The following is a 115,343-nucleotide window of genomic DNA, read 5'->3' as shown; positions in this document are numbered from 1 at the left end:
GTGCTTGAGTAATTCTTCCATCGCATCAATGCGCTCAAGCAAAAAGTTGTAGCCTTCGCTGAAGTCTACAAACAGATTGGAGCCAGATACCGCTCCAATAGTTCCAGCCTGCACGGCTTGCTGACATTGGATTTCACAGCCAAATAGGTTGCCATTAGGGTTGTCGACAGGACCCACAATCACCGCGCCCCGGCAGATAATGCTGCTATGTGCCAACTGCTTGCCAACCGTTACATTGCCGTTGCAGATGATCTCAAGACCCTGGCCATGTTGAACGTGGATGCTGCCTTGGGCTGACAATTTGGTGCTATATTCCGTTTTACCCACTTCCGCCTGTTTACCCATGGCGCCCTGAGTAATAATAATATCACCGCCGGCTTGAATAATGGCCGACTCCACAAAGCCGTTTATAGTGACATCGCCTGAGGCGGTGATGATCATCTTTTCAGTGACATCACCATTGACTATGACTGCGCCGTCATAATTGATGTTACCTGTGCCGACATTCACGCCTTTACACACGAAGGTTTCATCAACCCACATATCGCCGTTGTTAAACTTCGGCATGCCAGCTATTTCAGCTAGCAGCAGGTTCTCATCATCGGGGCTGATTAAGGTGCCACTTCCAGGTTTGAGTGTTAACCATTCTCCAGGGGTAGGCTGAAGACTCTCACCACGCACGGTAAAGCCGGTACGCCCCTGACTGGGGGGCGTTCGGCGCAATAGCGGCGTGCCAGCCTTTACACAGATAACGTCGCCTAAGTCACGCATGTCCACCCGGGAAACACTGATTTCCTGTGGTCGCAAAATGCGTTCAAGGGCATTGGGGACTAAGGGCAACATTTTGGATGAATGACCGGCACGCATAGGCAAACCTTTGGCCACTATCATTTTGATATGGGTGCCGGGAGGCTCGGAATTGGCTTGTTGTAAGGCCGCTTTTAGGCGTTTTCTTGACAGACCACGCTTTATGTCGGCAGCTCGTGCCATTTTAAGCAGTTGCGGGTAATTAGGGTTTGCCCCGCCACAAGCCGTCAGCAGGCTAAGTTCAGCCAGCATATCGGAGTCGGTTAGTTTGAATTTGACTTCAGCATCCCGGCGCTCTGCTACGCGCTCATCAAGCTGCTTGTGGCTATTGTTTTCTTTGGCCTTGTGGACATCATTTGCCAGTTTAACCAGAGACTCTTCCAAGACAAACAGGCGGCCGTGCTCACTTTCCTTAATCAGGCTAATAAGCTGCTTGGCGTCAGGATTACCTTCCACCTCTTGGGTATCTATGTTCAGCCTCAGAAACTTGCCACTGTCTTCCAGGACAAGGGTTATGCCCTTCATACTTCCGCCTTGTTACTCCTGTAGCCTTGTTATCGACAACAACCGATTAACATTTACCATATCTTGGAAGACATGTCTCTTTGTGTGTGTCAGATGCTCTGTGCATATTGATATAGCGCGCGCAAAATAGCTAGCTTGTTGCCATCTTGTTGATACACATGACCTAATCTTTCCACCTCACGTAAATATTCTTCCATATGTAAACTGGCCGGGGAGCTGCTGTCCAACAAGCGGAAACGGCGGTGCTCCTGCCATTTGTTCAGTTCGTCTGCATTTAGTGTGGCCGGATAGTTTCTGGCTCTGAAACGGAACAACAAGGTTTTCAGGCGTGGGTCGTCAAACTGCCAGCTCAGGACGGACAATTGGTCGGGACTTGCCTGGCGTATTTGCTCGCAACGAGCCCTGTCTGCATCAGACAAGAAGCCACCACTGTAAAGTGCGTAATCTGGATCCTGGCTTTCCTGATCAGAAGGGCTTTCAAACAATTCCTGCAACTTATTTACTAAGTTAGGTATGGCACGAATTTGCTCAAGATGTTTTAGACAGCGTTCACGATCTATACCTAAACGGGCGGCATTTTCCGGGCTAAGGGTTTTAGCTGGCGCAATAACAGGGCATTTGTTTAAATGAATTAGTTTAATGGGTAAGCGCTGCTCATTTTCCTCCAGCATACTGGAGGGCTGATAAAGTTTCTCTTTAAGTTGTTCAACCGATAAGGTGTCAAGCGGGGTAGGGTCCAATGCCAGATTAAGAACTACGACGGCATTTCGGTTTACCGGGTGCTGGCATATCGGAGCCACCCAGGTACAGCAGCCTTGCGCAGCGGGTAATTTGGAAGAGACATGCACCACAGGTGTCATGCGATAGCAATCCAATTGGGCCTGTACATTCTTTTTGTTGCGCAGTTCAAATAAGTAGTCATACAACTTAGGTTGGCGCGTTTTAATCAATTTAGCCAAGGCGATAGTGGCATACACATCTGACATGGCATCGTGCGCTGACTCGTGGGCGATGTCGTTGGCCTTGGTTAAATCTTCAAGCCGAAAACTCGGTGTGCCATCTTCTTTTTGTGGCCAGTTTATCCCCTCCGGACGCAAGGCATAGCAAGCTCGAACCATATCAATAATGTCCCAGCGGCTACTGCCTCGCTGCCACTCACGGGCATAAGGATCGTAAAAATTTCGATACAAAGTGTAGCGGGTTACTTCGTCATCAAATCGAATGCTGTTGTATCCAGCGACGCAGGTGTTTGCTTGGCTGAATTCCTGATGGATTCGCTCGATAAACTGCGCTTCGTTGACCCCGTCACGCAGGCTGAGCTGTGGGGTGATACCGGTGATCAAACAGGCTTGTGGATGCGGAAGATAGTCACTGGGGATCTGGCAATACAGCTTTAGCGGCTTACCTATAGGGTTCAGATCTAAGTCTGTGCGTATACCTGCAAATTGCGCAGCAGGATCTTTCTGTGGATTGGCACCCCAGGTTTCATAGTCGTGCCAAAATATGCTGGAACCAGACAATCAATTCATCCAATGGCGATAAGTTTCAGGGCTGAATCTCAGCAGATTCTCGGGCTAAACTCAACCTGCTATCCGGGTTAGATGCTCAGGAATAAGGCGAATAGGGCAAATTGTCGGGACAGGCCGTACAGCCTAGGGAACAATTTTCTGTTACGCTCGGGTTTAAAAATAAGCGTACAACGCCCTACTTAACCCAAGACAGGAAGCCAAAATGAAACAAAAACTGGCCATTTTATTCAGTGTTACTGCAATGAGTTTTACCGCTATGGCAGAAGAACAGCAACCTATCGCCATCGCCATACATGGTGGTGCGGGCACTATCAGCAAGGCAAAGTTAACTCCTGAGCGTGAACAGGAGTACCGTGCCAAGTTAGAGGAAGCGGTAAAGGCCGGTTATCAATTGTTGCAAAACGGCGCGTCCAGTCTGGATGCTGTTGTTGCATCAGTTCAGATATTAGAGGACTCCCCGCTATTTAATGCTGGCCGTGGTGCGGTATATACCTACGATGGTGAGCATGAACTTGATGCGTCAATTATGTATGGTAAAGATCGTACCGCAGGTGCTGTGGCGGGCGTGAAAACAGTGAAAAGTCCCATCGCGCTGGCCAGGGCGGTAATGGAGAAGTCTCAGCATGTCATGTTAAGTGGCAAGGGGGCTGAAGAATTTGCTGATACGCTGGAATTGGATAAAGTTGAAAACAGCTACTTTGATTCTGATGCCAGGCGACAGCAGTTGGAGCGTGCCAGAGAGACACTGAAGCAGGACAAAACTGCCTTCTCCCGACCTGATATGCTTGACTACAAGTTTGGCACTGTAGGTGCGGTTGCATTAGATAAGGCCGGTAACTTGTCAGCAGCCACCTCAACGGGGGGGATGACCGCCAAGCGTTACGGCCGTATTGGCGACTCCCCGGTAATTGGTGCCGGAACTTTTGCTGATAATAAGAGCTGTGCTGTGTCTGCTACCGGCCACGGTGAATATTTTATTCGCTTCAACGTTGCCTCAGATATCTGCGCACGTACCGAGTATTTGCAAGTACCGGCTAAAGTGGCTGCGGAATCGGTTATCCACAATGTACTTAAGCCTGTTGGGGGGACTGGTGGCGTGATCGTGGTAGACCGTCATGGCGAAGTCAGCATGCCGTTTAATACCCAAGGTATGTACCGTGCCAGCGTTGATGCCAGCGGTAAGGTGCATGTTGCCATCTACCAGGAAGAGACTGAGTAACCCTATATCCATTTCTGGCAACGTACTTTAGTTAATTCTGTACAAGGTACGTTGCCTGCGAACAGATCCCCGTCCACTAGTTGGCAGTTTGCTAATACAGCTCTGTTGCAGAATATTTTGTTTTTGGCGTAGGAATAAGTGCTACCCAAGGTCTATGCTTAACTTACTGGTCAGGTAAGTTTTTTTCATCATTAAGTGTCTTTGCCGACCAGTCACGACTCGCTGCATGCCAAAACAAAAGGGGAGGCTTTATGGAGTCCTTGCAAGTCAGTGATTATATGAATCGTCGTCCTGTGACTTTTTCTGAGCAAATGACGGTGGCAGAAGCTGTTGAAAGATTACTGCACAGTCGTCAGACGGGGGGACCTGTCGTTGATAAAGAGCGCCGCTTGGTGGGTTTTTTATCTGAACAGGATTGCTTGGCCAGAATGCTGGAGTCCAGTTTTTACCGTGAGCAGGTGGCCAGAGTTTCCGACGTGATGCGTCATGAAGTCTTGTCTATCAAACCTTATATGTCGGTCATTGAACTTGCCCAGAAGATGTTGGGAGAAAAACCTAAAGTCTATCCTGTGGTGGACGATGACGGCCTGCTACTGGGGTCAATAACCCGGGCAGAGGTGTTGCATGCTATCGATATTCAGCTTCAGGCTGGCTACAAAAGGGCAGTTTGAACATTTTTGGTCTGGTATTCCTGACTGCCTTCTTCTAGGATCTGCGCCCATCTGACTTGATGTGTGGATCCTTTTACTTTTGTCTCAAGCCAATCTTAAAAATCTGATTAACCAGTGTATGCAAATTGACCGGCATCGTTTTATACGACGCCTGCAGAACTTGCGTGGTGACACTCAATCGCCAGCCTTTACTGAGCTGGCCGATCAGGTTGTGCAGTCGATCAACCAATGCCAAATGCGTCGCGATGGCTTGCCAAAAATCGATTATCCAGATTTACCTGTCAGTGAGCATAGAGACGAGATTGCCAAGGCGATAGATACGCATCAAGTGGTGATTGTTGCTGGGGAAACCGGTTCAGGTAAAACCACACAGTTACCAAAGATTTGTCTGGAGTTAGGCCGTGGTGTGCGGGGGCTGATTGGCCATACACAGCCAAGACGGCTGGCCGCTCGCAGTGTGGCCAATCGAATTGCTGAAGAGTTGCAAACACCGATGGGCCAGGCCGTGGGCTACAAAGTGCGCTTTACCGATCAAGTGAGCGACCAGACCTATGTAAAATTGATGACCGACGGTATCTTGTTGGCTGAAATACAACAGGATCGTTTCCTCAACCAATATGACACCATCATTATTGACGAAGCCCATGAGCGCAGTCTGAATATTGACTTCATTCTGGGTTACCTGAAACAGCTATTACCTAAGCGCCCAGATCTTAAGCTGATTATTACCAGTGCAACCATAGATCCTGAGCGTTTCTCACGGCATTTTAATGATGCACCTGTGATTCAGGTGAGTGGACGGACTTATCCTGTGGAAGTGCGCTATCGTCCTTTGGACGAAGGCGATGATGACCGTGACCAAATTCAGGGTATTTTGGATGCAGTAAATGAGCTAGGCCGCGAAAGTCACGGGGATATTCTGGTTTTCTTAAGTGGCGAGCGAGAGATCCGTGATACCGCCGATGCGTTGCAAAAGGCTCAGTTAAGAGCCACCGAAGTCCTGCCTTTGTATGCTCGTTTATCGGCTGCAGAGCAAAACCGTATTTTTGCTCCCCATGGTGGACGGCGCATCGTGCTGGCCACCAACGTAGCCGAAACCTCACTGACGGTACCTGGCATTAAGTATGTCATTGATCCTGGCTTTGCCCGTTTGTCCCGCTACAGCGCTCGCAGCAAAGTGCAGCGTTTGCCTATTGAAGCGATTTCCCAGGCCTCGGCCAATCAACGTGCCGGTCGCTGTGGACGGGTCAGTGAAGGGATATGTATTCGTCTATATAGTGAGCAGGATTTTCTGGGACGCCCGGAGTTCACCGATCCTGAAATTCTGCGTACCAACTTGGCCTCCGTTATCCTACAGATGCTAGCGCTTGGGCTGGGCAATATCGAAGCCTTTCCTTTTGTACAGGCACCTGATTCACGAAACGTCAATGATGGTTTCAGGCTGTTGCAGGAGCTGGGCGCTATCAATGAGGCGCGTGGCGCAGAGCGAGCACGCTTGACACAAACCGGAAAGCAGATCGCCCGATTGCCGGTGGATCCTCGCTATGCCCGTATGTTGGTAGAAGCAGCGAAAAACAGTGCCTTGCAGGAAGTCATGGTGATTGCCGCGGCCCTGAGTATTCAGGATCCCAGAGAAAGGCCGCAGGATAAGCGGCAGGCCGCGGACCAGGCGCACAGCTTATTTCAGCATAAAGAATCGGACTTTTTGTCCTACCAACAGCTGTGGCAAACTTTCCGCGAGCAGCAAAAACAGCTCACCAATAATCAGCTACGTAAATGGTGTCGGGATCACTTTCTGAATTATCTGCGTATGCGCGAATGGCAGGACATTGTCAGCCAGCTAAAACAAGCCATAGTCGACCTTGGATTTCGTCTTAACAGCCAACCGGCAGATTACGATGCCATTCACCAGGCCATTGCCAGTGGTCTGCTGTCGCATATCGGTTTTAAAGACAAAGAGAGAGAATATCTGGGCGCCAGAAACAGCCGCTTTATGATCTTTCCGGGTTCAGGTGTCGCCAAGTCAACGCCTAAATGGTTGATGGCCGCCGAGCTGGTGGAAACGTCCAGATTGTTTGCCAGGGATGTTGCCAAAATTGATCCCGTCTGGCTTGAACCCTTATCTACCCATTTAGCTAAGCACCATTACAGTGAGCCTTATTGGTCGAAAAAGCAGGGGGCTGTATTGGCTACCTTGCGTGTCAGCCTGTTTGGTCTAGATATCGTCCGTGACCGTAGGGTTAACTACAGCAAGATTGACCCTAAGGTCTGTCGTGAACTCTTTATCCGTGAAGCCTTGGTAAATTTAGAGACCAAGCTGGACTTTGCCTTTCTAAAACATAATCAGGCCTTGGTTGAGCAGATTGAAGAGTTGGAGGCCAAGTCCCGCCGCCGTGACATTCTGGTGGATGAAGAAGACTTGGTGGCCTTCTATCAGACGCATATTCCGGAATCTGTTTGTACGGAAGCAGACTTTCGCAAGTGGTGGAACAAGCAGCAGGACAAAACACTGCTGAATTTCGACATCGAACAGTTAATGCGACAAGGGGCGAGCCATGTCAGTGAACTGGATTATCCAACGCGCTGGCATCAGGGTAATTTAAGCCTGGCGCTTGATTATCATTTTGAGCCCAAAGATGTGGATGATGGTGTAAGCCTGATGATTCCGCTGCCACTGCTTAACCAAGTACAGCCTGTGGGGTTTGACTGGTTGGTACCCGGACTCAGAGAAGAGTTGATTGTCAGCCTGATTAAATCATTGCCGAAGAGGCTGAGACGCAACTTTGTACCCGCACCGGATTATGCCAGAGCTTGTGTGGCCGATTTGCATCAACAGGATATTCCGTTTTTGCAGGCGCTGTCACAAAAGCTACGCAAAATGACCGGGGTTGAGGTGACGCAAGAAGAGTGGCAACTTCAAGAGCTCCCTGCGCATTTAAGCATGAACTTTAAAGTGCTGGATACCCACGGCAAGTTGTTGTTACAAGGCCGGGATTTGACGGAGTTGCAGCATAAGTTGCAGGGGAAATTGGAGAAAACCTTACAAAAGGCCGCCACGCCGGATGTTGAACAACAGGACTTAACTCAGTGGAGTTTTGGCCAACTGGCCGAGGTATTTGTCAACAAGCAGGCAAGTTATCAGGTTAAGGCTTACCCGGCCTTGGTTGATAACAAACAAAGCGTCGCCATTAAGCTATTCGATCAACCCCACCTGGCGGCAGACGCGCATCGGCAGGGATTGCGTCGATTGTTGTTGCTGAACCTGCCGTCCCCTATTAAGTACTTGCAGGACAAACTGCCTAATAAGGCCAAACTTGGGCTGTACTTTAATCCATTCGGCCAGATCAAAGCGCTGATTGATGATTGTATCAGTGCTGCCGTAGATCAATTGGTTGGTGAGCAACCTGAGGCGGTCCGTTCTGAGCAACAGTATCAGCAACTGCATGAGCTGATCCGCGCCGAGTTGAATGATACCGTGCTGGCTATTGCCATTAAGGTGGAAAAGGGGCTGACATTAGCCCATGAGATCCATAAAAAACTCAAGGGTAATGTACCGCTGAATATGATTAATGCAGTAGGTGACATTAAAGCTAACCTGGATGAGTTGGTTTATGCTGGCTTTGTGACTGATATTGGTACGACCCGTTTGGATGACTGGAACCGCTATTTGCTGGCTATCGCCAAGCGCCTGGAAAAGCTACCTATAGATCCGTCTAAAGATCGTCAACATCAGCTGGTGGTCAGCAAGGTTGTCGAGCAGTGGCGAGGCAAATTGAATAAAGTCCCCAAAGGACAGCCCGTCAGTAACGAATTGCAAGAAGTGAAATGGATGATCCAGGAGTTGCGGGTATCCTTCTTTGCTCAGCAATTAGGCACCGCTTATCCAATTTCCGAAAAACGCATCCTCAATCATCTGGATAAGCTATAGTTTTGTAGCTTGCCCTGTCGACAAGATTGACAAGGCGTAATCAGCACAATATAAAGAATTGTTGTATTTTGGTAAATATTGAGGGGATGGTAATGCTGGGCTATGACGATAAGCGTGATTTCTTTCGCATGATGGTCAACACTGCCTGTGAATTGAGAATAACGGATGACGAATCCAGTCGCACGTTATCTGCAATTTGCAAGGATCTCAGTGCTACCGGCATGTCATTTGAAGTAGAAGAATCGATTGAAGCTGGTACTGTGGTGCAGGCCGTGTTGGAATCCAGCAACAGCCAGATCCCTTCACTCAATGCCAAGGCTAAAGTCGTGCGGTGTACTGCAGGCTCTGACAATAGCTACATGGTTGGTGTAGAAATTATTGAAATGAGCTAACTCAAAAGGGCTGTGATCAGCCCTTACAATACCCTGCAGACTAAACCTTTCAGATAAAACCCTTCAGGATAACTGCTGGCCACCGGATGATCAGAGGCCTGCCCCAGTCTTTCCAGAAACTGTACTTGCCGTCCAGCATCCAGCGCGGCATCGGCGACCACCTTATGGAATAAATCCGTCGGCATCAGGCCAGAACAGGAAAAGGTACATAGGATACCGCCAGGGCGAAGTATTTGCATGGCATGCAAATTGATATCCTTATATCCCCGACAAGCTCGGTTTAATGTGGCCTTATTGTCTACAAACTTCGGCGGGTCCAGGATAATTTGGTCAAACTGGCGTCCTTCCTGCACGTAATCGCGCAGTGCCTGGAAAACATCAACCTGAACAAAGTCACAGCGGGACAGATCTAGCCCGTTGATTTCAACATTGCGTTTGGCAATGGCTAGGGCCGGCTCTGAGACATCCAGATTGGTAACATGTTTGGCGCCAGATGCCAGGGCATAACTCCCAAAGGTACCTGTGTAGCAAAAACAGTTAAGTACTTCTTTATTCTCAGCGTAGCGCCCGGCAATCGCACGGTTATCTCGTTGGTCCAGATAAAAGCCTGTTTTATGCCCGGTCATGGGGTTCACCAGAATCTTGACGCCATTTTCTTCAATGATGACCTCTTCTGGTACTTCTCCGTGTAACACCTGAACTAAAGACTCCAATCCTTCCTTTTGGCGCACGGCCACATCTGAGCGCTCTAAAATGGCACAGTCAGGGAAACATTTTTTCAGTGCCCAGACAATCTTGTCCCTATGTTTGTCGGCACCTGCACTGAGTAATTGGCATACCAATACATTATCGTATTTATCAATGGTTACCCCAGGTAAACCGTCTGATTCGGCGGCAACCAGTCGATAGCCGGTTAGGCCCTGGCGAGCAATCAGTTCCTGACGCCCAAGCAAGGCCGTTTGGATCCGGCGCAGAAAGAAACCATTGTCGACAACTTCGTTTTGGTCAAAGGTCCAGACTCTGGCCTGTATTTGCGATTGTGCAGACCAGGCGGCCCTGGCCAGCCATTTACCGTCATGGCTCAATACCTCAACGGTATCACCAGATCGCATACGGCCTTTTTGCGACTTAATGGCACTGGCGAAAATCCAAGGGTGGCGACGAAGCAGGGATTTCTCCCGTTCGGGATGCAAAATCAGAGTGGATGACATAGCATAGTCCGTAAATTCAGCTGTGGCGGGCGTTTCCGCCAAATTGTCGGCATTGTACAGAAGGAATCCACGCTTGGCGAAGCAATGCGTAAAAATCCGGGTTGAGGGCAGGGTGCAAGGGGTATTCTTTCGCAAACATACTCAGCAGCGGGCCGTGCAACTGGGACTGACCGGCTATGCCAAAAATATGCAGGACGGTGCTGTGGAAGTGATTGCCTGTGGTGAAGATGCTGCCCTAGAACAATTGGCAAGCTTTGTTTGTCAGGGACCGCCTGGCAGTCAAGTGCTCAGTGCTGACACTCTGATATTTGACTATCAATCTTATAGTGGTTTTGAAATTTTATGATGTTACAGATTCAGCACCAGACTCCCAATCAACAACTTATCCTGGAACAGGCTCCTGTGCCCGAGATTAGTCCAGGACAAGTGCTGGTAAAAGTCACAGCCTTTGGTCTCAATAGGGCCGACACCTTACAAAGACAGGGCAAGTACCCTCCACCTCCAGGCGAGAGTCCGATTATGGGGTTGGAGGTTGCTGGCGAAGTCATTGAGGTGGCAGCCGATGTGAGCCGCTGGCATGTTGGGCAGCGGGTATTTGGTTTGGTGGCCGGCGGCGGCTATGCACAGTATGTAGCTGTCAATGCTGATCATCTGATGGCAATTCCTGACGCAATGACTACGAATGAAGCGGCAGGTTGTGCAGAGGTGTTCCTGACGGCTTATCAAGCTTTGTTTTCTCTGGGGCAGCTGAAAAATCATCAAAAAGTCCTTTTACATGCTGGTGCCAGTGGCGTGGGTTCCGCGGCTATCCGACTGGCCCAGCTAGTCGGCGCTAAAGTGGCGGTGACAGCATCCAGTGACGAGAAGTTGGTTTTTTGTCAGCAACTTGGTGCTGAGCTATTGATCAACTACAAACAGTCATCATTTGCCGAGCAAATCAAAACCCAGTGGGGGGGAGTGGATTTGATCGTGGATGTGGTTGGTGGTGATTATTTGAATGCCAATGTGAAGTCGCTAAACATGGATGGACGAATTGTTCAGCTTGCCATGTTAGGGGGACGATATGTTGAGAATTTTGATATGGCCCTGATGCTTGCTAAACGTGCCACTCTAATGGCATCTACCCTGCGTAATCGCAGCGATGAATATAAGAGTCAGTTAATTCAGGGATTCGTTGAGCGGTTTGCAGAGGCGCTGGCCACGCGCCGCCTGACGGTTTGTATCGACAGTACCTTTGCTGCCAGTGAGATTGCTCTAGCCCATCAGCGTCTGGAACAGAATCAAAGCATGGGTAAGCTAGTCTGCTATTGGGACTGAAAACCGTTGTCTGGTTGGAGATTTTGGCCTTGCGCGGCGGTGCGGGCCAATTCATCACACCGCTCATTTTCTGGATGACCGGCATGACCTTTAACCCAGTGCCAATGTATCTTGTGCTTACTGACCAGGCTATCCAGTTCCTGCCACAGGTCGACATTTTTGACGGGTTTCTTATCTGAGGTTCGCCAACCGTTTTTCTTCCAGTTGTTAATCCATTGCATAATGCCCTGACGCAGATATTGGCTGTCAGTGGTCAAGTCAATTTCACAACTTTCCTTAAGAATACGCAGTGCCGCAATAGCCGCCAGCATTTCCATTCTGTTATTGGTGGTCTGCGTAAAGCCCTGACTAAGTTCCTTGCAGTGCTTACCATAGCGCATGACTACGCCGTAGCCACCAGGTCCAGGGTTACCTAAGCAGGAACCATCGGTAAAAATCTGTACTTTTTTCATCACTTCCACTTACTTTGAGTCAAGGAGAATCACCCAAAGGTTGAATTTGCCGAGACAGGGCAAAAGGGGGCAGTATAATAAGCACCATCTGCAAAGCATAGTATTAACGGCACCGCGACTTATGAGACAAATCGTACTGGATACGGAAACCACCGGCATTGACCCTAAGCAGGGGCATCGGATCATTGAAATAGGCTGTGTAGAGGTTATCAACCGTCGGCTTACCGGTAACCATTTCCATGTTTACATCAATCCGCAGCGCGAGGTTGAGCAAGAGGCCATCGAGGTTCACGGTATCACCAATGAGATGTTGGCAGATAAGCCGTTGTTTCGTGATGTCGCTCAGGAGTTTGAGGAATTCATTCAAGGTGCACAGCTGGTCATTCACAACGCCGCGTTTGACGTGGGCTTTATGGACCATGAGTTTGGCATGCTGGGGAAACCCAGCAACTTTACCCATGGCATATGTACAGTTCTGGATACCCTGGCACTTGCCAGACAATTGCACCCTGGGCAAAAAAATAACCTGGATGCCTTGTGTCGCCGCTATGGCATAGATAACTCGCACCGTACGTTGCACGGCGCATTGTTGGATGCGGAGATCCTGGCTGAAGTCTACCTGTTTATGACGGGTGGCCAGACCAATCTCAATCTGAGTGGTAATAATGCCGGGACAGACAGTCAGGGCGAAACCGTTAGGCTATTGCCTGCTGACAGAAAGCCGCTAAAGGTTATTCGTGCCTCGGCCGATGAACAGGAAGAACATGAGCGCCGTTTGGATCTGATTGAAGCCAAAGGGGGTGCTTGCCTATGGCGTCAAACTGCGGATTAGTATGCTAAAAATCAGTACCCTGTTGTTGGCAATTACAGCCTGTGCAAGCGCATGGGCACAGCAACCTGCACCAACAAGTCCAGCCAATCCGGTGTCACCCATTACCATGCTGGATGATCGCTATCTCAATAGCATTCAACTGCTTCAAAACCGTTTTCGTATTGATCATGAGGTGGATGAAATCACCATGTTGTTCTTCCGCGAATATGGCACGGCACCTATTGTTCTGGTGCGCCCAGACGGCAGTAAGATATTCCAGAGCGACAATCACCCTGAAGGCATTGAGTGGTACGACGATGCCACTTACGACATGGTGAAGATTACCCGCCCGATGCCAGGCCCCTGGCAGGCGGTTGGGCAGATGCTACCTGGCAGTCGGGTCATGGTGGTGAGTGACGTACAGTTGGTGGCTGAACCTCTGCCTAGCCTGATGTTCTCAGGTGAGATTATTAAACTCAAAGCGCATCTGACTAATGCCGGTAAGCCGATAGAATACAACGAGTTTCGTGATGTGGTGGAGTTAACCGTTGAGTTTCTCAGCACCAATAATCCCAACTTCACCAACTTTGGTACAGATTCTCAGGTGGTTGCGCGCTACGAAGACAACGGCATGGGCATGGATGAATACCCCAACGACGGCGTTTTTACGGGGCAGTTCAATCTGAATATCACGGAAGGCCAGTGGAAACCGGTTTATCGTGTCAGCACACCTATGTACACCAGAGAAGAGGTAAAGGAGCCACTGGTGTTACATCCCAATCCGGTGATTTTGTCGATTCAGAATGACCAGGGCGATGGTCGTCACCGTCTGCATATTGATGTAAACCGGGAACTGGTGGATATAAACAGCTTGTTGGTGGATGGCAAGATCCGCTATCCCAATGGTGATGTGCAGAGTTTTTCTATTACGGACAGCTCAGCCCAGGTTCGTGAGCATGAAATATTAAATATTGAGTATGGCGTGTTCAGGGTAAAGATTACGGCGTATGGCAAGACCATTGATGGCCGTGATTTTATTCTGGATGTGCCAGAGTTCAGCTTCTTGTCAGAAGAGCCTGAACTGGCTGCATTAGATAGCGAACTTAGTGCCGATGCCGAAACCTTGAATAACGCGTCAGAATCGACGGCATCAGAGGCTAGCCCCTTGGCTGACGTTCCAGTACCAGTGGTAGTTGAAGAATTTTCGTTGCCAGAAGAGCCAAAACAGAATTTGCTACCAATGATTTTAGTGGCTAACAGTTTGTTATTGGTGATCGGAGGGGTGGTTATCTGGTTAACATTAGGTCGTAACAAAGGCGCCAAAAGCAATGGATTCAAATTCAAACTAGCCATGCCTTCAATCAAGTTACCAACGCGAAAGTCCAAGCAAAAGAAAGATGCGGAGGAGGAAGCTTAACCCATGGTTGTCGGCAATTTATCCAGTTTGGCTAAATATGCTGCAAACGGCATGGTAAAAGGCTTTTTTGTCATGAAAAGTGCGAAAAAGCGGTTGACTCACTGATAGGGAACCCGTAATATCTGCGCCCAGTTGAGCGACAGGCAAAACGCCGAAGCTTAACTGGTTGATTTTAAAAAAGAAGTGGAGCGGTAGTTCAGTTGGTTAGAATACCGGCCTGTCACGCCGGGGGTCGCGGGTTCGAGTCCCGTCCGCTCCGCCAACCTCTTTAAAATCAATGCCCTAGTTGCTGGAGCGGTAGTTCAGTTGGTTAGAATACCGGCCTGTCACGCCGGGGGTCGCGGGTTCGAGTCCCGTCCGCTCCGCCAGCAACATCACCTTACCAAGGGTGAGAGCACCAAGCTCAAAATACTATCGTTGGAGCGGTAGTTCAGTTGGTTAGAATACCGGCCTGTCACGCCGGGGGTCGCGGGTTCGAGTCCCGTCCGCTCCGCCACTTTAGTTATCTCGAAATTCTTATTTTCTCCCAGTATTAATCTTAAATAGTCACCTGCTTATATTCCGATTAGCGCATTTAAATTTTGCGTTCCCCAACGTATTAGCCTTCCTTAGTATTTGCCTAACACCTAACACCTAACACCTAACACCTAACACCTAACACCTAACACCTAACACCTAACACCTAACACCTAACACCTAACACCTAACACCTAACACCTAACACCTAACACCTTCGGTCAAATTTGGGTATAAAAAAAGCCCCGCATCAGGCAGGGCTCAAATTGCGTAGTAAACTATCAGGCAGCTTTTGACGATTTCTTCTTGCCGCTTTCCAGCAAACTCTTGTCTGCCATCAATTCAACACTGTCAAAATCATCTACATTGATGGTGCGAAGACGTTCTGTCTCGGCACGTTTCAACAGTTCGGCTTCCTGTTCAGTCAGCACACCAAGCGCCAGACCTCGTTCAGCAACCTTGTCTAACTGCATAAAGGGCAGACGTTCGTTAGCTGCTTTACAAACTTTGTCGTACAGAGGCTCTGAGGCAAGAATATCGTCCAGCGCCTGCTCCAGCATGCCAAATGGATTACTTTCCTCACGGCTAAGGTATTGGCCTTTACCCAAACGATCACGGCTGTCACAAGGAGTTTGCAGAATTTGGGCAATCTGATGATCCAGCTTATCTGAAGGTCTGCTGTAGCGCTTACCAAAAGGCATGACAATCAATTTTAGGGCCTTACCCAGCACTTTTGACGGGAAGTTCTCCAACAACTCTTCAATAGCCACCTCAGTGCGGAACAAACTATCCTGCATCGCCCAGTGTACTAGTGGTAAGTCGGCTTTCTGGCGGCCTTCATCGTCATAGCGTTTCAGTACTGCGGTGGCTAAGTACAAATAGCTTAGAATGTCACCCAAACGAGCCGATAAACGCTCACGACGCTTTAGCTCACCGCCAAGCACACCCATGGCAACATCAGACAAGAAGGCCAGATTGGTGGCATAGCGTTCAATAGACTGGTAGTAGCCTTTGGTTTCGTCTTTGAACGGAGCACCAGCCAGACGTGCACCGGTAAGCGCAAACCAGAAGCTGCGTACTTTATTACTGATGGTGAAGCCGATGTGTCCGAACAGGGCATCATCGAATTCATCCAGTGCCTGCTTTGGATCCTCATTGGCTGCGGCATACAGTTCTTTAAGCACATAAGGGTGACAACGCATAGCACCTTGACCGAATATCATCATATTACGGGTCAGGATGTTGGCGCCTTCTACCGTGATAGCGATAGGCGCACCCTGATATCCACGGCCAATATAGTTGTTGGGGCCCAGTACAATACCTTTACCGCCATGCACATCCATGGAGTCAATGACGACCTGGCGCATTTTCTCGGTCAGATGATATTTACAGATGGCGGAAATCACCGAAGGCTTTTCGCCCATATCCAGCGCTTTGGTGGTCATGGATGTGACGGCATCCATTAAATAGGCATTGCCGCCGATACGGCCAAGCATTTCCTCGACCCCTTCCATTTTGCCAACGGGCAGTTTGAACTGGCGACGAATACGGGCATAAGCACCGGTAGCCAGAGCAACGGACTTAGTACCGCCAGCCGAGTTAGAGGGCAGGGTAATACAGCGACCCACCGACAGACACTCAACCAGCATACGCCAGCCTTGACCAGCCATTTTGGGGCCGCCAATAATGAAGTCCAACGGAACGAACAGGTCCTTACCTCGTACCGGGCCATTCTGAAATGGAATGTTCAGCGGGAAATGACGTCGGCCAATATCCAAACCTTCTAAATCGGCTGGAATAAGTGCACAGGTAATACCTAAGTCTTTTTCATCGCCCAGTAAACCGTCAGGATCTTGCAGCTTAAATGCCAAGCCCACAATGGTCGCTACCGGAGCCAGAGTGATATAGCGCTTGTTGAATGTCAGTCGCATACCTAGCACTTCTTCACCTTGCCAGGTTCCTTTGCAGACAATGCCTACATCAGGAATGGCGCCAGCGTCAGAACCGGCTTCGGGGCTGGTCAGAGCAAAGCAGGGGATTTCCTCACCTCTTGCTAGCCTTGGTAAATAATGCTCTTTTTGCTCTTGCGTACCATAGTGCTGGAGTAATTCACCTGGGCCTAGTGAGTTAGGTACACCTACGGTAGAGGCCAACACAATGCCTGAGCCGGATAGCTTCTGCAAAACACGTGATTGTGCATAGGCTGAAAATTGTAGGCCGCCATATTCTTTTTTGATGATCATGGCGAAGAACTTATTGTCCTTGAGGTATTGCCATAATTCAGGAGGAAGATCGGCGCGCTTGTGGTTAATCTCCCATTCATCGGCCATGCGGCAGGCTTCTTCAACTGGGCCGTCCAAGAAGGCTTGCTCTTCGGCAGACAAACGTGCGGCAGGGACTGCATGCAGCTTTTGCCAATCCGGCTTACCACTGAAAATCTCGCCATCCCACCATACCGTTCCTGCATCAATGGCTTCCTGCTCGGTACGAGACATTTCCGGCATGATCTTGCGATAGATCTTCAGAAAAGGTGCACTGAGATATTGCTTACGAATACTGCTGATATTTAATGGCAGTGCAATCAACAGAAACACCAACCAGGCTAGTTGACCAACCTGACCTGCAATACTGCCAACCGCTAATACGGCGGCAATCAGCAGTGTGGATACGTTTAATTTTAATCGCCAGTAACTGGCAGCCCCGAGGGCTGCAATGACCAGAACCAGCCAAAGAAGACTTTGCATGATAACTCCGAAAATAAGAGGTCAGACCAGATGTTAGGAGAAAATAGGCGGAACGGCGCAAAAAATCAAGTGGCGTCGGCGTATTTTGCGCTGGAATGTTGGACTTTACATGCGTAATAGCCCTTGCTGACGGAGCTGGAACTAACTTGGATTACGTGAGAAATGGGTTAGTTGAATATCAGCCTGTTCATCGCCATCTTTGAACTGCTGCAAACGTACCATTTGGTAATCAAGGCTGGGGGCGAACCAAACAAAGGTTTCCCGGCTGCTGCCTTCGCGGACTTTTTCTATCTTGATACAGTCTAGTTCGCCGTAAGGGAGTAGCAGGGTTTCCCGTCCGATGACTCTGAATTTCTGTTGGCGCAACTCACCCCGGTCATTGACTGTGTCATAGACAAAATTGTTTTCACCTTCAGCCAGTCTTTTTCTTACATCAAGCTGATAGAGCTGATTATCTATTTCACCTTGCCAGGGCAGTGTTTCTTTGTCGTTGACCTTAATTTGCTTATTGGTGCTGTCAAACTGCAGGCTGAGGCCTTTGTCCTTGCCCGTGCCGGTGCGAGCAAAACGGTATTTGTAGGGAATGATGTGCTGTTCTTGTAACCTGAAAAGGCTTTGTTCAGTACGAACATCGCTCAGGAACAAAAACGACGCTTCGGAGTGGTATTCCAGTTTATATTGATTGCGCCCTAAATGGGTTAGGGTTTGACGGGCATACCCTACATTTATGCCACTGCGACTGGCTTTGTATTGGGCATCAAAAGGAAGTAAGTCATAAGCGAGTAGGGACTGCGAAAACAACAATCCCAACCCGATAAGCGCGCTAATCGGCCGCATAGCCTTCGGTCGGTACCAATTTGTCGTCGAGCAAAACCTGACCATTTTCCATCCTTAATCTGTCTTGGCAGAACCACTTTACGACCAATGGATAGAGTTGAAGTTCCTGCTCGCGTACCCTGGATGACAAGTCTTCCTCATTGTCATCAGCAAATACCGGTACCTTAGACTGTATAACCACAGGTCCACCATCTAGCTCAGGCGTAACAAAATGCACAGTGGCACCGTGCTCCTTATCACCCGCTTCGATAGCGCGTTTGTGGGTATGCAAGCCTTTGTACTTGGGCAACAGGGAAGGATGGATATTCAACATCCGCCCCAAATAATGTTGCACAAATCCTTCACTGAGAATGCGCATAAAACCGGCTAGTACCACCAGATCCGGCTGATAACCGTCGATTAGCTGCATCAGCGCCTGATCGTAACTTTCCCTGTCAGCAAAGTCTTTATGGCTTAGTACATGTGCAGGTACATCGGCCTTTTTAGCCCGTTCCAGGCCGAACGCATCGGCCTGGTTAGAGATAACCGCGCTGACCTGACCTTCAATACGTCCTTCCTGGATGCTATCCAGAATGGACTGGAGGTTGGTGCCGCTACCTGAAATTAAAACAACAATGGACTTCATGGATTAACGAATCTCTACCTGATTGTCATCCTGAGTATCTTCTACCTTACCTAATAACCAGGCATTCTCGCCTTCGGCATTCAGCAGGGCGACAGCTTGGTCGGCTTTATCAGCAGGAACGGCAATGACCAGACCGACACCACAGTTAAAGGTGCGATACATTTCGTGTTGGGTCACATTACCTTGCTGTTGCATCCAAGTGAAGATCGCTGGCCATTGCCAACTGCTGCCATCAATCACGGCTTTGGTGTTTTTTGGTAAGACCCGCGGAATGTTCTCCCAGAAACCACCACCGGTGATATGCGAGATAGCATGAACAGGTAAGGTTTCAATCAGCTTTAATACCGGTTTCACATAAATGCGGGTTGGCTCAAGCAGATGGTCGATAATGGCTTTACCTTCAAGCTGCTCAGCCGGGTCGGCCTTGCTGACTTCGAGGATTTTACGTACCAGAGAAAATCCATTGGAATGCGGGCCAGAAGAAGCAACAGCGATAAGCGCATCACCGGCACTGACTTTGCTACCGTCAATCAGATCTTCTTCTTCAACCACACCCACACAGAAGCCAGCAATATCATAATCATCGCCATGATACATGCCTGGCATTTCTGCTGTCTCGCCACCAATCAATGCACAGCCTGACAATTCGCAGCCTTTGCCGATACCGGTAACAACGTCAGCAGCAGTGTCGACATTCAATTTGCCTGTAGCATAGTAGTCCAGGAAAAACAGCGGCTCTGCACCTTGTACAATCAGGTCGTTGACACACATGGCGACCAAATCGATACCCACGCCATCATGACGGTTGTGATCCATGGCTAAGCGAAGTTTAGTGCCGACACCGTCTGTACCAGATACCAGTAAAGGCTTACGGTATTTCTGTGGGACGGCACAAAGGGCGCCGAATCCACCGAGTCCACCCCGTACTTCCGGGCGCTGGGTTTTCTTGGTCACGCTCTTGATGCGTTCCACAAGCTGGTTACCAGCATCAATATCTACACCAGCATCTTTATAACTCAGGGAGGGTTTGGATTCGCTCACAATGGACCTCAAAATTAATGGCGGGAAAAAATTTGCTGCGGATTTTATCAGTTTACGCCTGCTTTGGGTACAAGCTTTGTGCGCTGAGCTGTGAACAAAAGGAGGCAAAGAAAAGATGAAATTTGTCGCTTTTTCAATAACAATAGCGCCTTTATGGAATTAGGACATCAAGGCATGAAGAAGGTTTGGTGGCTTTGGGCAGGTTGTTTGTTTTGGGTTGCTCTGACAGTCCAGGCTGCCTTGGTTCCCAATCTGTATGACGCCCGTGTACCTATTGCGCAGCAATCCCCCAAAGCACAGCAGCAGGCCAGCAGAGAAGCGTTGCGCCAGGTGTTGGTTAAGGTGCGTGGCAATAGGGATATACTCGAAAGTCAGCCCATCAGGAATAAGCTTACCAGCGCTGAAAGTTTTATCAGCCAATACCGCTTTGATACGTTGGAAGGGCAGAGCTATTTTGTTGCCACTTTTGATAACCAGCGTATTGATGAACTCATTCGCTCTGCAGGATTCCCAATCTGGGGCAGTCGTCGTCCGTCCAGTCTGATCTGGTTGGCGGTGGAAAACCCAGAAAATGGTGAGCGTAATATTGTTTCTGAGCAGTCTCTTTCTCCCTACCGGCAGCAAGTGTTGGCCACCGCAGAGGCACGAGGTATCGCGGTTAATTTACCCTTAATGGACATAGATGATGTTGTCAGGGTGGGGGTATACGACGTATGGGGACGTTTCATCGACTCTATGGTTGATGCCAGCAGCCGCTACCAGGTGGAGAGTGTTGTTCTTGCCCGCGTCTATCCAAGACGAGCTGAAGTACCAGCTCAGGAAGAGGAAATGTTAGCAGAGGCACAAGAAGCACAAGAGTTAGGATGGCAGCTAGATTGGAATTTTGCCTTAGGCGCCGAACGAGATAGCGGCAGTTTACAAGGCCTGTCTGCCGAAGCTCTGTTACAGGACTTTATCGACCTACATGCCGACAACCTGTCTGCCCGCTATGCTATTCATAATGATGTTGAGCAGCAGGGCAACATCGTCTATTTGCAGTTTAACAATATTAATGATCTGAGCCTTTATGCCCAGGTCAGTAAGTTGTTGTCCAGTTTGTCTGTGGTATCGCAGGTTAGTCTGGAGCAACAGAACAACAGTACCAGTATTTTTGCGGTGAGGTTGCTGGGTACTGAGCAGGACTTGCTCAATGCCATCAGCCTGGAACGCCATTTCCAGCGTCAATTGGATGAATTCGGTCAGCCCGTTGAGAGCTTGCAGTTTAACTGGGTACCTTGATGAGCAAGCAGCTGTTCTTGCCATTGCAATTACCTGACGATGAAGTCTTTGACAGCTTTATTGCCGGGGCTAATCAGCAGGTGGTAAGCCATCTGCAAGACTGGCTGAATGGCAAAAACTCGACGCCCTTTTTAACCTATATCAGTGGTGATTCAGGTACAGGGAAAAGCCATCTTCAATACAGCTTGTGCAGTGAGGCCGCTACCCTTGGCCTAACGTGTGCCTACGTTGGGTTTAAAAATTTAACTGACTTGCATCCAGATTTGTTAGCCGATCTGGAACAGGTGGCCGTTATTTGTCTGGATGATGTGCATTTACTGGAAGGTCATCCTCAATGGCAGACTGCCGTTTTTGATCTGATAAATCGAGTGCGTGAACGTGGCCGGAGTCGCTTATTGGTCAGTGGCTTACAGGGACCCGCGCAACTACCTTTGGCCCTGGCAGACTTACGCTCCAGATTAAGCTGGGGAGTCAGTTTTCACCTTCGTCCTTTGGACGATGAAGGCCGGGTAGAGGCGCTACGTGGCCGAGCGCATCGGCGCGGCATGGGCATGCCCCTGGAAGTCGCTCGCTTTCTCCTTAATCATTGTCACCGGGATATGCCAGCATTGTTGGCGGTGCTAGACCGTCTGGATGCCACCAGTTTGCAGGAAAAACACCGTCTAACAATTCCCTTCGTTAAAAAAGTCTTGGACCTTTAGAACTTCACCAACTAAATGGTGTGGGTCTGTCTACTGGCTTTCTGACTTGTGATTCCCGTGCATTACTGGCAGGTTTGTCCTGAGCGCCAGCGACAGGATCCAGGGTGTCTTTCCAGGCAACACCTGGCGGCAACAAAAGCGGTGTTGGCATCGTCTCTCTAGCCTCAGGAATATTCAGATGAGGCAGTATATTTTGCACCGCATAATTCACCCGGGGCTGGATATTAGTCAGATTGTGGCGACTGCGCTGTCCCCAGGTAATTTGAGCTTGCGGGTTATCCACTGAACCAACTACGGCAGTGTCGGCCTCAACCCCTAAGCGATAGGACATCATAAACATCTCAAAGGCGTTGGCGAAATCTTCGCGCTCTGTAGAGTAACTGTAATAACCCACAGCCAAATCCGGCGCAAAGAAACTTACCACATCCTCGGGCAGATAAGCGCGTTGCGTGGCATTGGCAGTGTCGCCAGCAAAACTCACCTTAGCGAGGTTTTTCATTTCTGATGATTGCAGCGGATAGCGCTGGGTGAATTGTCTGGAAGTCGGATCCTGCTGATTACTGTGTGCCAGCGGGGAATCATTCGCCGCCAGGCCACTCCAGCTATGGTAGGGGAAAAAGTCATTGGCATGGGCTAATTCATGGTAGAGCAGCCAGGTTAAACTGGCTTGCATATCGGCAAAATCACGATTCTGACGTGGCGATTTCTCATAACGACTCAGGTACGACTGATTGTCCTTAACATAGCGCCATGGCATGAAAAAGCGCAGGTCATTGCCAAAATCACTGCGATAGTCTGGCTGGTCATTAAGGCTATCGCGCTGCGCAGGTGTTAGCCATAAGTTGGCGGCGTCTAGGTATATGGCTCCGGTAGCTGTCCAATAAAATGAAGGTCTCACATCATAGCCAATTACCACGGCAGTGGTGGCGCGTAGCAGCTTCAGCATATCGGCGGTCAGCGCTGGATCGGATTCTTCAAGATAGCGTTTAAAGTTATCGCCCATCCAATCATGAGTCACAATCAGGCGCGCTAATACCTGCTGAATATCTGGGTTTTCATGTTCGCTGCCAAGCAAAGGGAGACGTGAAAATGGGCAGGAGCTGGCGATTTGATTGTTGTAAGCACAGGCCACCAGATTAGCGGCATGGGGTGAATCGGCCAGGTAAGGATGGGCCTCAGGGCTCACAACGTTCTGTGCGTAGCGGGGAAAGAAACCATCGGTATTGGGATTGGCATTTTTAACCAATACCCAGGCATCATCGCTGTAAGTCGAGCCGTCGGTAAGACGTATATTGGCCCGCCAATGCATCAGGCTGTCTTGATTCACCTGTGGAGCCGTGTAGAACAAGTACTGACCTGTCCCTTCACTTTGCTCTGTTTTCACAGATGGCCCTGACAGCAGTTGCCAATTGACCGACGCTATCCTCTCCCCAGAGTCTGCATGTAACGAAACTTTTGCCCCTTCTGCGGCGAGATGATCAAGGCGTACGTTTGCCTTGATTTCATTGCCTGACGATGCGCTGAACTGCCAGTTCAGGGTACGCTGACCTTGTGCGTTTTCAAAGCTGACTTCAAATTCGTAGTGGCCAGCATCGGGGACATCAAACGCCAATACCTGACTTTTGGGGGCTGTCATGCTTACTGTAGGCCCTGAAATCTGCTTCCATCGCAGATTCTTAAGCGCACCTTCAGCAGACAACAATAAGGCCACCGACTGACCGACCTCTGCGCTTTGTGGGCCTTGTATGCTGGTATTTGCGCTATTGGAAGGAGGAAGGCTGTTGTTACCATTGGCACTTTCGCTTCCACCGCCACCACAGGCGCTTAATAAAAACAGGCCGCAATAGCTTAACCAGTAGCGCATAGCTCTTCCTTATTGATTATTTTCCTTGAGCTTTTTTAGTCCAAGCCCAAGTTCGCGTCCACGTAGTCTGGCAAAAAAACTGCAGCCGATAAATGCCAATGATGCCAGTACCACTTCAACAGCTGCATACCCATATTCCTGTTCCAGAGCATAAACGCCGGTTAGGCCGTGAAGTAGGTAAAACATCAGGATGAAGTTGGCCCATGCATGGGTGTAGGGCTTGCCTTTCAACAAACCAGGTAGAGGCAGAAGTAGGGGAAGGACCCACATCAGGAACAGGAATAGCCAGGAATATTGCCCCTCACTGGTTAACACAAAGTGCCACAGGATGCTGAATCCCAGCAAACCCAGGTAGGAACTTAATGCCAGGATACGAAAAAAACGGGTGTTCGAATTCAATGCTTAATCTCTCAATTTAATGGCCAACTGACTCAGACGCTTGCCTTGCGCCACACAAAGGACTTGTTCCGCCTGACTCAACTGATTTTGGTTATCCAGTCCTGCGTAGTGTGATGGTCCATATGGGGTGCCACCGCTTTGTGTACTGTTCAGTTCGGCAACGGTATAAGGAGTACCCACAATTAGCATGCCGTGATGTAAAAGCGGCACCATCATGGTCAGCAGTGTGGACTCTTGCCCACCGTGCAAGCTGCCGCTGGAGGTAAATACACAGGCTGGTTTTCCTGCTAACTCACCATTTAGCCAAAGTGAAGAGGTGCCGTCCCAGAAATATTTCATGGCCGCGGCCATATTACCAAAACGAGTCGGACTACCCAGCGCCAGCGCACTGCAATGACGAAGATCGTCTAAGCTTGCGTAGGGGTCGCCGCTTTGCGGCACGGCCGCACGTTGCTCCAGTCCGTTGTGTACAGGGGCGACCGTGCGCACCCGGGCTTCCAGTCCACCTTGCTCAATACCTTGAGCAATTTTGTAGGCTAGATTCTGGGTGCTGCCGCCCTGGCTGTAGTAAAGCACCAAAGCATAGGGTGAGAAGCTATTCAACTTATAACAGCTCCAACACAGATTCTGGCGGTCGACCAATTCGCGCACCGGTGTCAGTGACCACAACCGGGCGTTCCAGCAAAATAGGGTGGGCAACTATCGCCGCACGCAGGTCATCTTCGCTTACAGTCTCTGCGCCTAGTTGCAGCTCTTTATAGATATCCTCCTTAGTGCGCATCATGTCGCGAATATCCGTGATGGCCAGTTTCTGTTGCAGTTCTGCCAATTCTGTTGCGGACAATGGGGCCTTAAGATATTCCACCACTTCTACATTCAATCCTCTGTCTTGCAACAGCTGTAAGGTCTGGCGGCTTTTGGAGCATCTGGGGTTATGCAGTATACGAATTTGTGACATGCTAGCAGGGTACATTGCTTAATAATGCTGGATATTCTACCCAGACCAACCCAAGGAGGACAGTCGTTTGCCACAAAAAGCCCTGATTTTGGTCCTGGCAATGCTAGCCATGCTGGCAGGTGTAGGGAGTTTTTATTGGTTAAAGGCTGACTTTCATACCCTGGATGGGGATGAGCACCGCTGGCGTGATTTGCAAGGTCAGTATGTGGTGATCAACTATTTTGCTGAATGGTGTGCCCCTTGTCTGCGTGAACTGCCAGAGCTAAATCGCTTTAATCAGATGATTACTGCAATGCCGGTCAGGCTCTATGGTGTGAGTTTCGATGCCTTGTCGGAAGAGGATTTGGGGCAACTGGCCAAAAAGTATGAGATTGCTTTTCCGCTTATATTAACCGAGCCGGTGCCGGCTCTGCCGCTTGAACGTCCGCAAAGTCTGCCAGCTACCTTTATTGTTGGCCCAGATGGCAAATTAATTAAGCAGTTAATGGGGGAGCAGCATGCAGACGATTTGTTGGCTTTGGTTCAAGCGCTGCAACAGCGTGAGGCCGTAAATTAGCCTCACGCATTAAGCTTTCTAAAGGTTTCTAAGTCGTGTGTCCGCATCCCGCATTTGCTCTATTCTGGCGCGGATCCGTTGCTTTTCCAGGGTGCTGTCAGCAGTAAAATTATAGGCGGTTTGCAGCTCGTCAATGGCGCGAGGGTAGGCGGCGATCAGCGCATAGACTTCCGCTTTGGCCTGATGCATTTCCAACATCTGCCGGCTTTCCCCATAGGCTTCACTAAGTAGCTGATAAGACAGCAAGTGCTCTGGATTAATCAGCAGGTAGTCCTTAATAATTCTTACCGCTTCATTATGCTGGCCATCTTTAATCATGGCATTGGCCAGGTTCAAGGCCAGAACCCGATTCCTGGGTTGCTTCAGGCTGTGTTCGGTGAGAACTTCCACCGCCTCGTGGTGGCGCTTTTGCGCGAGTGCGATATCGGTAAAGGTATCCAGATAGAACAGGTTTTCCGGATCATCTTGCAATAACCTGTCAATAATAGGTTTGGCCTTATCAGGTTGTTCGGTATCCAATAAGGTCAATGCTAAGCCATATTGCGCCGCCTTTTTTATAACCGGATGTTCAGCGTTATCCAGCATGGCTTGAAAATAGCTGCTGTCGTAGGTGCGAATACCGGTATAACGGGCCTGGATCCTGGCCTTGATTAAGTGAAACGACAAGCTCGGCCCCACCTGAATCCTGGGATAGATGGCTTGTCTGGCTCTGGCGTCGGCAATCCGGCTTTCGGGTAAGGGGTGTGTTAGTAAAAAAGCCGGTGGTTTTGACTGGTGACGATATTTAGCGGCTAGTTTACCGAAAAAAGTAGCGGCGGCGCTGGGGTCGTAGCCTGCATGGGCCAGCGTTTCAATACCTACACGGTCGGCCTCTTTTTCGTTGCTACGGGTATAGTTTATGGACGCTTGAGCACCCGCTGCCTGGCTGGCACTGATTGCAGCTATCCCGGCTTCCGGGTCTGCCATAGCCAGTAATACGCCCCCCAACATGGAAACCAGTTGCAGTGGTGATGTTTTTTGGCGCGACTCGATACTGCGGGCTAGGTGACGCTGGGTCACGTGGGCGATTTCGTGCGCCACTACCGAAGCAAGTTCACTTTCATTGTCTGCTTCAACAATCAAACCGGTGTGGATACCAATGTGGCCGCCATAAAACGCAAAGGCATTGATATCGTTGTTGCCGATGGGGAAAAATTTAAACGGAAACTTAGCGTTATCAGACTGTGCGACCAGGCGGTTACCTAAGTCTTGGATATACTCTTCCAACAGAGGGTCGTTGATGATTGGTGCTCGTCCACGCAATTGGCGCATCAGGGCTTCGCCAACTAACAATTCCTTATCAATACTGATGGCATTTGATGCAACCACACCAATTTCAGGTAGTTCATTCTTGTCATTGTTCAATCGTGCCTGCGCAAACACCAAGGCAGGCAAAAGACATAGACACAGAACGATACTTCTTCGCATAGTTTCCATTACTCACAACAACCGGGATGGATTGGATAGGTGAACTCGACTATTAGTTCCCTTGTGGGCACTCATTGCCCATGACCTAACTATAACTGTTTTCGTGCCTTTATGACCATGGCGGCAACGTTATCAGGTGACTTTATGCCGATGAACAGTCGAAAAGTGCCTTGATGTCTTGTTTACTTCTGTTGCTTGGTGATGAATTAGCCTTTTGTCTTATATGCAAGTTAGCGAGAGTGCGTATTGTTGTATGGGGCTGATTTCGCGTTTGTGCTATTTAGGGTGAATTATCCACAGGAGAGGATAAATATCTGTGTCTATGATTGATCCTATCCTGCTAAGCGGAGGATAATCAGCTTCTTGGTAATATGGTGTTCACCATGTTGAATCAGCCAGCCAACCCCGACTCGTTCGTCAAGGATCCTGAATGTTAGAGCAGTTCAACCTTTGGTATAAGCGTAAGTTCTCAGATCCCGCCAGTGCAACACTGTTGGTGATGGTGATCGTGGCCTTTACCGTACTGATTTTCTGGGGCGCTATGTTGGCGCCAGTGCTGGTAGCCATTGTTATCGCTTATGTCCTGGAGTGGCCGGTAAGTAAGTTAGATAAATATGGAATGGGACGAACCTGGGCGGTGAGCCTGGTCTTGATGCTATTTATCAGTCTGACCATTCTTTGTTTAGTGGCATTGGTGCCGGTGGTTTGGCAGCAAGGGGTTAATCTGTTGACCGAAATGCCGCTGATTTGGTCAAAAGCACAATCCTGGTTACTGACGCTGCCTGATGCCTACCCAGGTTTACTGGCCAAACAAGACATAGACAATGCGCTTGCGGGCGTAAATGACAGAGTAGTGGGGCTGGGTAAAGATATTCTTTCAGCCTCCTTAAGTTCCATCGTGAGCCTGGTAGCCTTGATGATTTACTTTATTCTGGTGCCACTCATGGTGTTTTTTATCCTCAAAGACAGAAGAGAGCTGCTGACCAATATTGCTGGCATCATGCCCAAAGACAGACGCCTGCTGAAACAGGTTGGCCGGGAAATGAACGTACAGATCGTTAACTATATTCGCGGCAAAGTAATGGAAATACTGATTGTCGGTACCGTTTCCACTATTACCTTTGCCTTTATGGATCTGCGTTATTCGTTATTGTTAGGCGTCTTAGTTGGTTTCTCTGTGCTGATTCCCTATATCGGTGCCGCGGTAGTGACATTTCCCGTAGCGGCTGTGGCCTTGTTCCAATGGGGACTGACACCGGATTTCTGGTACCTGATGATAGCCTATGGGATCATTCAGGCCTTGGACGGTAATCTGTTGGTGCCATTACTCTTCTCTGAGGCCGTTAGTCTGCATCCGGTTTATATCATTATTGCCGTATTGTTCTTTGGCGGTTTGTGGGGATTTTGGGGGGTGTTCTTTGCCATTCCTCTGGCAACGCTGGTGAAGGCGGTATTTAAAGCCTGGACGGAAAACAGTTTGCCTCGCTCCCTGCCTGATCAGGTTTAATCTGACGCAAAACAAAAAAGGGCCATAGGCCCTTTTTTGTTATTCTAGATAATCACTTAGCTTGCCAGATAATCCAGCACGACCTCGTGATGATCCTTGGTTTTGAATTTATCAAAAACCTTTTCTATCTGACCTTGCTCATCAATCAGAAAACTGATGCGGTGGATGCCGTCAAACTCCCGACCCATAAACTTCTTTGGTCCCCATACACCGAAGGCGTCGGCAACAGCGTGATCCTCATCTGATAATAGGGTGAAGTTTAAACCTTCTTTCTCAATGAATTTGGGCAGGCGTTTTACCGGATCAGGGCTGATACCTAAAACTACGACATTGTGTTTATCCAGCGCATTTTTGCTGTCGCGCAAACATTGCGCCTGTACGGTACAGCCTGGTGTCATGGCTTTTGGATAAAAATAAACCAACACTTTTTTACCACGCAGTTCTGACAATGACACCGCGTTTCCGTCTTGGTCCGGGAGTGTGAATGTGGGAGCGGCCTGGCCGGCCTCAACTCTGTTCATATGCACCTCAGTGTTTTTTGATGGTTCCTTGCAGATTTAATTCATTAAGCTTGTGAGCAAACTCAGCTTCCAGCTTACCTAAATCTGTTTCATTGGACATGCTCACCACCATTTTACATTGCACCATTTCCAGTCCACTTTGAGGATCGGTATAGGTTTGTTGGCGAAATGCAGTAACGGTAATATCCAGGCTGTCGAAAAATGCAGTGATTTCCTTAATTACACCAAGAAAATCGACACCCGACACTTCAACGTCGGCCAGATAGGCGATGTCCTGGCGCAGGTGTTGCTTTGTTCGCTTCATCATTGACAGCAACTCGTGCTGTTGACATACCTGAGGGATCTGCAGCTCGGCTTTGATAATGGCGCTTTGCGTGCCTTCCAATATCATAGTGAGCGAAAAGTCCTGCCCATACACAGCCTGACGGCTGTCCAGTATATTGCAATTACAGGCGCCCACGGTGGCAGCCAGGGTACTCAGTATGCCGATCTTGTCCGTTCCCAGAATGGTCACGATAAGTTGATGTTTCATATGAGTTGTTACGGGAATTAAAGGCCCGGAAGTCTACCACAATCACACCAGGTTTAAATATCCATTATGGTCGTAGTTGGTTGTATCAAGGGGTGTAAATTTGCCGCTTACTCGCCTAATTGGCGCTTGTGTTTGGCGGGTTACCTCATTACCATTAGGCGCTTAATTTTCCGGGGAGCAAGAATGTTCAAAGGCAGTATTGTAGCGCTGGTCACACCGATGACCGAAACGGGCGAAATTCACTATCCATCCCTGCAGCAGCTTGTCGAGTTCCATGTTAAAGCCGGTACAGCTGGATTGGTTGCGGTTGGAACAACAGGTGAGTCCGCAACACTGCCCATTGAAGAGCATATCCACGTGGTTAAAAAAGTGGTGGAATATGCTGCTGGCCGCATACCGGTTATCTCCGGCAGTGGTGCTAACTCTACCGACGAAGCCATTGAACTGAGCCAAGCCTCTGCTGAGGTGGGCGCTGATGGTCTGTTAAGTGTTGTACCTTATTACAATAAGCCTCAGCAGCGCGGTTTAATTGCGCACTTTGAGACAGTTGCTGACGCCTGTGAGTTACCGCTTCTTCTGTATAATGTGCCCAGCCGCACTGTTACCGATATGTTGCCTGAAACGGTAGCAGCCTTGTCTGCACATCCGCGCATTGTTGGGCTTAAAGATGCTACCGGTGACCTCAACCGTTTACGTCAGATGCAGGCCATCTTACCTGATGATTTTGTACTGCTCAGCGGTGACGATGCCACGGGTTGCGAATTTATGCTGGCGGGTGGACACGGCGTTATTTCCGTAACCGCCAACGTTGTGCCGGATCGCATGGCCAAGCTATGTGCAGCAGCGACCAGTGGTCAGGCCGAACTGGCCAGAGAGATAGATGCAGGTATTGCCAAGTTGCATGATGCATTATTCATCGAGCCAAACCCGGTTATGCCTAAGTGGGTGTTGTACAAAATGGGGCTGATTCCCAGCTCAACATTGCGTCTGCCTATGGTGGAAGCGGAACTCATCCACCAAAATGCTATCGAACAAGTCATGCGTGAAGTTGGCTTGTTACCCTAAGGAGTGCCGATGTTTCGAATTTCTCTGCTGACGATTGTACTTGCAGCGAGTCTGGGGGGCTGTTCTACCTCTCAGGAAAGACGTGTTGCCAATGGTAACTTCGATTATGTTCAGGAGCAGCAGAGGGGAAGTCTGCAGATTCCCGAAGGTTTGGCTACTCCTAATCGGGGTAAAGACTATGACATTCCTAAGCTAGGCGAGAATGCCCCGCGGGATTTGGTTGGTGAGCGTCTGGATGTCTTATCACCGGCCTTGGTACTGCCGCTCGTTACCGGTTCCCATGTGGAAGAAGGGCAGCGTAACGCCAGTATTTATTTTGATCAGGTTGACGATTCAGTCGCGCTGGATACCTCTGTGTGGAACAGCTTAATCAGCTATCTGGAAGAGCAGGGCATCGGTGTTGAGGATTTCAATAAAGAAGAAGGTCGGTTGGTAACGGACTGGATGTTGATGACCGAAGAACTGGATTCCGGTTGGTTCGATTGGACCACTACCGAGCGCAGCGTGGGTCGTCGCTTCGAATTCGTTTTAGATGTCAAACCTCATGGGCGCACCGCCATCCTGAATGTCGAGCTTAAAGACTATATGGAAACTATTGGTGAGCAGGTCCGTTCAGCGGCTGATTTGGATGCGGAGTCCCGTCGTCGTAACGAAGTTGATGTGCTCAACAAGGTTATCAATCACTATGAAACCCAACTGAAAATTGCCGACGCCAAGCGAATCCGTCAGATCCGTCAGGGTATGGGCATGGAGCTGGGCTTTAACGCTGATGGCGACCCAGCTTTTGTGGTTGAAGGAGACTATGAACTGACCTGGACTCGTCTGCAGTTAGTACTGCGTAAGTTGGGTTTCAATGTCAAAGATCTGGACAAGTCCAATGGCCTGCTGTTCGTGTCCTATGAAGGACCTGAAGACAGTTGGTGGGACAGACTGTGGAGCAGCAATGAAGGTCTGCCCATGGACAGGGAAGACTATCGTCTGAAGGTAGCTAAAATGGGTGGCAAGACCTCCATTACCCTGATGGATGATGAAAGTAATCCTTTGAGTGCAGATTTGCTCACCAACATCTATGCCTCATTCTCACAAACAATGTCTGCCAGTAATCTGGATATTTAACTTAAGAGATTTAAACGATGGAAAAGCGCGCCGAACTATACCGCGGTAAAGCCAAGACTGTTTATGCTACCGACGATGCCGATCGCTTGGTACTGCATTTTCGCAATGATACCTCGGCATTTGATGGTGAGAAAATTGAACAACTTGATCGCAAAGGCATGATCAACAATAAGTTCAATCATTTCATTATGTCTAAGTTGGAAGCCGCAGGCGTTCCTACACAAGTTGAAGCACTGCTGTCCGATACGGAATCTCTGGTTAAAAAACTGGATATGGTGCCGGTAGAGTGTGTGGTGCGTAACCTTGCTGCTGGTTCGTTGTGCCGTCGTTTGGGTATTGAAGAAGGTAAAGAGCTGAATCCGCCTACTTTTGAGTTTTTCCTGAAGAACGATGCTTTGCACGATCCTATGGTGAACGAGTCACACATTCGTACTTTTGGTTGGGCCGATGATGCCACCGTAGTCCGCATGAAGGAACTGACCTTCAAGGTGAACGACGTACTTAAGGCCTTGTTTGATGAAGCGGGCATGTTGCTGGTGGATTACAAACTGGAGTTTGGGTTGTTCAACGGTGAAGTGGTGTTGGGTGATGAGATTACACCTGACGGTTGCCGTTTGTGGGATAAAGAAACTCGCAAGAAACTGGACAAAGATAGATTCCGTCAGGGATTGGGCGGCGTTGTTGAAGCCTATGAAGAAGTGGCTCAACGTTTGGGTGTTGCACTCTAATCTGCTTAGGTCGATAGAAAAAAACCTGCCAACGGCAGGTTTTTTTATGTCTCAGCAGACGCTTTTAGCGTTTTGCACGTCGGCCCAGGCCCAGACAGCCAAGTGCCAGCCACCACCAAGCCAGGCTGCCGCCACCGCCGCCACCTGTGTTTCCTGATGTTGGTGGGGTAGTTTGGTTTATAACCTTAAGTGTCAGGGTGGCGCTGTCGCTCAGTCCGGCGGGATCTGTTGCCGTGACGCTAAATACCAGATCCGTGTCGGCGTTGACCGTGGGTAAGGTCAGACTAGGCTGCAGTGGATTGCTGGTATTGAGTGCGACGGTTGGACCAGCGGATTGTGTCCATACAATGTTCAATTCATCATTATTGGGATCACTGATTTGTGCGGTTATCACAAATGTCGTGCCTTCATTGGCTGACAAAACAGCTTGCTTGCTGTTGTTAATCAGTACGCTGGGCGCGCCTTCTACTTGCAGGTCTGTTGTCAGGGTTGCACGCTCTTGTTTGGTATAACTATTACCAACAATACTTGAATCAACCGTGACCTGAACCGGGCCAGCCGCTAAATTCTCATTTGCCGTGGCACTAAATTGCAGACGTACATTGTTACTGGTTGCGCTTTGTTGGTTGCGCTGCCATCGTATTGTTTGTCCGTCTATCTGTGCGCCTGAGCTGGCTGAGCCGTCAACCAGAGCAAGGCCTGCGGGCAAATTGACCGCTAACTGATACAAGCGATCCTCGTGACTCTGATTAGCGTCAATGTCGATATAGAAACGTGAGGTTTCCCCATCTGCCAGACGGCCCTGACGTTCGCTAGTTAAACGTACATCATCGGCGACACGTGCAAAATCCACCCGTATCTGGCCTAAATCGCCAGCCAAGGGGCCACCACTGCTAAGTTCTATGACGCCATAGCGGGTGTCGCCCTGCGCGATGTCCAGGTTCCAATTAAGCAAAGCATCAAATGCTTCACGGGTTTGTACGCTATCTGGCACCTGCACGCCGAATTGGCTAATAGCTTGATTGATCACTATGTTGCTATCTATCTGATAGGTATCGCTATCAGCTGACGAGCCTTGCCAATTATGTACCAGCAGCCAGTATGACCCGGCTTCTGGCTCCACTAGGTCGATAAGCTCGTAAGCAGATTCGGTACTGGCACTGGTCAGCAATTCTGACTCCTGTGCAATGCCATCACCGTTGCTGTCAATGCCTATCCACAAGTCCAAATCTGTAGCCGTGGTTTGCGTGACTTCCAGTCGCAGTCGTTTGCTGCCTGGTGCTACTGAAAAGTTATGCTGCACAACTCCGTCAGACAGATCGTCGAATAGGTCGTCGTTGTCACTGTCCTGCTTAACCGTGCTGGCTAGGGTTTGGGAAGTACTAAAGCCAAAGGCTTGTGCAGACAAATCGTTAGTACCGAGGGTTTGCAAGTCTTTCACCAGTAAACTGTCAGCATCACGCTTGGCGTCAATATAAATATGGCTGGGCAGTTGCCCGGAAGCCGGGCGCACCGCTACCGGCATATTCAGAGTTTGTTCTGGTCCGCTGATCACTACGTTGGCAAATTGCCATTGTCTTGATAGCGCATTGGATGCATCTACCCTGATAGTAAGGGTTTGTGATTGTCCGGCATTTAAACTGAACTGCTCAGGAGTAAATTGCGCGGTCAAGGAACCACTGGTATCGGCCAAATCTAATTGCCAGCTACCAGAGCGGGTCGCGGTAAAAGTGCGTGTCCACTGGCAGCTACCAAAGCAGTTCTGATTCGCTAATGATGGCAGGTTTAAACTAGATGGCGTACCCCCAGTAGCCGGATTTGCGGCTCTATATTGCGCCATACTGACATCCATAATCAGTTCGCTCTGCACGGCTTTGGCCACATCTATCATGCCGGAACCCATGTCAAAGTAACTGGATGGGGTGGTGCCATTTTCCTTAAAGGTTTGCTGATTCGCTGTCAGCATCAGTGCCGACTGGATTTGGGCTGCACTCCAACTTGGATTGGCTTGCTTGAGCAAGGCTGCTGCGCCCGCCACATGAGGAGAGGCCATTGAAGTGCCGTCCAGAAAGGCATAATCAGCCGGATCCGGTGTTTCTTTAAAACCGCTGGGTTGGTCGTCCGCGTAGGCAGCCCAAATCTCGACGCCTGGGGCCGCTACGCTTGGTGTGATCACATCCAGCAGTTGATTGTTTGGACCGCGTGAAGTGAAATCAGCAGCGATATTCGCCAGGTCGGGATCTGAGGTTACCTGACTGGCGGTAATAGTCGCCCTGTGGTTTGACCCGCTGGCCAGCCAGGTTTTCAGTTGAGTGGCATCCTGGGCAACTATCTGTATGGCAGGAAGCACGTGATTATCGGCCACCAGATTGCTGTCGCCACCCGGAATATTCGCCAGCACAAAGCCACCAGCACCGCCGGCCTTAACGTGTCGTCCTTTATCTACCCTGGCAATATCGCCCCGGTCACAAACCACAATCTGGCCACTGAAGGTTCCTGCCGGGAAGGGTGCAAGACACTGTCCGCTGTCACCGCTAGTATCGTTTGGATTGGTAAAATCTCCGGCATACACAATAGGAGCCGTGATGCTGCCGGTTTTGGACTCTCCGCTCATGGAGGAGAGAGAAGTGTTGCCGCCGCTGAAGTTGGTTAGTGATTTATTGCTGTAACTTCTGTCATGGGTATAAGCGCCCACAGTAATAACCCATGGGGCAGCAGCATTAGAAGAGGCGGTTTCGCTATTCGGACCGTCGTTACCGGCCGAGTTAACCACCACAATACCAGCTTCACGTGCACTTAAAAATGCCGTGCCCTTGGCGCCTTGCCATGGAGAACTGGCCCCGGCTCCAATGGAGTGATTCAGTACGTCAACACCATCGATAATAGCTTGGTCCACTGCTCGCAGGACCAAGTCAGTCGGACAGCCGAAGAAGTTGACCGCGTCGTCTTCTCCGGGGTAACAAACCTGATAACTGATAATGTTGGCGTGGGGGGCGACACCGGACATCTGGGGAAACACAAAGCCGGGCGTTGGGTCACCATCTACATCAAGCAGCGGCACATTTTTTAGCACATTGCCGGCGGCTGTTGAGGCAACATGTGAACCGTGACCATTGTGATCCTCGCCGGTTTTTGGAGTACCTGGGGCATATTCGTCGTATTGACCGGTAATTTCGGTATAGCTGTATACGCCAACCAGTTTGTCATTACAAAGCTGTGGCCTTGTACGACAATCACCTTTATATACGCCGCTGCCATAGGGGTTAACATGGTTGTAACCATCGCCGCCTATATCGGCAAAAGACGGATGATCTGTGTTGATACCGGTATCAATAATACCCACCACTATACCTTCACCCTGCGCGGCTAATACCCCAGGTTGTCCCTGCCATACCTGGTCGGCACCTATCCATCTCGGTCCCGAATCTGTGTGTAAAGGTTCGATTTTGACTCTTTCAATGCTTTTTACACTGGTTGATTTGGCTAACTTGGCCGCTTGCTGCTGGCTCATGGTCATCACCATGGCATTGATGGCATGTTGAAATTGCTGTGATACATCAGTCACGCCAAGCTGCTTGGCTTGCTGTTGCAACTGCTTTTGCTGCTGTTGCAAATAGCCGCGATACCTTTTCACTGCATTGTTATCTGAACCACGCTGACGGTTTATTCCGTGCAGCGCAATGCTGCCTTTATGGGTTGCGGCGTAACCAGCAATTTCACCCTGATAAAGGGCGATAGGGGCGTCCTGCAGCTGCACGATATAACGGTAACTACCGGCGGCAAGCGTTGGTTCCTTAACAAATTTCCCTGAAACGGACGGGGTATCTTCACTACCTTTGGCCGCAGTCAGGGAGGGAATTGAAGTGCCGGAGAATGCCAGCAAGGTTAGTATTGATAGCTTTGATAGGGCAAAGCGCATAAAAGTCTCCAAGGCTCTTCCTGAGAACAGGGTTTTATCATTTGTTTGCAGACTATCGGTGTAACCTAAAAGAATGCAACTGCATTTTCCCATAGCATCGTTCAGGTCGGTTTATTTGTCGAAATAGTCAGCAGTCTAAACTTTACATCGAGAAGTAGATTTGACCGCTTTTTGTATTAGGCATGTTCATCACCTGTAGATACTTTGTAAAAATTAGTTGATTCATCCTTTATGAGTAGGGGACTTTGGGATATTCATATCTACCTTTCTCTCGCAGTTCCCTCAAAAAGCAACGCCTTGCTAGCAAACCTCTACTAGTATATTGCCAACTTAATAATAAAAACCGGGGCTGGTACCCGGCTAACGACAGAACCCTAAGGCAGAGTATGAAGGACAGAAATCATCTTTCTGATGTCAGTCTTACCCACAAGGTCAGTGTTATCGACAAAGGCCTGGTTGACATCCCCATGTTGCAGATCCTGCAGCCCGACGGTACACCTCATGCAGATGCACAGTTGCCGGAGTTGGATCAGGACGCCGTATTGAAAATTTACCGCACTATGCGTTTTATCCGGGTTTTGGATGAACGTATGGTGGCCGCCCAGCGTCAGGGACGGATTAGTTTTTATCTGGCCAGTACTGGCGAAGAGGCTGCCAGCGTTGCCAGTGCAGCGGCGCTTGAGCCTCAGGACATGATCATGTCCCAGTATCGTGAGCAGGGTGCCCTGGCATATCGTGGCTACAGTACTGAAGCCTTTATGAACCAGATGTTTAGCAATGAGAAGGATCCCAATAAAGGCCGTCAGATGCCGATTCACTATGGTGACAAAGCGCTGAACTTTATGACCATCTCCTCGCCCCTAGGTACCCAAATCCCGCAGGCCTCCGGTTATGCCTATGGCCAGAAAATGGCTGGGCAGCCAGCCGTGACTATTTGCTACTTTGGTGAAGGAGCAGCATCAGAAGGGGATTTCCATGCCGGTTTGAATATGGCAGCCGTGCTGCACTGCCCGGTGATTTTCTTCTGTCGCAATAACGGTTATGCCATTTCAACCCCTGCCGAAGAACAGTTCGCCGGTGACGGTATTGCTTCGCGTGGGCTAGGTTACGGGATTAAGACTATCCGGGTGGACGGTAACGACGCTTTTGCCGTGTATGCCGCGACCAAACAGGCGCGTGAAATCGCCCTGGCAGAAAATTGCCCGGTCCTGATTGAGGCTATGTCGTACCGTTTGGCTGCCCACTCCACCTCTGATGATCCGACCGGCTATCGCTCTAAAGATGAAGAAGCCCGCTGGCAGGCCAAAGATCCCATACAGCGTTTGGGCAACTGGCTATTGAGCAAAGGCTGGCTGGATGAAGAGCAAGACGGTAAAGACGTTGATCAAATGCGTCAGGATGTGCTCAATGAGCTCAAACGTGTAGAGAAAGTGCCGGTCTGTGCTATCGACGACATTATTGAAGATGTTTATGACACGCCGCCCTGGCATTTAAAAGAACAGCTAGATGAACTCAAGCAACATATCAGTCAATATCCGGATGCTTATCCGAAGACCTCAGGGAGGCTATAAGCATGGCGAAAATGAATCTACTACAAGCCATCAATAATGCCCTGATTCTGGCCATGACAGAAAATGAAAAAGTCATGGTGTTTGGTGAAGACGTAGGCCATTTCGGCGGCGTGTTCCGTGCGACCAGTAACCTGCAGGAAAAATTTGGTAAGGCCCGCTGTTTCAATACACCCCTTACCGAGCAAGGCATCATGGGATTTGCCAATGGTCTGGCATCTCAGGGCTCTGTGCCGGTGGCCGAGATTCAATTCGGCGATTATATTTTCCCGGCCTTTGACCAAATCGTTAACGAAACGGCTAAATGGCGCTATCGCTCCGGTGGGCAGTTCAGTGTCGGTACTCTGACCATTCGTACGCCTTACGGAGGGGGGATTGCCGGTGGCTTGTATCATTCCCAATCACCGGAAGCCTATTTTGCCCATACCCCGGGCCTGAAAATAGTCGTACCGCGTAACCCTTATCAGGCCAAAGGATTGTTACTGGCGTCTATTCGTGATGACAACCCTGTGTTGTTTATGGAGCCCAAGCGATTGTATCGCGCGTCGGTAGGCGAGGTGCCGGAAGAAGACTATGAGCTGCCCTTGGGTAAGGCTGACATCGTGCGGGAAGGCTCGGATATCAGCTTACTGGCCTGGGGCGCTCAGATGGAAATTATGGAAAAAGCCGCAGAGCTGGCGGATAAAGCCGGAATTTCCTGTGAAATTATCGACCTGCGCAGCATTTTACCTTGGGATGTGGAAACCGTTTGTCAGTCGGTCGTGAAAACCGGCCGCTTGCTTATTTCCCATGAAGCACCGCAAACCGGTGGCTTTGCCAGTGAAATCGCCGCGACGGTGCAAGAACGCTGCTTTTTGAATCTGGAATCACCCATCGCGCGGGTTTGTGGTTTGGATACCCCGTATCCGCTTGCCCACGAAAAAGAATATATGCCGGATCACCTCAAAGTTTTTGAGGCCATCAAGCGTACCGTGAACTACTAAGGGGCAGTGTATGAAAGATTTTATTCTGCCTGATATCGGCGAAGGTATTGTTGAGTGTGAACTTGTTGAGTGGTTGGTCGCCGAGGGAGAGCGTATTGAGGAAGATCAACCGGTCGCAGATGTGATGACGGACAAAGCCCTAGTGCAAATTCCGGCTATGCATAGTGGTTTGGTGCGCAAGCTGTATTATCAAAAAGGTGATATTGCCAAAGTTCATGCGCCCTTGTTTGCCATGGATATTGACGGTGAAGTGCCTGCCATGCCTGCACAAGCTGCTGAAAAACCGGCACAGGTTGCTAACACAGCATCCGCTGCCGCCAGTGCTTCGCATGTGGAAGATTTTGTCTTACCTGATATTGGTGAAGGTATTGTCGAGTGTGAATTGGTGGAATGGCTGGTCAGCGAAGGTGAAGTCATCGAAGAAGATCAGCCTGTTGCCGATGTGATGACCGACAAAGCCCTGGTACAGATCCCATCGAAGTTTTCAGGCCAGGTTGTGAAGCTGTATTACCAAAAAGGCGAGATTGCTAAGGTACATACACCATTGTTTGCTATTGAGGTAAAAACGGATGGCCAAGCAGGTGACAGTGCCGTCTCACATGCTCCGCAAACGGCCAAAACGCCAGTCAGTGCAATAGCTGCGCCGGTGAAAAGTTGCATGGCTAAAAACATACCGACCACCACAGATAAATTCACCGGCGGTGAACATGAGCCTAAGCTGGTGAATCCTGATAAACCGCTGGCCAGTCCGGCGGTAAGACGTCTGGCTCGCGAACTTGAGATTAATCTTAGTCAGGTTCAGGGTAGCGGCAAAAAGGGCAGGGTGATGAAGCAGGATCTGCTCTCGCAGGGGCAAGCCGCTGAACCTCTGGCCAATCAAGAGGCAAAGGCTCAGACAGTTCAGACCATCAGCGGTGGTACCCGTACCGAACCTATCCGCGGTATTAAGGCGGCCATGGCCAAACAGATGAGTGCGTCGGTATTTAGTATTCCGCATTTCTCCGTCAGTGATGAAATTGAAATGGACGCCCTGATGGCGGCCAGAGCGGCACTAAAGCCTGAGTTTGAAAAGCAGGGCGTAAAACTCAGTTTCATGCCTTTTATCATCAAGGCCATGTCGCTGGCGCTCAAGCAGTTCCCTATCGTTAACAGCCAGGTTAATGAGGATTGCACCGAGCTGACTTACTTTGATGATCACAATATTGGCATGGCGGTAGACTCGAAAATTGGTTTGCTGGTGCCGAATATCAAAGGGGTACAGAATCTGTCGCTGTTTGAGGTGGCAAAAGAGGCCAATCGCCTGATTGATCTTGCCCGTGAAGGCAAGCTCGGCAGCAGCGACCTAAAAGGTGGCACCATCAGTATTTCTAATGTTGGCGTCATAGGTGGTACCACCGCAACGCCGGTCATCAATAAACCTGAGTCTGCCATTGTGGCGCTAGGCAAGATCCAGCGTTTACCGCGTTTTGACGAGCAGGACAATGTTAAAGCCGTGAATATCATGCATATCAGTTGGTCTGGAGATCATAGGATCATTGATGGTGCCACTATGGTGCGCTTCTCCAACCTATGGAAGTCCTACTTGGAAAATCCACTCAGTATGTTAACTGAGATGAAATAACCGAGAACCCGCCAACTGGCGGGTTTTTTAATCTAGGTCGTTTTGCTGTGAAGAGTGCTTGTTTGCAACCCTTCTTGTTAACTTCTATATTTTAAATCAACCAGTTAGGAGGTTTTATGATAAAGCGAATCGGGTCTCAGAAAGGTATGTTGCTGGCGTCTTCATTAAGTGTTGTTAGCTTGTTTAGTGCACAGCTTTCAGCCTCAGAAGCTAAGCATTATCCGGGGGTTTTTATCGGTGCGCTGAATAGTGGTGGGGAGACTGAGTTATCCCTGGGACTGGAATATGAATATCGTTTTACCCCGCACTGGGGAGCAGGCTTGGTGTACGAGAAAGCCAGCGAAGCCCATCATGGTGATGGTGTATCAGCCACTATTGCCGCGCTTTACTACCATCCTTATGCTGGTTGGCGATTAGGTGCCGGAATTGGCAGAGAAAAAGTGCATGGCGATCATGGTCATACAGAGGACTTATATCGCCTAAATGTGGCTTATGACTTCCATCTTGGCGATTTTGGTGTGGCACCTACTTTCAGTGTTGACCGGGTAGATGGCCATCATAGCCGGGTATATGGGATTAGTATTACCAAGGCGTTTTGAGACCGATGCAGGCATTTAATCGGCGCAAGGTCAGCCAGGCCAGGATTGACGCCTAGGTATAAACATGGTTGTGCCAATCTTGGTGCAAGAAATCACACTGGCAGCCAGCCAGCGCGGCTTCAATGGATATTTTGCCGGCGTGGCTGGCCAGATTCTGCAAGTACTGTTGTCTGCAAGCAATAGCGCGAAGCACCTCGGCCTTGCCGCTTATTGCATTACCATGCGATAGCAATAAGGTACGCTCGGCAAGTTGTTTTAGCTGCTCCAGCGAATCGATATGTTTATGTACGTTGCTGATATGGACCGACGGAAGCAGGGGCCGACCATCATTGGACGTCATGACATCATCTGCTACATGCACAAATTCGTCATTGATGAGCGTCAATAGGCCACAAATGACATGGCCCTGAATGGGCTTAAAACCTAATTCAAACCTACCAAACTGCAGTTTACTCTGATCGTCTACCACCTTGATCCCTGAGAATAATGAGTGCTTATCCTTGGCGGTATATTGATCAAGGCTGGTTTGATAATGCCCACTGCCGTAAATCTGCGGCGAATTAAGCATTGGTAATCCGGAAATATGATCAGGGTGGAAGTGTGAGAACACTACCGCAGTGATGGTGATACCCGCTGCCAGTAGGTCGTCTCTGACTGCCTTTGCCTGAGCCTCAAATGCGGTATCAATCAGCATGGCGTGGTTACCGTCGATCAGCGCGTAGATATTAAAACCAAAATGTTGGTTAGGAAAAGGTGGGAATTGGTATTGATAAAGATTTTCAGTGAGGGTGATTTTTTTCAAATTAGACATTGTCCTTAATTAGTTTTTTCTTTTATACCCGCATTCGGCAGAAGTCTATCAAGCACGATTTTTCCAAAACTGAATGCAGTGCAACATTCTAGCTAAAATGAAAAAATTAACCGGTCTAAGGAGTGAGGATGGAAAAGCAGATTTTTATTGTTTAGTCAGTCGAATAAATTTACCATAAATGCAAATCGTTATCATTTGATATTTATGGAGTTGTTATGAATCGTCCTGTACCTTCACTCGTTTCCCTGACCGTTGCGCTGGCCTTATCGCTTCAGGCTTATGCCAGTGAAAGTGCCAGCTCTGATCAAGAGGTGGAGAAAGTCTCGGTATTAGGACAGCGTCTTGATTATAACACCAGCGCGACCGGCCTGATGTTGTCAGTGAAAGATACCCCGCAGTCTATCTCGATTATCGATGCCGACTTAATGCGAGATTTTGCTCTGCAAAATGTGGCGGACATTGTCGGTCTGGTTCCAGGGATTACCGTGCAGGCGGCGGAAACCAGCCGTTTTTTCTTTACCGCCAGGGGTAATAAGGTTACCAACTTCCAATACGACGGTGTGCCGGTTTTCTACAGCAGCTTCTTTTCTGAAGCCGTGTCTGACTCTGTGCTCTTTGAGCGAGTGGAAGTGGTACGCGGTGCCACTGGTCTTCTCTCCGGCGCAGGGGAGCCTTCCGCGGCCATTAACCTGATTCGTAAAAAAGCCCAGTACGAAAAGAGGGGCTATCTAAGCCTGCAGGCCGGTAGATGGGACAGCCTGCGAATCGAAGGTGACTACAACAGCCCGCTTACTGACGATGGTAGTGTGCGTGCCCGGCTGGCTGCCAGTAAGGAAAAAAGTGACAGCTATGTGAACCTTGCCGAGGAAGACAATCAGCAATTGTATTTCACTCTGGCGGCAGACGTGGGAGACAGTACCACAGTGGAGGTTGGGCTTGAGCATGCCAAGCGTCGCCCCAAAGGCTCAACCTGGGGAGCCTTACCACTGTTTTATGCAGACGGCTCAAGCGCAGCCGATCTGGATGTGTCCAGCACCACCGCAGCCAACTGGAGTAAATGGGACAGGGATAATAAAAGTGGCTTTGTGAATCTGACCCATCATTTTAATAATGGCTGGCTGGTAAAAGGTGAGTATGAACGCCGGGATGACAGCATGGATGGCCATTTACTTTATGCATCAGGCTATCCGGACAAGCAAACCGGCTTAGGGATGCAAGCGTTCACCATGATTTATCAAAGTGATAGGGTGCTGGATAGTGCTCGGTTGTATGCCAATGGTCCATTTAACCTGTTTGAGCGGGAACACCGCCTGATTGTCGGGGCCAATTTAACCGATCAGAATGTGCGATCCGATTCTTTCTATGCCGCAGACGGCTTGGAGATAGGTAATTTTCTAACCTGGGACGGCAGCGTTGCCAAGCCAGACTTCAGTGATACTGCTATTGTGGGTGAGAACAATGAGCGCCAGCTTGGCGCCTATATTGCCACTCAGTTAAGCTTGAGTGACGAGTTTACTGCTGTGCTTGGCAACCGTTTTAGCCGCTACGAATATGAAAATGAAGTGGATGCCAGCAAAGACTATAAGCAGAGCGGCATCAATACGCCTTACGCCGGATTGATTTATGCGCCAACTGACGCTGTATCCCTGTATGCCAGCTATACCGAAATCTTCACCCCACAAAACTATTCAGATAAAGATAACCGCAAGCTGGAGCCTATTGAAGGTAACAGTATGGAGCTTGGTATTAAGAGTACCTGGCTGGATGACAGACTGTTAGTGAATGCCGCGGTCTTTAAAGGTGAAAAGGACAATGTGGCGGAACTTGATAGTACGGTGACTGAGCCCTTACCAGACGGCAGCTTTGCTTATGTGGGTGTGAAAGGCACCGAGCATACAGGTTTTGAAGTGGAGCTGTCAGGTGAGATCACTGATGTGCTGACCGCCAACCTGAGTTTCACCCAGACTAAATCTGAAAAGGAAAACGGTGAAGCCTTTGCCACTCATGTGCCTAAGCGGTTACTCAGAATGACCGGGCGCTATCAAGCCAGTGAGGTGCTGCATTTTGCGGCCAATATTAACTGGCAGAGCGAGATGTACAAGGACAAGGTTGGCCCAGGCAATGTGTACAGGTCAGAGCAAGCCAGTTATTGGCTGGTCAATCTGATGGCCAGCTATGCTCTCAGCGCGCAGTTAAATGCCCAACTGAATATCAGTAACCTGTTTGATAAAAAGTACTATTCCAGTATCGATTTCTACGATCAGGGCTTTTTTGGCACGCCGCGTAATATCGAAGTGAGCCTGCGGTATCAATTCTGATCCCGCTTTGAGGGCGTCATCAGTTAATGGCGCCCGTCTAATTCTGGCTAACTACGCCGGCTGCTGGCCAGATCGCGCAGAATATCTATCGCACCCTGGTAGTTGTGTTTTTCCTCTGTAGTCATTCCCTGAGCAAAGCGACCAAAACTCTGTTGCATTTCGCCCAGCAAATCGTACTTAGTATCCGGTGCCGCATGCATGGAGCGGGGAGCACCTAATACCAGATGTTCGCCACGACCGATAAAACCACCCTGATACAAGGCATCCGACAGTGCATGCAGTTCGTTTTGCGAGATATTGCGGACATCATAGCCGTCGGCCAGAGATTGCCAGCTTTGCTGCAACTCTTTGCCCGCGGCACTGATACTGACCTGGTCAGCGCTAGCAGAGCTGGTTGTCTGTCCTGAATGTGCTGTACTGCCAGATTGCTGGGCTGCAAAAATAGGCGAGGGCTGTCTTATTTGACTGACGTGCATGCTGATCTCCTTATCATTGATAACGCTTTGTATATCGCTGTAACAAAGCAAGTGGCTTGCCAGCTTGCTGAACATGCATTGGGCTGGTTTTAAGAGTGGATTGCATTCGGGTTGCTGGATTCGGTACTCTTGGTGTTCATCAATGCGCTGGGGCAAACCCGGCAGGAAAGAGAAACCTATGGATTGGATGCAGTTTATTGTCGACTTGTTGGACAAGTTGGTATGGCCTCTGGTGGTGCTGTTTGTGGTAAGTCTGCTACGAAAGCCCTTAACGCAACTTGTTCCTTTGATGAAAAAGCTCAAATACAAGGAACTGGAGTTGGAGTTTGGCCGCGAACTTAAAGCCGTGTCAGAGCAGGCGGTAGGTGCTTTTCCTGAACTGAAGCAGGATCAGAAAACCCTGCTTATTGCATCGGCGGATAATCTGCCAAATGCCGCGATTCTGGAATCCTGGGCCGTGGTAGACGATGCGGCTGAACGTTTGGTCAGAATCCATCAACCACAGGTTGACCTGAATATCAGCACCAGATACAAGTTACTTCAGGACTTGTTGATCAGAGGCAAGTTGATTGATACCAAAAAAGGCAAACTCTTTGATGAATTGCGCCGGCTACGTAACAAAGTGGCGCATGCGGTGGATTTTGAAGTTGGTTCTGCCCAGGCGATTTTGTACATAGAGCTGTGTTTTACCCTGGCCGAGCATTTCAATGCATTGGCCGGAACAGCACAGGAACCAGTGCCCGTTTTGCCTGGTAGTTAAAGGGTTTTTCACCTCGACCGGGCAGATTGCTTTGCTGCATCTGCCTTAAATCCCTTACACTTACGCCAGTTTGTCTTTTCAGGAATACCCCGTTGTTCAGTTACCGCCACGGCTATCATGCCGGTAATCACGCCGATGTGCTTAAACACCTTTGTCAGATGCTGCTACTTAATAAGCTGGCCGAGAAAGATAAAGCCTTTGTTTATATTGATACCCACAGTGGCGCGGGTCTTTACGATCTGACCAGCGCCCAGGCGCAGAAAACCGGCGAGTATAAAGACGGTATTGACCGCTTGTTGGACGCCAACTGCCAGGACAGCAATCTGCGCAGCTACATCAAGTTGGTGGACGAATATCGTCGCGATAACCGCTATCCAGGCTCCCCTGAGCTGGCTCGTCGCTTGTGCCGCAGCCAGGACAGCCTGCAGTTAATGGAATGGCACAATAATGAAGTGCAAAACCTGCGAGCTAACTTTAAAGGTGTGCGCAATACGCATACTCACCACCGTAACGGTTTTGAGGGGCTGGTGGCCATGAGTCCACCCAAACCGGCCCGGGGACTGGTGCTGATTGATCCTTCCTACGAGCTGGAAGCCGACTATCAGGAGCTGGTCAGTGCCGTTAAAGAATCGTACAAACGATGGAAAACCGGCATCTTTGCCATTTGGTATCCGCTGCTGGCAAAAAGTCGCGATCGTAGTGAAAAAATGACCAAGGCACTGGCAGCTATTCAAGGTGCCGATGTGCTGGATATCCAGTTAAAACTGCACCCTCAGGAGCAGGATGTGGGGATGTATGGCTCGGGTATGTTGGTGATAAATCCGCCCTGGCAATTCGATACGCAGTTAGAGGCGTTAATGCCGGAACTGCTTGACACACTTAAAGACTGGCCCGGCGCATCCTATCAACTGAATTGGTTGGCCAGGAGCGAATAAGCGGTGTCATTGCCAGACTCCAAGCTTAAGCACTTTTACATTCCTGATGAGCAGTCCATTTATCTGCTGTCTCATCAGGATGCGCAAAAGCTCAAAGACTGGATAGCCCTGTGTACAGAGCAGCTTGAACTGCTTGGCTACCGGGATATTGAACTCATAGGTAAAGGCGCGTTCGGTTTTGCCTTTGCCGGCGTAGACGAGCGTCAACGCCAGTTGGTGTTTAAGTTTTCCCGTATCAATCTACCCCAGCATGTCCAGGATCGTCTGGAAGAAGAAGCTTTTATGCTCAGCCAAGTTGAGCATCCCAGCGTACCGCAATTGGAAGAGTTCCAGCGTATTAAAAAGCAGGCCATTTTGGTCATGGAAAGGGCGCAAGGGCAGGATTTAGAGCAAGTATCGCTGCGGGTGGGACCCTTGTCTGCGCGTCTAATTGTGCGCATTGCGGTGCAATTGGCGGATATTCTTAAGGCCTTGCGTGAACACGGCCAACCACATCAAATAAAGCCCATAGTGCATGGGGATATCAAGCCGTCTAATCTGGTGTTTGATCCGCAAACCGAAAGGGTCGCGCTAATTGACTGGGGCTCGTCGGTGTTCGCCCAATTGGATGGTGCTGGGCAGCATGTGGGCAACAATGTGATGGATTTGATGTCCAGCGACCTGCAGCAAACTAATGCCAGGTTGGGGGATGTGTATTTTATTGGTGATGAACAGCTCGACGGCGCGTTATCCAGCCCCAGGTTTGACGAGCAGGGGGTAGCCAGCACCTTGTATGCACTGGCGTCCGGACAGTCCAGTCGTTTTGGCCGGCATGTAATTACGCCAAACTCCTTAGGCTTGCCCCGCGAGCTGGCGCATACCTTAACCGCTATGATGAGTGACGACCCGAGTGAGCGCAGAAGGGGCGGCGATTACTTTCTGCGCAATATGCGTTTTATGCGCAATCTGGTCTTCAGTGGTCCGGAAGAGGTGGAATACCAGCCGGTTATCCCGTGCTGGACTCACAAAGCCAGTAAGCCTATCGATACTGTGGTCTACAGCTCACGTAAGTCGTTTTTGCGCGCCGAATCGGTGGAAGATGAACTGCGTTATCTGAATGATGAGCAGTTTGAGCGTTATTATAAAAACTACATGCAAGGCATGGGCGAAACCGAAAAGGCTTTTATTGCTGCGGTAAGCCGGCTGGGCCGCTATCCGGTGGTGGGCGGCTTGGCGGTGCGCTGGCACCCCGAGGGTATCTATATAGATTCAAGCCTGAATCTGTATGACCCTTCTATGAAACGCTCCTTTGAAATCTCCGTGAATAACGTGGTGACTTTGGCTCGTGCTATCCATCGGGTCGGGGTGTTTAAAAGTTGTATGTTCAATGCTCGAGATACCTTGCATCTGGAGCGCAGCGATGAGCAGCAAGCGTTTGTTCCCGCCCCTGATATGCGTATTCCCTATGAGATCAGTAAGATCTCGGTCACCGAAGCGCAAAGCCGCATGCACTCTTACTTTGAAGACGGTGAAGACCCGGATGAGCTGCTGAAACTGCCTACCAGTATCCGTGCCATCATTGAACAGCTTAACGATATTCACCACACCGGCTGTATTATTTTTGAAGCTTTGCCGACTCACTTAAAAGTGCATAGCTACTACACTTTGCTTGATCACGCCCGCGAAGATGAATTTAAACAGTTACTGGCCAGGTTAATTGAGCAGATCCCACTCATTGAAGGATTGGGTATTTCCGGCTTTATGAAATTACCTTATAAAGATACGCGCTTTTTTGATCATATTGTCGCGGCGGCCGATAAGTTTTACCCTCGTAACCCCTTGCTGAAGAGTTGATGTAAAGAGCATGAATGATATTAAACTCACCGAACTGCTGACCCTGGAAAAACTGGAAGAAGGTTTGTATCGCGGCCTAAGCTGGGATCTTGGCTTTCGTGCCCTGTTTGGCGGACAGGTAATGGGTCAAGCGCTGGCAGCGGCGCAGCAAACGGTGGAAGCGGGCAGGGTGGCGCATTCATATCATTGCTACTTTCTGTTGCCCGGTGATGCCCACAACCCTGTGGTCTATGATGTGGAAAATATCCGTGATGGGCGCAGCTTTTGTACTCGCAGGGTTAAAGCTATCCAAGGTGGCAAGACCATCTTTTTTATGACGGTGTCTTTCCAGTCCCCTGAAGAAGGCTTAAGTCACCAGCATGGTGAGATGCCTAAGGTACCTGAGCCTGACAGTTTGCAGCCAGATATCCGTTATTATGAAAATGTGTTGGATAAGTTGCCTGCCAGCATGGTGGAAAAACTGGCTTATCACAGACCCATTGATATGCGTACGGTGCAAGCTATTAACCCCATGGCACCCGAAGTCATGGAGCCTATGCGTTATGTATGGATGAAAACCAGCAGCCCTTTGAGCGATGACTTAAATGAGCACCAAACTACGCTGGCCTATGCTTCTGACTATTATTTTCTAGTCACAGCATTGCAGCCCCACGGTATGTCGATTATGAATCGTGGTGTGCGGATGGCGACCATTGATCACGCCATGTGGTTCCACCGGCCATTTCGTATTGACGATTGGCTGCTTTATTGTATGGAGAGCCCTTTCTCAGGTAATGCTCGTGGCCTGGTGCGTGGGCAGATATTTAACCGTGACGGTCAGTTGGTGGCATCCACCATGCAGGAAGGCCTGATGCGAAAAATCGGGGATTGATATGAGATACAGAGTTGGCGGTAAGGCTCCCAGGGTGGCGCGCGATGTGTTTATTGCGCCCGATGCGCAGATTATCGGCGATATCGCCATCGAAGAGCAGGCATCTGTGTGGTTTAACGTGGTCATGCGCGGCGATAACGAACTGATCACTATTGGCCCGGATACCAATGTGCAGGATGGCAGCGTATTGCACACCGATATGGGCTACCCCCTGACACTCGGCAAAGGTGTTACCGTCGGCCATAAGGTCATGCTGCATGGCTGCACGGTGGGAGATTACAGCCTGATTGGGATTAATGCCGTGGTGCTAAATGGTGCCACTATCGGTCGTTATTGTCTGATTGGCGCCAATGCCTTGGTGACTGAGAATATGCAGATCCCGGATCGCAGCTTGGTATTGGGCAGCCCCGCTAAGATAGTGCGAACTTTAACCGATGAACAATGTGCCAATCTGGAAGCCTCTGCTGCCCATTATGTGCAAAACGGTAAACGTTACTTGATGGAACTGGCAGCACTGGAAGATTGAGTTTCAGATAAAAAAAGACCCAGAGACCCGGGGAGGGCTCTGGGCTTAGGGGAATGGCTCTTTCAAGAGCCGTGCGCTAACTCAAGGCTTGGAAAATGGAGAAGTGTCATACAAAATTTTCAAGCCGGACGATAATTGTAGAACACCGCTGCTGAATTTATAAACAAATTTTTTCATCATTTATTTTGTCTATTTAAATCAAAATTTTAGAGAAAATTTATGGCAACGTTGTCATCAGCTTGGTCACAGCTTGTGCAGGGCTTATCCACAGGCTTTTCAGGTCGGGTTCCGTAACCTTTCTTAGTTTGATTGCATCGTCTTTGGGGCTGTGTTTATAAGCTCAGCCCGTCTCTGACCAGTTCGCGGGGCAGGGAGTTTTTCAGTTTCTGACCTATGCCTTTGCCAAGGCCGACCGGATGACCATCCAGACAAACCAGCAGTTCCCCTTGCGGCAGGGCGTCGCAGAACAGATCTTTGCCTTGATAAAACTCAGCTAATTGCGAAAGGTTCAGATTCACTATCGGACTGTTAGCTGACGGTGTCAGAGCCAGTGCCGCCTCATGGGTTAATCGGAAACCCTGTTTATGCGCTGTGGCCAGTTTTAGCCCAATGCGGTCAAAGCGAAAACGCCCGATAAGCTCCACAAAGGCGTCAGGGAACAGCCAATAGTCCTTATCCCGTACATACAGGCTAAAGCCTGCGGGAAAGGGCAGGGCAAACTGCTTGGCCAGATAGTCGCCAAGTGTTGCCTGTTCCTTACGAGATGCCGGCTGATAGGGGAAGTTTCCGGCTTTTTTATTACTCTCAGGGGCGCCGACAGAGTGATGCTTGGTTAGCCTGGCAACAAAGAACCCTTCGCTGTCAAAGCGCTGCGGCCACACATGTAGATAGCCTTGTGGGGTAACTACCTGTTCGGCGCCAGCGAATAAGTCCGCCAGGGATTCCACACTGACCGCCTCATCATATTGCTCGAGCAGCCACTGCACTACCTGCTGATTTTCTTCCGGGCTTAGGGTGCAGGTGGAGTACACCAAGGTACCGCCGGGTTTAAGTGCCAAAAAGGCACTGTCAATTAAACGTTTTTGCACTGCGGAGATATCCTGCAGCGCTTGTTCAGACCAATTCTGCATGGCCTGGGGATCTTTTCGTACTGTACCTTCACCGCCGCAGGGGGCGTCCAGCAAAATGGCATCAAAGGTTTCTGGCAACCACTGGCCAAAAACCTCGCCATCAAAATGACTCATGGCTACATTAGCTGCTCCCAGCCGTTGTATGGTGGCTGACAGCACTTTCAAACGGCTGGATGACAGTTCATTGGCTACCAGTAAGCCCTGATTACTCATTAATGCGCTGATTTGGGTGGTTTTTGAACCAGGCGCTGCGGCCATATCCAGCACCCGCTCGGGTGTATTTAGCTTCGCAAACAGCGCCACAGGGGGAAGCATGGAGCTGGCTTCCTGAATATAGAAAAGCCCGGCCAAATGCTCGGCGGTATTACCCAGTGGCGTGCTTTCCTGCTCTTCAGGCCGAGTCAGCCAAAAGCCGGTTTCACACCAGGGAATGGGGGTGAGTTGCCAGCCTTGCGCCTGCATTCTTTGCTTAAACTCACTGACAGAAATTTTCAGCTGATTAACCCGGATACTCTTGCGCAGGCTTTGATGGCAAATGCTGACAAAGGCATCCAGCTCCTGCTGGGAGGGTAACAAGGCAGCCATCTTGTCAATAAAGGCCTGGGGAAGCAGTGTATTCATGGGTAAACCCGCTGATTGTCAAAGGCGGCATTATACGAATTTATTAACCAAGGGGCTGATTATCTTTCGCACATGGTGTTACTGCCGCTTAGGATTTAAGCAAACAGATCCCCAGTATGGGGTTATCCTGTCCAATGGCGTTTATACTACTGACAACCCTTCAGCTCACGGGAACTGCTAATGATAATAAACCCCCATCTGCCCTTGGTTGATTTGCACCGTCACTTGGACGGCAATATCCGTCCCCGTACCATTTGGGATCTGGCGCAACAGCATCAGATCAAGCTACCGGTAAATAGTTTTGAAGCCCTAGTGCCACTTACGCAAATTCAGGATCAAACCAGCGATCTGTTGGCCTTTTTGGAAAAGCTCGATTACGGCGTATCGGTATTGGCTGATCTGGATGCCTGCTACCGGGTGGCCATGGAAAATATGGAAGATGCCCACGAGTCCGGGCTGGATTACGTAGAGCTACGTTTCTCACCGTATTACATGGCCATGAACCACAATCTGCCTATGGCTGATGTAGTGGAAGCGGTGATTGACGGCGTGCGTGCCGGTAGTGAGAAATTTGGTATCAAAGCCAACCTGATTGGCATTTTAAGCCGCACCTTCGGCGCTCAAACTTGTATGGCCGAGTTACAGGCGTTACTGGCCCATAAAGATAAAATATGTGCACTGGATTTGGCCGGTGATGAACTGGGCTTTCCCGCAGCATTATTTCTGGAGCACTTTCATCTGGGCCGCGATGCTGGCTGGCAGATCACTGTGCATGCCGGTGAAGCAGACGGGCCGCAAAGTATCTGGAATGCCATAGAGCAGTTAGGCGCAACCCGTATTGGTCATGGTGTGGCGGCAACCCAGGATGAACGCTTGATGGCCTATATGGCCAGCAATAATATTGCCGTTGAGTCCTGTCCGACCTCCAACTATCAAACCGCTACTATCAAGGCGATTAAAGACTCGCCCATTCCGGTGTTTTTAGATAAAGGCATTTGCGTCACCCTCAACACTGACGATCCGGCTGTGTCGAACATCAACCTGGAAAATGAATATCGGGTAGCCAGTGAAATTATCGGCCTTAACCGCGAACAGTTAGAGCAAGTGCAACGTAATGGCGTACAAGCGGCGTTTTTATCTGCCGAAGATAAGCGCGCATTGTTTGCCAGCAAAGCAGGCTGATCTGAGCCTACAAAGCCAGATTGGGCAGCAATAACTGCGCTTTATTGAATTCTCCTGGCGCATATTGCTGTAAGTGTGATGCAGCAATGGACGCCGGGCTGCCTTGTTTAAGCCACTGCACTATAGGTTGCCATAAATCTTGATGGTGGGCGCGAAAATAGCCCATATGACCTATGGGCGCGCCTTGCGATTCGATATCCAGAGTATGGATAGGTGCGTTGGCATAGGCGCGGATAAAGGCATCCCTTGATGCAGGCATAGCCCAGAGGTCATCGGTGGCATTAATAAATAAGCTGGGGGTGCGCACCTTAAGGTAGCAGTCCAGCAAGTCCTGAGTATCCGGGTTGTCGAAGAAGTAGTGCGGATACTGGCACCATGCTCGCCACTGATAAAATACGTCTTGGGGTAAGTCTTCGCCGATACCAAGTTTGGACCAGGGCGAGTAACCTTTTATTCGGGTTAGCACAGGCAGAACCAGGTGCCACATCATTCGCACTTTCAAGCTTTCCCGCCATGGCATCCAGCCGTGCCATCCGGCGCCCGTGCCACATACGGCAAATCGGCTGACATTATGATGATTGGGTAGTAAGCCAAAGGCGTGCCCGCCAAATGAGTGTCCCAACACATACAGAGGCAAGTCTTGTTTGGCTAACAACGCAACCGCGGCAGCCAAATCCAGCCTGGCCCAATCAAGATAATGCATCTTAAAGCCTTTTAGCCTGGCAGGGCGGGAAAGCCCTATGCCGCGGTAGTCCAGCGTCATCACATTTAATCCCTGACTGGCGGCATACAAAGCAATTCGCTGATAAAAACGTTGCGGTACACCGGTGGCACCGGCGATAAGCAGATTTCCTTCGCCTTCACCCTCGGCACTATAGTGGGTGCTAGAAAGGGAAAATCCATCTAAGGCACTGATCTGACGTGATTCTGGTTTGGGGTGCATGTTAGGCTCCGTATAATGCCCCTGGTCGATATTATATCGACTGTTATAATGCCTTAAAGATAGTCTATAACGACTGTAATAGAAAGAGGTTTGTTTATGGTTAAAACGGCCAACGATACGCGCCAACGTTTAGTTGCGGCTACTGCCGATATGATTCGTCGTCGAGGCTTAAACGCCACTAGCGTGCGAGAGCTGGCCAAGTTTGCCAATACCCCATTAGGCTCTACTTATCATTACTTTCCAGGCGGCAAAACCCAAATGGTGCAGGAGGCGATTGAATGGACGCAGCAGTCAATTAGTGGTTTTCTGCAAAAAGTCTTTGCTGAGGATCCCGTACAAGGGCTGGATGACTTTCTGGCCAGGTGGCGTGTCCGTCTGCTGCAGGATGAATTTAATGCCGGCTGTCCGCTACTGGCGGTGGTTATGGAAGAGCCGGCCAATGATGACGCCAAAGCCGGTATACAGGCCGCAGGTGAAGCATTTAAACACTGGCAGGCCACCTTGGCAGCCATGCTAATGGGACATGGCTTGGCAGAGCAGGAGGCCAGAAGTCTGGCGATTCTGAGTATATCGGCTTTGGAAGGCAGCATTATTTTGTGTCGGGCGGAGAAAAGCCTGGCCCCGCTGGATACAGTCGCTCAGCAATTGCGCGCATTATTTGTACAAAAGTTCCCCAAACCATAGCACTGGCTGGTTCATCCTATTTTTGTTGCGACTTTTTTCTTGTCAATAAGCATAAGTGATTATATAAATGTTTATGTTGTTTGGGAGGAAGTCAATGCAACAGGATTTTTTAGATGATCTGGCCGAGCTGGCCCTGGGTAGCCGGCTAAAGCGCTTAAGTGAACGCATGCTGGCCGATGCGGCGGCTGTGTATAAAGCCTATGGAGTAGAAGCCCAGCCCCGTTGGTTTACCCTGCTGGCGCTGATTTACCGCCAGGGGCCGACCAGTGTGGTGGATGCTGCCAATGCGTTGGGACTAAGCCAACCGGCGATCAGCCAGTTTTGCCGACAGCTTACCGCACAAGGTTATATTGCACTGACTAGTTGTGAGCTGGATTCCAGACGTAAGGTCATCGGTCTCACCGAGGAGGGACTGGCGCAGGTTGAGTATATGCAGCCCATGTGGCGGGATGTGGACGCCGCGGCGAAATCTCTTTGTACCGATTTTGAGAATAACTTCTATCAGGCGCTGCAAACGCTGGAACAGGCCATGCAGAAACAATCCTTGTATCAACGGGTAATGGAGCGAAAAGATGCCAACTGAAATCGAATTTCTACCTTACAGCGATGAATTGGCTAAGTATTTTCTGAGTATTAACCAGCAATGGATTGAGGATATGTTCAGTATGGAAGCAGCCGATACCGCTATGCTCACCGACCCTTACCACTATGTCATTAAGCCAGGCGGCAAAATTTGGTTCGCTCGTCATCCACAGTTAGGTGTGGTCGGTACCTGCGCCTTACTTAAAAAGGAGGAGGGCGTGTATGAGCTCACCAAAATGGGCGTCACAGCCAATGCCAGAGGGTTGAAGGTAGGGGAGCCATTACTACAATATGTTATCGCCCAGGCCAAGCAAATGAAGATGTCCTGTTTGTTTCTGCTGACCAATAAAAAGTGTCAGGCCGCTATTCACTTGTATGAAAAAAACGGCTTTGCGCATAGTGAAGAGATTATGCAACGTTTCGGCGCAGCCTATGAACGTTGTGATGTGGCGATGCGGTATCAGGGGATTTAGATTTTAAGCTGATTGCCGCTCAACGATAAATTAGCTGAGCGGCATAAGAGCTGATAGTTACTTATCCAGCAAATTCAGGAAGAAGGCGTATTCCAGCGCCGTATCGTGCAGGCGCTTAAAGCGTCCAGAGGCACCGCCGTGACCGGCTTCCATATCGGTTTTGAACACCAGCATATTGCTGTCGGTTTTCATCTCACGCAGCTTGGCCACCCATTTAGCTGGCTCAAAATATTGAACCTGGGAGTCGTGCAAGCCGGTGGTCACCAGAAGGTTAGGGTAGGCTTGGGCTTTTACCTGATCATAGGGTGAGTAAGACAGCATATAGTCATAATAGGTCTTGTCGTTGGGGTTACCCCACTCATCATATTCATTAGTCGTCAGCGGAATGCTTTCATCTAGCATGGTGGTGATTACATCCACGAATGGCACGTGAGCCGCAACCCCTAAGTAAAGCTCTGGCGCCTGGTTTATTACCGCTCCCATTAGCAAACCACCGGCACTGCCACCGGCAGCCACAACTTTGTCTTTATGACCGTAACCTTGAGCCACCAAGGCTTTGGTCACATCAATAAAGTCATTAAAGGTGTTTTTCTTGGTAAGCTTTTTGCCGTCTTCATACCAGGGGCGTCCCAGCATCTGTGAGCCACGGATGTGGGCAATGGCGTACACCACACCGCGATCCAGCAGACTCAGACGATTGCTGGAAAAGCCTGGGTCCATGGTTGCACCATAGGAACCGTAGCCATACTGATAGAGCGGGTTGGTGCCGTCCTTTTTGAACTTGTCTTTGCGATACACCAGGGTCACAGGTACCTTGGCTCCATCGCGGGCTTCAACGAATAAGCGTTCTGACGCATAGTTGGCCGCGTCAAAGTCGCCCAGCACAGGTTGTTGTTTTAACTGGGTTAAGGCAAAGCTGTTCAGATCCACATCATAATGCGTACCTGGTGTGGTCATGCTGGTGTAATACACCCTCAATGACGGGTTATCCAGCTCGTTATTGCCGTACATGCGAGCCATATAGGCGTTGTCATTAAAATTCAGTTTATGTGCCGGTCCGCCAGACAGCTTTTGTACAAAAATTTCTGACAGGCCATTTTGGCGCTGCTGATATACCAGGTGGTCATTAAACAGCTCAAAGCCCTGTAATTGAACGTCTGGACGATGGGCAATAACGTCTTGCCATTTACGCTTATCGCCTAATTGGTCGGCCGCCACTTTCATTAAACGGAAGTTGATGGCATCCAGGTTGGTCAACACATAGAAGGTGTCACCCAGTTTGGCAATTTCATATTCCAGACCCGCTTCGCGGGGTACAAAGGCAATCGGCTTGGCATCTGCCTGGTTGGCATCAATCAGTGATACCCCTGAGGTTTCGGTGGCCGAGTGGTGGATATAAATCAGGCTATGGTCTTTGCTTTTGCTGATACCGGTGTAAAAGGTGTTGTCGGTTTCCTCATAAACCAATTCGTCTTGCGCCTGGGGGGTGCCAAGTGTATGACGGAATACTTGGTAGCCTAGCAGGGTCTGTGGATCTTTTTTGATGTAGTAGACGGTTTTATTGTCATTGGCCCACAAGGTGGTTCCGGATGTGCCCTGCAACTCGTCACTCAACAGTTCACCGGTTTCCAAGTCTTTGAACTTAATAGTGTAAATTCTCCGGCTCAGGGTATCTTCGGCATAGGCCAGCAGTTTGTCGTTCGGGCTGGCGCTTAACCCGCCCAGATTGTAATACTCATGGCCCTCAGCCAGTTTGTTGGCATCCAGCAGCTCTTGCTTGTTGGTACCCACAAAATCGCTGCTGCGTACATACACCGGATATTCATTGTCACCGCGCATTTCTGAGGAGTAATAATACTGACCTGAGCGGGTGGGAACCGAGTCGTCGTCTTTCTTTATCCGGCTTTTCATTTCTTCAAACAACTGCGTCTGAAGAGGCTTAGTGTCTGCCAAAAGTGCGTCTGCGTATTGGTTTTCGGCTTCCAGGTGAGCTAACACCTTGGGATCTTCACGTTTGTCGTCACGCATCCAATAGTAGTTATCAATGCGGGTGTCACCGTGAATGGTCATTTCATGGGCAATTTTCTCAGCTACCGGTGCCTGCACACTGGGGCTGGCCTGCTCGGTAACTTGGGTTTGTGCTGGCGGTGTCGCTGGATTACAAGCAACCAGTAAAGCAGCAGTTAATAGTGAAAAACAGAAGGGTATTTTTTTTTTCATTTTCATTCCCTGACAGAGGTAAAAGGATGGTTAATATACCTTTGCATTTGTTTTAATGCGATATGCTCAAAAAGCACCGTTGGGTATTTGTACCACAACAATGTTTACAGGCCAGTAAAAGAGGATCGTTATGCAAAATATGGAATTAAGCTGTCGGTGTGGGAAGGTGCAAGGCCAGGCTGCAAATACCGGCCCGGATGGTGGCACCCGTTTGGTTTGCTATTGTGACGATTGTCAGGCATTTGCCAGGCAACTGGGTCGAGATGACGTATTGGATGAGTGGGGCGGCACAGATATTTATCAGTTGGCGCCCTGTCAGTTAACCATATCTCAGGGGCAGGAGCAGCTTCGCTGCCTCAAACTTAGTGATAAAGGACTGATTCGCTGGTATTGCAATTGCTGCAATACCCCCATAGGCAATACCGTATCCGGCTCATTGCCTTTTATTGGACTAATACATAGTTTTGTCCGCTCAGACCAGGATTTGAACAAAGTGCAAGGACCGGTTCGTGGCTATGTGCACGGGCGCTTTGCCATCTCTACGCCGCCAACGGGCAAAGAAGGCCGAGGAACACAGTGGCGTTTGTTGATGAGAATTTTCCGCCGGTTGCTTACCGCCAAATTAACCGGCAAAGGTCGGCCCAATCCGTTGTTTGACCCTGATGGTAAGCCAGTGATTGAACCTAAAGTAGTAAAACCATGACAACCACGCCTATTCACTATCGGCATATTTTATTTGACTGGGGCGATACCCTGATGCGCGACCTTCCTGGTCAGATAGGTCCTATGGCCAATTGGCCAAAGGTTGAGGCGATGCCGGGAGCCGTGCAGGCACTGCAAGTGCTGTCGAAGCACTATGTTTGTCATCTGGCCACCAATGCCAAAGATTCAGATGCAGCGGAAATTCGCCGCGCGCTGGCGCGTGTAGGACTGGATACGCATCTAAGCGAGATATTTTGTTTTAAACAGTTGCAGGTAGAAAAGCCCGCCAGCGCCTATTTTCAGCAGATAGTTAAAAAGCTTAACTGCTCACCAGAGCAGATTCTGATGGTCGGAGACAATCTGCAAAAGGATATCATTGGGGCGCTGGAAGCTGGCCTGGATGCCTGCTGGCTGAACTTGGACGATGCTGGGAATAAACAAGATATTCAACAGGTTAATAGTTTTTCAAGTCTGACTTCTTGGTTATTATCCAAGGGATAGGATGTAAGGATAAGGTAACCAGATGATCAGGATTAGACATAGTGTAAAGGATGACTTCGCTGCCATTCAGGCCATATATCAGCAACCGGGCTGTTATAGCGGTACCTTGCAGTTGCCGTTTCGTAGTGCGGATTATTGGCAGGCGCGATTAACCCAGTTACCTGAAAACAGCTATAGCCTGGTGGCGGAAAAAGAGCAGAAGGTGGTTGGGCAATTGTTCCTCAGCCAGTGTGACCATCCCAGACGACGCCATGTGGCCAGACTGGGTATGGCGGTCTGCGAGTCCAGCCAAGGGCAGGGAATTGGTAAGCAATTAATCCGGGCTGCGCTTGAATTGGCAAATGACTGGCTGGCAATCACCCGAGTGGAACTGGAAGTCTACACCGACAATGATGCAGCCATTGGTTTATATAGGTCCTTTGATTTTGAGGTTGAGGGAACCATGAAAAACTACGCGTTTCGCCAGGGGCAATATGTGGATGCCTATATGATGGCGAGGGTGAGTTGAGCGCATTTGGGCGATGGCAATTGTAAGGAACTCTGCTGTGAAGATAACCGTCAGACACACACTGGGCTTGTTGACCTTAACGGCGTTGCTGATGCTGTCATCCGTGCAGGCTGGCGAGTATCGCATGGCAAATACCGAGGTATTAACCCTAGACGATGGTGGGCGACTGTACGATATCTCCATTAAGCTGCCCGCCAGCTACTATAAGCCTGAGCAATTCAGCCGTCGTTACCCGGTGATTTATATGCTCGATGCACCCTATAGCTTCCCCTTAGTGGCAGGCGCAACGCATTTCCCGATGAACAGCAACAAAATGCAGCAGGCGGTATTGGTGGCTATAAGCTGGCAGCAAGGGATCAGTGGCAACGCCAGCCGGGTGCGGGATTTTACCCCAACCCAAGCCGCGGATTGGAAGCTGGAAACCGGCGGCGCTGAGCGTCATCTTAACTTTCTGGCTGAAAGGGTGATCCCTTTTGTTGAGTCCAGGTTCAGAACCACCGCACAACAACGTACCTTTATGGGGAATTCCCTCGGCGGCTTGTTTGGCCTGTATGTTTTACTCAACCGGCCGACATTATTTGAACATTATGTGCTTGGCAGCCCATCGCTGTGGTATGACGATAAGGCCTTGCTCAATCAGGTTTCTGCATGGGCTGACCGCCAGCAAAATCCCAAAGCAAAAATTTTTATTGGGGTGGGCGAGAAGGAAACGCCCCTTGGCAGTAATATCGCCCATGATGTGGTCGGTGACGCCATCAGTCTGAAAAGCCAGTTGGCACCCTGGCGGTTTAGCCATCTTGATGTGAGATTGATGATAGTCCCTGATGCCACCCATGAGGTGGCCTTTCCTACTGTGGCGATCAGTGCGCTGGACTGGTTATTTACTCATCCCCCTCAATAAATACTGAGGGGGCAAGTTTCATATTGAAAGGTTCTCAGGCTTGCGTGCAGGGGCGCAGCGCTGGAGAAAAGGCTTTTGCGTAGCTGCTTGGTGTCAGGCTCAAAGAGAGCAGCAATAAAACTAACGCACCCACCGCCAGCATCAGCCAGGCCATATCAAAACTGGCTAACTGGTCACGAATAATACCGGCTACCCAGGGCGCGATACTGGCCACCAGATAGCCAATACCCTGTACAAAGGCTGCCAGCTTGCCAGCCATGATCGGATCTTCCTGATGATCCATGGTGACAATCATCACCATAGGAAACATACCGCCCACCCCCAGACCTAAAAGTGTGGCCCAGAACCACAAACTGATATGGGGGGCCAGCATCAAGCCGAAGAAGCCTATTGCTTGCAGTAAACACAGGCTTATCAATACCAGACGACGATCATTGCTGCGTCCTGCCAAGGCTGGAAACAATAAACCGGCCACGACTTCCATCAAGGTCATATAACCCATGAGCAAGCCACCTTGCTGGGCGTTCATACCATTTTCCATGGCATAGGGGGCGAGCCAGGCCAGCACGCAGACAAAAGCCGCCGTGCCAAGACCAAACATCATCGCCAATTGCCAGGCACGGCTGTACTGCCAAAAACCTGTACTTTCGTGTTTGGACACTGATTGTGCTGGTAAATACCAGCGGCGGCTAAATACAGCCCAAAGTATCAGTGCCGCGACAGCCAACCATACCCAGTTACCCAGTCCACCCCGCCAGGCACTGAAACTGGCAAACCAGGGGGAGACCGCAGAACCCAGACTGGCACCTGCCATAATCGCAGTAATATAAAATCCCATCATGGCCGCGATGCGTGTGGGGTAGTTGCCTTTAATAATGGCCGGTACCAGACATTGAATTAACGCAATGCCTAACCCTGCCGCGAGGGCTGACAGGATGAGGCTGGCAGAGGAGTCTACAAAAAAGCGCAAGCCAGTGGCCAGTGCCAGCACCAGTAAAGAAAAGCTGATGGTACGACGCATACCAAAGCGTGCAGCAATGGCAAAACCAAAAAAGCAAGCAGCACCCATAGCTGCTACAGGCAAGGTGGTCAGCATAGCGGCTGTGGCATAACTGATGCTCAGATCCTGCTTCATGGCATCCAGCAAAGGGCCGATAGAGGCCAGCACCGGGCGCAGATTCAGCGCGATCAACAGGATAGTGATAAACAGCAAGGCCGGTGGTGCAGGAGGTGACGCTGTTGCTTGGTTGGTATGCATGGGAAATATATCTCTAACTAAAGTATCTTTATGTGAAGATAAAAGGAGTTTACTGAGTTAGTCGGTCTGGGTAAAGTATCTTTATATAAAGATAAAAATAGATGAGTGCCTTCCATGCCTATCACAGTCAAACAAGCAGATGACGACGACCTTGATGTATTTGCCCACCAGTGGCGAACTGAAGGAATTGAAGGTGATCTGCTGCCGATGAAGGTGATTGGTCGTATGTTTCGTCTGATGAAAACCATTGAAGCGGAAGTAGGGAAATGTCATGAGGCATTTGATCTGAAATACGGCGAATTTGATGTGCTGGCTACCCTGAGGCGAACAGGGGCCCCGCATTGCCTTACGCCTTCGCAGTTACATCAGTCGATGCTGCTTAGCTCAGGCGCTATGACTAACCGCTTGGACAAACTCGAACAAAAAGGCCTTATTGCCAGGGCCCATAGTCAGGAAGACCGGCGCAGTGTCAAAGTACAGTTAACCGAAAAGGGTAAAAACGTCATCGAAGCAGTCTTCCCGCTGCATATGCAAACCTTACGCAAACTGCTTGGCAATCTGGACGATGCCAGTAGAGAGCTACTGGCAGGATCGCTAAAACAATGGCTTGCGGCTATTCAGGACTAACTCGGCGCTAAAATCCTGTTGTTGAGCTAACTGTAACAAAACTGTCATTGCCAGCCCCTATGATGCCAACCCCAGGTCGGGATGTTGCGATCAGTCGGGATGAAACAGGCATTTTTAACTAAATTTTATCGAAGTTATTGGCAGGAGCTGTGTGGTTTGCTTCGAGCTAAATTCGGTAATGGCCCGCCGGATCCTGAAGATATCGCCCAACAAGCCTTTATGCGATATGCCGAAACGCAGCTTACTCAACCGCCGGATAACCCCAAAGCCTTTGTTTACACTATCGCCCGTAACCTGATTATTGATGCACACCGTCTGCAAACCCGTCAGGAGCAGCTAATTGACGATATTTTTGTCGAAGTAGGCTTGGCACCGCTGAATGAAAGTTGTGTTGAATCCAGTTATTTACAGGGCGAGAAGATGCTGGTGATTGAACGGGCCGTTGCCAGTTTACCAGCTAAGCAACGGGACCTGATTGTGGCAAGCCGTTTGCGCGGTGAAACCTATCAGCAGATTGCCGCTCGTACGGGCTATTCCATGGCGGATATCAGCCGCAATATCGAACGCGCGCACACCACAATACAGACCATACTGCAGGCCTGGGAAGAGGGTCGTCAGCAATATGAACTGCAGCAAAGAGAGTATTTGTGAAAACCCAGCACCCTATAAAGCAACAAGCGCGGCACTGGTTAGTATTGCTGCATTCGGGTCAGGCCAGCGAGCAGCAGTGGCAGGAATTTAGAGCCTGGCTGCAGCAGGATAGCCGCCATCAGCAGCACTACCGGGAAGCTGAATTGCTGTGGCGCCAAACTACGTACACGGAAACCGTTGCCGATGCACTTAGTGTCAGACTTCAGGCTCGTAAGCCCAGGTATGCAAGGTATGCATGGCTGGCGGCCTGCATGGCCTTATTGGCAGTTTTACTGGTCCCGGTTTGGCAGGTTGAGCCAGACATCCTTCAACTACACACAGAAAAAGGTCAAATCCAGACATTCAGGCTGGACGACGGATCTTCGCTGACCTTAGGCGGCGACAGTCTGGCTCAGGTGAATCTGTCCGATACCGACCGCCAGGTCTGGCTGCAAAAAGGAGATGCGGAATTTGATGTCAGTCCTGATGAGACAAGACCTTTTATAGTGACAGTAAAAAATAGCCACATTCGCGTACTTGGGACCTTGTTTGATGTGCAGCAACGGGCTGAGCAAATCACAGTAGGTGTTGCCCATGGGCTAGTGGAAGTTAGCCAGAATCATCAGGTTCAGTTACTTACCAACAACCAGGCAGTGATGTTGGATAAGCAGGGAATGTCACCCGTGCAGTTTCTGCCTGACAGCCAGTTTGCCAATTGGCGTCAGCAAAGATTCAATTTCCAAGATAGTACGCTGGAGGATGTAATCAATGTACTAAACCGTTATAGCAATGTGACCTTGAAACTCAGTCATCCCACCTTGGCTTCACAGCGCCTGACGGCAGCCTTTCGCCTTGACCAACTGGAGCAGATGCTCGACGCCCTGCAACTAAGCCATAACATTCATTGGCACAAAGATGCCCAGGGTGTGATTTGGCTGAGTATATGAAACTTTTGTGAAACTTAAGCTGCTGCTGGAAAACCGCCGCGGGTTATTCGTCATCCCCATGAACGCCGCAAAAAACTCGGCGAAAAACTAACTTAAAGGGGAATCCATGCGCTTTCGTATTAAACCTGCTTTGTTGGCCGTCAGTCTGGCCCTGAGCACGTCCACACAGGCTCAGCAAGCGACTACGGCTATCAGTTTTGAGGCTCAAAGCCTGGAGTCGGTTATTGCCACCTTGTCCAGACAGTTTGATCTGGTGATTATTGCCCCGGCAGATCAGACAAAGCAGATTCAGGTACAAGCTGTGCGTGAACAGACTTCTGTACTGGCCGCGCTGAAAAAGGCCTTGGCGCACACTTCTTTGCAGGCCGTGGAAGATAAGAACGGCGCCATCGTAATTATGCAAAAGCCTCAGAAAACCAGCCGTAAATCAACAAATAAGCCAGTACAAGATGACAGCCTGGAAGAAGTGGTTGCCTTGGGCTCGCATATTAAAGGCGCGCGGATGGCTGACACTTTGCCTATGACGCTACTCGGTCGTGACGAATTGGACATTGCAGGGGTACAGGATGGCATGGATTTACTTCGCATGCTGCCGCAAAACGGCGATGTCAATTTTAATGAATCTGCCACTGCTGGTGGTGTCAATACCGCCAGGGGCGATGTTGCTTCGCTGAACCTGCGCTCGGTGGGCACTGGCAACACCCTGATGCTGATCAATGGCCGTCGTATGGTGATGCATCCGGGCTTTCAGACTGAGAACCTGGTGCCAGCCGTCACACCGAATATGAACGCCATACCCACGGCCGGTGTGCGAGCCGTGGAAGTAATGCGTGACGGCGCGTCGGCGTTATACGGCGCTGATGCGGTAGCCGGGGTGGTCAATACCCTGATGGTGGATGATTTTGATGGGTTAAAAGTGACCGCCCGCTACGGTGAAGCGCCCGATTTGGAACGTCGTGACAGTACGTTTCGCATCAATGCCGGTAGCGATTTTAGCCAAGGGCGCGGGCATTTTTCTGTGTTTGCCGACTATGACCATCGCAATGCCGTGCCTGCGACTAACCTGCCACAAGGTGCCTCTTCTAACCGTGAGCCGCTGTTAGCGGGAACCGACTTTGAAGGCAACACGTCCTTCGATAACCGCTCTTCTATTGGTGGCTTTGCTTACTTTGACATGCTGAAGCCGGGCAAGATCCTGCTTGATAATGGCACGGCTATCACCAACTCGTCAGGACGTTTCCATGTGCAGCCCGTTGGCAACAAGGGCTGTTTACTGGCGCTGGGGGACGGTCTGTGTGTAGACGATGGTTTTCTGTCTTCCACCGACGATCGCAACCTTTACTACGATATCGACGCCAACCGCCAGCTTTACTCGGATCGTGAGCGGGCTAATCTGTTTTCTGTGTTCAGCTATGACCTAAGCGATAAACAGGAGCTTTTTGGCGAGCTTGGGGTGTATTACGGTAAAACTGACCGCCTCAGTGAATCGTCGCGGGTACTCAGTACGGCCCGTATGGTGATCCCGGCACACAACTACTGGAACCCCTTTGGTCCCAAGTACTTCGCCGATGGCAGATTAAATCCGAATCGGGTTGAGGGAGTACAGCTACCTGATGAGGGCTTGGATCTTATCCTGCGTGATTATCGCATTCTGGATGCCGGTCAGCGTCGTGGCATAGTGAAGAACCTCACATATAGAGCCTTACTCGGCACCCGGGGTAACTGGGATAACTGGGATTACGACTCGGCGATTCTATATTCACGCGCGGTTAGCGACGATTTGACTAAAAACGGCGTGTCCAGCACCAAGTTCCAGCAAGCTTTATCACTGGATACCGAAGATGCCTACAACCCTTTTAACGGTGCAGGTAATGGGGAAGGTGTATCAGTAAGCGATTTGACCCCTAACCCTGAGCATGTGATTAGAAGTATTCAGGCCGACGTGCGTAAAAAAGGCACCACCAGCCTGGCCCTTGCTGACTTTCGTTTATCCAACAACCAGCTGTATTCGTTGCCGGCCGGACCGCTGGGGTTTGCCACCGGCGTTGAATGGCGCCGCGAGGCCTTTAAAGATGACCGTGATGACAGCTTGGATGGTACATCACCTTTTATTGATGCCATTACAGGTGAGTACTCCCAAAGTGATTCATTAGGTAACAGCCCTACCAATGACACTTCGGGTGATCGCGATGTGTGGTCGGCGTTTGTGGAAATGCATTTACCGTTGGTTTCGCCCAATATGCAGATCCCGCTGATGCAGGACATTCAACTGCAATTAGCTGCCCGCTACGAGAACCTGTCTGATGTGGGCAGTGCCCTGACACCCAGGGTCGCGGCATCCTGGGCGCTAAATGACAGCCTGATGTTGAGAGGTGCCTGGTCTGAAGGCTTTCGCGCACCAAACCTGGTGCAGGTTAACGACTCCGGGGTGGCACGCATCAACAGCACCGTTGACTACGTAAAATGTGCCGCAGAGCTGGAAAAAGGCATTATTCAGGGCGATTTTTCCAACTGCGGCGGCAGTAACGTTGAGAACGTCCGTACCGCGTCAGATCTTAAACCTGAGGACTCCACCAGTGTCAGCTATGGTCTGGTATTCACCCCATTGGATGGGCTGGTTATCACGGCAGACTACTGGAAAATCAAGCAGGAAGGCGTGGTAGGAGTACTAAGTGGCAGTAACCAGGTAGCGCTGGATTTGTTCTATCGCCAGCAAGGTAGCAGCAATCCCAATGTGGAGCGTGAAGCACCCAGCGAAGAATTGCTGGAGCTGTATGCTGGCACTTCTATTACCCCGGCTGGGGCGATTATTCGCGTTTATGATCCTTATCAGAATTTGGATACCCGCACTATCAGCGGTATGGACTTTGCCCTGAACTACGATTGGCAGACTTCTCTGGGTTCTTTTGGCTACAGCTTGAATGCCGCCCGTTTGATCAGTTTTGAGCAACTACCGGGCAGCGAAGCGCAGCAACTCTTTACCATGGGACTGCCGGTGGACAATCTGGGTGAGCTAGCAGGCATCGATGGCAAACCGCAATGGAAGGTTAACTCCACCTTGAAATGGAAGCAGGGGAACTGGCGAGCGGGAGCGACTCTGGAGTATGTCTCAGCCTTTGATGAAACCAGCGCGTCTATCACGGTGGATGATGAGATCCGCTATTGGCGAATCGAAGACTGGTATCGCGTCAACCTGTTTTCCAGCGTGCAACTGCGCGAGTTTGGTCTGGATGGCAGTAGTTTATCTGTTGGGGTGAAAAACCTGTTTGATCGTGAAGCGCCGTTGGCGGACGAGGCCTATGGTCACTTTGGGGCCGTACATAGTCCTATTGGTCGTTACTACTACCTGCAATACAGCCATAGTTTCTAATCTGAGTGGCGGCCTTGGCCGCCCAATTCGTCTTCTTAAAGGAACAGACAAATGCGTTATTTCATTACGCTGTGTTTTTTATTTTGCACGGCGGTACAGGCGGCAGTGCCGCTGGCTATTGCCCATCGCGGCGTACCGGGCTATCTGCCGGAGCACAGTAAAGCGTCACTGGCTTATGCCCATGCCCTGGGTGCCGACATGATTGAGTTTGATGTGAATATGTCGGCCGATGGGGTGCCAGTGGTCTTACACGACCTTATTCTGGATGAGGTGTCTGATGTGGCAGCGCGATTTGCCCATAAACGCGGTGCTGAAGGGAAATTCTGGGTTAAGGATTTTACCCTGGCAGAGCTGCGTAGTTTGCGATTTCATGAGCGTAGAAAACCCACTGACGGGGCGCTGGTTTACCCTTCGCGTTTTAACGCCAAATTAGCCTTTGAGCTGGTCACTCTGGACGAGGCACTGGCGATGCTGGCTGAATTGAATCGGCTACAAAAACGTCGTACGGGCTGGTTAATTGAGCTGAAAAAACCAGGTTGGTATCAAAGTCAGGGGCTGGATATGGGAAAAGCGCTACTGGATGCGCTCAGACCCTATCAGCAAAGCGCAGCGCCTATGGTGTTGCAGTCTTTTGATGTTGAGTTTATGCAACAGTTGCGCGGGCAAACCCGCTTGCCGCTGAACGTGCTATTGGGGCGCAATAAGTGGGATCCCAACGGTAGTGATTTTGACAACCTCTGGACGACAGCGGTGGGGCTTAAAACTATCGCCGGTTTTGCCACTGGTGTGGGGGTACAGATAGGTATGCTGTTGGACGACAATGGTGCCACTAAGTTGGCCAAGGACATCCATGACGCAGGCTTAACGCTGAATGCTTACACTGTGCGGCTGGATAAACTGCCGAAAGGCATAATAAGCGCCGATGCGCTCTATGCGTTATTAATGGATAAGGTAAAAGTGCAGGGGATCATCAGCGATCAGGTTGATGATGTTCTTCGCTATCGAGGCCTGCCTGCCGGGCAATGATTCAGGTGGCCGGTTATCCGGCCACCAGTGTCTAGTGGAAGTATTGGATAAGTACAGCAGCGATCAATAGCGGATAAGGAAAAGCAACCGTGGGTCGCAGCGAAGCGCGCAGATACTCGCTGATTAAACCAAGCGCAGAGGGGCGGTTTTGCTGCCAGTCGGAATAAAGCTGAGGCGTCGCATTGGCATCAGCTTGTTCGATTTTCAACAGCTCTTTTTCCAATCTGCCCTGAAAGGTTTTGTAAATGGCATCCAATAACCACAGCAGCGGTAAGATTGCCATCGCCACCCAGGTTTGATGGTACAGCATAGCCAGCGTACACAGAGCAAATGCTGCTAACTTAATCATCAATGCCCAGCCTTCATAACTTTCTACTTGTTGATGCAAAGCCAGCCATAAGGCCTGTTGAGTGGATTGCGTTTGCATGGACTTCCTTGATTATTAAATAACAGCCGGGTGATTAGCCTACCGCAGTTTCTTGCAGAAGCAATAGGTCGCAGTTGCACAGAGGACAGCAGCCGGATTGCCATGTAAACTGTCGCCCTGAATTTTTCATCGCAGTCGGGAATTACTACCATGGCGCTCTCTCTTCAGGAACAACTGCTTAAAGCGGGTCTGGCAGATAAACAAAAGGCCCAAAAAGTAAATGCGGAAAAACGCAAACAGAGCAAGGCTCAGAAAAAACACAAAGTGGATGTGGTTAACGAAAACAAAGTGGCCGCAGAGCAGGCACGCCAGGCTAAAGTAGCCAAAGACAAAGAGCTCAACGAACAACTGAAGCTGGAAGCGGATAAAAAGGCCATTGCTGCGCAGATTAAGCAGCTGATTGAAGTCAATTGCCAGCCCAAAAACAACGGCGATGTGGCCTGTAATTTCACCGACGGCAGCAAGATCAAAACCTTATATGTAGACAAACTTACCCATAAACGTATTACGCAAGGCAAACTGGCTATTGTAAAGCTGGGTGAGAGCTATGAAATCGTTCCTACGCCGGTAGCGGATAAAATTGCTCAGCGCAATGCCGAACTGGTGTTGCACCGCGCCGATAAGCAGGCAGAGCCTGAACAGGCCGACAAGAGCGAAGAAGACGATTGGTACGCTGAGTATGAGATCCCTGACGATCTGATGTGGTAAAACCAAGTGCTGGCTAAATGGAATAGCGTAAGCATTAAGCAAAAGCGCGTCGCACTGTCGCTTTGCTTGCCATTGGTTGGGGCTGGGCTTCTCAGCCTGACTGATTGGCAATGGCAGTGGTGGCATGCACTTTTTCTGGTGCAGTTGGCAGTGTTGCCATGGCAATGGTCACATCAGCAGTATAACCATCTGCATATGGGGCTGGTGGTTGCCAACCCCTTTGAGGTACTGCGGTTTGATGCCGACAATTTGTACCTGGGGGATGAGGTTTTCCCTCGCAGCGAGATAAAACGCTTGGTACTGGATGAGGTTGAGGGAAAGGGGCTGTTCCAGCTGCCTTTTAATCAGCGTAACGCTAAGGTCCCACAAATGCTGTTTGATGGCGAGTATTTGCCACAGCTGCGCCGGGAGCTAAGCGAGCAGTTGCCCAGTGTTGAGGTCATCATTTAAGGCGTTAAAGGAAGTATGGACAGTTATCTGATTTTTGTGCTGGTGGCCTGTGCGGCCATCGCCACGCCGGGCCCGGCGGTATTACTCACCTTAAGCAATAGCCTGAAACACGGTGGCCGCAAAGCCCTATGGGGCATATTGGGTGTGGCCAGCGGCATTCTGGTGGTGTCGGCAATATCGGCCACCAGTGTTGGGGTGATTCTGGCAACTTCGGCGCTGGCCTTTACCATACTCAAATATGTCGGCGCGGCGTACCTGATTTATATGGGCATTAAGATGTGGCGCAGCCTGCCAAATTTTCAGCCCTCCGATCTGCCAATTCGCCAAGGCCGTCGTCATCGTTTGTATTTGCAGGGGCTTTCCATCAGTCTGATGAACCCCAAGGCCATCTTCTTTTTTATGACGCTGTTCCCGCAGTTTATTGATGTTAATGCGCCTTATGCCGGACAGTTTGTGCTGCTGACCCTGACCTTCTGTACTTGCCTTATATTGATCCACAGCCTTTACGCGGTGCTGGCCAGTCGGGCGCGGGGAAAACTCTCCAGCCCAGCCTCGGCAAAGAATATTAATCGCGTTAGCGGTAGCCTGTTTGTGCTGTTTGGTTTTGGCTTGGCCGCCTCCAGCCGTTAAGCATGAGAGTTGATATTGCAGAGATCAGTTGGCAGCAGACCATGGCTCTTCGCCATCAGGTGCTATGGCCGGATAAACCCCTGGTATTTTGCCGGGTGGCTGAAGATGAAGATGGTTGTCATTTAGGGGCGTTTGCGGATGACAAACTGGTATGCGTGGCATCGTTATTTGTGAAGGACAACGCCATGCGGCTTAGAAAGTTTGCGACTTTGCCTGAATATCAGGGGCAGGGGATTGGCTCGTCGGTATTGAGCGAAGCCATTTTACGTGCTCGCAATTTAGGCCTGGCCAGTTTTTGGTGTGATGCGCGCCAAAGTGCCTCTGGTTTGTACCGCCGCTTTGGTTTATGCCAAAGCGGCGAGCCGTTTTACAAAGGCGAAATCGCCTATGCTCGTATGGCCCTGACACTTAGCCCTTAGGCAGCATATCCGACAGCAGTAGGGCAATGCCCAAAAACGACATAAAACCGGCAATATCGGTAATAGTGGTCAGTACGATCGAGGATGACTGGGCAGGATCCAGCCCGGCTTTTTTCAGCACAATGGGCACCAATGCCCCGGCGCTACAGGCAATCACCAGCGAACTGACCATAGCCAGCGCAATTACCAGTGCCAGGCCAATAGACTGACTCCACACATAGACGCCAATGGCACAGGTCAGGGCGATGACGATGCCGTTCATGGCACCGGCCGCCATTTCCTTAAACAGCACGTGTCGCCAGTGCTTGGTGGTGATCTCCCGTAAGGTTAGCCCGCGCATGGTAACCGCCAGGGCTTGAGCTCCGGCATTCCCTGACTGTCCGGCGGCCACCGGCAGCAAAATGGCCAGGGCTGTTACCTGGGCAATCAGACCTTCAAAGGCACCTACCACAGCGGCGGCAGCAAACGCGGTTAGCAGGTTGATTTGCAACCAGGGCTGGCGCTTGCTAAAGGCAAACCAACTACTGGACAGGGCCTTTTCTTCCTTACTCACACCCACCATGGTTTGCAGATCGGCGGCTAAGTCTTCCTTGGTGGACTGGTAAACATCAAAGTAGCCGATGCTGCCAATTAGCTGACCTTGTGGGTCCAGTACGGCTATATTGCGACAGCGAAATCCTTCGAACCGCTCGATTACCGTGTCTTTATCATCCAGGGCATTTAAGCTGGTGCGTAGCGGCTTGGCGAGATCCTCCAATAAACTGCCGGGCTGGGCTAATACCAGCTCCTGTAAAGACAATTCGCCGCCGGGTTGTTGATTGGCATCCAGTACATACAAAGTATCCTGCGCCAGCACTTGATTGCGCCTTAATATGGCCAGCGCTTCAGCAGCGGTGATATCGGCGGAAAAGGCCTGCACTTTGGTGGTCATCATGCGGGCGGCCGTATCGGGCGGATACTCCAGCAGGTTTCGATATTCACTGGCCAGCGCGCTATGGCCGGTGTTCAGCGCATTGAGCAGCGCATCGCGAGATTCCTGGGGTTGTCTGCTTAATAGTCCAATCGCCAGATGACTGTCCAGATAGCTTATCAGTCGGCTGGCCAGATCCTCGGGTAATGCGCTGAATATGGCATCGGAGCTGCCAACCGGCAGATATTTCCATAGCGCGGCGATAACATGCAGGGGCTGGCTTTGCAGAAGCTCGGCCGCTTCACCGGCTGGCATACTTTCCAGATGGCGGGCGCTTTTTTGCGGATAATTGGCCATATAGGCCTGGCTAAGCTGCTCGGCGGCGCTGTCCAGGCGTTGTTCAATTGCGTTCATGAGCGGCGTCCTGTGGGCTTAGTGGCGCTGGGTGCCAGCAGTTCAAGCAGCGCATTGATGGAGGCGCCATAAGCGCCCAGAATATCCCCCGGCAGCGGCTCGGCTGTGTCCTCTGGTTCGGCGCGGCTGATGGCGTGGCGAAGCTGATGGTGATGAATAATACCCAGTAGCGCCTGCTGCTGGTTTACCACCGCCAGGGTATCCTGCTGGCGCCATACCGGCAGTTCCAGCGCCGCATTAAGCTCGGTAAAACCGCTAATACTTTCATTTACCGGCTGCATCAGGCGGGTAAGCGGGGTATTACTGGCTGCACGTAATATGGCATAGACCGACAGTTTGCCGCTGATCTGGCGCTTGTCATTAACCAGATAAATATCACGAGTTTCGGAATAGGCGCGTTTTTTCAGGCGCAGCAGGGCGTCACCGGCATCCATTTGATTGTCCAGGACCAAAAGATCCGTTTCGGTCCAGGCCCCGACAGTGTAATTAGGGTAGCTCAGCAGCAGCTGGCAGGCGGTTTGTTTTTTAAGTGGCAATACACCAAGCAAACGCTGGCGAGCGGCGTCTGGCAATTGACGCAGCAGAGCCGCGATATCGGCGTTGGTTAGAGCTTTTAATAGTCGAGCAGCATCTTCGTTATCCAACAGTGCCAATATAGGCGCGGCAAAGGCTGGTAACATGGCGGCCAGTACTTTAGCGGCAATAGGGGCAGGCGCCTTGTTTAACATGGCTGCACTGTGCTCCGCTTCTTGCAGTTCAAGGCGTCTGGCGGCTGCCAGCGGCTCTTCTTCCAAAAAGTGCAGGGCCAGAGAAAGCTTGGCGCTACTCATGCGCTGCGCTCCGGTTCATGGCTGGTTTTCAGCACACAGCTGGATTGTTCAAGCCAGTATTTGGCGGGCAGCAGGGCGCGGCCCTGAGTGGTTTCCAGTACCAGCATGGTATCGGTAATTTCCACCAGGATGCCGTCAATCTCGCCCACTTTCAGGTGATCATCTATCTGGCAGTGCTTTCTCGCCTGGCGCGCACCGACCACATTGGCAATCAGCTCACGGCTGCCCAGCCCAAATGCCAGGGCCAGACCAAAACTCAATACGCCGGTTAGCACAATCACTAGGGTGGTGATGAAATGAATATTGATACCAAGCTGTTCAATACCAATCACCAGGGCGGTAAAGATCACGGCAAACTTGGTAAAGGCGCCAATCCAGCCAGCCTGCGCCAGCCCCGCTGATTCAGCAGTAGCGCGAGCCATGGTACTGAGCAGATTACCCAGCAAATAGCCACCCAGCATAATCAAAATGCCAGCCAGCAGCTTGGGTAGGTAGGCCAATAGGCCACCCAGCCAGGTGGCAAATAGATCCAGGCCGAGTATTGAAGTGGAGGCGGCAATAAAGAACAGCATCACCAGCCAGAAGATGATCTTACCGGCCAACTGGGAATGCTGATGCTTGATCTCCAGGCCCTTGTCGCGCAATGAAGCTGGGGTTAACACCGTCAGCAATCTATTGAGCAAGCGGATAAAGGATAGGGTCAGGCGTGATAACAGCCAGGCCACAATCCAACCGGCCAGGATCAGCAGCAAAGCGCCCAATAATTGGGGCAGATAGCCAACCAGATAGGTTTGTAGTTCGGTGTATAGATCGGTCACGGCTGATTGCAGCTCGGTGGATACGGTTTGAGTCATGCTGGCTCTGTGGTTAGATGGCTTTTGTGCAAAAAATAGCTGGATGCGCGGTGCATTTCCATCCCTGTTTTGTTTAGTCAGGATAAAAACGTCAAGGCTTACGGCCAGTTGGGATTAGTTTGGGGCGGTTAAATATCAATGGCTGGACCATTCTGTGCGTTTGCGCGGTGGCCTAGGCAGGGTAGAATGTCTGCATTGCATATGGAATTGAAGGTGTTATGTCGTCGCAACCCGCCGGGATGTCTTCCAAAGCCGAAAAGTGGCTGGATAAGCTGCGCCAGTCCAATCACGCGCTGGTACTACTGTTTTTTCTCTCCATGCTGGAGGCCACTATTATTCCCATTCCACTGGAGCTGATCCTCATCCCCTACATGCTAATAGAGCGCGAGCGCATCTGGCTGCTGGCAAGCGTTGCCCTGGCCGGATGTATGGCCGGAGCGCTAATAGGTTATGGGGTAGGGCAGCTATTGTTTGATTCGGTAGGCCATTGGTTTATTGCTCAGCTTGGCGCCGCAGACGAGTTTGAGGCCTTTAAACAAACCTTGCAGGATGATGGTTTCTGGGCCGTGTTTATGGTGGGCGTCACCCCGGTACCCTTCCAGGTGGCTATGTTGGCGGCTGGGGTAACCGGCTACTCGCTACTGATGTTTATTTCAGCTTCGTTTTTGTCGCGCGGGCTTCGCTATTATGGTTTGGCTGTACTGGTGCTGTTGGTTGGTGAAAGGGCCACCGCGGTATGGCAAAACCACGCCGGCAAACTGGGAGCATCGCTGTTAGCCCTGGCCTTACTGGTGGTTGGGTGGCAGTACTTTAGCTAAGGAAAGTATATGAAAGCCTTATGGATTGTTATTTTCTGGGTGGTGATGGTTTGGTCGGGTATTCAGCCAAAAGACAGCTTTACCTGGTTTTTAGAGGTATTGCCGGCATTGATCGGTTTTGTGGTTTTGGCGGCTACCTGGCAACGCTTTCGCCTGACGCCGCTGTTATACATTCTGATTTTGCTGCACTGCGTGATTCTGATGGTCGGCGGCCATTACACCTATGCCGAAGTGCCGTTGTTTGATTATTTCAAAGAATGGTTTGGCTTCGAGCGTAATCACTATGACAAACTCGGTCATTTTGCCCAGGGTTTTGTGCCAGCCATGATTGCCCGGGAACTGCTGATCCGCAAGCAAGTGGTGAACGGTGCGGCCTGGCGAAACTTTCTGATTGTGTGTTTTTGCCTGGCCTTCAGCGCTTTTTATGAATTGATCGAATGGTGGGTAGCGGCCCTTACCGGTGAAGATGCCGAGGCGTTTTTGGGTACTCAGGGCTACGTTTGGGATACCCAGTCTGATATGGCCTTTGCCCTGGTCGGCGCTATAGTGGCACTGCTGAGTTTACGCCGTTGGCATGACCGCCAGTTGCAAGCTAAAGGCATTGGTCATGTCTGATGTAGCGTTATCAATTGAAATCAGACCTTACCAGGCAGAAGATGCCACGGCGCTGACCGATATCTTTTATGCCGCCGTACATGGTCCGGCCCGGCAATATTACAGTCAGGCGCAGGTGAACGCCTGGGCATCTCTGCCGCCAAACTATGGGGCCTGGCAGGCACGCTTTACTGCCCATCCGCCTTTTGTGGCGGTGCTGGATGGAATACCCGTGGGGTTTATGACCTTAGAGCCTGATGGTCATATTGATGTGGCGTATTCCCATCCGGAGTATCAGCGACAGGGCATAGCAACGGCACTATATCATTATCTGCAAGCACAGGCCCTAACGTTACACTTACCTATGTTATACGTGGAAGCCTCTTATCTGGCCCGGCCGTTTTTTGCTAAGCAGGGCTTTAGCCTGGTAAGAGAGAATCAGGTAGAGCGGGGCGGCCAGATACTGGTGAATTTTTCTATGCAAAAACGGCTTAAACACAACTAATGGCTGACGCGCCCATAGAACTGGTGGCCTATCAGCCACAATGGCCTACAAAGTTTCGTGAAGAAAAACAATTTCTTAACACTATTTTGCGTGACAAGGTGGTCGGCTCCATCGAACATGTGGGCAGCACTGCGGTGCCGGGGCTAATGGCCAAACCCGTGATTGATATTATGGTAGGGGTTGCGTCGTTAAGCGCATCAAAGGATGCCATTGGGCTGCTCAGTGACAACGGCTATTGCTATTACCCCTATAAACCCGAGCAGATGCATTGGTTTTGTAAGCCCAGGCCTGAATATCGCACCCATCATGTGCATTTGATCCCCTACAACAGCGAGCTATGGCATAAGCGGCTGGCATTTCGCGATGCACTACGCCAACACCCGCAGTTGGCGGGTGATTACGCCAGGCTTAAACAGCGTTTGGCGATGAGTTACCGCCATGACAGGGATGCTTACAGCCAGGCCAAAAGCGAATTTATTTTAAGTGTACTCAGGCAAGCCAATGGCTGAGTCGTGAACCAATCAAAGGAATTTATGTGAAAAATAATAATACCCACCGCACCCTGACTGCGCTCGTGTTGCTTGTGCTGTTAAGCGGTTGCACTACCAATAATGCCAAGCATTTTGCCTGTGATATGGCCGAGGGCACGGTGGAAAGTGCCAAGGACAGGGCTAACGACTCACCCGACAGGATGAATGATAATGATGTGGCGAACGGTATTTTTACCGCCATGCTGCGGGGGTTGGGTAGACTCATTAGCGGCAGTAAAAAACCAGCTTGTCGCTAACCGCTGGCCTGTTAACCTAGGTAAAAAATAATCACAAGGACAGCCAAAATGAGATGCGCCCTAATCATATCACTACTCTTGGCGGCCAGCCTGCCAGTTAAAGCCGATTTGGCCGCCGGGCAGCTTGAGCAATTGGCCCGCGGATTTTTGCAGGCCAAGCAAGCTAAGCAGCAACCCAATACGCAGCTTACCGATATTGAGCATTTTATCAGCCTGTTTGCTGACGAATTCACTGATGAACACGTAAAGTTCAATGTCGTGGTGTCAGACAAAGCGGAACTGAGAAAAGGCCTGTTGCATAAAATGCAGGATAAGGTGTCGTTCTGCACTGTGGAAATGACAGACCTGATGCTGGGGCGTAATGTGGCCTTTGTTAAATACCGCGAGCATGCCAAAGTGCATCCCAGTCATATGTCCGAGCCCGTGGAGTATACAACCGATGTATTGCTATCCATGGAATTTAACCAAGCCGGGCAAATTACCCGATTACGCCGATTTCATAGCCTGCCAGAGCAAAAGGGCGAGTAAAGCATGACCGAACTGCGCTACGTAGGGTTTTGGGCTAGGGTGCTGGCCATGCTGGTGGACAGCCTGATTGTTGTTGCTATTACCTGGCCGTTAATGGTCTGGTTTTTTGGCTGGGAGGTGCTGCTGCAAGGCGTACAGAGCGGGGCAGCGCAAGTGGTGCATATTCTGCTGTCCTGGGTATTTCCCATTCTGGCCGTGATTTTGTTCTGGCTATACCGTCAGGCCACGCCGGGCAAAATTGCCCTGGGGGCCAAAATTGTAGATGCCAACACCCTGCAAGCGCCATCCACTCGTCAATGTATTATTCGCTACCTGGGGTATTACCTTTCCACCATTCCAATGGGTCTGGGCCTTTTTTGGGTGGGCATAGATGCAAGAAAACAAGGCTGGCACGACAAGCTGGCCGGTACACTGGTTATCTATCAACAAAATCAGGAATAGCGACTCATGACTGTTTATTTATACAGTTTGTTTGTGTATGTTCTGTTTAGCTTTCAAGGAGTTACAGAACATGGCTTTTACTGTTGAAGAATATGCCCCAAACCCCCAGGAATATTGTCACCTGCGCGTTGCCGCCGGTCTGTCAGCCAAATCCCTGCAAGCCGCCCAGATTGGCTTGCCCAATTCTTTATATGCCGTTTGTATGCGTGACGGCCAAAAGTTGATTGCCATGGGCCGGGTGGTGGGGGATGGTGCCTGCAATTTTGAGGTGGTGGATATTGCTGTCGAACCACATTACCAAGGTCAGGAACTGGGTAAGCAGGTGATGGCCTATATTGACCAGTACCTGGCTGGCGCCGTATTGCCGGGCTCTTATGTTTCCATGATTGCGGATAAATCCCGAGTTTTATCAAAAGCTAGGCTACCGGCTGGTGGCTCCAGCCAGTCAGGGCATGAGTAAAAAATTTGTGCCCAATACGTAGCCTTAATCGCTCGCACTCGGCAGTGGCCAGAGCGGATTTAATCGTCATAAACGGAGATTTATTATGTTGCTGGCCAGTGCCTTTAGCTATAAAAAATGGGCCAACTCTGAGTTGCTGATATTTGGCGAGCGCCAGCTAAGCCAGCTACCCGAGGCCGATGCCATATTCTTTATTCGCATCCTGAATCACACCACAGTAGTGGATAGCCTGTTTATCAGTCGTATCTTGGGTGAGCCTGAGCAGTATCAGGCCGATAACACGGTGGAAACTCCCACTTTGGCTGAATTGCGCGAGCGTATGGATAAGCACGACAGCTGGCTGGTGGCCTATACCGAATCGGCCTCTCAGCAGGAACTACAGCGCGAGATTGCCTTTCAGTTTGTTGACGGCAGCCGCGGCCGCTTATCGGTGGAGGAAATACTGCTGCATTTATTAACCCATGGCAGCAATCATCGTGGTATGGCATCCAGAGTGTTAGCCAGCAACGGCCTGGATCGCCCCAGCGATACCTTTACCCGCTATTTGCATCAAGTGGAGCCGGGTAGGCGAGAAGAGTAAGTTGGTTGTTAGGGGCAAATAGAGGCTCAATTTTCCTTATGCTTCCGTATAACTGCAATAGTGCGGATAGCTCCCACTTAAAATTCCCAGTTTTTGAAATTGTTTTTTCTACCACGAAGATCAGAAGAACACGAAGCTTGGAGTATCTCTATCGACCTTCGTGTTCTTCGCGCCCTTCGTGCTGATACATACTTAATTACCCGTAGTGGATGGTAGGAATACAGGTTAACGGCTATCGCTAGCCGGATATTAAAGTGGCCTTGCGCGCAAGGAAGTGCCTGTCATATTCATCAAGGACATTCAACAATTCCTGTCTTGTCATACCCCTCGTCACCATGGATACTGAAACTCTGTTTGGCTAAATCAATGCCATAGAATAGTTGAATTCATACATGGACAGTTCTCCCCAATGGTTGCTTGCTAAGCACGACATAACCTCGGAAAAGGTGAGTCCATATAATTCGTTAAGGAGCATGGTGAATCATGGATAGAAAGTTCGCATTGGCTTATGTTGTCACAGTTTCAATAATTGCTTTTTTCGTAGGTAGGTATTCAGTTGAAGAGAACAACAATTCCGCATATTTGGACGCGCTGGTTACGACAACCAACTTAGCGAATGACCGATGGGGTGAGGTGAAACTACTAGAAGGCCTATATGAATCATCTCAAAAGAGCCCTTCAATAGCTAAAAGCCAATTTATATTGGCAGTAACATTAATGTATCGTGACGACGTTAGAATTCGAGATGTTTTCAATACAGACCTCGGTCTTAACACAGGAACCATTAGTACCAACAAAGCAGTATTGGAATTTTTAGAGAAATACGGATTTCCAAATTGTAGTAATTTAAAAACTTCGGCTCTAGTCGCTTGCAATTTAGATAGTGTAGAAGATGATGTATAACAAGAAACCAATGGAATTCCCCCGTATTAACCGACAAGTATATAGATAACTCAGATAGTCGTAGAGGATAACAGCCACTTTCAAGCCTTTGGGAGGGCTGGATTTCATTGAAGGGCAGTAAAGCATCCATAGTTTCAACTATATAATTAAAAGGATATTTATGAATCGTAAAGGAATCCAAATAAGCTTACTCCTATCCACTGCCCTTATATCCGCCATTAGTAACGCAAAGGATATAAATCCAGTTTCTGAACCGCTCTACTTAGGCCAAACACCCCCAGGCTTAATCCCTGAATTGTTTGCCCCCGGCATAGTTGCCACCGAAGACTATCTGGAAACTGAGGTGCTGTTTTTACCTGATATGAGCGAGCTTTCTTTCACCCGCTCCGGTGGGGATTATAAGGAAGCCCGATGGATTGTAATGCAATATCAGGATAATCAATGGCGCGAGAAGCAGATTGCCCCTGAGGAGGTTCGACAATATAAGCAGCGCTTTAGCCCCAGCTTAGCAGCGCTTAAAAGTCTTGAACCTTTTCAGGATATTCCGGTTATTGGCTATACCACTGCAGCTAACGCAACCCAGTATTTTTACGTTTTAGACTTTAAAGATGGCAGTGGGCATTTGAGCTATTCCCGCCTTATCAATGGCAAATATGAAACGCCGGTTAAGATGAGCGCCGCGGTGAATCAGGGAAAATATATTGCTCATCCCTTTGTTGCCCCGGATGAATCCTATTTAATGTGGGATGCAGAGAAAGAGGGCGAAAGCACCCCGGATATTTATATCAGCTTCAGGCAGCAAGACGGTTCATGGGGCGCGGCTATTAATATGGGCGATAAGATAAACTCGCCCTTGTATGAACAGCGCCCCAAAGTGACACCTGATGGCAAATATCTGTTTTTTTGGAAGGGCGATGTGAAAACCCGCGACGATGGCAGTCGCTATGTAGTGGGAAGCCCCTATTGGGTAGATGCGAAAATCATTGAAACACTTAGGCCCAAAGAGTAGGTAAAGTGCAGTTTTCTGAGTGAACATGGCGTTTTGGCCGTTAGTATCAGGTGATTTTCCGTGGGGAAAATCCTGTCACTTGCTAGAAATTAAGGGAAATTCGAATATGAGAATTATATTTTTGCTTGTCATTAGCGCACTTATTAGCGCTTGTGCTGGACCAATAGCCAAAGGACCGAAGTTTACTTCTCATCCTCAACTAGGAACCCAAGAATCACTGTTTTATTTGTACAAACCGAATACGCATGATGGTGTAACTGTGTGCCTGAAAGTGTTTCTGAATGATTTCGAAAAGGGCTGTCTTTCAGGTCAAGGATTTATCAGAACAAACGTACCTCCTGGTCAGTATAAAGTTGTATTAAAACCTGATGCCTTTATCACTCACAATTTATTGGAGTTCGATGTGACCCTCTTGGCAGGACAGGCCAGTTACTACGCTTATTACACCACGCCAGGTAACGCGCCAGAGGATGCTATCGCTACACGTTTTTATTCCTATGGAATTGACTCAGGTAACAACGTCATTATCAAAGTGGATGAGGATAAAGCATTGATTGAATTGGCCCAGTTAAGTGAGTCAAATTAGTATCGGATGAGCTAATAGGAACAAAGATAATAATATGCAAACAGTAAAAGGTACTTGCCACTGCCAGGCCGTGGAGTTTGAGGTGGACTTGATTGACGGGCATCAGAACATCCGTCGTTGTAACTGCTCAATTTGCAGTAAAAAAGGCGCCATTATGGCGGGAGTCACTTTGGATCGTCTGCGCGTCACCCGCGGCGAGGATAAGTTAAGCCTGTATCAATGGAACACCAAAATTGCCAAGCACTATTTTTGCAGTCTGTGCGGCATTTACACTCATCATCAGCGCCGCAGTGTACCCACCGAATATGGCTATAACTTGGCCTGTATAGACGGGATAGACCTGGCATCATTTGAAATTGGTGCAAGTAACGGCGCAGCACAATCCTTGGCGGATGCATCATAAGTAAACGAGGTTACCGGCGCGTCTCTGGGATCACATAGTCTGCATCAGAAGTTTATTGTTGCGAGCCTGATAACCAATCCCTGTCTTTCTCTACCACGAAGATCAGAGGAACACGAAGTTTGGGTGCTCTTAGTCACCCTCGTGCGCTTCACGTCCTTTGTGGTGATATTATTGGTCGTTCTAACAAGCCTGATTGAACGGCTTTAGCAGTCCCAAAGGGACTGGCGCACCATATCAAATAGGGATGTTATAAGGATTCGTCCCCCGTTATTTACCCTTATGTTGTACGAAGTAAGAGATTTTAATGGAAGTTAACGCATTTTTAGTTAATGCCTTTACCGCCAATGGCCGCGGCGGTAACCCGGCTGGGGTGGTATTAAATGCCGATAATTTATCTGACCAGGACAAGCTGAAAATCGCCCAGGCTGTGGGGTTTTCCGAAACCGCCTTTGTCTGCCAGGATGAGGAAGTGGATTTTGCCCTGTCCTTTTTTACCGTTACCGATGAAGTGGACTTTTGTGGCCATGCCACCTTAGCGACTTTTTCAACGCTCTATCAACAAGGCCTGATTAGTGAAGGACGCTATATACAGCGTACCAAAGCCGGTTTATTGGGCGTAACTGTGGCATCTGATGGCCAGATAGTCATGGAACAAGCCCTACCTGACTACCTTGGCGTTATTGATTACCAGACCATCGCCGAGATGATAGGTTTGGATGCCGAATTACTGGCTTCAACCCAGCTCCCCGTAGAGATAATTTCAACTGGCTTACCGGATATTATTGTGCCTGTGCCTTATGGGTATTTGGATAAGATCCAGGTAAACAACGCGCTACTCAGTGACTATTGTAAACAGCATAACCTTGTTGGTATTCATGCCTTTGAGCTTTGCGATAAGGGCAGCGGGCTGACCGCCAGTTGCCGGAATTTTGCACCGTTATTTGGTATTCCCGAAGAGTCGGCTACCGGCAGCGCCAATGGTGCTTTGGCCTGTTATTTAACCAAGCATTTAGGCGGGAAGCTTGGCAAGGCTTTTACCTTTGAACAGGGCAGGGCCATGGGCTGTGTATCTAGCATTACTGCCTCGGTAGAGTCAAACGAGCAGGGTATAGCAAAAGTCAGCGTTGGCGGCTTTGCCCGTGAAATAGGGCAGCAGACAGTCTGTTTGTAATTAACTAGCTAGGCAGGGAATGTTCAATCATTTCTCCTGGTGGTGTGCAGTTACACGTCCTTGGAATACGATATAAAAACTCAGCCTCTTCCCTGAGGCTGTGTCGGGTTAGAAAGCGCGAATCTCAGCGATTTCGTCGTCGGCAATACCCAAGGACTCAAGGAACTTTTGATGTTCCTGTGGTTCTAGTTCCTCGAATTTTTGGTGCCATTTCACCATATCGTTTTCGCTAAAACCGGCGGCTACCATGATTTCAACCCAGCGTGCTTTATTGACCATATTTTCCTCCATTAGACTCGGATCGTTGAGAAGCACAACCACAGCTTTTTGTTGTGCTCGTAGCGTTTGAATCTCTTGCTCCAACTTGTAAAAGTGCTCTTTTAAAAGTGCCGCTTGAGATTCTCCCGTTCGGTTTAATAGCCCATGGATACTTGCCACCGACAAACCGTAAGAACGATAAGAGGCGATAGCCTTTAAGCGTTCAATTTCTTTATCGCCATACCAGCGATAGCCGTTTTCAGAGCGGTACGCCGGTAGTAACAGTTGTTGTTGCTCGTAATACAGAATCGTTGTACGAGAAACTCCAGTGTGTTTTGCGAGTTGAGTAACAGTAAGCATGGCAGTTCCACAAGTTGACCGAGTCAGTATCCTCAACCCGTTACTAATAGACGGGTCAAGCGCTGATAGAGAATTTATTTATCCCCTGCTCAGCCGTTACAAGATTAACGCTAATCCTTATTCATACTGCAACGGAGGTAATCTGCAGGTAAAGTTATTCAACCGTAATTTTTCTATTCAAAGGATATGAAATGAACTCTGGTATTTGTGCAACAGGCTCATGCAATTGCGGTGCAGTTGCGTTTGCAGTGAAGGTACCGCTACACAGCGTGTTTATTTGCCATTGCTCTATATGCAGGAAATCTACCGGAAGTGGTGGGATTGCGGTCACTATTGTGCCCAAACAAGCGCTGCACTTCATCGGTAATACAGAGCAAATCAAAAAATGGGAAAAGCCGAATCATGATTGGTTGACCCAATTTTGTAATAGTTGCGGGTCGCCGCTGCCGGGGAAAAACGACGAGAATACGTATTACATTCCAGTAAGTTTGCTGGATAGCGGCTATGAGAATCTGGAAGTCAAACATCATCTTTTTGTTGATTCTAAGGCCAACTGGGAAGAAATCGGCATGATGGGCAAACAGCACAAAGAAGCCTTTGAAAAATAAATGCCCAGTACGTTGGGATTGGCTTTAAGGTGATGCATTAAGTTGCAGATAAGCGCATTTTCGTTGGGCAATAACAGGGTCTGATGCACCTCCCGGGCCTGGTTGGCGCATCAGAATGTGCTAATTGATTAGCCTTTCGCCAACGCCGCAATAGCACCCAGGGCAATATCTATCTCCTGCTCATTATTTATCAGGCTCGGTGCAAAACGGGCATAGGACTGGCGGTAAGGGGTGGAGCTCATAATAACGCCTTGATCATGCAGCTTTTTGACTACCTCGTCAGGATGCATGCCATCCACATCAAAACAGACTAAACCACTGGATAGACTCGTTGTTTTGGGCGTATAGAGCCTGACATGGGCCATTTTAGCCAGGCCTTCTTTGGTTTGGTTATTCAACTGATGAATACGACTTTGCACATTGGCTTTTCCCAGTTGCAGGTGTAGCTTAAATGCCTCGGGCAGGGCCCATCGGTGCTCGAACGAGTGAAAGCCGCCGGGTGACATATGCTCACCTATAGGCACCTGGTCCTGGCTGCTGTAGCCCATCCATACGTCATAGGACTGGCTAAAACTGGGGATCACCGCGTTGGTCTGTTGCCAGGCGCTATCCTTTGCCCAAATAAGCCCGGTGCCACGGGGGCCAAAAATCCATTTATGGGTGCCGGCGATAAAGAAGTCACAACCTAGCTGGCTGATGTCTTCATTTTCAATGCCGAAACCATGCACACCGTCCACACAAAACAAGATCTGATCGGCGTCTGTTCGCTTCGCGTTAATGCCCTGAATCAGATCTGCCATGGCTCGGATTGGGAGCTTTACCCCTGTTGAGGAATGTACCCAGGTGACTGCTACCACGCGGGTTTTATCACTGACACCGGCTTTTAGGTTGCTGAGTATCTGTTCCACCTCTACTTGGGCGGGATCCTGGTACAAGGTAATGCGTTTAACCTTAGCGCCGGTGCGATCAGCGCGTAATTGCAATGACAAGTCGGTGGAGTAATGGTCATGAACGGTTTGCACTATCTCGTCATCGGGATTCAATTTTAAACCGCTGTAGACCATGGCCAGGCCCATGGTGGTGCTATCCGTCAGGGCAATCTGATGACCCTGGCCGCCCATATACTGCGCGGCGGCCTGGGTTATTTTCCCGTCAATGGTCATAAAGTGTTCATGCCAGTAGTCTGCCGGGTTGCTGTCAAAGGCTTGCCTGTGCATGGCGATCGCATCGGCAACCGGCTTGGGATGAGAGGCGAGCAGAAAGGTGGCTAAATGGATGTAATCGTAAGTCAGTGGAAACAGCTTTCTGAGCCCCGACCAGTCCGCCGGGGCTAATGTGTTGCTATTGAGTTCAGATGGTTTGCCATCTGTCAGGGCAAAGCTATTAAGGCTGCTGGCAGCAAGGGTTAAACCGCTGCCGGTAAGAAATGCACGTCGCTCCATGGTGGGCTCCTGCTGAAATATCTCATCCAGTATAGGTCAACTCACCAAAACCGAAGATGTGCTTACATCGCCAGCCTGCTTAGACTATTGCCGCGCTGCTTTAGCGGCCTTGACCATCTCCCGCACATCGGCAAGCAAGGCATTGGCATCAAACACAATGCCGTCTTTAATGGTGTATTTTACGCCCCCGACGCGAGTAGGGCGGTTATTGTCATCCAGTTTAAAATGGCCGGTGCCATACAGCACTTTAAAGTTTGCCAGCGGATTTTCCGCCAGGATCACCATATCGGCCAGCTTGCCGACGCTGACCGAACCTAAGTCGTCCTCCAGCCCCAAAGCCTGTGCGCCGTTTAAGGTGGCGGCCTGCACCACTTCAAGCGCGTTAAAGCCAGCTTCGCGCAGCAGCTCCAGTTCACGAATATAGCCAAAACCATAAATTTTATAGATATAGCCGGAGTCTGAGCCGGTGGTGACGCGTCCGCCATGGTTTTTGTAGTCGTTTAAGAAGGCCATCCATAAGCGGTAGTTTTCCTTCCAGGCAATTTCATCGTCGGTGGTCCAGTCAAACCAATAACTGCCATGGGCATAGCGATTGGGCTGAAAGAAATCCCATAAGGTCGGCAGAGTGTAATCCTGATGCCAGATGGCTTGTTGCTCGCGCATTAGATCGCGGCTGGCTTCGTAAATGGTCAGAGTGGGGTTTAAGGTGAAATCCAAATCCAACAGTTCATCCCGCACATGGTTCCATTTGTCACTGCCGGGTTTGGCCGCTTGTTGCCATAGCCGTCCTGCTTCGGCAAAGCGATGTTGCTCGTTATTGTAATTGTAGGTTGGGGAATAGTTCTGAATACGTTGGTTTTCAAACAGGGCTTCGGGTAAACCGTACCAATGTTCCATGGTGGTCAGCCCCAAGCGTGCCGAGTCCAGCACGTTCATACTCATGACATTTAACTGAGCGTGGTGCATAGCGCTGCCAAGGCGTTGCTGTTTGGCTTCGTCCAGGGCGGCTTGCATTATCTTTGGCGGCGCACCAAAAAACTTAATGCCTTTCGCGCCTTGCTTGGCTGACCACTTAACCCAGTCCCGCGCTTGCTTAGGAGTATAAATGGGGCCTTCGCCACCCAGGCCAAAACCAAAATAGGGAATGATACGGGGGGCAGTTATCCGGTTTTTTTCGCTGCGTTTTACATGATCTATTACCCAATCCGCCCCATTAAAACTGCCCGGCTCTCGCACTGTGGTAATGCCATGGGCCAGCCACAGCTTAAATACGTATTCAGCGGGAATATTATCGGCAGAACCACCGATATGGCCGTGCATATCGATAAAACCAGGCAGCACATAATGACCTTCAAGTTGAAGTTCTTTATCGCCGGCTCCGGCCTTGGGCCGGGCGCTGTCCAATATCGGCACGCCGGGATTGCCAACATTATGAATGGCAGCGATACGATTATTTTCGATGACTATATCTACCGGCCCACGAGCCGGCGCACCTTCGCCGTTAATCAGTGTGACACCGCGCAAAATAAGACGAGAGTATGGCCCTTGTCCCTCACCCGTTGGCCGGTCTGGCGCACTGGCACCGGGTTTGGCGCTGACCGATACAGAAAGCAACAAGCCGACAAGCAAGCCGCAGAATTGGCGATTTTTCATTATTTTTCCTTTACTTACTCAGGGTGTGGGCAGCTTAGGATGATGGCATTAGTACAACATAAGCTGAAACATTTAAAAGCCCTGTCAAAAGTTAAACATATGTTATAAAAAATGCCGAGTAGGGTGGGGAGAATAAAAATGGGGATGATCAAAAAAATTGTGCTGACCTTAGGTGCCCTGGTGGCGTTGTTTTTCGCCGTGGGTTACATCTTACCGTCTGAATTCAGGGTAGAGCGTTCCATCACTATTGATGCGCCTCCCGACAAGATTTACGCCCAGGTTGCCGATCTTGAAAGATGGCAGGATTGGGGAGTGTGGTTTAAACGCGACCCTGCCATGCAGGTACACTATGATGGTCCGCGTGCTGAAGTTGGTATGCGCTCAGAGTGGATCAGTCAGCAAGAAGGCAGCGGGGTGATGGAAGTGATTGCCGCTGAGCCGCACCGCCGTTTAGTTTACAGCTTATATTTCCCGGAGTTTGACATGGGCAGTACCGGCGAATTTATTTTTACCGACGAGGACGGTAAAACCCGGGTGCAGTGGGTTGATTATGGTGATGTGGGGGCAAACCCCATCAACCACTATTTTGCAGTGATGATGGACTCCATGGTGGGGCCGGATTTTGAGATGGGCCTGGCAAATCTCAAGACGTTGGTGGAGAACAGTCGCTAGCCCTTGGTCCGATACCAAGCGGGCTTGGTCTGATGGGCCTTGCTTCTGTATCACCTCGCTGCTGTTCTGGAATAAAAGGACGAGTTAACGGCAATGTCGAATCAATTAACCAGGATGCTTGGCACCTGGCACGAGCAAAAAGACCAGTTGCAATGGATACTGGCCACTATTATTGAGACCGCAGGCTCCAGTTACCGTAAGGCGGGAGCCATGATGTTGATCAATAGTCTGGGGCAGTATCGTGGTCTGCTCAGCGGTGGCTGTTTGGAGGCAGATATTATGCGCCAGGCCAGACGCTGCTGGGACAATGGTTATGCGAGAATTATTCAATACGATCAGCGGGATGAAGACGACTGGGCCTGGCAATTAGGGATTGGCTGCGGTGGTATGGTCAGAATTCTGCTCCAGCCAATAGATAGGCAAAACGACTATCTGCAACTGGAAAGCCTGTATAACGCCCTTAACAGCCAGCAAAGTGTGTATTACCTGCAGTCGGTGAATGAGAGCCGCCCCCTTAACCAGGTGTGTGAGGTTAAACCTGACTGGCTGGATGCAACCAGAGGCATTTTTACTCTTCCCGACGGCCAGGTATTTGCACAGTTGGTGCGCCCGGCACCGCATCTGGCAGTGTTTGGCGCGGGCCTTGATGCCAAGCCTTTGGTGGCTATGGCCAATGAACTGGGCTGGCGGGTGAGTGTGATTGACCCACGTCCAGCGAATGCACGCAGCGAATGGTTTGGCCAGGCTGCCTGTCATTGGGGTGCCATTCATAGCTTGGCGGGACAAGACTGGTTGACACAAATCGATGCTGCCGTGCTGATGGCGCATAACGTTGAGCTGGATGCGCAAGCGTTAAAGCTTTGCCACAATTTACCACTGCGCTATCTGGGCGTGCTTGGTCCTTTGCACCGCACCGAGCGGGTCTTTAGTGTGGCAGGGCTGGTCATGGCTGATATTCAGACACCCTTTTTTGGCCCAATCGGTTTGCGTCTTGGCGGCGAATTACCCGAGTCCATCGCGTTGGCGGTACTGTCTGAAATTCACGCCGTACTGGAAGGCAAAGATGGCCAGTCTATAAGCGGTGAACTGGTGTCATGAAGCTGGCCGTTGTGATCTTGGCGGCGGGTAATTCCAGTCGCTTCGAGGGGATTAAACAGCTAGCGTCGCTGGATGGGCGGCCTATGTTGGTGCATTGCCTGCGGGCATATGCCCATTTGGGGCAAATGCAAACTGTGGTGGTGCTCGGCGCCCATGCCGACAAGATTGAGCGCGTGTTGCCTGATTGGACGGAAGTGGTGGTGAATCCCAACTGGCAAGAGGGCATGGCAAGCAGTATCGGCTGCGCAATGCGCTGGCTGCATACGGATATTAGTCATGTATTGATAGGTTTGGGCGACCAGCCTGATATTCAATCTGCGCAATTACAGCAACTTATTGTGCAGGTTAAGCAATATCCTAGACAGCGGATTGCCGCAAGTTATGCCAAGGGACCCGGTGTGCCGGCCATCTTTCCCAGGCAGGATTTTAGTGCGCTGGCAACACTTCGCGGCGACAAGGGGGCTAAACCATTGCTGGTTGCTCAGCCCTCACAGCTTGTTACTGTACCTATGCAGGAAGCAAGTCTTGATATAGATACCCAACACGAATTACAACAATGGCAGCAAGCCAGGGGAATAAGACCATGATGAAATTCACCTTAAATGGTAAGCCGGTGTCGGTGGAAGCAGAGGCGGATATGCCTCTGCTGTGGGCACTGCGCGATATGCTCGGTATGACCGGCACCAAATATGGTTGCGGCATGGCCCTGTGCGGTGCTTGTACCGTGCATCTGGATGGTCAGGCTGTGCGAGCCTGTACCTTGCCCATGTCTATGGTAGAAGGCAAACAGATAACTACTATCGAAGGGTTAGCCAGTGATGCATTGCACCCGGTGCAGCAAGCCTGGCAGAGTCACAATGTGCCGCAGTGCGGTTACTGCCAATCGGGGCAGATGATGAGTGCGGCGGCGCTATTGGCGAAATATCCCAACCCGGATGATAAAACCATTGATGAACAAATGCAGGGCAATATCTGTCGCTGTGGCACATACCCGCGTATTAAAGCGGCGATTAAGACTGCCGCTAAGCTGGGGGCTAAATCATGAGTGAAATCTCCAATGTCAGCCGTCGGCAGTTTCTTAAACTAACCGGCATCGGCGCTACAGGACTGGTCTTAGGTGGCTTTTTGCCTGGCTTTCGGCCCGCCTGGGCCCAAGGTGGTGATGCACTGAGTGAACTGAATTTGTTTGTCAGTATCGGCAGCGACGATCTGGTACAGATCATTTGTCATCGCAGTGAAATGGGTCAGGGGATCCGCACCGGCTTGCCGCAAGTAGTGGCCGACGAGCTAATGGCCGATTGGCAAAAAGTGCGAGTGGTGCAAGGCCTGGCCAATGCCGAGTACGGCAGTCAGAATACCGATGGATCGCGCTCGGTCAGGCGTTTTTATCAGACCATGCGGGAAATGGGAGCCTCGGCCAGGACTATGCTGGAACAAGCTGCTGCCAATCACTGGCAGGTGCCCGTAGAAGAGGTACAGGCCAAAGATCATCAGGTTCTACATGGTAAAACCGGTCGCAGCCTGCGTTTTGGTGAACTGGCTGAAGCGGCATCCAAGCTCACGCCACCCGCAAAAGAGCAGCTTAAGCTTAAATCTGCCAGTGATTTTAACTACATAGGTAAAGACGTGCCTATTGTGGACATGCAGGCCATTTTGACCGGCAGCAGCGTCTATGGTCAGGATGTACAGCTGCCCGGTATGTTATATGCCAGCATAGAGCGTACCCCGGTGGTAGGGGCCAATGTTAAGGCCGTGGATAATAGCGCGGCGCTCAAGGTTAGCGGCGTGGTGGATACCTTTGTCATGCCGGCGCAAAGCGAGCCGGTATTGTTTAAACCTTTGCCCGGTGTGGCAGTGCTGGCCACTAATAGCTGGGCGGCGATGCAAGGGCGTAAGGCTCTGGCTATTGAATGGACCGACAGCCCTCATGCGGCGCATGACTCACAAGCTTACCTGGAGGTGCTGAAAGGCAGGGTTAAGCAGCAAGGTAAGGTGGTGCGCAGTGTCGGCGATGCCTATGTTGGTATGATGAATGCGGTGGATACCTTTGAGGCTGGCTACAGCGTGCCTTATCTGATTCACGCGCCCATGGAACCACCAGCGGCGACCGCGGTGTTTAGTGACGGCAGTTGTGAAATCTGGGCCTGTACGCAAACCCCGCAAAGTACACAACAAAATGTGGCCAATGCGCTGGGTATTGAGCCTGGCAAGGTTAAAGTGAATGTGACCTTGCTGGGTGGCGGCTTTGGCCGTAAATCCAAGCCGGATTTCTCCGTGGAGGCGGCGATATTGGCCAAGCATACCGGCAAGCCGGTGAAAGTAAGCTGGAATCGCGAAGATGAAATTCAGCATGGCTATTATCACGCTATGGCCGCCATGTATTTTCAGGCTGGTATGGACGAAACCGGCCGGGTGGTCAGCTGGGTACAACGCACGGCATTTCCCAGTATCAGCTGGACCTTTACCGGCACCTCGGATGAACCCTCAGACTCTGAACTGGACTTAGGCTTCGGCGATCTGCCTTTTGCGCTGGATAACTTGTCTTGTGAGAGTCAGAAGGCCGAGGCGCATCTGCGTATCGGCTGGGTTCGCTCGGTAAGTAACATTCAACATGGCTTTGCCATTGGCTCCTTTGTCGACGAGTTGGCGGATAAGCTGGAAAGGCGCCCACGGGATATGTGGCTGGAATTGCTGGGCGATGATCGATTGGTGGATCCTGAGCCGGAAGGCTTTAAATACGGCAATTACGGTGAATCCAAAGCGGTTTTCCCCATAGATACGGCGCGTTTGAAAGGGGTGCTAAACCTGGTGGCCGATAAAGCCGGTGTGGAAAAAACCACGGCTAAAAACGAAGCCTGGGGCATTAGTGTGCATCGCAGTTTTGTCAGTTATGTAGCGGTTGCCACCAAAGTCAGGGTTGAGGGAGACAAAGTACAGGTGCTGGAAATGCACAGTGCCATTGATGCCGGTACTGTGGTAAACCCGGATCGGGTCAAATCGCAAATGGAAGGGGCGATGATCTTCGGGTTATCCCTGGCGATGATGGGTGACATCAGTGTGAAGGCCGGGGCAGTGGAGCAATCTAACTTCCACGATTATCCGCTGCTGCGTATCAATCAGTCGCCGCAAATTCACAGTTATATTGTTGAGTCCAGTCAGCCACCTGGCGGCGTAGGCGAGCCGGGAGTACCACCGGTTGCTGCCAGCTTATGCAATGCGATATTCCGCGCCAGTGGCAAGCGGATCCGGGATTTGCCCATCAGCAAACATATGCAGGTGTAAAAAAGGCGGCATTAGCCGCCTTTTTCTTTATCTTCCGATGAGCAGAAGGCTGAGGGAAGTGCTGAACTTAAACAGGTCTCAATCTGTACCTGGCCGGTCAGGGTTTTATACACCGGACAACGGTTGGCGATTTCAAGCAAACGCTGCTGCTGGGTTGTGTCCAGTTTGCCTTTCAGATACAAGGTGCGATGGAAAATATCGACGACTGACGTGCTAGATTTTTCATCTATGCGATGTAATTCAACTTTCACATCGTCCAGTGGCCATGCTTTATGTGTTGCATACATACGTAACGTCATCAGGGTACAGGCGCCCAGTGCCGCCAGTAAATGCTCGTAAGGGTCTGGCCCTTGATTGGCACCACCAAAAGACAAAGGCTCATCGGCCAGCCAGCTATGGTTGTCGGTATTTATAGATAAGGTAAATTTACCGTCTAGTTCTGCTACCCGCACCTTACCTGTGGGTGCAGAATGGCTTGTCGCGAGCGACGGCAGATAACGAAATGCCCAACTAGCGATAATCTCAGCTGTGTACCGGGCATCTTCCGCTTGGCTTAGCAGATGGTCTGCCTCATGCAAACAAACAAAGTTTTTCGGGTGGCGGGCATCAGCAAATATCTTGTCTGCCTCGCTGATTTCCACCGTATTATCCAACGGGCTATGCATAATCAATAGAGCTTTATTCAGTTCACTTAAATAAGCCCCCTGATAGCTATTGATATCATCCAGAAACTGTTTTTTGATGCTGAATTTTTGATTATGCAGATGCACCTGGGCTTGTTCGCATTGATGTACCTGCAATAACGAGTCGACAAAATGTCGGGCAACATGGGCCGCACTATGCGGTGCACCAATTGTGACCACAGCCCTAGCTTCGCTAACCCGGCCAGCCATGGCCAGCACGGCGGCACCGCCTAAACTGTGGCCAATCAGCAAAAAGGGCGCTTGATATTCGCGGCGAAGAAACGCCACGGCACTTAGCAGGGCATCGGTATTAGCAGCAAAGTCTGGATTTGCAGGGTCACCATCCTGATTTCCCCGCCCGGTGAGGTCAAAACGTAACACGCCAATGCCTTTGGCAATCAGTGCCTGGGAAATTTCCGACGCGGCATGATTATCCACCCCGCAACTGAAGCAATGACAAAGTAACGCATAACCCCGTATCGGCCCATAAGGTAACACCAACGAGGCATGCAATGCACTTGTATGGTGGGGGAAGCTGACATCAATAGTCATGATTGCCCTTAAAATGGTGATCGTGAGTCCATTTCTCAGGAGCAGGCCGGTTTCCGCCGACCTGGTGAATGTGCCGATTGCCAGCTTATTACCAAGCATGGGGATGACGCAATAGGAGAACCGTTTAGTCAAAACCGATAGCGGGCAAAGTTTCATGTAGTTGTCATTAATTTGTAAAAATACACACCTAACATCTGGTCTATTCCAATTGGACTAGACCAGGTGCTTGTGTTGTTTAGATGTCAGTCAGGTCTGGTTCGTTTGGTCATTATTAATCAACAAGATGAGAACACTCATGACAAGACTGACACCTATTGCGGCGGCGCTGGCTGCCATGCTTGCCCCCACTTTTGCCATGGCGCAAACCGAACCGGAAGCCGATAGTCAGGCCACTGCCGAAGCACAAATTGAAGAAGTGGTATCGGTAGGTTATATGCACAAAGGCATGGCACAAGCCCTGACCATGCAACGCACTGCCAATAATATCGTCAATATCGTTTCGGCTGACGGCATCGGTAAGTTACCCGACCGAAACGCGGCCGAAGCGGTGCAGCGTATCCCCGGTGTTTCTATTGAACGTGACCAGGGCGAGGGGCGCTTTGTGGCTGTGCGCGGCTTGCCTTCGCAATGGAACTCCACCACCTTGAACGGCTCACGCTTGCCCACCGCCGAAGAAGAAACCACCAGCCGGGCGGTGGCATTCGACTTCTTTCCCTCAGATATGATTGAGCGAGTGGAAGTGTCCAAAGCCGTTACTGCCGATATGGAAGGTGATGCCATAGGTGGCAGCGTCAACTTTGTTACCCGCCGGGCGCCGGATGAGCAGACACTAGTGGTGAATTTGGGCGCGGGTACGTCTGAGTTGGCTGAGGGCAACAGCAAAAGCCTGAACTTGTTGTATGGCGATCGCAGTGAGGATGGCCGTTTTGGTTACCTGCTGAATGCTACGCTTTGGGAGCGAGACTGGGCCACAGATAACTACGAGCCGCGTCGTGAAGGATTGGGAGTGCATCGATTGGAGCTGCGTGATTATACAGGCACGCGCTCCACCTATGGGGTTAACGGTGCGGCAGAGTATTTGCTGGACAATGGTTTGCTGTATGGCAAAGCTCTGTACGGCTCCCTGCGCGACGAGGAAACCCACTACAAAAACCGTGTTCGCTTCAATAAAAGCCGGGTCGAGCTTCAGCATATTTACAACGAACTGATCACCGAAATGGCGGGTTTTCAGTTTGGTGGTGAACACGACTTATCTTCAGCCACTAAATTAGACTGGAGCCTGGCAACCTACACCAACAAGTTCTATTACGGCGATATCCCCAACTCGGCTGATGGGGCTTACTATGTGGTGAAGTTCAAACAAGGCGTAAGCTTTGATGATGATGTAGGGATACGTGACGGTGTGGATCAGGGCGATGGTCTGATTTACAACAGTATTGATGGCGGTACTGATCCTGCCTTGGAAATTGGTATGCATTTGCCGGATGACTGGCGTATGGATCCCAGCCAGGCAGTGCTGGCCGATGTTGAGCTTTATGACATTGATATCAAAGAAAAAGACAAAATTGTTGCAGAGCTGAATCTGCATCATCAGTTCGATGCCACCCTGGCCCTCAAAGCCGGACTGAAATACCGCGACAAAGAGCGTAACGCGGCCTTCTTTGATAAGTTTTTTGGCTGGAACGAAGCCGAGTTTGGCCCAGCGCCAACTATGCAGCAAGTGGCTGACGAGCTGGGGGTAGCGCTGGTAGACCAGCCCGGACGTAGCGACTATTTGAGCCATTTTGCCATTGATTACCAAAAGCACTTTGCCCCTGTTATTCCGGTGGCAGATTTAAAGCGTTGGTGGGATCAGAACCAGCATAAAGTCAGTCTTCTGGAAGGGGATTCTGAGGTGCCCGAGTTAGGTGGTGGCTTGAGCCGTAACTTTGACCTTCAGGAATCGCATCTGGCTTTATACGGTATGGCCACGTACACCCCGTCAGATAACTGGACAGTGGTAGGGGGCCTGCGCCTGACCCAAACCGATACCGAGGTAAGTGGTTGGGTAAAAGTGGAGGACGCCAACGGCAGCCATGTTGAGCCTTCAATAGGTAAAAAAGACTATTTGTCGGTGCTGCCATCTTTGCATCTGACCTACAGCCCGGATGACAACAGCAACTATCGTTTGGCCCTGAGCCGTACTTTTGCCCGTCCGGACTTTGGCCAGCTTTCCCCTGGTGCCACCTATCTGGAAATTGAAAATGAGCTGCGCTCTGGCAACCCAGAGCTGGATCCCACCTATTCCAACAATCTCGACCTGATGTATGAATACTACTTTGGCGATACCGGTATCTTGTCGGCCGGGTATTTTTATAAGCAGATTATTGATCCGGTGTTCTCTCAGACCTATCAGGGCAGTTATCGCGGTCAGACGGTAACGGTTAAAAGCCCGCTAAACGGTGATGATGCCTGGTTGCACGGTGTGGAACTGACCTTTAATACCAAGCTGGGCATGCTTGGCGACTGGGCTGACAATATCGGATTCTCGGCAAATGCCACCTTTATGGACTCCGAGATGGACATTCCCGGTCGGGATGACAAAGTGAAAATCTCTCGTCAGGCAGACGCCTTGTATAACCTGGCGCTTTATTATGATGACGGTGCCTTTGCCGCCAGGGTGGCGCTGAATCATAAAGGCGCTTACATCGAAAGCCATGGCAGCAGCGCGGATCTGGATACCTACTATGGTGACTATACCAGTGTGGATGCCACTGCTTCTTACCAGCTTACCGACCATGCCTTGATTTATCTTGAGCTTAACAACCTCACCGATGAACCACTGCAGTACTACACGGGTTCAGAAGCGCGTCCCAACCAGATTGAATACTACGGTGTTCGCGGTCAGGTGGGTGTGCGTTACGACTTCTTCTAACGCCTTGGGGGGCTGGCCACAGGCCAGTGCCCATTCTCTGTACCTTTAGTTTAAGACAGGTGAGACCATGGCTGAGGCCAAATCCCGGTTAAGCGGTGTGACCCGCTTTTTACAGCAAGCGCCGGCTTTGCTGTTAGTGGTATACGCATCTTGTGCGGCTTTTATGACCTATACCTGCATGTATGCCTACCGAAAGCCGTTTTCGGTGGCGAGCTATGCTGATATTCAAGGCTGGTCTGGGCTGCTGGATTTTAAAGTGGCGCTGATCCTTGCTCAGGTACTGGGCTATTTGCTGTCTAAATTTATCGGCATCAAAGTGGTGTCGGAAATGACTGCGGCGCGTCGTGCCATCAGTATTCTGGTACTGGTGCTGTGCAGCGAACTGGCCCTTATCGGATTCGCTCTGACACCAGCACCTTACAACCTGGCCTTTATGTTTCTAAATGGTGTGCCACTTGGCATGATTTGGGGGTTGGTGTTCAGCTTTCTCGAGGGGCGCCGGTCAACGGAAATCCTCGGTGCGGTGTTAAGTGTCAGCTTTATTGTGGCGTCCGGCTGGGTGCGTACTGTGGGTAAATGGCTGCTGGTGGATATGCAGGTGCCCGAGTTATGGATGCCGGCTGTGACCGGCGCACTATTTACCCCACTATTTTTTATTTCGTTGTATTTACTAGCGAAAACCCCGCTTCCTAACCCTCAAGATATTGCCGAGCGACATCTGCGGGCGCCTATGGACAGCGCCGCCAGGTGGGCGTTTTTCTGGCGCTATGCGCCGGGGATCCTGCTGTTGGTCAGCAGCTTTTTGCTGTTTACCGGCCTGCGTGATTTTCGCGATAACTTCTCAGCCGAAATTTGGCAGGCATTGGGTTATGGCCAGGAGCCGGGGATCTTCGCTTATGCCGGGATCCGCATCGCCTTTTTTGTGCTGATCGCACTCGGGCTGATGGTGATAATTAAGGACAATCTGCGGGCCTTTTTCGCTAATCAGTATTTCATCTTACTGGGCTGTGGCCTGCTGGGCGGATCTACCCTGATGTTCCAGTCGGGCATGCTGGATGGCAAAAGCTGGATGGTGCTGCTCGGCGCCGGGTTATATATCGCCTATATCCCTTACAACTGCTTTTTGTTTGACCGCCTGGTCTCAGCGGTGGGGGTGACTGCTAATGCTGGATTTCTTATTTATCTGGCGGACTCTGCAGGCTATCTGGGCAGCGTCGGAATTTTGCTTTACCGCACCTTTGCATCGCCAGACATCAGCTGGCTGCAGTTTTTTATCCAACTTTGTTATCTGGTGTCTTGCCTGGGCGGGGCGCTGGTTATCGGCTCGCTGCTGTATTTTGGCCGTCTGCGCCAACCAGGCAGGGTTTTGCACAAACTCTATGCCGGTCAGCCTGGCTGAGACTCGCGAGTCATAGGAATTCGAGCTGGCAAAGGCCAGCCATGTAAAGAGAGGAAAAGATGCAACAACTTAATGCCGTGATTTTAGATTGGGCCGGTACTGTGGTGGATTTTGGCTCAGTCGCCCCCACCAGTATTTTTGTGGAAGCTTTTGCCAGGGCCTACCAGTTTGACTTGTCGCTGGCCGAAGCGCGAATTCCCATGGGCATGGGTAAATGGGATCATATCCATACGCTGGGGCAACTGTCTTCAGTGCGTGAACGCTGGGTTGCGCAATTTGGTCAGCCCATGACAGACGCCCAGGTGGATGAGATTTACCGTACCTTTATGCCGCTGCAAAAGGCCAAAGTGGCCGAGCGGGCCGCGCCTATTCCTGGTGTATTGGCGGTGCTGGAGCAGATACGTGAGCGGGGAATGAAAATTGGCAGTTGTTCGGGCTACCCACGGGAGGTCATGGAAGCCTTATTGCCGGTCGCGGCTGATTATGGTTATCAGCCTGATTGTGTGGTGTGCAGCGATGATTTGGCGGCAGGTTCGCGCCCCGGTCCCTGGATGGCGCTGCAAAATGTTATTGAGCTTGGTCTGATGGCGGTAAGCCGCTGCGTAAAAGTGGATGACAGCGCACCTGGCATAGAGGAAGGGCTAAATGCCGGTATGTGGACTGTGGGCCTGAGCCTGACCGGCAATGCCGTTGGCCTGACATTGGAAGAATGGCAAGATCTGGACGCACACCGCCAGCAACAGCTAAAAGCCGAGGCACAGCAGCAGCTAAGCCAGGCCCACTATGTTATCGACAGCCTGGCCGATATTCTGCCGGTACTGGATGACATCGAGCAGCGCCTGGCCCGCGGAGAGCGCCCTTGAGCGTCATCGCATTCCAACCTTATTGGTTTGATCAGGCCATGGCACAGGAAGCACCCGTTGCGTCGCCTGCGCTAACCGGTACATGCCGCGCCCAGATTGGCATAGTCGGGGGCGGTTTTAGCGGACTGTGGAGCGCTATTAAAATAAAGCAAAAATGCCCGCAGGCTGAGGTGACGCTGATTGAAAGTGGTTGGTGCGGGCAGGGGGCGTCCGGGCGCAATGGCGGTGCCATGCTGACCTGGTCAACCAAGCTGCCGACCCTGATCAAACTCTATGGCTTGTCGGCGGCTCTGACACTAGTGCAACAATCAGAGCAGGCGGCGCGGGATATTGCCGGGTTTTGCTGCCAGTATGGTATTGACGCCGAGCTTCGCCTGGATGGTGCTTATTATACCGCCACCAGTGCTGCGCAGCGTGGGGTCATGCCGCCAATATTGGCCATGCTTGAGCGCCATGGATTGAACAACTGGCAGCAGTTAACTTCCCAGGCACTACTTAAGCAAACTGGCTCGGCACTGCATCTGGATGGCTATTTCAGCCCGCAGGCCGGGAGTGTACAACCAGCTAAATTGGTCAGGGGGCTGAAGCAGGTTGCCAGCCAGCTTGGGGTGCAGATTTATGAGCATAGCCCGATGCTGGGCTTTGAGGCTGGCAGGCCGAATAAGGTAAAAACCCAATACGGTTCGCTAGTGTGTGACACCCTGATCCTTGCCACCAACTCCTGGTTGCCTCGCCAGGTACCCAGTCTGTCCAGGGCCGTGTCGCTGGTATCTTCGGATATGTTGATCACCGAAGCTGCGCCTCAGACACTTGAGGCACTTGGCCTTAAGCATGGCGGCGCCGTGATTGATTGTCGCACTTTTGTGCATTACTACCGCACAACGCCAGATGGGCGATTAATGTTAGGTAAAGGCGGTAATCGTTTTGCTTTTGCCAATCGCATGGACAAGGGTTTTGATGCTCAAAGTCCAAGGGAAGGGCAACTGCAGCAAGCGCTGCGGCGTTTTTTCCCGGATAGCGGTCTGCAAATGCAGCGCAGTTGGAATGGCGCATCGGACCGCTCTGCGACCGGCATGCCGTTTTTCGGCCATCTGCCTGGCCAGCCGACTGTACTTTATGCTCTGGGGTATTCGGGCAACGGCGTGGTGCAAACGTATCTGGGCGGCGAAATACTCTCCTCTATGGCGTTAGGCTTACAGGACAAATGGAGCCAAAGCGCCCTGATCTGTACCCGACCGCTGAATTTTCCACCTGAGCCGTTTCGCTACTTAGGTGCCCTGGCAATACGCGATGCGATAAGACGTAAAGAAGCCCGCGAAGATGCTGATTTGGTGCCGAGAGTCTGGGATAAGCAGTTGGCCAGGCTAGCTAATTTTGCCGGTAAGGCCGATTATGACTAACCCCATTGCCTTGATCCGGGCCTTGTTTGAGCGCTATGACCAGTTAACCCTGGGAGAGAATTGCAGTCAGTTGGAACATGCCGTGGCCTGTTCCATGTTGGCGCAGCAGCAAGGGCTGGGGGATACCCTGTCGTGTGCGGCCTTTTTGCACGATATTGGCCATTTTATCGCCCTTGAGCGGCAATTACCTGGCCTGACCGCCCTTGGCTATGCCGGTCACGCCGAGCTCGGTGCTGAGGTGCTGAGCGCATGGGGATTCCCACCTGAACTTACCCAGCCAATTTACTGGCATGTACAGGCAAAACGTTATCAGGCCTTTGCGCAAGGCGTAGCTGCACTCTCTGCCGCCAGTTTGGCCACCCTGGCCGAGCAGGGCGGTGTGATGGAAGCTGACGAAGCGCAGCGGTTTATTCAGCAGCCCTTTGCAGCACAGGCCATGCAACTGCGTGCTTTGGATGATGCGGGCAAACCACAGCAGGATATTGCGGTGGATCGGGCCTTTTGGCTTGAAAGGATTGAGCGCTACTGGAACAATAACCACACTTAGGACTAGTCCAGACTATCATGTTGTTATATCAGCAAATTCGTCACCATTTGGCGGCACTTATCCAGCAAGGTGCGATGCGCCAAAACAGCAAACTGCCCTCTGAACGGGAATTGCTTGAGCAGTTCAAGTCCACCCGTATTACGGTCAGAGAAGCGCTGCTGCGACTGGAAGCGGAAGGGATTATTTATCGTCAGAACCGTAAAGGTTGGTTTGTTTGTCCGCCACGTTTGGTGTGGAACCCGGTTCGCAAAGTGAATTTCTATGAGTTGGCCAAACAGCAGGGCTTCAAAGCCCAGACCAACGTGGTGGAGGTCAGCCGCCAATGGGTGCAGGGGGAGGTGGCAGAAGCTTTTGGCGAAAATACGCTGGAAGCCTTTAACCTCGTGAGAGTGCGCAGTCTGGACGGCAGAGCGGTGATGCTGGAAGAAATTACCTGTCCGCTAGCCATTTGTGCCACGCTGGATAAGCAGGACCTGAGTGGCTCTGTGACGCAGATCATTCTTGAGCAAGGCGGTGTGGAAGTGACCCATGAGCGTAGCCAGGTATTTGTGACCACCTTGCCGGACGACTATGCCCCGCAGCTGGAGCAAAATAGCGGTGCCCCTTGTTTACGCATTGTGCGTAAGCGCTACGATAAGCATGACGCCCTGGTGGACTACAACATTGAGTACTGGCTGCATAGCGCGATTGAGATGCAGGTTGAAGGGCTCTAAATAGGGCATAAAGGGCCGGTGCTTTGACCGGCCTGTGGAATATCAGAGCAGAGCAACCAGTTGCTTTAACATCGCTGGGTGAGCTGGCCAGGCAGGGGCGGTGACCAGTTTACCGTCGGTAATCGCCTCATCCATTTGCAGGTCGACATACTCGGCACCCGCCAGTCTGACTTCCGGCGCGCAAGCTGGATAGGCAGAGACTTTCTTGCCTTCAATCACATTGGCGGCGGTTAATAGCTGCGCGCCGTGACAAATGGCCGCCACCGGCTTATTACTGGCCACAAAGGCTTTGATTATCGCCAGTACTTTACTATCCAGACGCAAATATTCAGGGGCACGACCACCTGGCAGGTAAAGGGCATCGTATTCAGACGCGGCGACCTGCTCAAAATCGGCATTCAACGTGAAGTTGTGGCCGCGTTTTTCGCTGTAGGTCTGGTGTCCTTCAAAGTCGTGAATACAAGTGGCAATGCTGTCATTCTTTTTCTTGCCCGGGCACACGGCATCTACCTGATGGCCCATGGCTAATAGCGCCTGAAAGGGCACCATATTTTCATAATCTTCAACAAAGTCACCGGTGATCATCAGTATCTTGGCCATAAATTCCTCCTGGAAATGTGTGTAAAGCGATGTGGGGATTCCCCTGAAATGGCACATGAACGAGTTCGCTTTGTAGCAATTCGCAACGTGCCACATTCTGTGACCCCAAACTAGTGGGCAAGTTTCAACACAATTAGCAACGGGCGTTCTTCAAGGTGATCTGAGTTTCCGCATGTGCGGATAAACTGGCTTCAAATAGTTTGCCAACATCAGACGAGGCCAAGCTTTAGGTGTTACATTCAGTAAATGGATAATGATCCAGTTTACCGGTGCCGTTGTGCCCTGACTAAGGCGTGAGACTAACACCGGTAAGGATCCGCAGAAAGATATCAGGCCTCGCTTTGCGCTTCGGCAAAGCTTTGGTCCATGCTTTCGGCCGGGCAGGCACAGTTGGTACGACCAACTACCTTGGCGGGCACGCCAACCACTGTGGTATGAGCCGGAACGGCTTGTAATACCACGGAGCCAGCGCCAATTTTTGCACTTTTACCTATATCGATATTGCCCAGTACTTTGGCACCAGCCCCTATCATCACACCTTCACGGATTTTAGGGTGACGGTCGCCACATTCGTTACCGGTGCCGCCCAGGGTGACACCCTGCAGGATAGATACATTGTCTTCAATAACCGCTGTTTCACCAATAACAATGCCGGTGGCATGGTCGAACATCACGCCTTTGCCGATTTGACAGGCCGGGTGAATGTCCACACCAAAGACTTCGGAGTTGCGGCTTTGGATAAAACGCGCTAGATCCCGGCGGTTTTGCTGCCACAAACAATGGGCCAAACGATGTACCTGAATGGCCTGAAAGCCTTTGAGGTTAAGCAATACGGTCAAGTATTTGTCTACGGCGGGATCCCGGTCAATCACGGCTTTTATATCGCAACTGACCTGGGTCAGCATGTTGTCGCAATTCACAAAGGCCTGATCAAACAGCTCTCTGAAGGTGAAAGCCGAGACCACGCCGTCGGTGAGTTTGTTGGCGACGATAAAACTCAATGCGCTACCCAGGCAGGTGTGATTGAGAATGCAGGAATAAACGTGACTGGCCAGCAAAGGTTCGGTACGGATCAGATCTTCCGCTTCCAGTCGCAATTGTTGCCAAATTTGATGACGCATGGAAAAGCCTGGATTTTCAAGGATGTGGCTATTGTACGCGGCAACTGTGCAAAGGTCTTGTAATTAACAGGAATGGCTCAGTGCAAATACGCATTAAAAAAGGGGCCGGAGCCCCTTGCCGGGTTAATCCAGCCAATATCTGGAAGAGGCGATAGCACTGAGTAGACGCTGAATATCCTGCGGATAAACTTCGCCTATATTGCCGATACGAAAGCAATCGGCATCTGACACTTTGCCCGGATAGATCACAAAGCCTTGCTCCTTCAAGCGCTGATAAAACGCCTTGAAGTTATAGCCGGCCTGCTCTGGCGAATAAAATGAAGTGATGATGGGGGAATGAAGTGCAAAGGGCAGTAGCGTGCGAAACCCTAACTCTTGCATGCCCTGGCAAAGCAACCATTGATTTTGCTGATACCTGGCGTGGCGCGCGGCAATGCCACCTTCCTGGTCTAATTCTGTCAGTGCCTGGGCAAAGGCTCTGACCACATGAGTGGGTGAGGTAAAGCGCCATTTACCTTGCTGATTTTCCATACAATGCCACTGATCATAAAGATCCAAACTTAATGAACGGGCCTGGCCAGCGCATTTTTGCAAAAGGGATTGGCGGGCAATCACAAAGCCAAAGCCGGGCACACCCTGGATACATTTATTGGCCGAGCTGATTAGATAATCCACGTGCCAGTCGCCAATATCCATCGGCACACCGCCAAAACTACTCATGGCATCCAGAATCATCACCTTGCCGTACTGATGCGCTAAAGCCGCCACTTCCCGGGCCGGATTAAGCATGCCTGTGGTGGTTTCACAGTGAACCATGGCCACATGGGTGATACCGCTGTTTTGTTGCAGATGGCGCTCTATTTCTTCAATGTTAGGCAGACTGGTTTCGCTTACTTTGTACAGACTGTGATTGAGCTTGTGGTAACGGGCAATGTCTGCCATACGGGCACCATAGGCGCCATTGTCGATAATCAGCAACTTATGTTGTGGGCTTATCACCGTGCTGAGCACGGCTTCCACTGAGGCGGTACCTGAGCCCTGCATGAGCACGGCGGTATAGCCAGGTTGGGAGGTGGCCAGCTCCACCAAACGGCGGCGGATGTGCTGGACAATGCCAAGGTTATATTCCTCATCCCAGGTGCACCAGTCTTTTAGCATGGCTTCACGCACCCCTTGACTGGTAGAAAGCGGGCCTGGGGTAAGCAACAGATATTGGTTCATCAATCTTCTCAATTAACTGGTATAGACCAGTTAATTGTTCCATAGACAAACTGGTGCGCAAAGCGCTAAATCATGAAGGTTTTATGACAGTGGATGGGCAAAGGGGCCTGTGCCCATCCACAGTGGAACAGCCTCAGGATATCTTGATCTTGTAGCGCAGTGTGTTGCCCCATTGCTCCTGCATATAAATAACCTGACCGCTGGACTTATCCAGCCAGAAGTCCACCTGGTACTTTTCACCGTCACTGTAACGCAATACCCAGCAAGGCCGCGCCGCACCATATGGGGGCTGATAGTCTTTACTGCTGACCTGGTAGGTGTAAAGCGCAGGTTCGGTTTTCGAACCGGGGTGATAAAAAGGCAAGGTAACGCTTTGTTGTTGGTTAAGTTCAAGTAAAGCAAATGTCTCCATGTCCAACTCCCAGTTGAGCAAACCAGGTTGGTGACGCAGGGAGAAATCGGCTTTTTGATTATTGGCAAGGTGGGCATCACCGACAATCTGCTGCTCAGTGAATACAAAGGCTTCATCGCCTTTCGCTGAATGGCTGCGATGATACAAAGGTTGGAAGTTATCAATACGGTTGTAGGAAAGGATGTCTCGGTCGGACTTGCCGTCAGGACTACGCCAATGTTGTTCTGTTTTGATCACCGCCTGACCCTGATATTCGGCTTCACTGACATTGCGTTGCCAGATAGCCGCGCTTTTTAGGTTGCCACTGGCTTTGTCTTCAATGTAAACCAAATATCGATGTTCGCCGAGCGGGTAATCTGCCACGGTCAGATCATGCAACCTTTCTAGCGCACTGACGGAGGTGGCGGTAAACAACAAGAACACACAGGCTAGATAACAACGCATTTGTTTTCCTTAATCGACATGGTTGGGGGATTAGGCATGTATTGAAAGGCGAATAAATGTGTCTGTCTAATGGCTTTGTGTAACAAGACTTAGCAGGTAAAAAAGATACCGCCCCATACAGGGGCGGTGGTTTTAGCCGGGAATGACGCGACTGACCAGGCGTTTACTGTCGGCCAGCATATTGCTGGTGGCGCGTCGCAGTTTTAACAGGCCCAGGTAGGTCAGTGGCAGCAGGAACAAGCTGGTCAGGGTAGAGAACAGCAGCCCACCGATAATGGCAATGGCCATGGGCGCATAGGGTGGACCATCTCCCCCTATTTGAGTGCCACCTAATGCCAGCGGTACCAGGCCAAGTACCGTAGTGGAGACCGTCATCAGAATAGGACGGACACGACTCAGGCAGCCTTCAATGATGGCGTTGATCACGCTGTATCCTTCTGCGACAAGTTGATTGATGCGATCAACCAGTACGATACCGTTATTAACCACTATGCCCATTAGGATCAGCATACCTATCATGCCTATCACCGACATATTGGTGCCGGTCAGTAAGAAGGCCCAGAACACGCCGGTAAAAGAGAACAGTAGTGAGGTGATAACAGCGGTAGGCAAAAGCAGTGATTCAAACAAGGCGGCCATCACCAGATAAATCATGCAGACAGCCAGCAGCATATTAATCTGCATTACTGCCTCCGACTCGTCTTGGTTACGGAAGCTGCCATCCAGCGTCCAGCTATAACCACTGGGCAGGCTGATATGTTCCATCACTTTTTCAATACCTTGGCGGGCTTGCTCCAGGCTGGTGCCTTCTTCAAGGTTAGCGCCAATACCCAGGGCGGTCTGCCGATAGTAGCGACGAATTTGCGACATTCTGGGCAGGATCTCGATATCTGCCAACATATCCAATGTGATGTTCTGCTGACCATCTCGTTTAATGGTTAGGCTTTTTAGCTCATCCAGAGACTGTTGCAGGGATTCGTCGAACAACAGGCGAATATCCATTTCGCCGGTTTGAGCATGTCGAAATGTTCTGAGGTTGCTTCCCCTCAGGGCCATGGCTACGGTATTTGCCACGGTTTCTGCTGACAGTCCAAAACGGAAAGCTTTTTGCCGATCAACACGGATCTGCAATTCTTCTTTTTCACCATTGATATCGGTGCGCACGTCGGTAAGTCCATCTACTCTGGCCAGCACCGGAACTATCTGGTCGGCGATATCCATTAGGGTTTCAGAGGACTGGCCTAACAGGGTCAGACGCACCCCACCTTTGCTCTCATTCCAGCGGAAGCTGGGTTTACTGCGTACAAAGCTGGGCATGTCTTTCTTGATCAAGGCTTTCAGTTCAGCCTGGGACATGGGCAGCTCATCTTCCAGGGTTAAACCCGATACGGCGTGACCCGGATTGTAATAGCTGTATACCTGCTTGATGTGGAAACGTTCCTGGTTGGCATAGAGGTAAGCCTCCATGCGTTCTACTTCTTTTTCCACCTCTTCCAGGTTGAAGTTACCCTCAATGTTGTAGTTCAGCCACAGCCGGTTGTTGGGGTTGTCATTATCCCCGTCGTTAGTGACCACGCCCATGGGGATGGCGGTGGAAAGCAGGATGGCGATGGCAATCAGGGTGGTTTTTCCCTGATGGTTGAGCGTCCAGGTCAGGATGCGCTGATACCAGGCTGCGAATTTACCCGGGCCTGACTTTGTTGTGACTTTTTGCTGTTTAAGGCGACTGGCCAGCAACGGGATCAGGGTTTGGGCAATCAGCAGTGACGCGAACAGTGATATACAAATAGCAATGGCCACATGTTCGAGAAACACTGTGACTTCCTGTTTTTCACCGACAATATTGGGCAAAAACACAATGGCGGTGGTGGCAGTACCGGCAATGACGGCCAGACTGACTTTACTGACCCCGGCTTTGGTGGCTTTGATAGGATCGGCTTCGGTTTCCCGCTCATGGCTGATGCTTTCGGTGACCACCACTGCATTGTCAACCAGCATACCTATCGCCAGCATCAGCCCCATCATGGACAGAATATTCAGGCTGTACCCCATAAACAGCATAAAGCCCAGGGTAATACAGATGGCAAAGGGCACAGACAGCACCACAATCAGGGTGGGGGCCCATTGGCGCAGGAACGCATACAACACCACCACCGACAATAATGCCCCGAGCATGCCGGCATCCAACAAATCACTCAGAGACTTGGTAACGCTTTGCGCCTCGTCTTGCATGATAAACAGATTGATGCCTTGAAACGCTGGGTTACCGTTTGCCTCGTCTATCACCTTTAATACGGCTTGGGAGACTTCCACCAGGTTGCTGCCAGACTCACGATAGATGTTCAGGCCCACTGCGTAGGTGCGGTCCAAGTGCCTCCCTTCGGTGCGTTTTGGGGTTTCATAGCTGATGTCGGCGATGTCTTTGAGGCGGATGCCGGATTGGATGATCAGATCTTCAATCTCTTCCTTGCTGCGAAATTCACCCTGTGGATTCACGCTGATTTTCTGGTCTAACTCAAAGAAGTGGCCGGCGGTCATGGAGAAGTTGGCATCTCGTAACGCTTTCCCCAGCTTATTCAGATCGATATGCAGGGCGGCTATACGCTGGGCGTCCAGGCGGATAGCAATTTGCTTTTTCATCACCCCGTAGAGTTCAACTTTGGATACCCCTGGTACCCGTTCGATAGGCATTTTTAGGTTGCGATCCAACAGATCGTAAGCGTTGGAGAGATCTCGCTCGCTGGAAACCCGCAGTTGAAAGATAGGCAAATCGGCCGTATTGAATTGATACACCATGATACGCTCGACATCTGAGGGCAGCAGATGGCGAATGGCGTCAATTTTTTCCCTGGCTTCAATACCCTTGGCACTCAAGTTTTCGCCCCAACTGAATTCCAGGCTGATTTCAGCGTTGTTTTCGTTGGATGTGGATGACAAGCGTTTTACGTCTGCCATCGTGGCCAGGGCTTCTTCCACCGGCTTGGTAATCATCTTCTCGACTTCCGCCGGGGTGGCATCCTGATAGGGCACCACCACCATAATTTGCGGAATGTCGATACCGGGGAATTTTTCCAGTGGTAGCATACGGCTGGCCAACAACCCCAACAGCAGCATAGAGAAGAACAACATGCATACAGTAACCGGCTTACGAATAGCGAAGTCGGTGAGGTAAACGCCGAGGTTTTCAAGCTTGTTCATGGCTTACCTCCAGGCTGTCCTGAGCGGGCGCGGTAAAGCGCTTGCGGTCAAACAAACTGTACAGTACCGGGATTAAAAGCAGCGTCAGTACCGTGGCAAAAAGCAGACCGAAAATCACCGTGATGGCCATGGGCGTGCGGATTTCCGACCCTTCACCCAAACCAATGGCCATGGGCAGCAGGCCCAAGGTGGTGGTCAGGGTTGTCATCAGAATAGGGCGCAGACGGCTGCTGGCAGCTTCAAAGATTGCGACTTGCTTGTCGCTGCCGGCTTCGCGCAATTGATTAATTCTGTCGACCAGCACGATAGCATTGTTGACCACAATACCAGCCAGCATGATCAGGCCGATAAACACCACCACACTGATATTTGTGCCGGTCAGGAATAGCCCATAAATTGAACCTGCACAGGCCAGCGGTACGGTAAAGAGGATGAGGAAGGGATGCAGCAGGGATTCAAACTGCGAGGCCATCACCAGATAAACCATAAACACCGCGAGCAGCAGGGCGAATTTCAACGAATCGAAAGACACTTGCATCTCTTCATTCTGACCAGCAATGCGGGCCTGCATGCTCATAGGTAGCTTTAGATCAGATAGGATTAATTTTGCTTGGGCCACGGCTTCACCCAAATCGCCGTGAGCCAGGTTGGCAGTGACTAATGCCACACGTTCCTGACCAACACGGGTTATCTCGCTTGGGCCTACCGACATCTGTATATCGGCCACCGCATCCAGGGGGACCGAGGGGTTGCCACCTGGATTGACTGTCATGCGAGCAATATCTTCAATGGAATCACGCTGCTGAGTCTGGGTTCTGACCAGGATATCCACTTTGCGATCATCGATGGCGTAGCGACTGGCAACTTCACCGCCGATCTTGGCCGCGATCAATTTAGACACATCGGCGGCGCTTAAGCCAAGTTGTGCCAGCTTAGCGTGGTCAAAATAGATTTTCAGCTCAGGGTGTCCGGCCCGCAGGGTAGATTTAACATCAGCGAAACGGTCATCGGCTTCAAGCAGGGTGACTAACTTGTCTGCGTGGCGCGCCAGTAGCGTCAGGTCATAACCTGTTAGCTGGATCTCAAGTGGTGTGGCAAAGCTGAACATTTCCGGCTTGCCGAATTTTGCTGTGACGCCTGCCTGGGTGCGCAGATATTCGCGCATGGCGTCCATGACCTTATTTTCCTCGGTTGCGTGGGTGCCGTTTTGCATCACTACATTCAGCTTACCCCAATAATCGCCGCCTTGGCTGGGGGAAGCATTCATTAAACTACCTGTACCGGCTAGCGAGTAAGTCCGATCGACGCCGTCCAGATCCTGAGTAAACAAAGCCAGTTTTTCCAGTACATGGTCGGTGTCTTCAAGACGAGCACCGGTGGACAAATTGACTTCGACATAGAACTCTCCCTGAGACATGGGCGGGATAAGTTCTACGCCCAGACGGGGGAGTAGTGTCAGGGATAGCAGGGCACTGCCCAATACTGCCGACAGGGTGACTGCCCGGTGTTGCATGGCCTGCCGCAACAGGCTTTGATAGCCATGCTCTAAGGCACTAAAGACCCGGTCAAAGATCCACAACAAAGGTTTAAAAACAACGCTCAGCACTTTTCTTAGCAGGCGAATGACGGCCAGAATGGCGCTGCTGATAGTTAGGGACAGCACGTAAATCAGTTTACCTATGCCTTTTAACAGCATGCGAAATGGCCAAACCAGGTAGTAAAGTACTTTACCGGCTTTGCTGGCAGGGACTTGCACGGTATGACTCGGGCCAAGATCCAGTGGGGCACTTGATTCACTGCTTCCGGCCCTTTTTTCACGGGCGGCCAGCATGGGAATTAATGTCAGTGCCACGACCAAGGATGCAGCCAGCGCGAAGGTGACCGTCAAGGCCTGATCACTGAATAATTGGCCAGCGACCCCTTCGACAAATACCAGCGGGAAGAACACCGCCATGGTGGTCAGGGTTGAGGCGATAATGGCATTAGACACTTCTTTTGTGCCCTGTGCCGCTGCGGTATGGGCATGGGTACCCAGCTTTTTGTGACGATCGATATTTTCCAGCACGACTATGCTGTTATCGACCAACAAGCCGATGGCCAGGGCAATACCGCCCAAGCTCATGATATTGAGGCTGATGTCGTTGCCGTACATCAGATTAAAAGTGGCGACAATCGAAACCGGAATACTGATAGAGATAATCAGGGTTGGCCAGATATTCTTTAGGAACAGATAGAGGACCAACATGGCCAGGATCCCGCCGATAATGGCAGCAGATTTCACCTCATCAATGGCATTGGCGATAAACAGAGACTGGTCGTATACCACTTGCAATTGGTATTGCGATGGAATGTCTTTGCGGATTTGTTCCAGGCGGCGTTTAACATTGTCGGCAACCTGCACAGTGTTGGCATCACCTTCTTTGTAGATGGCAACTTCTACCCCTTCAAGTCCGGCAAAGCGGGTAACCGAATCGCGCTCTTTATGGCTGTCTACAATCTCGGCAATATCGGCCAGGCGGATATTACGGCCTTCACGGGACGCAATAAACAGATCTCGCATCTGATCGAGATTCTGGAATTGATTCAAGGTACGTACCAGATATTCCCGACTACCGTCTTCCACCCGACCACCTGAGGTGTTGACGTTCTCGGCTTTAAGACGGGTAATGACATCTTCCAATTTGATGTTTAACTGACTGGCTTTGTCCTGATTGATCAGAACCTGGATCTCGTTCTCCAGACCTCCGCCTACCTTCACTGAGGCAACGCCGTTTACCGACTCAAGTTTGCGTTTAAACTCTTCTTCAGCGTATGTGCGAAGCCGTTTGGTGGCTTCGCTGTCAAGATTGCCCTGGCTGGCGCCTAAACCCATGCGCAGAATAGGATCCATATTGGGGTTAAAACGCAGTAGCAGCGGTTTCTTCACATCCAGGGGCAACTGAATAATATCCAGCTTCTCGCGCACGTCCAGGCTGGCGAGATCCATTTTGCTCCCCCATTCAAACTCCAGTACCACGTCGGACTGACCCGCCTTCGAGGTGGAGGTGACAGTGCGCACACCTTTGACTACGCCAACGGCTTCTTCAATAGGCTTGCTGACCAGTTGTTCTACTTCACCCGGCGCCGCGCCGGGGTAGTCAGTGCGAATGGTCAGGGTCGGGTAGGATAATTCGGGTAACAGGTTTAGCGCTAAACGGGACAGTGACACCATGCCAAACAACAAAATAGCAAAAGTGAACATCCACACGGTAACCGGCCGTTTAACGGCAACATCAACAATACTCATGGCAATGGCTCCTGTGCTTAGCTCTTGGCCAGTTGTACGTCGTTGACTACTTCAACCGGGGCTTTGTCTTTAAGATTATGGTGACCTGTTACCACCACCTGCTCGGAACCATCAAGACCATTCACCACTTCCACTACATCACCCTCTGCGTAGCCGGTTTGGACTTGTACTTTCTCAGCGATACCGTCTCGCACGACAAACACACTGCTTTTATCGTCAATATTGATAATGGCCTGGCGGGGCAACAAGGTAGCGTTGGCGTGGGTGTCATAATTCAGTTTGACCTGAGCAAACATACCCGCCTTGAGATAATTGTCGTCATTGGGAACACGTAAGGTTACTTTGAATGTGCCGGTTTTGGCGTCAATTACAGGGCTGATACGTTCCACGTAGGCCTTGACCCTGTTGTCATTGGCAGCGGCAATGTCCAATTGGGCAGCTTGCTGCAGGTGCACGCGGGACAGCTCTTTCTCGGGAAGGTGAACCATGCCATATAGCTGCTTTTGCTGCACAATATGGAACATGCGCTCACGCTGGAATGATTCTGTGAGATTACCTACTTTGGCATTGCGTTCTGCGATAAAACCCGCGATGGGGGCGCGAATAGTGGTTTCGGCCAAATCCAGTCGAGCCAGCTCCAGTTCGGCCTTAGCCGCGTCATAAGATGCACTGAGCTTGTCATAGGCATCGTCGCTGACCAGTTTCTTCGCATACATATCACGAACTTTGTTCAGTTCTTTCTCAATTCCGGTCAGATTCGCTTCGGCCCGCTTGAGGTTGAGGATATAGCGTTCGGTTTCCAGTTTGGCCAGCACTTGCCCTTTTTCAACGTAGTCACCTTCTTCAACCAGGATCTCATGGATGATGCCTGATGCCCGTGCCACAACAAAGGCTTCTTCTTTTGCTTCAAGAATGGCGGTGGTGGCGTAGTTGGACGAAATATCACCTTGGCTGAGCGGCGCGACTTCAACGGGAATGGCGATAACTTCCACCTTCTTCTGCGCAGTATCAACTGTGGCCTCTGCGCCCCCGCAGCCGGTCATCAGTCCGGCGCTAATTAAGATGGAACTGGCGATAAGTGTCTTGACGAATCTGGATTGCATGGTGGTCCCCGAAACTGTTGCATTTTACGTTGTGTTTGCTGAATTCAGTAAAGCACTGAACGTGCCAGCAAAAATACTTCATATAAAACAACTAGATAGATATTTTTATTGTTCTATCGCTTAACAAAATACGCATCACTTAGCACTTTTGACTAAATGTTGGTTAATTGTATCAAATGTAAAAAATGTTCTGCGACACATAAGGCAGTGTAGACCTGGGCAATCCCCCTGAGCAGGGTGATTTTGTAAGCAAGTATATGTTGAGGCTAGAGCGACAAAGGTTTAAAGGCGGGAAAAGAATTATCAGTTGCAATCTTGCTCGAGAAGCGATGACACCAAGGCTGGAACTAAGCTCAGCCTTTGCCGCAACACTGTTTAAACTTACGCTCACTGCCACAAAAGCAGGGATCATTGCGGCCCATTTTCACTGTGCCGGTGTCGGGTAGTATGTCACCATCATGATACTTCCACTGCTGTTCTTCACGTACAAACCTGGAAAGCTCATGTAACTTATACAGCTTGCCCTGTTCTTTGAAATAAGCACAAAACTGCACTTCGGCAGTCTCACCATCAGCGCTGTGTGACTCTACTTGTAACGCCAACCATTGCGTGGCCTCGGCGTTCTCTTGTAAGTCTGCCAGTGTTAGATGCTCGCGCTTTTCCCGGCTGTAGGTATTCAGCACATAGTCAAAATTTGCCGTGGCGTAGGCGCTGTAGCGTGAACGCATCAGTGCTTCAGCACTGGGTGCTGTGGAGTTACCGCTGAGTAGCGGTTCACAGCATTGAGTAAAAGGTTGCTGGCTGTGGCAATAGCAAAGTCGGGTCATGGGGAAGGTGGCAATAGGGAGTATCAAGCCCATTACCATGGCCCAAAAATAAGATTGCTGTCCAGGTTTTTTTCTTTACTGATGTTTACTACGGTGACACTGAACTGGCGGCATAACTGTTCTAAGCGCTTGCGACTCAATTCGTCAATGAATAGTTCTTCTACAAACAAGGCACAGGTTTTACCGGCAGTAATGAGCTTTTCCAGCCAGTCGAGGGTTTTGTCTGCATCAGGCTTGGCCAGATGCTGACTGTTATGTTCAGTGCGTTTGAACTTCAGACTGTTTGACAACAGGTAGACCCATTTTCCTTGTTGTTCAAAGTGCTGCATCAAACTACGTAGCTGGGCACCTTGATACATAGATAATTCCAAAACGCCGGGTTGGTGACGGGAAGTAAGCAGTGCATTAACGGCCATAACAAAACCTTGTTTATTTATACAGTAGTTGTGTAAACAGTAGTACTGTATAAATAAACATGCAAGTGTTTTTTTTAATCAATCTTTCTGTAAAAGTTGCCTTGTTGTTTGCAAGGCCTGAATTTGCGCGTCGTCAATGCCAAACTCCTGCAACACCATTTTGCTGTGTTGTCCCAGTTTTGGTGCGGGTTGGGCTATGGGGGGCTGATGGGCGGAAAGTTTAATGATAGTGCCAAGGCTAATATGTTCACCTTTGGCACTTTTCACATATTGCAAGGGTTGCCGCGATTTTACCTGTGGTTCCTGTAGCGCTTGATCCAGTCGGTTGACCGGGCTGATGCAATAGTCGGTGTCACCAAAGTCTGCCAACCAGTCGGCGCGTGAACGGCTAAGGAAAAGGGCGCGAAGGGCCTGTGTTTGTTGATGGGGATCGTTAATATCGAGAATATCTTCTCGCTCAACCTGATGCAAAAAGCCCTGATAATATCTGTGCTCACCGGCACCAAAATACAAATAGTGGCCACAGGCGCATTGGTAAAGTGCGTTACGGGGCCATTCTCCTTGCATAAAGGCCTGGCCTTGCCTGGGTTGGTCGCAGTTGTGAAGTTCTCCGGCAGCCGGAGCCTGAAGCCCCATTAGCGCGTCCAATACGGCAATATCCACAAGTTGCCCTTCACCGGTTTGCGTGCGATGCAATAGGGCTGCAAGAATGCCGCTAAGCGCAGTATAGGCGCCTACCATTGACAACCCCGGTGCAAGATGCGGAATGGCAGGCCCGGGGGCAAAACTGTCTATCAATCCACTAAGGGCAGCTAGATTGCCCTCATGTTGCATTCTGGTTGCATCCGGGCCAGTTAATCCGTAACCCGAGATATGGCAATAAATCAGGCGAGGGTTAAGCTGTCGCAAACTGTCATAGTCCAGTCCCCATTTTTCCATGCTGCCGGGTTTGAAGCCTTCAATCAGCACATCGGCTTGTTGAATTAGGCTTAATAGGGTGTCTTTGCCTATTCCTTTTCGATAATTCAGGGCCAACGAACGTTTATTGCGATTAATGCTAAGAAAGGCGCCGTTGACGTTTTCTCCCGCGTGCTCGGTCTGGCCAAAGGGCGGCATAAAGCGAAACATATCGCCGCCCTTGGGAGGCTCAATCTTGATTACCTGGGCACCGAGGTCTGCCAGCAAAGTGGCACACATGGGGCCGGAGGCCATAAAAGCCAGTTCCAGCACCACAACATCTTTTAAAATGGCACTTTTTGACATATCAGATATACCAGTCGGCGGCAAAATGACGGTACATCTCGCCCTGATTGTTATGGGCGGTCATTACCTGAATAATATTTACTTGGTTTTTTGCGGTTAGCCATTGTCGCATTTGTACCGGATCGAAATGGTGAACAGTGGCCAGATTAATATTCACGCCTTGATGTTGCCATGTTGCATCGGGTTGTTTCAGGTTGACACTGTTCATCTGAGCACCGGCATGTCCTAGAATGGCCCGTTCCTGATAGGTACGGACCATGGACAAGCTGTTATTAACGAACACAAACAAGGTGGCGCTGCCTCTAATAGTCTGTCTTCCGCT

At 50.4% G+C, this 115,343-nt stretch carries 109 protein-coding genes and 3 tRNA genes (2 of these 112 cut by a window edge); 71 read left to right on the top strand and 41 right to left on the bottom strand.

What is annotated here, in order from left to right; all coding sequences use genetic code 11:
- Both KJY73_RS16385 and sbcB read right to left on the bottom strand, forming a co-directional pair.
- Positions 1–1,332 carry the 5' portion of a DUF342 domain-containing protein gene (locus KJY73_RS16385; RefSeq protein WP_214344811.1) on the bottom strand. Its footprint begins 324 nt before the window's first position, so only the first 1,332 of its 1,656 coding nucleotides appear in the window; it begins with the start codon at positions 1,330–1,332; its stop codon lies beyond the left edge, outside the window.
- 89 nt (positions 1,333–1,421) lie between these two features.
- Complete coding sequence (gene sbcB / locus KJY73_RS16380) at positions 1,422–2,852, bottom strand: exodeoxyribonuclease I (RefSeq protein WP_214344810.1); 1,431 nt, start codon at positions 2,850–2,852, stop codon at positions 1,422–1,424.
- A 211-nt stretch (positions 2,853–3,063) separates the two neighbouring features.
- Between sbcB and KJY73_RS16375 the strand changes: the two genes are divergently transcribed.
- From KJY73_RS16375 to KJY73_RS16360, 4 genes are all read left to right on the top strand, one after another.
- A complete protein-coding gene (locus tag KJY73_RS16375; protein ID WP_214344809.1) occupies positions 3,064–4,080 on the top strand; it encodes an isoaspartyl peptidase/L-asparaginase family protein in 1,017 nt (338 codons plus the stop codon).
- Positions 4,081–4,331: 251 nt separating this feature from the next.
- Positions 4,332–4,751 (top strand): CBS domain-containing protein, encoded by a 420-nt coding sequence (locus KJY73_RS16370; protein WP_206596063.1) that lies wholly within the window; start codon positions 4,332–4,334, stop codon positions 4,749–4,751.
- 79 nt (positions 4,752–4,830) lie between these two features.
- Positions 4,831–8,679, top strand: coding sequence for an ATP-dependent RNA helicase HrpA (gene hrpA / locus KJY73_RS16365; protein ID WP_269813794.1), 3,849 nt, complete (start codon positions 4,831–4,833; stop codon positions 8,677–8,679).
- Positions 8,680–8,771: 92 nt separating this feature from the next.
- Positions 8,772–9,071, top strand: a complete 300-nt coding sequence (locus KJY73_RS16360; RefSeq protein WP_206596062.1) for a PilZ domain-containing protein — start codon at positions 8,772–8,774, stop codon at positions 9,069–9,071.
- 23 nt (positions 9,072–9,094) lie between these two features.
- Here KJY73_RS16360 and KJY73_RS16355 read toward each other — a convergent pair whose 3' ends face one another.
- On the bottom strand, positions 9,095–10,282 hold the full coding sequence (locus KJY73_RS16355) for a class I SAM-dependent methyltransferase (protein ID WP_214344808.1): 1,188 nt from the start codon (positions 10,280–10,282) through the stop codon (positions 9,095–9,097).
- 73 nt (positions 10,283–10,355) lie between these two features.
- Here KJY73_RS16355 and yccX point away from each other — a divergent pair, with 73 nt between their 5' ends.
- Positions 10,356–10,628, top strand: coding sequence for an acylphosphatase (gene yccX, locus KJY73_RS16350; protein ID WP_214344807.1), 273 nt, complete (start codon positions 10,356–10,358; stop codon positions 10,626–10,628).
- On the top strand, positions 10,625–11,599 hold the full coding sequence (locus KJY73_RS16345) for an NAD(P)H-quinone oxidoreductase (protein WP_214344806.1): 975 nt from the start codon (positions 10,625–10,627) through the stop codon (positions 11,597–11,599). Before yccX ends, KJY73_RS16345 begins: the two co-directional genes overlap by 4 nt.
- Here the strand turns inward: KJY73_RS16345 and rnhA are convergent.
- Positions 11,587–12,051 carry a ribonuclease HI gene (rnhA, locus tag KJY73_RS16340; RefSeq protein ID WP_214344805.1) on the bottom strand — a complete coding sequence of 155 codons (465 nt, stop codon included), beginning with the start codon at positions 12,049–12,051 and terminating at the stop codon, positions 11,587–11,589. The genes KJY73_RS16345 and rnhA overlap by 13 nt on opposite strands.
- A gap of 121 nt (positions 12,052–12,172) precedes the next feature.
- On the opposite strand from rnhA, the gene dnaQ reads away from it, so the two are divergent.
- The 5 genes from dnaQ to KJY73_RS16315 all read left to right on the top strand — a co-directional run bounded on the left by dnaQ (position 12,173) and on the right by KJY73_RS16315 (position 14,775).
- A complete protein-coding gene (gene dnaQ, locus KJY73_RS16335; RefSeq protein WP_214344804.1) occupies positions 12,173–12,883 on the top strand; it encodes a DNA polymerase III subunit epsilon in 711 nt (236 codons plus the stop codon).
- A 1-nt stretch (position 12,884) separates the two neighbouring features.
- Positions 12,885–14,279, top strand: coding sequence for a TIGR03503 family protein (locus KJY73_RS16330; RefSeq protein WP_214344803.1), 1,395 nt, complete (start codon positions 12,885–12,887; stop codon positions 14,277–14,279).
- Positions 14,280–14,464: 185 nt separating this feature from the next.
- Positions 14,465–14,541, top strand: a tRNA-Asp gene (locus tag KJY73_RS16325).
- Between the two features lie 29 nt (positions 14,542–14,570).
- Positions 14,571–14,647: transfer RNA gene (locus KJY73_RS16320), tRNA-Asp, on the top strand.
- A gap of 51 nt (positions 14,648–14,698) precedes the next feature.
- Positions 14,699–14,775 (top strand) — tRNA-Asp (locus KJY73_RS16315).
- 301 nt (positions 14,776–15,076) lie between these two features.
- Here KJY73_RS16315 and fadE read toward each other — a convergent pair.
- The 4 genes from fadE to purM all read right to left on the bottom strand — a co-directional run bounded on the left by fadE (position 15,077) and on the right by purM (position 20,042).
- Positions 15,077–17,539: an acyl-CoA dehydrogenase FadE gene (gene fadE, locus KJY73_RS16310; protein ID WP_214344802.1), complete on the bottom strand. Its 2,463-nt coding sequence runs from the start codon at positions 17,537–17,539 to the stop codon at positions 15,077–15,079.
- 141 nt (positions 17,540–17,680) lie between these two features.
- Positions 17,681–18,376, bottom strand: a complete 696-nt coding sequence (locus KJY73_RS16305) for a DUF3108 domain-containing protein (RefSeq protein WP_214344801.1) — start codon at positions 18,374–18,376, stop codon at positions 17,681–17,683.
- A complete protein-coding gene (gene purN, locus KJY73_RS16300) occupies positions 18,363–19,001 on the bottom strand; it encodes a phosphoribosylglycinamide formyltransferase (RefSeq protein ID WP_214344800.1) in 639 nt (212 codons plus the stop codon). Before purN ends, KJY73_RS16305 begins: the two co-directional genes overlap by 14 nt.
- A gap of 3 nt (positions 19,002–19,004) precedes the next feature.
- On the bottom strand, positions 19,005–20,042 hold the full coding sequence (gene purM / locus KJY73_RS16295) for a phosphoribosylformylglycinamidine cyclo-ligase (RefSeq protein WP_214344799.1): 1,038 nt from the start codon (positions 20,040–20,042) through the stop codon (positions 19,005–19,007).
- Between the two features lie 174 nt (positions 20,043–20,216).
- On the opposite strand from purM, the gene KJY73_RS16290 reads away from it, so the two are divergent.
- Positions 20,217–21,320, top strand: coding sequence for a DUF2066 domain-containing protein (locus KJY73_RS16290; RefSeq protein WP_214344798.1), 1,104 nt, complete (start codon positions 20,217–20,219; stop codon positions 21,318–21,320).
- Positions 21,320–22,021, top strand: coding sequence for a DnaA regulatory inactivator Hda (gene hda, locus KJY73_RS16285; protein ID WP_214344797.1), 702 nt, complete (start codon positions 21,320–21,322; stop codon positions 22,019–22,021). Before KJY73_RS16290 ends, hda begins: the two co-directional genes overlap by 1 nt.
- Positions 22,022–22,025: 4 nt before the next feature.
- On the opposite strand, the gene KJY73_RS16280 is transcribed toward hda, so the two are convergent.
- From KJY73_RS16280 to arsC, 4 genes are read right to left on the bottom strand one after another with little or no spacing between them, the layout of a single operon-like run.
- Positions 22,026–23,885, bottom strand: coding sequence for a hypothetical protein (locus KJY73_RS16280; protein ID WP_214344796.1), 1,860 nt, complete (start codon positions 23,883–23,885; stop codon positions 22,026–22,028).
- A gap of 9 nt (positions 23,886–23,894) precedes the next feature.
- A complete protein-coding gene (locus tag KJY73_RS16275; protein WP_214344795.1) occupies positions 23,895–24,284 on the bottom strand; it encodes a DUF2069 domain-containing protein in 390 nt (129 codons plus the stop codon).
- Positions 24,285–24,287: 3 nt separating this feature from the next.
- A complete protein-coding gene (gene wrbA, locus KJY73_RS16270; RefSeq protein ID WP_456298613.1) occupies positions 24,288–24,953 on the bottom strand; it encodes an NAD(P)H:quinone oxidoreductase in 666 nt (221 codons plus the stop codon).
- Positions 24,889–25,242: an arsenate reductase (glutaredoxin) gene (gene arsC / locus KJY73_RS16265; protein ID WP_214344794.1), complete on the bottom strand. Its 354-nt coding sequence runs from the start codon at positions 25,240–25,242 to the stop codon at positions 24,889–24,891. Before arsC ends, wrbA begins: the two co-directional genes overlap by 65 nt.
- Positions 25,243–25,309: 67 nt before the next feature.
- Between arsC and KJY73_RS16260 the strand changes: the two genes are divergently transcribed.
- Positions 25,310–25,798 (top strand): TlpA family protein disulfide reductase, encoded by a 489-nt coding sequence (locus KJY73_RS16260; protein WP_206595059.1) that lies wholly within the window; start codon positions 25,310–25,312, stop codon positions 25,796–25,798.
- A gap of 18 nt (positions 25,799–25,816) precedes the next feature.
- Here the strand turns inward: KJY73_RS16260 and bepA are convergent, their stop codons facing one another.
- Positions 25,817–27,265 carry a beta-barrel assembly-enhancing protease gene (gene bepA / locus KJY73_RS16255; protein ID WP_232848707.1) on the bottom strand — a complete coding sequence of 483 codons (1,449 nt, stop codon included), beginning with the start codon at positions 27,263–27,265 and terminating at the stop codon, positions 25,817–25,819.
- 430 nt (positions 27,266–27,695) lie between these two features.
- Here bepA and KJY73_RS16250 point away from each other — a divergent pair, with 430 nt between their 5' ends.
- Positions 27,696–28,772 carry an AI-2E family transporter gene (locus KJY73_RS16250; RefSeq protein ID WP_206595061.1) on the top strand — a complete coding sequence of 359 codons (1,077 nt, stop codon included), beginning with the start codon at positions 27,696–27,698 and terminating at the stop codon, positions 28,770–28,772.
- 56 nt (positions 28,773–28,828) lie between these two features.
- On the opposite strand, the gene bcp is transcribed toward KJY73_RS16250, so the two are convergent.
- Both bcp and KJY73_RS16240 read right to left on the bottom strand, forming a co-directional pair.
- Positions 28,829–29,293 carry a thioredoxin-dependent thiol peroxidase gene (bcp, locus tag KJY73_RS16245; protein ID WP_214344793.1) on the bottom strand — a complete coding sequence of 155 codons (465 nt, stop codon included), beginning with the start codon at positions 29,291–29,293 and terminating at the stop codon, positions 28,829–28,831.
- Between the two features lie 7 nt (positions 29,294–29,300).
- Positions 29,301–29,825: a glycine cleavage system protein R gene (locus tag KJY73_RS16240; protein WP_206595063.1), complete on the bottom strand. Its 525-nt coding sequence runs from the start codon at positions 29,823–29,825 to the stop codon at positions 29,301–29,303.
- Between the two features lie 183 nt (positions 29,826–30,008).
- Here KJY73_RS16240 and dapA point away from each other — a divergent pair, with 183 nt between their 5' ends.
- The 3 genes from dapA to purC are packed head-to-tail and all read left to right on the top strand — an operon-like array spanning position 30,009 to position 32,734.
- A complete protein-coding gene (dapA, locus tag KJY73_RS16235) occupies positions 30,009–30,890 on the top strand; it encodes a 4-hydroxy-tetrahydrodipicolinate synthase (RefSeq protein WP_214344792.1) in 882 nt (293 codons plus the stop codon).
- 9 nt (positions 30,891–30,899) lie between these two features.
- Positions 30,900–32,006, top strand: a complete 1,107-nt coding sequence (bamC, locus tag KJY73_RS16230) for an outer membrane protein assembly factor BamC (protein ID WP_214344791.1) — start codon at positions 30,900–30,902, stop codon at positions 32,004–32,006.
- A gap of 17 nt (positions 32,007–32,023) precedes the next feature.
- Positions 32,024–32,734, top strand: a complete 711-nt coding sequence (purC, locus tag KJY73_RS16225) for a phosphoribosylaminoimidazolesuccinocarboxamide synthase (protein WP_214344790.1) — start codon at positions 32,024–32,026, stop codon at positions 32,732–32,734.
- A 64-nt stretch (positions 32,735–32,798) separates the two neighbouring features.
- Here the strand turns inward: purC and KJY73_RS21940 are convergent, their stop codons facing one another.
- Complete coding sequence (locus tag KJY73_RS21940) at positions 32,799–36,653, bottom strand: S8 family serine peptidase (protein ID WP_269813793.1); 3,855 nt, start codon at positions 36,651–36,653, stop codon at positions 32,799–32,801.
- A 386-nt stretch (positions 36,654–37,039) separates the two neighbouring features.
- On the opposite strand from KJY73_RS21940, the gene KJY73_RS16215 reads away from it, so the two are divergent.
- The 4 genes from KJY73_RS16215 to KJY73_RS16200 all read left to right on the top strand — a co-directional run bounded on the left by KJY73_RS16215 (position 37,040) and on the right by KJY73_RS16200 (position 41,424).
- Positions 37,040–38,224: a thiamine pyrophosphate-dependent dehydrogenase E1 component subunit alpha gene (locus KJY73_RS16215; RefSeq protein ID WP_214344789.1), complete on the top strand. Its 1,185-nt coding sequence runs from the start codon at positions 37,040–37,042 to the stop codon at positions 38,222–38,224.
- 2 nt (positions 38,225–38,226) lie between these two features.
- Positions 38,227–39,204 (top strand): alpha-ketoacid dehydrogenase subunit beta, encoded by a 978-nt coding sequence (locus KJY73_RS16210; protein WP_214344788.1) that lies wholly within the window; start codon positions 38,227–38,229, stop codon positions 39,202–39,204.
- A 10-nt stretch (positions 39,205–39,214) separates the two neighbouring features.
- Positions 39,215–40,825, top strand: a complete 1,611-nt coding sequence (locus KJY73_RS16205; RefSeq protein WP_214344787.1) for a dihydrolipoyllysine-residue acetyltransferase — start codon at positions 39,215–39,217, stop codon at positions 40,823–40,825.
- Between the two features lie 116 nt (positions 40,826–40,941).
- Positions 40,942–41,424 carry a hypothetical protein gene (locus tag KJY73_RS16200; RefSeq protein ID WP_214344786.1) on the top strand — a complete coding sequence of 161 codons (483 nt, stop codon included), beginning with the start codon at positions 40,942–40,944 and terminating at the stop codon, positions 41,422–41,424.
- 52 nt (positions 41,425–41,476) lie between these two features.
- Here KJY73_RS16200 and KJY73_RS16195 read toward each other — a convergent pair whose 3' ends face one another.
- Positions 41,477–42,226 carry an MBL fold metallo-hydrolase gene (locus KJY73_RS16195; protein WP_214344785.1) on the bottom strand — a complete coding sequence of 250 codons (750 nt, stop codon included), beginning with the start codon at positions 42,224–42,226 and terminating at the stop codon, positions 41,477–41,479.
- Between the two features lie 224 nt (positions 42,227–42,450).
- Between KJY73_RS16195 and KJY73_RS16190 the strand changes: the two genes are divergently transcribed.
- Entirely contained in the window at positions 42,451–44,553 is a 2,103-nt protein-coding gene (locus KJY73_RS16190) for a TonB-dependent siderophore receptor (protein ID WP_214344784.1), read from the top strand.
- Positions 44,554–44,600: 47 nt separating this feature from the next.
- Here the strand turns inward: KJY73_RS16190 and KJY73_RS16185 are convergent, their stop codons facing one another.
- A complete protein-coding gene (locus KJY73_RS16185; RefSeq protein ID WP_214344783.1) occupies positions 44,601–45,029 on the bottom strand; it encodes a hypothetical protein in 429 nt (142 codons plus the stop codon).
- Positions 45,030–45,207: 178 nt separating this feature from the next.
- Here KJY73_RS16185 and KJY73_RS16180 point away from each other — a divergent pair, with 178 nt between their 5' ends.
- From KJY73_RS16180 to KJY73_RS16160, 5 genes are all read left to right on the top strand, one after another.
- Entirely contained in the window at positions 45,208–45,789 is a 582-nt protein-coding gene (locus tag KJY73_RS16180; protein WP_214344782.1) for a hypothetical protein, read from the top strand.
- Positions 45,790–45,881: 92 nt separating this feature from the next.
- On the top strand, positions 45,882–46,724 hold the full coding sequence (locus KJY73_RS16175) for a 23S rRNA (adenine(2030)-N(6))-methyltransferase RlmJ (protein ID WP_214344781.1): 843 nt from the start codon (positions 45,882–45,884) through the stop codon (positions 46,722–46,724).
- Positions 46,725–46,733: 9 nt separating this feature from the next.
- Positions 46,734–48,557, top strand: a complete 1,824-nt coding sequence (locus tag KJY73_RS16170) for a protein kinase domain-containing protein (RefSeq protein ID WP_214345300.1) — start codon at positions 46,734–46,736, stop codon at positions 48,555–48,557.
- A 10-nt stretch (positions 48,558–48,567) separates the two neighbouring features.
- Complete coding sequence (gene tesB, locus KJY73_RS16165; RefSeq protein WP_214344780.1) at positions 48,568–49,428, top strand: acyl-CoA thioesterase II; 861 nt, start codon at positions 48,568–48,570, stop codon at positions 49,426–49,428.
- Position 49,429: 1 nt separating this feature from the next.
- Positions 49,430–49,954 (top strand): gamma carbonic anhydrase family protein, encoded by a 525-nt coding sequence (locus tag KJY73_RS16160; protein ID WP_206595076.1) that lies wholly within the window; start codon positions 49,430–49,432, stop codon positions 49,952–49,954.
- Between the two features lie 332 nt (positions 49,955–50,286).
- Here KJY73_RS16160 and rsmF read toward each other — a convergent pair whose 3' ends face one another.
- Positions 50,287–51,705, bottom strand: coding sequence for a 16S rRNA (cytosine(1407)-C(5))-methyltransferase RsmF (gene rsmF / locus KJY73_RS16155; protein WP_214344779.1), 1,419 nt, complete (start codon positions 51,703–51,705; stop codon positions 50,287–50,289).
- A 183-nt stretch (positions 51,706–51,888) separates the two neighbouring features.
- Here rsmF and add point away from each other — a divergent pair, with 183 nt between their 5' ends.
- Complete coding sequence (gene add / locus KJY73_RS16150; protein WP_214345299.1) at positions 51,889–52,887, top strand: adenosine deaminase; 999 nt, start codon at positions 51,889–51,891, stop codon at positions 52,885–52,887.
- A 7-nt stretch (positions 52,888–52,894) separates the two neighbouring features.
- On the opposite strand, the gene KJY73_RS16145 is transcribed toward add, so the two are convergent.
- Entirely contained in the window at positions 52,895–53,830 is a 936-nt protein-coding gene (locus KJY73_RS16145; protein WP_214344778.1) for an alpha/beta hydrolase family protein, read from the bottom strand.
- 96 nt (positions 53,831–53,926) lie between these two features.
- On the opposite strand from KJY73_RS16145, the gene KJY73_RS16140 reads away from it, so the two are divergent.
- The 3 genes from KJY73_RS16140 to KJY73_RS16130 all read left to right on the top strand — a co-directional run bounded on the left by KJY73_RS16140 (position 53,927) and on the right by KJY73_RS16130 (position 55,569).
- Positions 53,927–54,514 carry a TetR/AcrR family transcriptional regulator gene (locus KJY73_RS16140; RefSeq protein WP_214344777.1) on the top strand — a complete coding sequence of 196 codons (588 nt, stop codon included), beginning with the start codon at positions 53,927–53,929 and terminating at the stop codon, positions 54,512–54,514.
- Between the two features lie 94 nt (positions 54,515–54,608).
- Positions 54,609–55,097, top strand: coding sequence for a MarR family winged helix-turn-helix transcriptional regulator (locus KJY73_RS16135; protein WP_214344776.1), 489 nt, complete (start codon positions 54,609–54,611; stop codon positions 55,095–55,097).
- Positions 55,087–55,569, top strand: coding sequence for a GNAT family N-acetyltransferase (locus KJY73_RS16130; protein WP_232848705.1), 483 nt, complete (start codon positions 55,087–55,089; stop codon positions 55,567–55,569). Before KJY73_RS16135 ends, KJY73_RS16130 begins: the two co-directional genes overlap by 11 nt.
- A gap of 57 nt (positions 55,570–55,626) precedes the next feature.
- On the opposite strand, the gene KJY73_RS16125 is transcribed toward KJY73_RS16130, so the two are convergent.
- The gene (locus tag KJY73_RS16125; RefSeq protein ID WP_214344775.1) at positions 55,627–57,789 is read right to left on the bottom strand and encodes a S9 family peptidase; all 2,163 of its coding nucleotides are present in this window, start codon (positions 57,787–57,789) and stop codon (positions 55,627–55,629) included.
- 130 nt (positions 57,790–57,919) lie between these two features.
- On the opposite strand from KJY73_RS16125, the gene KJY73_RS16120 reads away from it, so the two are divergent.
- Genes KJY73_RS16120 through KJY73_RS16105 form a run of 4 tightly spaced genes read left to right on the top strand, consistent with a single transcriptional unit; the run spans position 57,920 to position 60,401 of the window.
- Positions 57,920–58,492 carry a DUF6151 family protein gene (locus KJY73_RS16120; RefSeq protein WP_214344774.1) on the top strand — a complete coding sequence of 191 codons (573 nt, stop codon included), beginning with the start codon at positions 57,920–57,922 and terminating at the stop codon, positions 58,490–58,492.
- Positions 58,489–58,992 carry an HAD family hydrolase gene (locus KJY73_RS16115; RefSeq protein WP_214344773.1) on the top strand — a complete coding sequence of 168 codons (504 nt, stop codon included), beginning with the start codon at positions 58,489–58,491 and terminating at the stop codon, positions 58,990–58,992. The genes KJY73_RS16120 and KJY73_RS16115 overlap by 4 nt, the downstream gene beginning before the upstream one ends.
- 22 nt (positions 58,993–59,014) lie before the next feature.
- Entirely contained in the window at positions 59,015–59,500 is a 486-nt protein-coding gene (locus KJY73_RS16110) for a GNAT family N-acetyltransferase (protein WP_214344772.1), read from the top strand.
- 37 nt (positions 59,501–59,537) lie between these two features.
- Positions 59,538–60,401 carry an alpha/beta hydrolase gene (locus KJY73_RS16105; RefSeq protein WP_214344771.1) on the top strand — a complete coding sequence of 288 codons (864 nt, stop codon included), beginning with the start codon at positions 59,538–59,540 and terminating at the stop codon, positions 60,399–60,401.
- Positions 60,402–60,435: 34 nt separating this feature from the next.
- Here KJY73_RS16105 and KJY73_RS16100 read toward each other — a convergent pair whose 3' ends face one another.
- On the bottom strand, positions 60,436–61,659 hold the full coding sequence (locus KJY73_RS16100) for a cyanate transporter (RefSeq protein WP_214344770.1): 1,224 nt from the start codon (positions 61,657–61,659) through the stop codon (positions 60,436–60,438).
- A 114-nt stretch (positions 61,660–61,773) separates the two neighbouring features.
- Between KJY73_RS16100 and KJY73_RS16095 the strand changes: the two genes are divergently transcribed.
- The 5 genes from KJY73_RS16095 to KJY73_RS16075 all read left to right on the top strand — a co-directional run bounded on the left by KJY73_RS16095 (position 61,774) and on the right by KJY73_RS16075 (position 68,259).
- Positions 61,774–62,286, top strand: coding sequence for a MarR family winged helix-turn-helix transcriptional regulator (locus tag KJY73_RS16095; RefSeq protein WP_214344769.1), 513 nt, complete (start codon positions 61,774–61,776; stop codon positions 62,284–62,286).
- 99 nt (positions 62,287–62,385) lie between these two features.
- Complete coding sequence (locus KJY73_RS16090) at positions 62,386–62,937, top strand: RNA polymerase sigma factor (protein WP_214344768.1); 552 nt, start codon at positions 62,386–62,388, stop codon at positions 62,935–62,937.
- Positions 62,934–63,863 carry a FecR family protein gene (locus KJY73_RS16085; protein ID WP_214344767.1) on the top strand — a complete coding sequence of 310 codons (930 nt, stop codon included), beginning with the start codon at positions 62,934–62,936 and terminating at the stop codon, positions 63,861–63,863. The genes KJY73_RS16090 and KJY73_RS16085 overlap by 4 nt, the downstream gene beginning before the upstream one ends.
- Before the next feature lie 106 nt (positions 63,864–63,969).
- Positions 63,970–67,233 (top strand): TonB-dependent receptor, encoded by a 3,264-nt coding sequence (locus KJY73_RS16080; RefSeq protein ID WP_214344766.1) that lies wholly within the window; start codon positions 63,970–63,972, stop codon positions 67,231–67,233.
- Between the two features lie 51 nt (positions 67,234–67,284).
- The gene (locus tag KJY73_RS16075; RefSeq protein ID WP_214344765.1) at positions 67,285–68,259 is read left to right on the top strand and encodes a glycerophosphodiester phosphodiesterase family protein; all 975 of its coding nucleotides are present in this window, start codon (positions 67,285–67,287) and stop codon (positions 68,257–68,259) included.
- A gap of 31 nt (positions 68,260–68,290) precedes the next feature.
- Here KJY73_RS16075 and KJY73_RS16070 read toward each other — a convergent pair whose 3' ends face one another.
- The gene (locus KJY73_RS16070; RefSeq protein WP_214344764.1) at positions 68,291–68,686 is read right to left on the bottom strand and encodes a hypothetical protein; all 396 of its coding nucleotides are present in this window, start codon (positions 68,684–68,686) and stop codon (positions 68,291–68,293) included.
- A gap of 150 nt (positions 68,687–68,836) precedes the next feature.
- Between KJY73_RS16070 and KJY73_RS16065 the strand changes: the two genes are divergently transcribed.
- From KJY73_RS16065 to KJY73_RS16050, 4 genes are read left to right on the top strand one after another with little or no spacing between them, the layout of a single operon-like run.
- Positions 68,837–69,394, top strand: coding sequence for a DUF2058 domain-containing protein (locus tag KJY73_RS16065; protein WP_214344763.1), 558 nt, complete (start codon positions 68,837–68,839; stop codon positions 69,392–69,394).
- 6 nt (positions 69,395–69,400) lie between these two features.
- The gene (locus KJY73_RS16060) at positions 69,401–69,844 is read left to right on the top strand and encodes a hypothetical protein (RefSeq protein ID WP_214344762.1); all 444 of its coding nucleotides are present in this window, start codon (positions 69,401–69,403) and stop codon (positions 69,842–69,844) included.
- Between the two features lie 15 nt (positions 69,845–69,859).
- On the top strand, positions 69,860–70,474 hold the full coding sequence (locus KJY73_RS16055) for a LysE family translocator (RefSeq protein ID WP_214344761.1): 615 nt from the start codon (positions 69,860–69,862) through the stop codon (positions 70,472–70,474).
- Between the two features lie 2 nt (positions 70,475–70,476).
- The gene (locus KJY73_RS16050) at positions 70,477–70,893 is read left to right on the top strand and encodes a GNAT family N-acetyltransferase (RefSeq protein WP_214344760.1); all 417 of its coding nucleotides are present in this window, start codon (positions 70,477–70,479) and stop codon (positions 70,891–70,893) included.
- Here the strand turns inward: KJY73_RS16050 and KJY73_RS16045 are convergent.
- From KJY73_RS16045 to KJY73_RS16035, 3 genes are read right to left on the bottom strand one after another with little or no spacing between them, the layout of a single operon-like run.
- Entirely contained in the window at positions 70,883–72,217 is a 1,335-nt protein-coding gene (locus KJY73_RS16045) for a magnesium transporter (protein WP_214344759.1), read from the bottom strand. The genes KJY73_RS16050 and KJY73_RS16045 overlap by 11 nt on opposite strands.
- Complete coding sequence (locus tag KJY73_RS16040; protein ID WP_214344758.1) at positions 72,214–73,047, bottom strand: magnesium transporter MgtE N-terminal domain-containing protein; 834 nt, start codon at positions 73,045–73,047, stop codon at positions 72,214–72,216. The genes KJY73_RS16045 and KJY73_RS16040 overlap by 4 nt, the downstream gene beginning before the upstream one ends.
- A complete protein-coding gene (locus KJY73_RS16035; RefSeq protein ID WP_206595097.1) occupies positions 73,044–73,901 on the bottom strand; it encodes a mechanosensitive ion channel family protein in 858 nt (285 codons plus the stop codon). The genes KJY73_RS16040 and KJY73_RS16035 overlap by 4 nt, the downstream gene beginning before the upstream one ends.
- A 218-nt stretch (positions 73,902–74,119) precedes the next feature.
- On the opposite strand from KJY73_RS16035, the gene KJY73_RS16030 reads away from it, so the two are divergent.
- The 14 genes from KJY73_RS16030 to KJY73_RS15965 all read left to right on the top strand — a co-directional run bounded on the left by KJY73_RS16030 (position 74,120) and on the right by KJY73_RS15965 (position 82,686).
- The gene (locus KJY73_RS16030) at positions 74,120–74,719 is read left to right on the top strand and encodes a YqaA family protein (RefSeq protein WP_214344757.1); all 600 of its coding nucleotides are present in this window, start codon (positions 74,120–74,122) and stop codon (positions 74,717–74,719) included.
- A gap of 9 nt (positions 74,720–74,728) precedes the next feature.
- A complete protein-coding gene (locus tag KJY73_RS16025) occupies positions 74,729–75,334 on the top strand; it encodes a DUF2238 domain-containing protein (RefSeq protein WP_214344756.1) in 606 nt (201 codons plus the stop codon).
- A complete protein-coding gene (locus KJY73_RS16020) occupies positions 75,327–75,818 on the top strand; it encodes a GNAT family N-acetyltransferase (protein WP_214344755.1) in 492 nt (163 codons plus the stop codon). Before KJY73_RS16025 ends, KJY73_RS16020 begins: the two co-directional genes overlap by 8 nt.
- Positions 75,818–76,327, top strand: coding sequence for a GrpB family protein (locus KJY73_RS16015; protein WP_214344754.1), 510 nt, complete (start codon positions 75,818–75,820; stop codon positions 76,325–76,327). The genes KJY73_RS16020 and KJY73_RS16015 overlap by 1 nt, the downstream gene beginning before the upstream one ends.
- Before the next feature lie 26 nt (positions 76,328–76,353).
- Positions 76,354–76,605, top strand: a complete 252-nt coding sequence (locus tag KJY73_RS16010) for a hypothetical protein (RefSeq protein ID WP_214344753.1) — start codon at positions 76,354–76,356, stop codon at positions 76,603–76,605.
- Between the two features lie 48 nt (positions 76,606–76,653).
- The gene (locus KJY73_RS16005; protein WP_214344752.1) at positions 76,654–77,133 is read left to right on the top strand and encodes a nuclear transport factor 2-like protein; all 480 of its coding nucleotides are present in this window, start codon (positions 76,654–76,656) and stop codon (positions 77,131–77,133) included.
- 3 nt (positions 77,134–77,136) lie between these two features.
- A complete protein-coding gene (locus KJY73_RS16000; protein ID WP_214344751.1) occupies positions 77,137–77,574 on the top strand; it encodes an RDD family protein in 438 nt (145 codons plus the stop codon).
- A 70-nt stretch (positions 77,575–77,644) separates the two neighbouring features.
- A complete protein-coding gene (locus KJY73_RS15995) occupies positions 77,645–78,034 on the top strand; it encodes a GNAT family N-acetyltransferase (protein ID WP_232848704.1) in 390 nt (129 codons plus the stop codon).
- Positions 78,035–78,119: 85 nt separating this feature from the next.
- The gene (locus tag KJY73_RS15990) at positions 78,120–78,614 is read left to right on the top strand and encodes a DinB family protein (RefSeq protein WP_214344750.1); all 495 of its coding nucleotides are present in this window, start codon (positions 78,120–78,122) and stop codon (positions 78,612–78,614) included.
- A gap of 483 nt (positions 78,615–79,097) precedes the next feature.
- Positions 79,098–79,517 carry a hypothetical protein gene (locus KJY73_RS15985; protein WP_214344749.1) on the top strand — a complete coding sequence of 140 codons (420 nt, stop codon included), beginning with the start codon at positions 79,098–79,100 and terminating at the stop codon, positions 79,515–79,517.
- Between the two features lie 160 nt (positions 79,518–79,677).
- Positions 79,678–80,526 (top strand): hypothetical protein, encoded by an 849-nt coding sequence (locus KJY73_RS15980; RefSeq protein WP_214344748.1) that lies wholly within the window; start codon positions 79,678–79,680, stop codon positions 80,524–80,526.
- 106 nt (positions 80,527–80,632) lie between these two features.
- On the top strand, positions 80,633–81,112 hold the full coding sequence (locus KJY73_RS15975) for a DUF2846 domain-containing protein (protein WP_214344747.1): 480 nt from the start codon (positions 80,633–80,635) through the stop codon (positions 81,110–81,112).
- 34 nt (positions 81,113–81,146) lie between these two features.
- A complete protein-coding gene (locus tag KJY73_RS15970) occupies positions 81,147–81,515 on the top strand; it encodes a GFA family protein (protein WP_214344746.1) in 369 nt (122 codons plus the stop codon).
- 304 nt (positions 81,516–81,819) lie between these two features.
- Positions 81,820–82,686 carry a PhzF family phenazine biosynthesis protein gene (locus KJY73_RS15965; protein ID WP_214344745.1) on the top strand — a complete coding sequence of 289 codons (867 nt, stop codon included), beginning with the start codon at positions 81,820–81,822 and terminating at the stop codon, positions 82,684–82,686.
- A gap of 108 nt (positions 82,687–82,794) precedes the next feature.
- Here the strand turns inward: KJY73_RS15965 and KJY73_RS15960 are convergent, their stop codons facing one another.
- A complete protein-coding gene (locus KJY73_RS15960) occupies positions 82,795–83,304 on the bottom strand; it encodes a MerR family transcriptional regulator (RefSeq protein WP_214344744.1) in 510 nt (169 codons plus the stop codon).
- Positions 83,305–83,495: 191 nt separating this feature from the next.
- On the opposite strand from KJY73_RS15960, the gene KJY73_RS15955 reads away from it, so the two are divergent.
- Entirely contained in the window at positions 83,496–83,912 is a 417-nt protein-coding gene (locus KJY73_RS15955) for a GFA family protein (protein WP_214344743.1), read from the top strand.
- Between the two features lie 128 nt (positions 83,913–84,040).
- On the opposite strand, the gene KJY73_RS15950 is transcribed toward KJY73_RS15955, so the two are convergent.
- Both KJY73_RS15950 and KJY73_RS15945 read right to left on the bottom strand, forming a co-directional pair.
- Entirely contained in the window at positions 84,041–85,354 is a 1,314-nt protein-coding gene (locus KJY73_RS15950) for an aminotransferase class V-fold PLP-dependent enzyme (protein WP_214344742.1), read from the bottom strand.
- A gap of 84 nt (positions 85,355–85,438) precedes the next feature.
- Positions 85,439–87,007 (bottom strand): amidohydrolase family protein, encoded by a 1,569-nt coding sequence (locus KJY73_RS15945; RefSeq protein WP_214344741.1) that lies wholly within the window; start codon positions 87,005–87,007, stop codon positions 85,439–85,441.
- Positions 87,008–87,151: 144 nt separating this feature from the next.
- On the opposite strand from KJY73_RS15945, the gene KJY73_RS15940 reads away from it, so the two are divergent.
- The 5 genes from KJY73_RS15940 (at position 87,152) to KJY73_RS15920 (ending at position 92,059) form a co-directional block, all read left to right on the top strand.
- Complete coding sequence (locus KJY73_RS15940; protein WP_332874216.1) at positions 87,152–87,679, top strand: SRPBCC family protein; 528 nt, start codon at positions 87,152–87,154, stop codon at positions 87,677–87,679.
- A 93-nt stretch (positions 87,680–87,772) separates the two neighbouring features.
- Positions 87,773–88,777 carry an XdhC family protein gene (locus tag KJY73_RS15935; protein ID WP_214344739.1) on the top strand — a complete coding sequence of 335 codons (1,005 nt, stop codon included), beginning with the start codon at positions 87,773–87,775 and terminating at the stop codon, positions 88,775–88,777.
- Positions 88,774–89,364, top strand: a complete 591-nt coding sequence (locus KJY73_RS15930) for a nucleotidyltransferase family protein (RefSeq protein ID WP_214344738.1) — start codon at positions 88,774–88,776, stop codon at positions 89,362–89,364. The genes KJY73_RS15935 and KJY73_RS15930 overlap by 4 nt, the downstream gene beginning before the upstream one ends.
- On the top strand, positions 89,361–89,822 hold the full coding sequence (locus KJY73_RS15925) for a (2Fe-2S)-binding protein (RefSeq protein WP_214344737.1): 462 nt from the start codon (positions 89,361–89,363) through the stop codon (positions 89,820–89,822). The genes KJY73_RS15930 and KJY73_RS15925 overlap by 4 nt, the downstream gene beginning before the upstream one ends.
- A complete protein-coding gene (locus KJY73_RS15920) occupies positions 89,819–92,059 on the top strand; it encodes a xanthine dehydrogenase family protein molybdopterin-binding subunit (RefSeq protein ID WP_214344736.1) in 2,241 nt (746 codons plus the stop codon). Before KJY73_RS15925 ends, KJY73_RS15920 begins: the two co-directional genes overlap by 4 nt.
- Before the next feature lie 11 nt (positions 92,060–92,070).
- Here KJY73_RS15920 and KJY73_RS15915 read toward each other — a convergent pair whose 3' ends face one another.
- Positions 92,071–93,294, bottom strand: a complete 1,224-nt coding sequence (locus tag KJY73_RS15915) for a bifunctional alpha/beta hydrolase/OsmC family protein (protein ID WP_214344735.1) — start codon at positions 93,292–93,294, stop codon at positions 92,071–92,073.
- A gap of 295 nt (positions 93,295–93,589) precedes the next feature.
- On the opposite strand from KJY73_RS15915, the gene KJY73_RS15910 reads away from it, so the two are divergent.
- From KJY73_RS15910 to KJY73_RS15885, 6 genes are all read left to right on the top strand, one after another.
- Positions 93,590–96,208, top strand: a complete 2,619-nt coding sequence (locus KJY73_RS15910; RefSeq protein WP_232848703.1) for a TonB-dependent receptor — start codon at positions 93,590–93,592, stop codon at positions 96,206–96,208.
- Positions 96,209–96,275: 67 nt separating this feature from the next.
- The gene (locus KJY73_RS15905) at positions 96,276–97,607 is read left to right on the top strand and encodes a DUF5690 family protein (protein ID WP_214344733.1); all 1,332 of its coding nucleotides are present in this window, start codon (positions 96,276–96,278) and stop codon (positions 97,605–97,607) included.
- Positions 97,608–97,666: 59 nt separating this feature from the next.
- Positions 97,667–98,470, top strand: a complete 804-nt coding sequence (phnX, locus tag KJY73_RS15900) for a phosphonoacetaldehyde hydrolase (RefSeq protein ID WP_214344732.1) — start codon at positions 97,667–97,669, stop codon at positions 98,468–98,470.
- The gene (locus tag KJY73_RS15895; RefSeq protein WP_232848702.1) at positions 98,467–99,870 is read left to right on the top strand and encodes an FAD-dependent oxidoreductase; all 1,404 of its coding nucleotides are present in this window, start codon (positions 98,467–98,469) and stop codon (positions 99,868–99,870) included. The genes phnX and KJY73_RS15895 overlap by 4 nt, the downstream gene beginning before the upstream one ends.
- Positions 99,863–100,417, top strand: coding sequence for an HDOD domain-containing protein (locus tag KJY73_RS15890; protein WP_214344731.1), 555 nt, complete (start codon positions 99,863–99,865; stop codon positions 100,415–100,417). The genes KJY73_RS15895 and KJY73_RS15890 overlap by 8 nt, the downstream gene beginning before the upstream one ends.
- A gap of 17 nt (positions 100,418–100,434) precedes the next feature.
- Positions 100,435–101,130: a UTRA domain-containing protein gene (locus KJY73_RS15885; protein WP_214344730.1), complete on the top strand. Its 696-nt coding sequence runs from the start codon at positions 100,435–100,437 to the stop codon at positions 101,128–101,130.
- A gap of 42 nt (positions 101,131–101,172) precedes the next feature.
- Here the strand turns inward: KJY73_RS15885 and KJY73_RS15880 are convergent, their stop codons facing one another.
- From KJY73_RS15880 to KJY73_RS15830, 11 genes are all read right to left on the bottom strand, one after another.
- Positions 101,173–101,730 (bottom strand): DJ-1/PfpI family protein, encoded by a 558-nt coding sequence (locus KJY73_RS15880; RefSeq protein WP_214344729.1) that lies wholly within the window; start codon positions 101,728–101,730, stop codon positions 101,173–101,175.
- A 329-nt stretch (positions 101,731–102,059) separates the two neighbouring features.
- Positions 102,060–102,851: a serine O-acetyltransferase gene (gene cysE / locus KJY73_RS15875; RefSeq protein WP_214344728.1), complete on the bottom strand. Its 792-nt coding sequence runs from the start codon at positions 102,849–102,851 to the stop codon at positions 102,060–102,062.
- 123 nt (positions 102,852–102,974) lie between these two features.
- On the bottom strand, positions 102,975–104,075 hold the full coding sequence (gene phnW / locus KJY73_RS15870; protein ID WP_214344727.1) for a 2-aminoethylphosphonate--pyruvate transaminase: 1,101 nt from the start codon (positions 104,073–104,075) through the stop codon (positions 102,975–102,977).
- Between the two features lie 130 nt (positions 104,076–104,205).
- Entirely contained in the window at positions 104,206–104,928 is a 723-nt protein-coding gene (locus tag KJY73_RS15865) for a DUF3108 domain-containing protein (RefSeq protein ID WP_214344726.1), read from the bottom strand.
- Positions 104,929–105,060: 132 nt separating this feature from the next.
- Positions 105,061–108,126, bottom strand: a complete 3,066-nt coding sequence (locus tag KJY73_RS15860) for an efflux RND transporter permease subunit (protein ID WP_214344725.1) — start codon at positions 108,124–108,126, stop codon at positions 105,061–105,063.
- On the bottom strand, positions 108,113–111,412 hold the full coding sequence (locus KJY73_RS15855) for an efflux RND transporter permease subunit (protein ID WP_214344724.1): 3,300 nt from the start codon (positions 111,410–111,412) through the stop codon (positions 108,113–108,115). Before KJY73_RS15855 ends, KJY73_RS15860 begins: the two co-directional genes overlap by 14 nt.
- 17 nt (positions 111,413–111,429) lie before the next feature.
- Positions 111,430–112,515, bottom strand: coding sequence for an efflux RND transporter periplasmic adaptor subunit (locus KJY73_RS15850; RefSeq protein WP_214344723.1), 1,086 nt, complete (start codon positions 112,513–112,515; stop codon positions 111,430–111,432).
- Positions 112,516–112,868: 353 nt separating this feature from the next.
- Complete coding sequence (locus tag KJY73_RS15845; protein WP_232848701.1) at positions 112,869–113,375, bottom strand: YchJ family protein; 507 nt, start codon at positions 113,373–113,375, stop codon at positions 112,869–112,871.
- A complete protein-coding gene (locus KJY73_RS15840) occupies positions 113,375–113,758 on the bottom strand; it encodes a hypothetical protein (RefSeq protein WP_206595127.1) in 384 nt (127 codons plus the stop codon). The genes KJY73_RS15845 and KJY73_RS15840 overlap by 1 nt, the downstream gene beginning before the upstream one ends.
- Before the next feature lie 78 nt (positions 113,759–113,836).
- The gene (locus tag KJY73_RS15835; RefSeq protein ID WP_214344722.1) at positions 113,837–115,021 is read right to left on the bottom strand and encodes a CaiB/BaiF CoA transferase family protein; all 1,185 of its coding nucleotides are present in this window, start codon (positions 115,019–115,021) and stop codon (positions 113,837–113,839) included.
- Between the two features lies 1 nt (position 115,022).
- Positions 115,023–115,343 carry the final stretch of a hypothetical protein gene (locus KJY73_RS15830; protein WP_214344721.1) on the bottom strand. 2,085 nt of this gene lie beyond the right edge of the window, so the window shows 321 of its 2,406 coding nt (coding positions 2,086–2,406); its start codon lies beyond the right edge, outside the window; its stop codon occupies positions 115,023–115,025.

Source organism: Bowmanella yangjiangensis, from assembly GCF_018531185.1.
GTDB classification, from domain to species: domain Bacteria; phylum Pseudomonadota; class Gammaproteobacteria; order Enterobacterales; family Alteromonadaceae; genus Bowmanella; species Bowmanella yangjiangensis.
This window is presented reverse-complemented; position numbering and strand designations above follow the sequence as displayed.

Bases quoted from the DNA above. Each gene is read 5' to 3' on its own strand.
- KJY73_RS16120 (WP_214344774.1), top strand. From the start codon at position 57,920: ATGCAAAATATGGAATTAAGCTGTCGGTGTGGGAAGGTGCAAGGCCAG.
- KJY73_RS15885 (WP_214344730.1), top strand. From the start codon at position 100,435: ATGTTGTTATATCAGCAAATTCGTCACCATTTGGCGGCACTTATCCAG.
- KJY73_RS16025 (WP_214344756.1), top strand. From the start codon at position 74,729: ATGAAAGCCTTATGGATTGTTATTTTCTGGGTGGTGATGGTTTGGTCG.
- KJY73_RS16095 (WP_214344769.1), top strand. From the start codon at position 61,774: ATGCCTATCACAGTCAAACAAGCAGATGACGACGACCTTGATGTATTT.
- KJY73_RS16125 (WP_214344775.1), bottom strand. From the start codon at position 57,789: ATGAAAAAAAAAATACCCTTCTGTTTTTCACTATTAACTGCTGCTTTA.
- KJY73_RS16005 (WP_214344752.1), top strand. From the start codon at position 76,654: ATGAGATGCGCCCTAATCATATCACTACTCTTGGCGGCCAGCCTGCCA.
- KJY73_RS15860 (WP_214344725.1), bottom strand. From the start codon at position 108,126: ATGAACAAGCTTGAAAACCTCGGCGTTTACCTCACCGACTTCGCTATT.
- KJY73_RS16065 (WP_214344763.1), top strand. From the start codon at position 68,837: ATGGCGCTCTCTCTTCAGGAACAACTGCTTAAAGCGGGTCTGGCAGAT.
- KJY73_RS16055 (WP_214344761.1), top strand. From the start codon at position 69,860: ATGGACAGTTATCTGATTTTTGTGCTGGTGGCCTGTGCGGCCATCGCC.
- bcp (WP_214344793.1), bottom strand. From the start codon at position 29,293: ATGAACAGAGTTGAGGCCGGCCAGGCCGCTCCCACATTCACACTCCCG.
- KJY73_RS15865 (WP_214344726.1), bottom strand. From the start codon at position 104,928: ATGCGTTGTTATCTAGCCTGTGTGTTCTTGTTGTTTACCGCCACCTCC.
- KJY73_RS16250 (WP_206595061.1), top strand. From the start codon at position 27,696: ATGTTAGAGCAGTTCAACCTTTGGTATAAGCGTAAGTTCTCAGATCCC.
- KJY73_RS16130 (WP_232848705.1), top strand. From the start codon at position 55,087: ATGCCAACTGAAATCGAATTTCTACCTTACAGCGATGAATTGGCTAAG.
- fadE (WP_214344802.1), bottom strand. From the start codon at position 17,539: ATGCAAAGTCTTCTTTGGCTGGTTCTGGTCATTGCAGCCCTCGGGGCT.
- KJY73_RS21940 (WP_269813793.1), bottom strand. From the start codon at position 36,653: ATGCGCTTTGCCCTATCAAAGCTATCAATACTAACCTTGCTGGCATTC.
- KJY73_RS15920 (WP_214344736.1), top strand. From the start codon at position 89,819: ATGAGTGAAATCTCCAATGTCAGCCGTCGGCAGTTTCTTAAACTAACC.
- KJY73_RS16075 (WP_214344765.1), top strand. From the start codon at position 67,285: ATGCGTTATTTCATTACGCTGTGTTTTTTATTTTGCACGGCGGTACAG.
- KJY73_RS15950 (WP_214344742.1), bottom strand. From the start codon at position 85,354: ATGGAGCGACGTGCATTTCTTACCGGCAGCGGTTTAACCCTTGCTGCC.
- KJY73_RS15980 (WP_214344748.1), top strand. From the start codon at position 79,678: ATGAATCGTAAAGGAATCCAAATAAGCTTACTCCTATCCACTGCCCTT.
- KJY73_RS15850 (WP_214344723.1), bottom strand. From the start codon at position 112,515: ATGCAATCCAGATTCGTCAAGACACTTATCGCCAGTTCCATCTTAATT.
- KJY73_RS15925 (WP_214344737.1), top strand. From the start codon at position 89,361: ATGATGAAATTCACCTTAAATGGTAAGCCGGTGTCGGTGGAAGCAGAG.
- KJY73_RS15835 (WP_214344722.1), bottom strand. From the start codon at position 115,021: ATGTCAAAAAGTGCCATTTTAAAAGATGTTGTGGTGCTGGAACTGGCT.
- phnX (WP_214344732.1), top strand. From the start codon at position 97,667: ATGCAACAACTTAATGCCGTGATTTTAGATTGGGCCGGTACTGTGGTG.
- KJY73_RS16305 (WP_214344801.1), bottom strand. From the start codon at position 18,376: ATGCGGCCGATTAGCGCGCTTATCGGGTTGGGATTGTTGTTTTCGCAG.
- KJY73_RS16030 (WP_214344757.1), top strand. From the start codon at position 74,120: ATGTCGTCGCAACCCGCCGGGATGTCTTCCAAAGCCGAAAAGTGGCTG.
- KJY73_RS16290 (WP_214344798.1), top strand. From the start codon at position 20,217: ATGAAGAAGGTTTGGTGGCTTTGGGCAGGTTGTTTGTTTTGGGTTGCT.
- purN (WP_214344800.1), bottom strand. From the start codon at position 19,001: ATGAAGTCCATTGTTGTTTTAATTTCAGGTAGCGGCACCAACCTCCAG.
- rnhA (WP_214344805.1), bottom strand. From the start codon at position 12,051: ATGAAAAAAGTACAGATTTTTACCGATGGTTCCTGCTTAGGTAACCCT.
- tesB (WP_214344780.1), top strand. From the start codon at position 48,568: ATGAATGATATTAAACTCACCGAACTGCTGACCCTGGAAAAACTGGAA.
- KJY73_RS15965 (WP_214344745.1), top strand. From the start codon at position 81,820: ATGGAAGTTAACGCATTTTTAGTTAATGCCTTTACCGCCAATGGCCGC.
- KJY73_RS15970 (WP_214344746.1), top strand. From the start codon at position 81,147: ATGCAAACAGTAAAAGGTACTTGCCACTGCCAGGCCGTGGAGTTTGAG.
- cysE (WP_214344728.1), bottom strand. From the start codon at position 102,851: ATGCGTCATCAAATTTGGCAACAATTGCGACTGGAAGCGGAAGATCTG.
- KJY73_RS15905 (WP_214344733.1), top strand. From the start codon at position 96,276: ATGGCTGAGGCCAAATCCCGGTTAAGCGGTGTGACCCGCTTTTTACAG.
- KJY73_RS15960 (WP_214344744.1), bottom strand. From the start codon at position 83,304: ATGCTTACTGTTACTCAACTCGCAAAACACACTGGAGTTTCTCGTACA.
- KJY73_RS15995 (WP_232848704.1), top strand. From the start codon at position 77,645: ATGGCTTTTACTGTTGAAGAATATGCCCCAAACCCCCAGGAATATTGT.
- hda (WP_214344797.1), top strand. From the start codon at position 21,320: ATGAGCAAGCAGCTGTTCTTGCCATTGCAATTACCTGACGATGAAGTC.
- KJY73_RS16050 (WP_214344760.1), top strand. From the start codon at position 70,477: ATGAGAGTTGATATTGCAGAGATCAGTTGGCAGCAGACCATGGCTCTT.
- KJY73_RS15935 (WP_214344739.1), top strand. From the start codon at position 87,773: ATGTCGAATCAATTAACCAGGATGCTTGGCACCTGGCACGAGCAAAAA.
- KJY73_RS15945 (WP_214344741.1), bottom strand. From the start codon at position 87,007: ATGAAAAATCGCCAATTCTGCGGCTTGCTTGTCGGCTTGTTGCTTTCT.
- KJY73_RS15955 (WP_214344743.1), top strand. From the start codon at position 83,496: ATGAACTCTGGTATTTGTGCAACAGGCTCATGCAATTGCGGTGCAGTT.
- KJY73_RS16110 (WP_214344772.1), top strand. From the start codon at position 59,015: ATGATCAGGATTAGACATAGTGTAAAGGATGACTTCGCTGCCATTCAG.
- KJY73_RS15990 (WP_214344750.1), top strand. From the start codon at position 78,120: ATGTTGCTGGCCAGTGCCTTTAGCTATAAAAAATGGGCCAACTCTGAG.
- bepA (WP_232848707.1), bottom strand. From the start codon at position 27,265: ATGCGAAGAAGTATCGTTCTGTGTCTATGTCTTTTGCCTGCCTTGGTG.
- KJY73_RS16180 (WP_214344782.1), top strand. From the start codon at position 45,208: ATGGATTGGATGCAGTTTATTGTCGACTTGTTGGACAAGTTGGTATGG.
- KJY73_RS16080 (WP_214344766.1), top strand. From the start codon at position 63,970: ATGCGCTTTCGTATTAAACCTGCTTTGTTGGCCGTCAGTCTGGCCCTG.
- KJY73_RS16215 (WP_214344789.1), top strand. From the start codon at position 37,040: ATGAAGGACAGAAATCATCTTTCTGATGTCAGTCTTACCCACAAGGTC.
- KJY73_RS16000 (WP_214344751.1), top strand. From the start codon at position 77,137: ATGACCGAACTGCGCTACGTAGGGTTTTGGGCTAGGGTGCTGGCCATG.
- KJY73_RS15890 (WP_214344731.1), top strand. From the start codon at position 99,863: ATGACTAACCCCATTGCCTTGATCCGGGCCTTGTTTGAGCGCTATGAC.
- KJY73_RS15930 (WP_214344738.1), top strand. From the start codon at position 88,774: ATGAAGCTGGCCGTTGTGATCTTGGCGGCGGGTAATTCCAGTCGCTTC.
- KJY73_RS15855 (WP_214344724.1), bottom strand. From the start codon at position 111,412: ATGAGTATTGTTGATGTTGCCGTTAAACGGCCGGTTACCGTGTGGATG.
- KJY73_RS15845 (WP_232848701.1), bottom strand. From the start codon at position 113,375: ATGGGCTTGATACTCCCTATTGCCACCTTCCCCATGACCCGACTTTGC.
- KJY73_RS16330 (WP_214344803.1), top strand. From the start codon at position 12,885: ATGCTAAAAATCAGTACCCTGTTGTTGGCAATTACAGCCTGTGCAAGC.
- KJY73_RS15840 (WP_206595127.1), bottom strand. From the start codon at position 113,758: ATGGCCGTTAATGCACTGCTTACTTCCCGTCACCAACCCGGCGTTTTG.
- KJY73_RS16100 (WP_214344770.1), bottom strand. From the start codon at position 61,659: ATGCATACCAACCAAGCAACAGCGTCACCTCCTGCACCACCGGCCTTG.
- KJY73_RS16015 (WP_214344754.1), top strand. From the start codon at position 75,818: ATGGCTGACGCGCCCATAGAACTGGTGGCCTATCAGCCACAATGGCCT.
- KJY73_RS16210 (WP_214344788.1), top strand. From the start codon at position 38,227: ATGGCGAAAATGAATCTACTACAAGCCATCAATAATGCCCTGATTCTG.
- KJY73_RS16190 (WP_214344784.1), top strand. From the start codon at position 42,451: ATGAATCGTCCTGTACCTTCACTCGTTTCCCTGACCGTTGCGCTGGCC.
- KJY73_RS16145 (WP_214344778.1), bottom strand. From the start codon at position 53,830: ATGCACCCCAAACCAGAATCACGTCAGATCAGTGCCTTAGATGGATTT.
- KJY73_RS16200 (WP_214344786.1), top strand. From the start codon at position 40,942: ATGATAAAGCGAATCGGGTCTCAGAAAGGTATGTTGCTGGCGTCTTCA.
- KJY73_RS16240 (WP_206595063.1), bottom strand. From the start codon at position 29,825: ATGAAACATCAACTTATCGTGACCATTCTGGGAACGGACAAGATCGGC.
- KJY73_RS16280 (WP_214344796.1), bottom strand. From the start codon at position 23,885: ATGCGCTACTGGTTAAGCTATTGCGGCCTGTTTTTATTAAGCGCCTGT.
- KJY73_RS15975 (WP_214344747.1), top strand. From the start codon at position 80,633: ATGAGAATTATATTTTTGCTTGTCATTAGCGCACTTATTAGCGCTTGT.
- KJY73_RS16375 (WP_214344809.1), top strand. From the start codon at position 3,064: ATGAAACAAAAACTGGCCATTTTATTCAGTGTTACTGCAATGAGTTTT.
- KJY73_RS16115 (WP_214344773.1), top strand. From the start codon at position 58,489: ATGACAACCACGCCTATTCACTATCGGCATATTTTATTTGACTGGGGC.
- KJY73_RS15880 (WP_214344729.1), bottom strand. From the start codon at position 101,730: ATGGCCAAGATACTGATGATCACCGGTGACTTTGTTGAAGATTATGAA.
- KJY73_RS16135 (WP_214344776.1), top strand. From the start codon at position 54,609: ATGCAACAGGATTTTTTAGATGATCTGGCCGAGCTGGCCCTGGGTAGC.
- KJY73_RS16035 (WP_206595097.1), bottom strand. From the start codon at position 73,901: ATGACTCAAACCGTATCCACCGAGCTGCAATCAGCCGTGACCGATCTA.
- KJY73_RS16140 (WP_214344777.1), top strand. From the start codon at position 53,927: ATGGTTAAAACGGCCAACGATACGCGCCAACGTTTAGTTGCGGCTACT.
- KJY73_RS16355 (WP_214344808.1), bottom strand. From the start codon at position 10,282: ATGTCATCCACTCTGATTTTGCATCCCGAACGGGAGAAATCCCTGCTT.
- purC (WP_214344790.1), top strand. From the start codon at position 32,024: ATGGAAAAGCGCGCCGAACTATACCGCGGTAAAGCCAAGACTGTTTAT.
- KJY73_RS16345 (WP_214344806.1), top strand. From the start codon at position 10,625: ATGATGTTACAGATTCAGCACCAGACTCCCAATCAACAACTTATCCTG.
- KJY73_RS15910 (WP_232848703.1), top strand. From the start codon at position 93,590: ATGACAAGACTGACACCTATTGCGGCGGCGCTGGCTGCCATGCTTGCC.
- KJY73_RS16360 (WP_206596062.1), top strand. From the start codon at position 8,772: ATGCTGGGCTATGACGATAAGCGTGATTTCTTTCGCATGATGGTCAAC.
- KJY73_RS15915 (WP_214344735.1), bottom strand. From the start codon at position 93,294: ATGACTATTGATGTCAGCTTCCCCCACCATACAAGTGCATTGCATGCC.
- dnaQ (WP_214344804.1), top strand. From the start codon at position 12,173: ATGAGACAAATCGTACTGGATACGGAAACCACCGGCATTGACCCTAAG.
- KJY73_RS16370 (WP_206596063.1), top strand. From the start codon at position 4,332: ATGGAGTCCTTGCAAGTCAGTGATTATATGAATCGTCGTCCTGTGACT.
- KJY73_RS16040 (WP_214344758.1), bottom strand. From the start codon at position 73,047: ATGAGTAGCGCCAAGCTTTCTCTGGCCCTGCACTTTTTGGAAGAAGAG.
- KJY73_RS15985 (WP_214344749.1), top strand. From the start codon at position 79,098: ATGGATAGAAAGTTCGCATTGGCTTATGTTGTCACAGTTTCAATAATT.
- KJY73_RS16185 (WP_214344783.1), bottom strand. From the start codon at position 45,029: ATGCACGTCAGTCAAATAAGACAGCCCTCGCCTATTTTTGCAGCCCAG.
- KJY73_RS16070 (WP_214344764.1), bottom strand. From the start codon at position 68,686: ATGCAAACGCAATCCACTCAACAGGCCTTATGGCTGGCTTTGCATCAA.
- KJY73_RS15940 (WP_332874216.1), top strand. From the start codon at position 87,152: ATGATCAAAAAAATTGTGCTGACCTTAGGTGCCCTGGTGGCGTTGTTT.
- rsmF (WP_214344779.1), bottom strand. From the start codon at position 51,705: ATGAATACACTGCTTCCCCAGGCCTTTATTGACAAGATGGCTGCCTTG.
- KJY73_RS16160 (WP_206595076.1), top strand. From the start codon at position 49,430: ATGAGATACAGAGTTGGCGGTAAGGCTCCCAGGGTGGCGCGCGATGTG.
- KJY73_RS16090 (WP_214344768.1), top strand. From the start codon at position 62,386: ATGAAACAGGCATTTTTAACTAAATTTTATCGAAGTTATTGGCAGGAG.
- KJY73_RS16020 (WP_214344755.1), top strand. From the start codon at position 75,327: ATGTCTGATGTAGCGTTATCAATTGAAATCAGACCTTACCAGGCAGAA.
- bamC (WP_214344791.1), top strand. From the start codon at position 30,900: ATGTTTCGAATTTCTCTGCTGACGATTGTACTTGCAGCGAGTCTGGGG.
- KJY73_RS16205 (WP_214344787.1), top strand. From the start codon at position 39,215: ATGAAAGATTTTATTCTGCCTGATATCGGCGAAGGTATTGTTGAGTGT.
- KJY73_RS16045 (WP_214344759.1), bottom strand. From the start codon at position 72,217: ATGAACGCAATTGAACAACGCCTGGACAGCGCCGCCGAGCAGCTTAGC.
- dapA (WP_214344792.1), top strand. From the start codon at position 30,009: ATGTTCAAAGGCAGTATTGTAGCGCTGGTCACACCGATGACCGAAACG.
- arsC (WP_214344794.1), bottom strand. From the start codon at position 25,242: ATGTCACAAATTCGTATACTGCATAACCCCAGATGCTCCAAAAGCCGC.